The organism is Lacisediminihabitans sp. H27-G8 (assembly GCF_046156175.1).
GTDB lineage: Bacteria > Actinomycetota > Actinomycetes > Actinomycetales > Microbacteriaceae > Lacisediminihabitans.
This window is the reverse complement of the sequence record NZ_JAYLVL010000004.1, coordinates 1-114,077: the sequence shown is the minus strand read 5'-3', so window position 1 is coordinate 114,077 and position 114,077 is coordinate 1. Positions and strand designations below refer to the sequence as shown.

The 114,077-nt window shown below is 65.2% G+C and carries 108 protein-coding genes, 3 tRNA genes and 3 pseudogenes (1 of these 114 running past the window's edge); 42 read left to right on the top strand and 72 right to left on the bottom strand.

Annotated features, from left to right (window positions below; genetic code table 11):
- The 4 genes and pseudogenes from VLI63_RS13470 to VLI63_RS13455 form a co-directional block, all read left to right on the top strand.
- Positions 1-79: the final stretch of a DUF4166 domain-containing protein gene (locus VLI63_RS13470; protein ID WP_409157367.1), read on the top strand. 593 nt of this gene lie to the left of the window's left edge; the window shows 79 of its 672 coding nt (coding positions 594-672); its start codon lies off the left edge, out of view; the stop codon is at positions 77-79.
- A gap of 51 nt (positions 80-130) precedes the next feature.
- A complete protein-coding gene (locus tag VLI63_RS13465; RefSeq protein WP_409157365.1) occupies positions 131-544 on the top strand; it encodes a GNAT family acetyltransferase in 414 nt (137 codons plus the stop codon).
- Between the two features lie 70 nt (positions 545-614).
- Positions 615-788: pseudogene (locus VLI63_RS13460) on the top strand (VOC family protein); the annotation flags it as partial.
- A 117-nt stretch (positions 789-905) separates the two neighbouring features.
- Positions 906-1,355 (top strand): HTH domain-containing protein, encoded by a 450-nt coding sequence (locus tag VLI63_RS13455; protein WP_409157364.1) that lies wholly within the window; start codon positions 906-908, stop codon positions 1,353-1,355.
- Positions 1,356-1,382: 27 nt separating this feature from the next.
- Here the strand turns inward: VLI63_RS13455 and VLI63_RS13450 are convergent, their stop codons facing one another.
- From VLI63_RS13450 to VLI63_RS13435, 4 genes are all read right to left on the bottom strand, one after another.
- A complete protein-coding gene (locus tag VLI63_RS13450; protein ID WP_409157363.1) occupies positions 1,383-2,480 on the bottom strand; it encodes a Gfo/Idh/MocA family protein in 1,098 nt (365 codons plus the stop codon).
- Positions 2,465-3,175, bottom strand: a complete 711-nt coding sequence (locus VLI63_RS13445; RefSeq protein ID WP_409157362.1) for a ThuA domain-containing protein — start codon at positions 3,173-3,175, stop codon at positions 2,465-2,467. The genes VLI63_RS13450 and VLI63_RS13445 overlap by 16 nt, the downstream gene beginning before the upstream one ends.
- A 31-nt stretch (positions 3,176-3,206) precedes the next feature.
- On the bottom strand, positions 3,207-4,400 hold the full coding sequence (locus VLI63_RS13440) for a Gfo/Idh/MocA family protein (RefSeq protein WP_409157360.1): 1,194 nt from the start codon (positions 4,398-4,400) through the stop codon (positions 3,207-3,209).
- A 138-nt stretch (positions 4,401-4,538) separates the two neighbouring features.
- The gene (locus VLI63_RS13435) at positions 4,539-5,561 is read right to left on the bottom strand and encodes a LacI family DNA-binding transcriptional regulator (protein ID WP_409157359.1); all 1,023 of its coding nucleotides are present in this window, start codon (positions 5,559-5,561) and stop codon (positions 4,539-4,541) included.
- Between the two features lie 204 nt (positions 5,562-5,765).
- Between VLI63_RS13435 and VLI63_RS13430 the strand changes: the two genes are divergently transcribed.
- The 3 genes from VLI63_RS13430 to VLI63_RS13420 all read left to right on the top strand — a co-directional run bounded on the left by VLI63_RS13430 (position 5,766) and on the right by VLI63_RS13420 (position 9,009).
- Positions 5,766-7,085: an ABC transporter substrate-binding protein gene (locus tag VLI63_RS13430; RefSeq protein WP_409157357.1), complete on the top strand. Its 1,320-nt coding sequence runs from the start codon at positions 5,766-5,768 to the stop codon at positions 7,083-7,085.
- A 74-nt stretch (positions 7,086-7,159) separates the two neighbouring features.
- Entirely contained in the window at positions 7,160-8,122 is a 963-nt protein-coding gene (locus VLI63_RS13425; protein ID WP_409157356.1) for a carbohydrate ABC transporter permease, read from the top strand.
- Positions 8,119-9,009 (top strand): carbohydrate ABC transporter permease, encoded by an 891-nt coding sequence (locus VLI63_RS13420; RefSeq protein WP_409157354.1) that lies wholly within the window; start codon positions 8,119-8,121, stop codon positions 9,007-9,009. Before VLI63_RS13425 ends, VLI63_RS13420 begins: the two co-directional genes overlap by 4 nt.
- Before the next feature lie 12 nt (positions 9,010-9,021).
- Here VLI63_RS13420 and VLI63_RS13415 read toward each other — a convergent pair whose 3' ends face one another.
- The 21 genes from VLI63_RS13415 to VLI63_RS13315 form a co-directional block, all read right to left on the bottom strand.
- Positions 9,022-10,008, bottom strand: a complete 987-nt coding sequence (locus VLI63_RS13415) for a LacI family DNA-binding transcriptional regulator (protein WP_409157352.1) — start codon at positions 10,006-10,008, stop codon at positions 9,022-9,024.
- A gap of 65 nt (positions 10,009-10,073) precedes the next feature.
- Positions 10,074-11,288 carry a multiple monosaccharide ABC transporter permease gene (gene mmsB / locus VLI63_RS13410; protein ID WP_409157351.1) on the bottom strand — a complete coding sequence of 405 codons (1,215 nt, stop codon included), beginning with the start codon at positions 11,286-11,288 and terminating at the stop codon, positions 10,074-10,076.
- A complete protein-coding gene (mmsA, locus tag VLI63_RS13405; protein ID WP_409157349.1) occupies positions 11,285-12,826 on the bottom strand; it encodes a multiple monosaccharide ABC transporter ATP-binding protein in 1,542 nt (513 codons plus the stop codon). The genes mmsB (VLI63_RS13410) and mmsA (VLI63_RS13405) overlap by 4 nt, the downstream gene beginning before the upstream one ends.
- A 90-nt stretch (positions 12,827-12,916) precedes the next feature.
- Positions 12,917-14,038, bottom strand: a complete 1,122-nt coding sequence (chvE, locus tag VLI63_RS13400; protein WP_409157348.1) for a multiple monosaccharide ABC transporter substrate-binding protein — start codon at positions 14,036-14,038, stop codon at positions 12,917-12,919.
- A 124-nt stretch (positions 14,039-14,162) separates the two neighbouring features.
- On the bottom strand, positions 14,163-15,683 hold the full coding sequence (araA, locus tag VLI63_RS13395; RefSeq protein WP_409157346.1) for an L-arabinose isomerase: 1,521 nt from the start codon (positions 15,681-15,683) through the stop codon (positions 14,163-14,165).
- Entirely contained in the window at positions 15,680-16,357 is a 678-nt protein-coding gene (locus VLI63_RS13390) for an L-ribulose-5-phosphate 4-epimerase (protein ID WP_409157345.1), read from the bottom strand. The genes araA and VLI63_RS13390 overlap by 4 nt, the downstream gene beginning before the upstream one ends.
- Positions 16,354-18,078 carry a ribulokinase gene (araB, locus tag VLI63_RS13385; RefSeq protein WP_409157343.1) on the bottom strand — a complete coding sequence of 575 codons (1,725 nt, stop codon included), beginning with the start codon at positions 18,076-18,078 and terminating at the stop codon, positions 16,354-16,356. Before araB ends, VLI63_RS13390 begins: the two co-directional genes overlap by 4 nt.
- Positions 18,079-18,340: 262 nt before the next feature.
- On the bottom strand, positions 18,341-19,447 hold the full coding sequence (locus VLI63_RS13380; RefSeq protein ID WP_409157341.1) for a substrate-binding domain-containing protein: 1,107 nt from the start codon (positions 19,445-19,447) through the stop codon (positions 18,341-18,343).
- Between the two features lie 84 nt (positions 19,448-19,531).
- Positions 19,532-20,899 carry a multiple monosaccharide ABC transporter permease gene (mmsB, locus tag VLI63_RS13375; protein ID WP_409157340.1) on the bottom strand — a complete coding sequence of 456 codons (1,368 nt, stop codon included), beginning with the start codon at positions 20,897-20,899 and terminating at the stop codon, positions 19,532-19,534.
- Positions 20,899-22,446 carry a multiple monosaccharide ABC transporter ATP-binding protein gene (gene mmsA / locus VLI63_RS13370; protein ID WP_409157339.1) on the bottom strand — a complete coding sequence of 516 codons (1,548 nt, stop codon included), beginning with the start codon at positions 22,444-22,446 and terminating at the stop codon, positions 20,899-20,901. The genes mmsB (VLI63_RS13375) and mmsA (VLI63_RS13370) overlap by 1 nt, the downstream gene beginning before the upstream one ends.
- A 200-nt stretch (positions 22,447-22,646) precedes the next feature.
- A complete protein-coding gene (locus VLI63_RS13365) occupies positions 22,647-23,831 on the bottom strand; it encodes an ROK family transcriptional regulator (RefSeq protein ID WP_409157337.1) in 1,185 nt (394 codons plus the stop codon).
- Between the two features lie 206 nt (positions 23,832-24,037).
- Entirely contained in the window at positions 24,038-25,051 is a 1,014-nt protein-coding gene (locus VLI63_RS13360) for a LacI family DNA-binding transcriptional regulator (protein ID WP_409157335.1), read from the bottom strand.
- A gap of 96 nt (positions 25,052-25,147) precedes the next feature.
- The gene (locus VLI63_RS13355) at positions 25,148-25,810 is read right to left on the bottom strand and encodes a cyclase family protein (RefSeq protein ID WP_409157334.1); all 663 of its coding nucleotides are present in this window, start codon (positions 25,808-25,810) and stop codon (positions 25,148-25,150) included.
- A gap of 79 nt (positions 25,811-25,889) precedes the next feature.
- On the bottom strand, positions 25,890-27,923 hold the full coding sequence (locus VLI63_RS13350; protein ID WP_409157332.1) for a glycosyltransferase family 39 protein: 2,034 nt from the start codon (positions 27,921-27,923) through the stop codon (positions 25,890-25,892).
- The gene (locus VLI63_RS13345; protein ID WP_409157331.1) at positions 27,920-29,155 is read right to left on the bottom strand and encodes a glycosyltransferase; all 1,236 of its coding nucleotides are present in this window, start codon (positions 29,153-29,155) and stop codon (positions 27,920-27,922) included. Before VLI63_RS13345 ends, VLI63_RS13350 begins: the two co-directional genes overlap by 4 nt.
- A gap of 68 nt (positions 29,156-29,223) precedes the next feature.
- A complete protein-coding gene (locus tag VLI63_RS13340; protein WP_409157666.1) occupies positions 29,224-30,378 on the bottom strand; it encodes a cystathionine gamma-synthase in 1,155 nt (384 codons plus the stop codon).
- 19 nt (positions 30,379-30,397) lie between these two features.
- Positions 30,398-31,762, bottom strand: a complete 1,365-nt coding sequence (locus tag VLI63_RS13335; RefSeq protein ID WP_354573854.1) for a cystathionine beta-synthase — start codon at positions 31,760-31,762, stop codon at positions 30,398-30,400.
- A 127-nt stretch (positions 31,763-31,889) separates the two neighbouring features.
- The gene (locus tag VLI63_RS13330) at positions 31,890-33,758 is read right to left on the bottom strand and encodes an ABC transporter ATP-binding protein (RefSeq protein ID WP_409157665.1); all 1,869 of its coding nucleotides are present in this window, start codon (positions 33,756-33,758) and stop codon (positions 31,890-31,892) included.
- 198 nt (positions 33,759-33,956) lie between these two features.
- Positions 33,957-34,934: a carbohydrate ABC transporter permease gene (locus VLI63_RS13325; protein ID WP_409157330.1), complete on the bottom strand. Its 978-nt coding sequence runs from the start codon at positions 34,932-34,934 to the stop codon at positions 33,957-33,959.
- Positions 34,931-36,064, bottom strand: coding sequence for a carbohydrate ABC transporter permease (locus VLI63_RS13320; protein ID WP_409157328.1), 1,134 nt, complete (start codon positions 36,062-36,064; stop codon positions 34,931-34,933). Before VLI63_RS13320 ends, VLI63_RS13325 begins: the two co-directional genes overlap by 4 nt.
- A gap of 139 nt (positions 36,065-36,203) precedes the next feature.
- Positions 36,204-37,580, bottom strand: coding sequence for an ABC transporter substrate-binding protein (locus tag VLI63_RS13315; RefSeq protein WP_409157327.1), 1,377 nt, complete (start codon positions 37,578-37,580; stop codon positions 36,204-36,206).
- 306 nt (positions 37,581-37,886) lie between these two features.
- Here VLI63_RS13315 and VLI63_RS13310 point away from each other — a divergent pair, with 306 nt between their 5' ends.
- A complete protein-coding gene (locus tag VLI63_RS13310; RefSeq protein ID WP_409157326.1) occupies positions 37,887-38,900 on the top strand; it encodes a LacI family DNA-binding transcriptional regulator in 1,014 nt (337 codons plus the stop codon).
- Between the two features lie 422 nt (positions 38,901-39,322).
- Here the strand turns inward: VLI63_RS13310 and rplL are convergent, their stop codons facing one another.
- Positions 39,323-39,706 (bottom strand): 50S ribosomal protein L7/L12, encoded by a 384-nt coding sequence (rplL, locus tag VLI63_RS13305; protein WP_185202325.1) that lies wholly within the window; start codon positions 39,704-39,706, stop codon positions 39,323-39,325.
- Between the two features lie 56 nt (positions 39,707-39,762).
- Positions 39,763-40,278, bottom strand: a complete 516-nt coding sequence (gene rplJ, locus VLI63_RS13300; protein WP_196826464.1) for a 50S ribosomal protein L10 — start codon at positions 40,276-40,278, stop codon at positions 39,763-39,765.
- Positions 40,279-41,581: 1,303 nt separating this feature from the next.
- Between rplJ and VLI63_RS13295 the strand changes: the two genes are divergently transcribed.
- Both VLI63_RS13295 and VLI63_RS13290 read left to right on the top strand, forming a co-directional pair.
- Entirely contained in the window at positions 41,582-42,295 is a 714-nt protein-coding gene (locus tag VLI63_RS13295; protein ID WP_409157324.1) for a pentapeptide repeat-containing protein, read from the top strand.
- 51 nt (positions 42,296-42,346) lie between these two features.
- Positions 42,347-42,601: a hypothetical protein gene (locus VLI63_RS13290; RefSeq protein ID WP_409157323.1), complete on the top strand. Its 255-nt coding sequence runs from the start codon at positions 42,347-42,349 to the stop codon at positions 42,599-42,601.
- A 246-nt stretch (positions 42,602-42,847) separates the two neighbouring features.
- Here the strand turns inward: VLI63_RS13290 and VLI63_RS13285 are convergent, their stop codons facing one another.
- The 3 genes from VLI63_RS13285 to VLI63_RS13275 all read right to left on the bottom strand — a co-directional run bounded on the left by VLI63_RS13285 (position 42,848) and on the right by VLI63_RS13275 (position 46,051).
- Positions 42,848-43,693 carry an NAD-dependent epimerase/dehydratase family protein gene (locus VLI63_RS13285; protein ID WP_409157321.1) on the bottom strand — a complete coding sequence of 282 codons (846 nt, stop codon included), beginning with the start codon at positions 43,691-43,693 and terminating at the stop codon, positions 42,848-42,850.
- A gap of 70 nt (positions 43,694-43,763) precedes the next feature.
- Positions 43,764-45,299, bottom strand: coding sequence for a sensor histidine kinase (locus tag VLI63_RS13280; protein ID WP_409157319.1), 1,536 nt, complete (start codon positions 45,297-45,299; stop codon positions 43,764-43,766).
- Positions 45,296-46,051, bottom strand: a complete 756-nt coding sequence (locus VLI63_RS13275; protein ID WP_409157317.1) for a response regulator transcription factor — start codon at positions 46,049-46,051, stop codon at positions 45,296-45,298. Before VLI63_RS13275 ends, VLI63_RS13280 begins: the two co-directional genes overlap by 4 nt.
- A gap of 168 nt (positions 46,052-46,219) precedes the next feature.
- Here VLI63_RS13275 and VLI63_RS13270 point away from each other — a divergent pair, with 168 nt between their 5' ends.
- Positions 46,220-46,999: an alpha/beta fold hydrolase gene (locus tag VLI63_RS13270; protein ID WP_409157316.1), complete on the top strand. Its 780-nt coding sequence runs from the start codon at positions 46,220-46,222 to the stop codon at positions 46,997-46,999.
- 139 nt (positions 47,000-47,138) lie between these two features.
- Positions 47,139-47,852: a DUF5666 domain-containing protein gene (locus tag VLI63_RS13265; protein WP_409157314.1), complete on the top strand. Its 714-nt coding sequence runs from the start codon at positions 47,139-47,141 to the stop codon at positions 47,850-47,852.
- On the opposite strand, the gene VLI63_RS13260 is transcribed toward VLI63_RS13265, so the two are convergent.
- Genes VLI63_RS13260 through VLI63_RS13245 form a run of 4 tightly spaced genes read right to left on the bottom strand, consistent with a single transcriptional unit; the run spans position 47,849 to position 51,903 of the window.
- The gene (locus VLI63_RS13260) at positions 47,849-48,865 is read right to left on the bottom strand and encodes a sugar phosphate isomerase/epimerase family protein (RefSeq protein WP_409157313.1); all 1,017 of its coding nucleotides are present in this window, start codon (positions 48,863-48,865) and stop codon (positions 47,849-47,851) included. The genes VLI63_RS13265 and VLI63_RS13260 overlap by 4 nt on opposite strands.
- A complete protein-coding gene (locus VLI63_RS13255; RefSeq protein WP_409157312.1) occupies positions 48,862-50,028 on the bottom strand; it encodes a Gfo/Idh/MocA family protein in 1,167 nt (388 codons plus the stop codon). The genes VLI63_RS13260 and VLI63_RS13255 overlap by 4 nt, the downstream gene beginning before the upstream one ends.
- 10 nt (positions 50,029-50,038) lie before the next feature.
- The gene (locus VLI63_RS13250) at positions 50,039-51,139 is read right to left on the bottom strand and encodes a Gfo/Idh/MocA family protein (protein WP_409157311.1); all 1,101 of its coding nucleotides are present in this window, start codon (positions 51,137-51,139) and stop codon (positions 50,039-50,041) included.
- Complete coding sequence (locus VLI63_RS13245) at positions 51,136-51,903, bottom strand: sugar phosphate isomerase/epimerase family protein (RefSeq protein ID WP_409157310.1); 768 nt, start codon at positions 51,901-51,903, stop codon at positions 51,136-51,138. Before VLI63_RS13245 ends, VLI63_RS13250 begins: the two co-directional genes overlap by 4 nt.
- 161 nt (positions 51,904-52,064) lie before the next feature.
- Between VLI63_RS13245 and VLI63_RS13240 the strand changes: the two genes are divergently transcribed.
- Positions 52,065-53,261 carry an ROK family protein gene (locus tag VLI63_RS13240; protein ID WP_409157309.1) on the top strand — a complete coding sequence of 399 codons (1,197 nt, stop codon included), beginning with the start codon at positions 52,065-52,067 and terminating at the stop codon, positions 53,259-53,261.
- Between the two features lie 262 nt (positions 53,262-53,523).
- Positions 53,524-54,126, top strand: a complete 603-nt coding sequence (locus tag VLI63_RS13235) for a YqaJ viral recombinase family protein (RefSeq protein ID WP_409157664.1) — start codon at positions 53,524-53,526, stop codon at positions 54,124-54,126.
- On the opposite strand, the gene VLI63_RS13230 is transcribed toward VLI63_RS13235, so the two are convergent.
- Complete coding sequence (locus VLI63_RS13230; RefSeq protein ID WP_409157307.1) at positions 54,123-54,818, bottom strand: DUF998 domain-containing protein; 696 nt, start codon at positions 54,816-54,818, stop codon at positions 54,123-54,125. The two genes, VLI63_RS13235 and VLI63_RS13230, sit on opposite strands and share 4 nt — an antisense overlap.
- Positions 54,819-54,912: 94 nt before the next feature.
- On the opposite strand from VLI63_RS13230, the gene VLI63_RS13225 reads away from it, so the two are divergent.
- Positions 54,913-55,872 (top strand): NADP-dependent oxidoreductase, encoded by a 960-nt coding sequence (locus VLI63_RS13225; RefSeq protein WP_409157663.1) that lies wholly within the window; start codon positions 54,913-54,915, stop codon positions 55,870-55,872.
- On the opposite strand, the gene VLI63_RS13220 is transcribed toward VLI63_RS13225, so the two are convergent.
- The 6 genes from VLI63_RS13220 to VLI63_RS13195 form a co-directional block, all read right to left on the bottom strand.
- Positions 55,869-56,393, bottom strand: coding sequence for a GNAT family N-acetyltransferase (locus VLI63_RS13220; protein ID WP_409157306.1), 525 nt, complete (start codon positions 56,391-56,393; stop codon positions 55,869-55,871). The genes VLI63_RS13225 and VLI63_RS13220 overlap by 4 nt on opposite strands.
- Positions 56,394-56,493: 100 nt before the next feature.
- A complete protein-coding gene (rplA, locus tag VLI63_RS13215; RefSeq protein WP_185202313.1) occupies positions 56,494-57,183 on the bottom strand; it encodes a 50S ribosomal protein L1 in 690 nt (229 codons plus the stop codon).
- On the bottom strand, positions 57,183-57,614 hold the full coding sequence (rplK, locus tag VLI63_RS13210) for a 50S ribosomal protein L11 (RefSeq protein WP_185202312.1): 432 nt from the start codon (positions 57,612-57,614) through the stop codon (positions 57,183-57,185). The genes rplA and rplK overlap by 1 nt, the downstream gene beginning before the upstream one ends.
- 149 nt (positions 57,615-57,763) lie before the next feature.
- Positions 57,764-58,813: a transcription termination/antitermination protein NusG gene (gene nusG / locus VLI63_RS13205; protein WP_409157305.1), complete on the bottom strand. Its 1,050-nt coding sequence runs from the start codon at positions 58,811-58,813 to the stop codon at positions 57,764-57,766.
- A 127-nt stretch (positions 58,814-58,940) separates the two neighbouring features.
- On the bottom strand, positions 58,941-59,207 hold the full coding sequence (gene secE / locus VLI63_RS13200) for a preprotein translocase subunit SecE (protein ID WP_185202311.1): 267 nt from the start codon (positions 59,205-59,207) through the stop codon (positions 58,941-58,943).
- A 55-nt stretch (positions 59,208-59,262) separates the two neighbouring features.
- Positions 59,263-59,335, bottom strand: a tRNA-Trp gene (locus VLI63_RS13195).
- Between the two features lie 363 nt (positions 59,336-59,698).
- Here VLI63_RS13195 and VLI63_RS13190 point away from each other — a divergent pair.
- From VLI63_RS13190 to VLI63_RS13170, 5 genes are all read left to right on the top strand, one after another.
- Positions 59,699-60,586 (top strand): ABC transporter ATP-binding protein, encoded by an 888-nt coding sequence (locus VLI63_RS13190; protein ID WP_409157304.1) that lies wholly within the window; start codon positions 59,699-59,701, stop codon positions 60,584-60,586.
- Positions 60,583-61,425 (top strand): ABC transporter permease, encoded by an 843-nt coding sequence (locus VLI63_RS13185; protein WP_409157303.1) that lies wholly within the window; start codon positions 60,583-60,585, stop codon positions 61,423-61,425. The genes VLI63_RS13190 and VLI63_RS13185 overlap by 4 nt, the downstream gene beginning before the upstream one ends.
- 36 nt (positions 61,426-61,461) lie before the next feature.
- Positions 61,462-62,619, top strand: coding sequence for a sensor histidine kinase (locus VLI63_RS13180; protein WP_409157302.1), 1,158 nt, complete (start codon positions 61,462-61,464; stop codon positions 62,617-62,619).
- Positions 62,616-63,278 carry a response regulator gene (locus tag VLI63_RS13175; protein ID WP_409157301.1) on the top strand — a complete coding sequence of 221 codons (663 nt, stop codon included), beginning with the start codon at positions 62,616-62,618 and terminating at the stop codon, positions 63,276-63,278. Before VLI63_RS13180 ends, VLI63_RS13175 begins: the two co-directional genes overlap by 4 nt.
- Positions 63,279-63,413: 135 nt before the next feature.
- Positions 63,414-64,187, top strand: coding sequence for a M23 family metallopeptidase (locus VLI63_RS13170; protein ID WP_409157300.1), 774 nt, complete (start codon positions 63,414-63,416; stop codon positions 64,185-64,187).
- A gap of 15 nt (positions 64,188-64,202) precedes the next feature.
- On the opposite strand, the gene VLI63_RS13165 is transcribed toward VLI63_RS13170, so the two are convergent.
- The 3 genes from VLI63_RS13165 to VLI63_RS13155 are packed head-to-tail and all read right to left on the bottom strand — an operon-like array spanning position 64,203 to position 66,178.
- Positions 64,203-65,312 carry a UDP-N-acetylmuramate dehydrogenase gene (locus tag VLI63_RS13165; RefSeq protein ID WP_409157299.1) on the bottom strand — a complete coding sequence of 370 codons (1,110 nt, stop codon included), beginning with the start codon at positions 65,310-65,312 and terminating at the stop codon, positions 64,203-64,205.
- 3 nt (positions 65,313-65,315) lie between these two features.
- Positions 65,316-65,735 carry a MaoC family dehydratase gene (locus VLI63_RS13160; RefSeq protein WP_409157298.1) on the bottom strand — a complete coding sequence of 140 codons (420 nt, stop codon included), beginning with the start codon at positions 65,733-65,735 and terminating at the stop codon, positions 65,316-65,318.
- Positions 65,732-66,178 carry a MaoC family dehydratase N-terminal domain-containing protein gene (locus VLI63_RS13155; RefSeq protein ID WP_409157297.1) on the bottom strand — a complete coding sequence of 149 codons (447 nt, stop codon included), beginning with the start codon at positions 66,176-66,178 and terminating at the stop codon, positions 65,732-65,734. Before VLI63_RS13155 ends, VLI63_RS13160 begins: the two co-directional genes overlap by 4 nt.
- A 464-nt stretch (positions 66,179-66,642) precedes the next feature.
- Between VLI63_RS13155 and VLI63_RS13150 the strand changes: the two genes are divergently transcribed.
- Together VLI63_RS13150 and VLI63_RS13145 are read left to right on the top strand one after the other, a co-directional pair.
- Positions 66,643-67,272 (top strand): C40 family peptidase, encoded by a 630-nt coding sequence (locus VLI63_RS13150; protein WP_409157296.1) that lies wholly within the window; start codon positions 66,643-66,645, stop codon positions 67,270-67,272.
- 37 nt (positions 67,273-67,309) lie between these two features.
- Positions 67,310-68,263 (top strand): acetylxylan esterase, encoded by a 954-nt coding sequence (locus tag VLI63_RS13145; protein ID WP_409157295.1) that lies wholly within the window; start codon positions 67,310-67,312, stop codon positions 68,261-68,263.
- A gap of 10 nt (positions 68,264-68,273) precedes the next feature.
- Here VLI63_RS13145 and VLI63_RS13140 read toward each other — a convergent pair whose 3' ends face one another.
- Positions 68,274-69,266, bottom strand: coding sequence for an MBL fold metallo-hydrolase (locus tag VLI63_RS13140; protein ID WP_409157294.1), 993 nt, complete (start codon positions 69,264-69,266; stop codon positions 68,274-68,276).
- A gap of 131 nt (positions 69,267-69,397) precedes the next feature.
- Between VLI63_RS13140 and fgd the strand changes: the two genes are divergently transcribed.
- Positions 69,398-70,429: a glucose-6-phosphate dehydrogenase (coenzyme-F420) gene (fgd, locus tag VLI63_RS13135; RefSeq protein WP_409157293.1), complete on the top strand. Its 1,032-nt coding sequence runs from the start codon at positions 69,398-69,400 to the stop codon at positions 70,427-70,429.
- A 79-nt stretch (positions 70,430-70,508) separates the two neighbouring features.
- Here fgd and VLI63_RS13130 read toward each other — a convergent pair whose 3' ends face one another.
- Positions 70,509-71,849 carry an O-acetylhomoserine aminocarboxypropyltransferase/cysteine synthase family protein gene (locus VLI63_RS13130; RefSeq protein WP_409157292.1) on the bottom strand — a complete coding sequence of 447 codons (1,341 nt, stop codon included), beginning with the start codon at positions 71,847-71,849 and terminating at the stop codon, positions 70,509-70,511.
- A gap of 150 nt (positions 71,850-71,999) precedes the next feature.
- Here VLI63_RS13130 and VLI63_RS13125 point away from each other — a divergent pair, with 150 nt between their 5' ends.
- From VLI63_RS13125 to VLI63_RS13110, 4 genes are all read left to right on the top strand, one after another.
- On the top strand, positions 72,000-73,319 hold the full coding sequence (locus VLI63_RS13125) for an LLM class flavin-dependent oxidoreductase (protein ID WP_409157291.1): 1,320 nt from the start codon (positions 72,000-72,002) through the stop codon (positions 73,317-73,319).
- 129 nt (positions 73,320-73,448) lie between these two features.
- A complete protein-coding gene (locus VLI63_RS13120; RefSeq protein ID WP_409157290.1) occupies positions 73,449-74,045 on the top strand; it encodes a DUF6230 family protein in 597 nt (198 codons plus the stop codon).
- A complete protein-coding gene (locus VLI63_RS13115) occupies positions 74,045-74,467 on the top strand; it encodes a DUF6114 domain-containing protein (protein WP_409157289.1) in 423 nt (140 codons plus the stop codon). The genes VLI63_RS13120 and VLI63_RS13115 overlap by 1 nt, the downstream gene beginning before the upstream one ends.
- 191 nt (positions 74,468-74,658) lie before the next feature.
- Positions 74,659-75,156, top strand: coding sequence for a hypothetical protein (locus tag VLI63_RS13110; RefSeq protein WP_409157288.1), 498 nt, complete (start codon positions 74,659-74,661; stop codon positions 75,154-75,156).
- 132 nt (positions 75,157-75,288) lie between these two features.
- Here VLI63_RS13110 and VLI63_RS13105 read toward each other — a convergent pair whose 3' ends face one another.
- A complete protein-coding gene (locus tag VLI63_RS13105; RefSeq protein ID WP_409157662.1) occupies positions 75,289-75,648 on the bottom strand; it encodes a VOC family protein in 360 nt (119 codons plus the stop codon).
- Positions 75,649-75,746: 98 nt separating this feature from the next.
- Between VLI63_RS13105 and VLI63_RS13100 the strand changes: the two genes are divergently transcribed.
- Complete coding sequence (locus tag VLI63_RS13100) at positions 75,747-76,112, top strand: VOC family protein (RefSeq protein WP_409157287.1); 366 nt, start codon at positions 75,747-75,749, stop codon at positions 76,110-76,112.
- A 17-nt stretch (positions 76,113-76,129) separates the two neighbouring features.
- On the opposite strand, the gene VLI63_RS13095 is transcribed toward VLI63_RS13100, so the two are convergent.
- Both VLI63_RS13095 and VLI63_RS13090 read right to left on the bottom strand, forming a co-directional pair.
- A complete protein-coding gene (locus VLI63_RS13095) occupies positions 76,130-78,688 on the bottom strand; it encodes an MMPL family transporter (RefSeq protein ID WP_409157286.1) in 2,559 nt (852 codons plus the stop codon).
- A gap of 92 nt (positions 78,689-78,780) precedes the next feature.
- Positions 78,781-79,419: a TetR/AcrR family transcriptional regulator gene (locus VLI63_RS13090; protein ID WP_409157285.1), complete on the bottom strand. Its 639-nt coding sequence runs from the start codon at positions 79,417-79,419 to the stop codon at positions 78,781-78,783.
- A gap of 217 nt (positions 79,420-79,636) precedes the next feature.
- On the opposite strand from VLI63_RS13090, the gene VLI63_RS13085 reads away from it, so the two are divergent.
- Positions 79,637-80,761 carry a DNA glycosylase AlkZ-like family protein gene (locus VLI63_RS13085; RefSeq protein ID WP_409157284.1) on the top strand — a complete coding sequence of 375 codons (1,125 nt, stop codon included), beginning with the start codon at positions 79,637-79,639 and terminating at the stop codon, positions 80,759-80,761.
- Between the two features lie 42 nt (positions 80,762-80,803).
- Here the strand turns inward: VLI63_RS13085 and VLI63_RS13080 are convergent, their stop codons facing one another.
- Positions 80,804-81,700, bottom strand: coding sequence for a glucose 1-dehydrogenase (locus VLI63_RS13080; protein ID WP_409157283.1), 897 nt, complete (start codon positions 81,698-81,700; stop codon positions 80,804-80,806).
- Between the two features lie 174 nt (positions 81,701-81,874).
- Here VLI63_RS13080 and VLI63_RS13075 point away from each other — a divergent pair, with 174 nt between their 5' ends.
- Positions 81,875-82,366 (top strand): beta-class carbonic anhydrase, encoded by a 492-nt coding sequence (locus VLI63_RS13075; RefSeq protein WP_409157282.1) that lies wholly within the window; start codon positions 81,875-81,877, stop codon positions 82,364-82,366.
- 17 nt (positions 82,367-82,383) lie between these two features.
- On the opposite strand, the gene VLI63_RS13070 is transcribed toward VLI63_RS13075, so the two are convergent.
- The 3 genes from VLI63_RS13070 to VLI63_RS13060 form a co-directional block, all read right to left on the bottom strand.
- Positions 82,384-83,001 (bottom strand): dihydrofolate reductase family protein, encoded by a 618-nt coding sequence (locus tag VLI63_RS13070; protein ID WP_409157281.1) that lies wholly within the window; start codon positions 82,999-83,001, stop codon positions 82,384-82,386.
- Positions 83,002-83,177: 176 nt separating this feature from the next.
- Positions 83,178-84,257 (bottom strand): cation diffusion facilitator family transporter, encoded by a 1,080-nt coding sequence (locus VLI63_RS13065; protein WP_409157280.1) that lies wholly within the window; start codon positions 84,255-84,257, stop codon positions 83,178-83,180.
- A complete protein-coding gene (locus tag VLI63_RS13060; protein WP_409157279.1) occupies positions 84,254-84,619 on the bottom strand; it encodes an ArsR/SmtB family transcription factor in 366 nt (121 codons plus the stop codon). Before VLI63_RS13060 ends, VLI63_RS13065 begins: the two co-directional genes overlap by 4 nt.
- Positions 84,620-84,759: 140 nt before the next feature.
- On the opposite strand from VLI63_RS13060, the gene VLI63_RS13055 reads away from it, so the two are divergent.
- The 5 genes from VLI63_RS13055 to VLI63_RS13035 all read left to right on the top strand — a co-directional run bounded on the left by VLI63_RS13055 (position 84,760) and on the right by VLI63_RS13035 (position 89,050).
- Positions 84,760-85,014: an SHOCT domain-containing protein gene (locus VLI63_RS13055; RefSeq protein ID WP_409157278.1), complete on the top strand. Its 255-nt coding sequence runs from the start codon at positions 84,760-84,762 to the stop codon at positions 85,012-85,014.
- A gap of 29 nt (positions 85,015-85,043) precedes the next feature.
- Positions 85,044-85,577, top strand: coding sequence for a sulfocyanin-like copper-binding protein (locus VLI63_RS13050; protein WP_409157277.1), 534 nt, complete (start codon positions 85,044-85,046; stop codon positions 85,575-85,577).
- Positions 85,578-85,679: 102 nt separating this feature from the next.
- On the top strand, positions 85,680-87,842 hold the full coding sequence (locus VLI63_RS13045) for a heavy metal translocating P-type ATPase (protein ID WP_409157276.1): 2,163 nt from the start codon (positions 85,680-85,682) through the stop codon (positions 87,840-87,842).
- Positions 87,843-87,935: 93 nt separating this feature from the next.
- Positions 87,936-88,385, top strand: a complete 450-nt coding sequence (locus tag VLI63_RS13040; protein WP_409157275.1) for a DUF6153 family protein — start codon at positions 87,936-87,938, stop codon at positions 88,383-88,385.
- Positions 88,271-89,050 carry a DUF305 domain-containing protein gene (locus VLI63_RS13035; RefSeq protein WP_409157274.1) on the top strand — a complete coding sequence of 260 codons (780 nt, stop codon included), beginning with the start codon at positions 88,271-88,273 and terminating at the stop codon, positions 89,048-89,050. The genes VLI63_RS13040 and VLI63_RS13035 overlap by 115 nt, the downstream gene beginning before the upstream one ends.
- Positions 89,051-89,183: 133 nt before the next feature.
- On the opposite strand, the gene VLI63_RS13030 is transcribed toward VLI63_RS13035, so the two are convergent.
- From VLI63_RS13030 to VLI63_RS12995, 8 genes are all read right to left on the bottom strand, one after another.
- Positions 89,184-89,257 (bottom strand) — tRNA-Met (locus tag VLI63_RS13030).
- 29 nt (positions 89,258-89,286) lie between these two features.
- Positions 89,287-89,358, bottom strand: a tRNA-Thr gene (locus tag VLI63_RS13025).
- Between the two features lie 77 nt (positions 89,359-89,435).
- Positions 89,436-91,310, bottom strand: coding sequence for a glycoside hydrolase family 13 protein (locus VLI63_RS13020; RefSeq protein WP_409157273.1), 1,875 nt, complete (start codon positions 91,308-91,310; stop codon positions 89,436-89,438).
- 97 nt (positions 91,311-91,407) lie between these two features.
- Positions 91,408-92,466, bottom strand: coding sequence for a sodium:calcium antiporter (locus tag VLI63_RS13015; protein ID WP_409157272.1), 1,059 nt, complete (start codon positions 92,464-92,466; stop codon positions 91,408-91,410).
- Between the two features lie 55 nt (positions 92,467-92,521).
- Positions 92,522-92,821, bottom strand: a complete 300-nt coding sequence (locus VLI63_RS13010; protein ID WP_409157271.1) for a hypothetical protein — start codon at positions 92,819-92,821, stop codon at positions 92,522-92,524.
- 45 nt (positions 92,822-92,866) lie between these two features.
- Positions 92,867-93,796, bottom strand: coding sequence for a sugar ABC transporter permease (locus VLI63_RS13005; RefSeq protein ID WP_409157270.1), 930 nt, complete (start codon positions 93,794-93,796; stop codon positions 92,867-92,869).
- Between the two features lies 1 nt (position 93,797).
- Positions 93,798-95,420, bottom strand: a complete 1,623-nt coding sequence (locus VLI63_RS13000) for an ABC transporter permease subunit (RefSeq protein WP_409157269.1) — start codon at positions 95,418-95,420, stop codon at positions 93,798-93,800.
- A 232-nt stretch (positions 95,421-95,652) separates the two neighbouring features.
- Positions 95,653-96,915: an extracellular solute-binding protein gene (locus VLI63_RS12995; protein WP_409157268.1), complete on the bottom strand. Its 1,263-nt coding sequence runs from the start codon at positions 96,913-96,915 to the stop codon at positions 95,653-95,655.
- A gap of 335 nt (positions 96,916-97,250) precedes the next feature.
- Between VLI63_RS12995 and VLI63_RS12990 the strand changes: the two genes are divergently transcribed.
- Positions 97,251-98,996 carry a glycoside hydrolase family 13 protein gene (locus VLI63_RS12990; RefSeq protein WP_409157267.1) on the top strand — a complete coding sequence of 582 codons (1,746 nt, stop codon included), beginning with the start codon at positions 97,251-97,253 and terminating at the stop codon, positions 98,994-98,996.
- A 70-nt stretch (positions 98,997-99,066) separates the two neighbouring features.
- Here VLI63_RS12990 and VLI63_RS12985 read toward each other — a convergent pair whose 3' ends face one another.
- The 3 genes from VLI63_RS12985 to VLI63_RS12975 form a co-directional block, all read right to left on the bottom strand.
- Positions 99,067-99,945 (bottom strand): M23 family metallopeptidase, encoded by an 879-nt coding sequence (locus VLI63_RS12985; RefSeq protein ID WP_409157266.1) that lies wholly within the window; start codon positions 99,943-99,945, stop codon positions 99,067-99,069.
- Between the two features lie 230 nt (positions 99,946-100,175).
- On the bottom strand, positions 100,176-101,240 hold the full coding sequence (locus tag VLI63_RS12980; protein ID WP_409157265.1) for a peptidoglycan DD-metalloendopeptidase family protein: 1,065 nt from the start codon (positions 101,238-101,240) through the stop codon (positions 100,176-100,178).
- A gap of 265 nt (positions 101,241-101,505) precedes the next feature.
- On the bottom strand, positions 101,506-102,297 hold the full coding sequence (locus VLI63_RS12975; RefSeq protein ID WP_409157264.1) for an inositol monophosphatase family protein: 792 nt from the start codon (positions 102,295-102,297) through the stop codon (positions 101,506-101,508).
- A gap of 329 nt (positions 102,298-102,626) precedes the next feature.
- Between VLI63_RS12975 and VLI63_RS12970 the strand changes: the two genes are divergently transcribed.
- Both VLI63_RS12970 and VLI63_RS12965 read left to right on the top strand, forming a co-directional pair.
- A complete protein-coding gene (locus tag VLI63_RS12970; protein WP_409157263.1) occupies positions 102,627-103,562 on the top strand; it encodes a TIR domain-containing protein in 936 nt (311 codons plus the stop codon).
- Positions 103,563-103,638: 76 nt separating this feature from the next.
- Positions 103,639-103,974, top strand: coding sequence for a hypothetical protein (locus VLI63_RS12965; protein WP_409157262.1), 336 nt, complete (start codon positions 103,639-103,641; stop codon positions 103,972-103,974).
- A gap of 5 nt (positions 103,975-103,979) precedes the next feature.
- On the opposite strand, the gene VLI63_RS12960 is transcribed toward VLI63_RS12965, so the two are convergent.
- The 4 genes and pseudogenes from VLI63_RS12960 to VLI63_RS12945 all read right to left on the bottom strand — a co-directional run bounded on the left by VLI63_RS12960 (position 103,980) and on the right by VLI63_RS12945 (position 109,179).
- Positions 103,980-105,587, bottom strand: a complete 1,608-nt coding sequence (locus VLI63_RS12960) for a deoxyguanosinetriphosphate triphosphohydrolase family protein (protein WP_409157261.1) — start codon at positions 105,585-105,587, stop codon at positions 103,980-103,982.
- A 4-nt stretch (positions 105,588-105,591) separates the two neighbouring features.
- Positions 105,592-105,831: a hypothetical protein gene (locus VLI63_RS12955; protein ID WP_409157260.1), complete on the bottom strand. Its 240-nt coding sequence runs from the start codon at positions 105,829-105,831 to the stop codon at positions 105,592-105,594.
- A gap of 1,010 nt (positions 105,832-106,841) precedes the next feature.
- A pseudogene (locus VLI63_RS12950) lies at positions 106,842-107,995 on the bottom strand (IS3 family transposase).
- Between the two features lie 839 nt (positions 107,996-108,834).
- Positions 108,835-109,179 carry a hypothetical protein gene (locus VLI63_RS12945; RefSeq protein WP_409157259.1) on the bottom strand — a complete coding sequence of 115 codons (345 nt, stop codon included), beginning with the start codon at positions 109,177-109,179 and terminating at the stop codon, positions 108,835-108,837.
- Between the two features lie 195 nt (positions 109,180-109,374).
- Here VLI63_RS12945 and VLI63_RS12940 point away from each other — a divergent pair, with 195 nt between their 5' ends.
- Positions 109,375-110,088 carry an SDR family oxidoreductase gene (locus tag VLI63_RS12940; RefSeq protein ID WP_409157258.1) on the top strand — a complete coding sequence of 238 codons (714 nt, stop codon included), beginning with the start codon at positions 109,375-109,377 and terminating at the stop codon, positions 110,086-110,088.
- A 63-nt stretch (positions 110,089-110,151) separates the two neighbouring features.
- Positions 110,152-110,373 carry an antibiotic biosynthesis monooxygenase family protein gene (locus tag VLI63_RS12935; protein WP_409157257.1) on the top strand — a complete coding sequence of 74 codons (222 nt, stop codon included), beginning with the start codon at positions 110,152-110,154 and terminating at the stop codon, positions 110,371-110,373.
- On the opposite strand, the pseudogene VLI63_RS12930 reads toward VLI63_RS12935, so the two are convergent.
- The 4 genes and pseudogenes from VLI63_RS12930 to VLI63_RS12915 form a co-directional block, all read right to left on the bottom strand.
- Positions 110,303-110,716: pseudogene (locus VLI63_RS12930) on the bottom strand (IS30 family transposase); the annotation flags it as partial. The gene VLI63_RS12935 and the pseudogene VLI63_RS12930 overlap by 71 nt on opposite strands.
- Before the next feature lie 59 nt (positions 110,717-110,775).
- Positions 110,776-111,273, bottom strand: coding sequence for a transposase (locus tag VLI63_RS12925; protein WP_409157256.1), 498 nt, complete (start codon positions 111,271-111,273; stop codon positions 110,776-110,778).
- Positions 111,274-111,347: 74 nt separating this feature from the next.
- On the bottom strand, positions 111,348-111,707 hold the full coding sequence (locus tag VLI63_RS12920) for a helix-turn-helix domain-containing protein (RefSeq protein ID WP_409157255.1): 360 nt from the start codon (positions 111,705-111,707) through the stop codon (positions 111,348-111,350).
- Positions 111,708-111,826: 119 nt separating this feature from the next.
- Positions 111,827-112,150, bottom strand: coding sequence for a hypothetical protein (locus VLI63_RS12915; RefSeq protein WP_409157254.1), 324 nt, complete (start codon positions 112,148-112,150; stop codon positions 111,827-111,829).
- 243 nt (positions 112,151-112,393) lie between these two features.
- Between VLI63_RS12915 and VLI63_RS12910 the strand changes: the two genes are divergently transcribed.
- Both VLI63_RS12910 and VLI63_RS12905 read left to right on the top strand, forming a co-directional pair.
- Entirely contained in the window at positions 112,394-113,278 is an 885-nt protein-coding gene (locus VLI63_RS12910; protein WP_409157253.1) for an NmrA family NAD(P)-binding protein, read from the top strand.
- A 93-nt stretch (positions 113,279-113,371) separates the two neighbouring features.
- Positions 113,372-113,977 (top strand): hypothetical protein, encoded by a 606-nt coding sequence (locus VLI63_RS12905; RefSeq protein ID WP_409157252.1) that lies wholly within the window; start codon positions 113,372-113,374, stop codon positions 113,975-113,977.
- Positions 113,978-114,077: the final 100 nt, after the last annotated feature.

Sequence of the window (114,077 nt, the reverse complement as noted above, 5' to 3'; positions counted from 1 at the left end):
CGAGTTCACCTGCGAGTTCCTCCCGGCGACAGATGCGCCTCACCGGCTCAAACCGGTGCGCCACGAGCGTCGGACCTGATCCGAAAGCCCGAGCGCCCGTGGCCGATCTGGCCCTGACATGCTGGATGCCATGGAGATTCGTGACACGACTTCAGCTGACATCCCGGCGACGGTCGCCCTGTGGGGTCGGGCTGGGCTGACCCGTCCGTGGAACCCGCCGGAGACCGATCTGCAGCGGGCGCTGGACGGGCCGACGTCCGCCGTGCTCGGGGCCTTCGATGACGAAAGGCTGGTGGGAACGGTGATGGTGGGCCACGACGGACACCGGGGCTGGATCTACTACCTCGCCGTCGACGGCAGCCACCGGAGCACCGGCCTCGGGCGTCAGCTGATGGCGGCCGCCGAGGCGTGGCTCCACGCCGCGGGTGCAGTCAAAGTCCAGCTCATGATCCGCTCCGGCAACGCGGCCGTCCTGGGTTTCTACGATCATCTCGGTTACGAAGACTCCGACGTGCAGGTGCGATCGAAGTGGCTCGACCGGTAGCCCACCCATGGCTCCCCCGGGCGGGCGCCGGCCATCGGGCTTCAGCGTGTCCGCACCGTGAGCGAATCAGGAGCCGTCGACCGGCGCGGCGATCAAGCTCCACGCCACCGACGTCCAGGCCATCCACGACGCTCTCGTCTCCCGTGGTCACCCGATCATCTCGGCTCCGATCGACGGACCGTTCGGGTGCACGGTCACTTTCGCCGATCCCGACGGCTGTCGGATCACGGTCCACGACCGAGCGCAGGGCGGATGCGACCTGCTCCACCCCTCGAGGCTGCGCTCCAGCCCAAGAAATGCGCGGGGATCACAAGCCGTCTAGCCTTTCCCCGTCCCTCTACGAAGAGAAAGCAGGACAGCCATGACGGTGGAGGCACAGAATCCCGCAGCGGAACTGAGGCGCCTCATCGCGGAGGGTCACCTCTCCGAAGATGCGCTCCAGGCCATCACGGGCATCCAGCCGGATGCCCTCCTGCGCTCCCTCGCGGAAACACAGACCGGGATGATGCGAGTCACCACGGAGCCGCCATCCCCATCGAACGACGAGACCTCGAGGCTCGCCATTCTCGCGGCTCAGCTGACGGTGGGGCTGCAGATCGGCGACGACGACCGTCTCAAGGGGATCTTCGAATCGTTGACGATCGAGTGCCACCTCACCCTTCAGAACATCGCCCGGTTGGTGGGACTCGACGTCGAAGATGTGGAGAAGGCCCTGCACGATCCGCGGACCGTACCCATCGAGCGAAAGTACGAACTGGCGACCAGGGGTTCGTTCCTCATCAACGCCGTCAATCTTGCACGCGGCCGGTGAGCGAACCCGCCCGAGCACCGGCAACCCTCACCAGCTGTTCGGGGTGGCTCCGGCTGGCAACGGTTCCGGTCGGTCGACGGTGCTGGTCAGCGCTATCACCCGGTGTTCGCTCGCCGCGCGAAGCACCGCATCCATGATTTCGAGCACGTGGAACGCCAGCTCCCCGGATGCCCGGTGGGGGCGATCGGTCTCGATGGCACGCGCGAGGTCGGCGAGCCCGACACCGCGGCCGGCATCCGCATATCCCGCTGAAACGGGCACCTCTGTCCATTCCGGGGTCTCCACCGTCCAGACCTCCACGGGGTCGGAGAAGCGGTTGGGATCGGGTACCGCGATGGTGCCCCTCGTTCCATAGACCTCGAACAGTGGTGCCCGCGACGCCCACACCTCGAAGCTCACCGTCACTGTGGATGTCACTCCGCTCGCGTGCTCCAGAATCGCACTGACATGGGTCTCGACGTCGACGGGGATGCTGCCGCCGGCGTCACCGCCCGAGGCGATCGTCCGATCCCGGCCCGATCGTGTCGCGACCCCGGACACCCGGATCACCGGCCCCAACAACGTGACGAGAGTCGTGAGGTAGTACGGGGCCATATCGAACAGTGGCCCACCCCCGGGCTGATAGTAGAACCGGGGCGCCGGATGCCAGAGCTCGTGACCCGGTGAGCTCCAGTGCACCGCCGCGGCGACAGCATCGCCGACGGATCCGGAGTCCAACAGCGCCCGCGCCGTCTGCACGCCCGTGCCGAGCACGGTGTCCGGCGCGCTGCCCACACGCAGGCCCCGCTCGCGAGCGAGTTCGAGCATGGGCGCCGCCTCGGCAGGATCCAGCGCCAGGGGCTTTTCGCCGTAGACGTGCTTGCCCGCCAGGAGCGCCCGTGTCGCGATGTCCACGTGCGCCGCGGGAATGGTGAGGTTCAGCACCGCGTCGATTAGCGGGTCCGCGAGCAACGCGTCCACGCTCAGCGCCTCCACGCCCTGATCAGCCGCCACCTCCCGTGCCCGAGCCTCGTTGACGTCTGCGACCGCCACGAGATGCAGCCCCTCCAGCTTCGGGAACTCCGCGAAATACTGGGCACTGATCGTGCCCACCCCGATGATTCCGACCTTCAGCGTGCCGCCCACAGTAAGCCTCTCTCCACAATCGTTCGAACGTTCGGGTCGTCGAGAACCTCGAGCCGATGACCGGGCGCCGAGACGAAGATGCGCCCCTTGCCCCATTGCCTTGTCCAGATGGCGGGCGCGGTGACAGGTCGATTCCACGCATCCCAGGGACGAACGGACTGGGTCGTCGTTGCCAGCACGTCGTTGTATTCGTCGCTCAGCACCCAGTACTGCTCGGTCACCAGATCGAAGTCCTCGATTCCGCGGGTGATGGGATGTGAGCGCCCCAGGTCGGTGATGTGCACGGTATAGGGAATGTAGTTGTCGGACTGCTCTCCGGTGCGGTCGGCCGGATCCTTGCCGGCATGATGCGCGAACTGTCCCCCGATCATGTGCAGGTAGTCGGCGTTGTCGCGATAGGAGTCCGCGATGCCGCCATGCCAACCGCCCATCCCGGTGCCGTTCAGGACGGCAGCCTGGAGCCCGGCGAATTCGTCCTTCGTGATGGAGGCCATGGTGTTGATCTGCAGGATCAGGTCGACTGTCGCGAGATATTCCGCATCCGTGTAGACGGCAGGTGATTCCTCGACGCGCACCGTGAACCCGTTGCGCTCGAGAAAGGGGATCATCGAGTCGGTGGTCTCGACGGGCTGATGTCCGTCCCATCCGCCTCGCACGATCAGGGCGTTGCGCGCCGGTGGTGTTGCCGATGTCATCGAGTTCTCCTCCTCGGAGGGCGATTGCCGCTCACTGTCTCTGCGTTTCGGGACCGTCGTCAACGGCGATCCAGGAGCTCCCGCTCGCCGAACTCGCCTCGACCGCCTCGAGTACCCGCTGCACCTGCAACCCGTCGTCGAAGGATGGTCGCGGCTGGATGCCCGCTGCGATGTCGACGAGCAGGTCCCTCACCTGGTGGGAGAAGGGGTGTTCATAGCCGATGCCGTGCCCGGTCGGCCACCACGCCGCCATGTACGGATGCTCGGGCTCGGTCACGAGGATGCGGCGAAAGCCGCGCAGGCCCACCGGGTCGGTGCCGTCGTAGAACTCGAGTTCGTTCATCCGTTCGAGGTCGAACGCGATCGCGCCGAGCGATCCACTGAACTCGAGACGGAACGCGTTCTTGCGCCCGGTCGCGTATCTCGTGGCTTCGAAGGAACCGAGAACGCCGCCCTCGAGCCTGCCGGTGAACAGCGCCACATCGTCCACGGTCACCGGTCCCCTTTCCTGAGAGGCAGTGCCGCTGAGCCCGATCGATTCGCCGAGCAGCGGCCGTTCGCTCACGAGAGTCTGCAGAATGCCGCTGACGCCCTGCACCCGCCGACCCGTGACGAACTGGACGGCGTCGATCGCGTGCGCCCCGATGTCTCCGAGGGACCCGGAACCCCCAAGGTCCTTGTCGAGCCGCCACGTCATCGGACCTTCCGCGTCGACCAACCAGTCCTGGAGGTAGAGCGCGCGCACCTGCCTGAGCTCGCCGATCTTGCCTGCCGCGACCAGGTCGCGGGCGAAGGTGATGGCGGGCACCCGCCGATAACTGAACCCGACCATGGCGTAGACGCCGCGCTCCGCAGCTCGGCGGGCGGCAGCGGCCATCCGCTCTGCTTCGCCCACGGTGTTGGCCAGGGGCTTTTCGCAGAGCACATGCTTTCCGGCCTCGAGGGCCGCTATCGCGATCTCGACATGTGTGGCACCCGGGCTGCAGATGTCGACGAGATCGATGTCGTCGCGCTCGATCACCCTGCGCCAGTCAGTCTCCGACTCGGCCCAGCCGAACTGTTCCGCGGCCGCTTCGACGCGCGCGAGGTCACGGCCGACGAGCACCGACATCCGCGGCTCGACCGGAAGGTCGAAGAATCGGGGTGCGACGCGCCACGCCTGGGAATGGGCGGCCCCCATGAATCCGTATCCGACGAGCGCCACACCGAAGGGGGGTCGACTCATCTCCGCAGACTCCTTCATCCGTTCGGCGACGACCACCTGGCCCGCCGTTGTGCGTGTGTCGACACGTTATCCCGGTCGCGATGATCAACGCAAGTTTTCTCTGAGGATACCGAAATATGTCGCCATGGATGGGCCGAATCACGCCTTGGGTGGAGCCGTGCTCTCTCGCACCACGAGGCTCGTCGCGAGGTCGATGCGCACGAGCTTGCGGTGCGGATCGTCGCGTAGCGCGAGCACAAGGCGCGTCGCCTGCTCGGCCATCTCGATCAGCGGTTGGCGTACGGTCGTGAGCTTCGGCCCCATCCAACTGGCGCTGGGCACATCGTCGAAGCCGACGACGGAGATGTCATCCGGCACCACGAGTCCGAGAAGGCGTGCGGCCTCGTAGACCCCGAAGGCCTGGAGGTCGTTGCCCGCGAAGATCGCGGTTGGCCGATCCGGCAGCGTGAGGAGCCTCATGCCGGCGGCGACACCATCCTCGTAGTGGAACCGCCCACCGTCGATCAGCGTCGGATCGAACGGAATCCCCGCCTCCTCCAGCCCAGAACGATAGCCGGACAGCCGCGCTCGCGAGCACAGCATCTCCTGCGGACCGCTGACCAGGGCGATCCGGCGATGGCCCAACTCGACGAGGTGGCGGGTCGCCGCGAGGCCTCCCGACCAGTTGCCAGAGCCCACCGACGACACGTCCGGATCGGGATCCCCGGCCGGATCGAGCACGACGAACGGGATATTACGGGTTGCCAGCTGCCGCTTGTGGTCGACGGACAGGTTCGAGAAGAGCAGGACGACACCCACCGGCTGCCGTCGCAGAATCCCGTCGATCCAGTCCGGCGCCACCAACAGGTGACTACCACTCTCGGTCAGGATCACGCTGAGCCCGTTCTCCCGCGCGACCGCCTCGACCCCGCGGATGATCTGGAGGGACCACTCGCTGTCGATGTTGTCGAAGACGAGCTCGATGAGCTTGCCCTGCTCGTGAGAGCTGCCACGCCGACTGTAGCCGGCCGTGTGCAGAAGCCCTTCGATTCTTTCCCGCACGGCATCCGAGACGCCGGCCCTGCCGTTGAGCACCTTCGACACCGTGGACATCGACACGGATGCATCCCGCGCGATCTCCGCGAGCGTGGCGCGACCCGGCGAAACCTTTAGCTGACTCATGCGCTCATGGTAGCGGTCATCCGAGGTCATCCTGCGGCGAGAAATGCGCCCCCTACTCCCTCGTCATCTGTTGACAACGTTCGAGAAGCATTGAATACTGACACCGTCGCAGCACGAAACCTTTTCACACATAGAGCGACACATGCATCCAAAGACGAATCATGGCCGCCGCCATTGGCGACGGCGGCTGGAAAGGAAACTGTCATGGCGTCACAATCCACAGGTTCTTCCTTCTCGAGGCGGGGGTTCCTCGGAATTGCCGGCGGCGTGGCAGCGACCGCCGCCCTGGCCGCGTGCTCGACAGGAGGCGGATCCGGGGGTTCCGCGAAGGCGATCAAGTTCTGGAACATGCCGTGGGGCGGCACCGAGTTCAATCCGCTCGACAAGAAGATCACCCTCGCCTACAAGCCGAAGAGCGGCATGGGCGCCGCGACCTACCAAGAGATCCAGTGGGCGAACTTCACCCAGACCTTCTCCTCGGCTGTGGCCTCCAACACGGGGCCGGCAGTGAGCTCCGGCGGTGGCACGCAGGCGTTCCAATTCGCCGAGCAGGGCAAGATCGCCTACGCCGACAACCTCATCGACAGCTGGAAGAAGAACGGCATCTATGACGACTTCTTCGACGGCCTCGTTGACACGCTGAAGACCGACAAGGGCTACGCGGCGGTGCCGTACAACCTCGACGTGCGGATCTCCTGGTACAACAAGACGCTGATGCAGGAGGCGGGCGTCGAATCGCCGACGGACTGGGATTCCTACCGGAACGTCTGTGCGGCGCTCAAGAAGAACGGTGTCTACGGCTTCGGCCTCGGATCCGGAGCCGGCAGCTTCACCGGCAGCCACATCCTCACGGCATTCATGATCAACAACGGCGGCGGACTCTTCAACGCTGACAAGAAGCCCGACTGTGTCACTCCCGAGAACATCGAGGCCATGGACTTCGTGCTCGACCTCGTGAAGAGCGGCTACAGCGACCCGGCATCCGCCACCTACACGAGTGCGAACGTGCAGTCGCAGTGGAAGGCCAAGAAATTCGGATTCGGATGGGACGGCGCGGGTCTCGCGGCGGGAGCTGTCGGCGATGTCGCGGGCGACCTCGTGGTCGGCAGCCCGCTCACCAGCCCGAGCGGCAAGAAGGGCGGCCTGTACTTTCCGAACAACATCATGATGTATAAGAACACTCCGAGCCAGGAGGGTTCCGAGGCGTTTCTCACGTACTACTACCAGAACATGAAGGATCTGTGGACGAAGAAGACGGGCATCGGCCTGCCGCCGCTCAAGTCCATCTCCGAAACCCCTGAGTTCCAGGCGGACCCGAACAACGTGAAGATCATCAAGGAATGGCAGCCGATCTTCCAGACCTGGGCCGCACCCGGCGGATCCGGCCTGTTCTACAACATCGCGAACACCGTCGATGGGACCGCTCCGATGATCACCTTCGCGCAGTCGATCCTCGGCGGCAACACGACTTCGAAGGCCGCTCTCACGGCACTGCAGACCTCGATGGAAGGCCTCATGAAGTAACGCCGGCTTCGGGTGGGTCCGACGCGAGTCGGACCCACCCTTTTGCACCTCGACCACCTTCAAAGGAGAAGTACATGACGACCGAGTCCGTGATCGGAGCGCTCAAGAAGGCGCGGAGCGGCGTGGGCAACGCCGGGTCGGGCAAACCGGCCAGCGTGCGCGAACGCAGAAGACGGTTCACCCACTCGCGGGCTTTCGTCTTCTTCGTTCTGCCGTCGTTGATTCTTCTGGTGCTGTTGAACCTGTACCCGGTCATCTACGCGGGCCTGCAGTCGCTTCGCAACGGCGACCTGCTCAGCGCGGGCGATTTCGTCGGCCTGAACAACTACATCGCCATGGTGCAGACCCCGGCCTTCTTTCACGCCGCTGGATTCACCGTCGTCTTCACGCTCGTCGGGGTGTTCGGCAGTTGGGCAATCGGGCTCGGGTTGGCTCTGTTGCTTCGCACCCGCATTCCGGCCGGTGGCGTCTTCAAGGTGTTGCTTCTGCTGCCCTGGGTCGTCCCGGTCGTCGTCTCGGCCACGTCCTGGAACTGGCTGGTGGCAACCCCGCAGTCGCCCCTCCCGGTTCTCGCCCAGGCGCTCGGCCTCGGGAATGTGCTGTTCCTCGCCGATCCGCTACTCGCGCAGGTGACGGTCTGCGTCTTCAAGGTATGGATCAGCTTCCCCTTCATGATGATGATGATGTCTTCGGCCCTGGCCTCCGTCGACGTCAACGTCTACGAGGCATCCAAGGTCGACGGCGCGTCCGCGTTCCAGACCTTCGGTCGGATCACCCTCCCGATGATCTCCCGCTCGACCTACATCAGCTGGATCCTCATGACCATCTTCTGCGTCAATGACTTCCCGAGCATCTTCCTGCTCACCGGCGGCGGCCCGGTCAATTCCACCCAGACCCTCGTGGTGCTGGCATATTCGACCGTCTTCCAGAACTTCCAGACCGGACCGGGGGTTGCGATCGCGTTCATGATGACCATCGTGCTCGTGATCATCGCCACGGTGCTGTACCGCCAGATCCGAAAGGTGAACATCGAATGAGCGTCGAAACCTCAAGTGCCGCGTTGGTCGGGCGATTCAAGACGACCGCGCGACCGATCAAACGCCGCACCCTGAGCCAGGCCCAGGAGCGGGGCAAGTGGTGGCGATTCGTTCTGATCCTCGTCATCTGCGCCATCGTGCTCGTGCCGATCGTCGCAGTCGTGCTCCTCTCCCTCGAACCCTCGCTCGGCAGCACCGCGCGCGGAGTCACACTCGAGAACTTCGGCAAGATCTTCAGCGAGACCTCCGTCGGCACCTGGCTCGCCAACAGCCTTCTCGTCACCATCGTCACGGTAGTGATCTCGGTGACGGTCGCTGCGCCGGCCGGCTACGTGCTCTCCCGGGGGCGCAGCAGGCTCGTCTCCGGCTACTCGCTCATCCTGTTCATCGTCCAGTCGCTGCCGGTGGTCACCGCGGTCATCCCCCTCTTCATCCTGTTCGCCCAGATCGGCCTCGTCGACAACCTGGTCGGCGTCACGATCATCTATGTCGGCTCGACCATGTCCGTGGCGATCTGGATGATGGCCGCCTACTTCGACTCCATCCCGATCACCCTCGAAGAGGCAGCCTGGATGGATGGATGCTCGGTGTTCGGCAGCTTCACGCGCATCGTGCTGCGCAACTCGCTGCCGGGCGTGCTCTCCACCGCGATCTTCGCCTTTCTCCTCGCGTGGAACGACTACCTGGTCGCGGTCGTGTTCCTGCGGTCCGACGAGAATTACACCCTCCAGATCGGCCTGCAGACGTTCTTCCAGCAGAATCAGACCAACTGGGGCCTCGTGATGGCCGTTGCAGTGGTGATGATGCTGCCGCCGGTGCTCCTTTTCGCCGTCCTGAACAAGTACTTCAGCGTCGGCGGGATCGGTGGTTCCCTGGCCGGGCGTTGACTGCACCGAACGTCAGAGCCGAACGGCCGATTCGCGCTCGACCAGATGGGGAGCGGTCTTCACCGGATCGGTGAGCACTCGCCCGTCCAGCACGGACGACACCGTGCCCATGATCCGCCGACCGAGCTCGGTGAAGTCCTGACGGATCGTGGAGAGCGGGGGCGAAAAGTGGGCGGCCTCTGGAATGTCGTCGAAGCCGACGATGCTCACCTCCGCGGGCACGGCGATGCCGTGGTCATCCAGCGCATGAAGCAGGCCGAGCGTCATCTGGTCATTGGAGACGAAGATCGCGGAGGTCATTCCCGCCGCGATGAGGTGCTCGCCGATGGCCCGTCCGCTGTCGGCAGTCCAGTCACCGTGCAGGGGTTCGTGCACCGGAAGTCCCCGACTCGCCAGCTCGCTCCTCCAGCCGCGCTCGCGCTCGCGGGCGTCGAGTGATCCCTCAGGACCAGCCAGGTGCAGGATGTCGCGGTGGCCGAGGTCTGCGAGATAGGCGGTTGCCAGTTCGGCGCCGCAGAATTGGTCGATCGATACGCTGGGGAAGCTGCCGTGTCCGCTCGAGTCCGCCGTCACGAGAGGGATGTCGAGCTCGAGTCCGTCGATCGCCTCGATCGAGGAGTGGTCGGAAGCGACGAGCACTATCGCTTCGACCTGCTGTCTCAGCAACACGTCGATGGCCTGCAGGATCTCCTCCCGACCGGCTTCGGCCATGCTCGCGGTGATGACCTGGTAGCCGGCCTCACGCGCCGCCCCGTTGAAAGCCAGTGCGATGCTCGCGGGACCGTAGAGCGGATTGCCGGTGCTCACGAGACCCAGCGTGTGGGTCTTGCGGGTCGCGAGCGCCCGGGCAACGGAGCTCGGTCGATAGCGCAGCTCCCGGATCGCGGCCTCCACCTTTGCCCGCGTCTGCGGGCGCACCGTGTTCTCGTTGTTGAGCACCCTCGACACGGTCTGGTGGGAGACGCCCGCGAGGCGCGCGACCTCCATGATGTTCGCCACGAAACTGAGGCTAGCTGATCGCCGGCTTCCCGACGATCAGCCTCCCTGTGAGCCTTGCTGCTGCGTCACCGACCACCGTTGCGACGCTTGTTGTACACGTCGAACGCAACGGCAGCGAGAAGTACGAGTCCCTTGATCAGCTGTTGGAACTCGGACCCGACGCCGAGAATCGACATACCGTTGTTGAGGATCCCGATGATGAGGCCACCGACGATCGCCCCGGTCACCGTTCCGATTCCTCCCGTTACTGCCGCTCCACCGATGAAGACGGCCGCGATGGCATCGAGCTCGAATCCGTCACCGGCCTTCGGGTTCGCCAGGTTCAACTGGGCGGTGAAGACGAGTCCGGCGAGCGCAGAGAGCACACCCATGTTCACGAACAGCAGGAAGGTGACCCGCTGGGTCTTGATCCCCGATAGCGCCGCGGCATTGAGATTGCCACCGATCGCGTAGATATGGCGGCCGAAGACGCTCCGGGCCATCACCGCCGAGTAGATGACGACCAGCAGACCGAGCACGATGAGCACGATCGGCGTCCCGTTGTAACTGGCGAGGAGGTAGCTGATCAGGAGGATGAGTGCAGAGGTGAAGACCAGCTTCGCGATGAACCAGGGCAGCGGCTCATCCTCGACCGCGAACTTGCGGCGCGCGGCACGCTGGCGGATGCCCTGGGCGATGACCAACAGCGTGGCCAGGATGCCGATACCGACGGTGAGCGGCTCCAGAAAGCTGACGCCCCCACCGAGATCCGGCAGGAAGCCGGAGCCGAGGGCCCGGAAGCCGTCGGGGAACGGTGAGATCTGCGCGTTACCGAGGGCGATCTGAGTGAGGCCACGAAAGGTGAGCATTCCCGCGAGGGTCACGATGAAGGCCGGTATCCGGAAATAGGCGATCCAGAATCCCTGCCACATGCCCACCAGGGCACCGACGATGAGGCAGAGCACGATGGCGATCCCCCACGGAATATGCCACTGGGTGATCATCACCCCCGCCATCGCTCCGACGAAAGCGACGACAGAGCCGACGGAGAGGTCGATATGCCCGGCGATGATCACCATCACCATGCCGATCGCCAGGATCAGGATGTAGCTGTTCTGAACGATCAGGTTGGAGACGTTGATCGGCTTAAGGGTGATCCCCGCGGTGGTGATCTCGAAGAAGATCACGATGACGATCAGGGCGATGAACAGTCCGATCTGGCGCAGCTGGCTGGCGAGATAGGTCGTCGCCGACGCGAAGGCGCTCTTCTGTGCGACTGGTTTCTTGGTCAGGTCACTCATTCGTGGTCCTTCTCCCTTTCCTGGGTCATGAGTTGCATGACGCGTTCTGCGGTCGCTTCTTCGCGCGGCAGATCCGCGGTGATTCGTCCCTCCGAGAGGGCGTAGATACGGTCGCAGATGCCGAGGAGTTCTGGCAGCTCCGAGGAGATCACGATCACTCCCTTGCCTTCGTCGGCGAGCGCGTTGATGATGCCGTAGATCTCGTATTTCGCACCGACGTCGATCCCCCGGGTCGGCTCATCGAGGATCAGCACGTCGGGGTTCGAATACATCCACTTGGAGAGCACGACCTTCTGCTGGTTTCCCCCCGACAGCTTTCCCGTGAGCACCTCGACGTTCGGCGCCTTGATGTTCATGCTCTTGCGGAAGCCCTCGGCCACCACGATCTCTCTGTTCTCATCGATCCAGCCCCGGCGGGAGAGCAGGTTGAGGGCGGCGCCCGAGATATTGCGCTTGATGTCGTCGATGAGGTTGAGGCCGTAGACCTGGCGATCTTCGGTGGCGTAGGCGATGCCATTGGCGATCGCAGCGGAGACCGTCGTGGTATCGATCTTCTTGCCGCTCTTGTAGACGGTGCCGGAGATGTTGTAGCCGTAGCTCTTGCCGAAGACGCTCATCGCGAGCTCGGTCCGCCCCGCTCCCATGAGCCCGGCTATCCCCACGATCTCTCCCGCACGAACGAAGAGATTGGCTTCTTTCACCACTGCTCGTTCATGGTCGAGGGGATGGTGAACGGTCCAGTTCTCGATGCGCAACAGCTCCTCGCCGATCTTCGGCGTGTGTGCGGGGAACCGGCTCTCGAGGTCGCGCCCGACCATGAGCTTGATGATGCGCTCCTCCGTCACCTCATCGGCATGCATGTCGAGCGTCTCGATCGTCTTGCCGTCGCGGATGATCGTCACCTCGTCGGCGATCGCCTTGATCTCGTTGAGCTTGTGGCTGATGATGATCGACGTGATGCCCTGACCCTGGAGGTGCTTGATCAGGTCGAGCAGGTGCGCCGAATCCTCGTCGTTGAGGGCCGCCGTCGGCTCGTCGAGAATGAGGAGCTTCACCTCCTTGGAGAGCGCCTTAGCGATCTCCACGAGCTGCTGCTTTCCCACGCCGATGTCCCGGATCTTGGTGATGGGATTGTCTTTGAGACCGACCCTCGCGAGCAGTTTCCCCGCCTCGAGGTTCGTCTTGTTCCAATCGATCCAGCCGCCGGTCTGCTGCTCGTTGCCGAGGAAGATGTTCTCCGCGATCGACAGGTACGGGCTGAGTGCCAGCTCCTGATGGATGATGACGACGCCCGCGGCTTCGGAATCGTTGATGTTCCGGAAGGCGACGGTCTCGTTCTCGAAGACGATGTCGCCGTCATAGCTGCCGTGCGGGTAGACGCCGCTGAGTACTTTCATCAGCGTGGACTTGCCGGCGCCGTTCTCCCCGCAGATCGCGTGGATGTGGCCGCGTTGCACGCCGATCGAGACATCCTGCAGCGCCTTGACGCCGGGGAAGGTCTTCGTGATGTTGCGCATCTCGAGGATGTTGGTGGTCACCGATGCTTCTTTCTGCGTTGACAGCGACGAGGAATAGGGGGTCCGGGGGTGACGCCGGAAGGCCGACGCCACCCCCGGGGCGGGACGAACCTACTGGAGGTCCGCCTCCGTGTAGTAGCCGCTGTCGACGAGAACCGACTTGTAGTTCTCCTTCGTGACCACGGTGGGCTGGAAGAGGAACGTCGGAACTACCTTGACCTTGTTGTTGTAGCTCTTGGTGTCGTTGACCTCTGGCGTCTTGCCGTTGAGCAGGTCATCCGCCATCTTCACGGCTTCGTTGCCCAGCTTGCGGGTGTCCTTGTAGATGGTGGAGTACTGCTGGCTGGCGATGATCGACTTGACCGATGCTGCCTCCGCGTCCTGTCCGGTGATGATCGGGAGAGCGTCGGTGGCGTAACCCGACGAGGTGAGAGCGGAGATGATTCCGATCGAGAGGCCGTCGTACGGCGACAGGATGCCCTGCACCTTGTCACCGCCAGAGTAGGTGCTCGCGATCAGGTTCTGCATGCGCTTCTGTGCCGTGGCCGGGTCCCAGCGAAGGGTCGCTACCTGGGTGAATCCGGTCTGGCCGCTCTTGACGACGAGGGTTCCGTCGTCGATGTACTTCTTGAGCGTGTCCATCGCACCGTTGAAGAAGAACGTCGCGTTGTTGTCGTCGGGGCTGCCGGCGAAGAGCTCGATGTTGAACGGGCCCTTCTTTCCGGTGTCCTTGCCGTCCTTGTCGACCACTCCGAGGCCCGTGAGCAGGCTCGTCGCCTGGTCGACGCCGACCTTGTAGTTGTCGAAGGTGGTGTAGTAGTCGACATTCTTGTTGCCGTTGATGAGGCGGTCGTAGGCGATGACCTTCACGCCGGACTTCGCGGCCTGGTCCAGCTGGTCGCTCAGTGCCGTTCCATCGATCGACGCGATGATGAGGACCTTCGCGCCCTTGGTCAGCATGTTGCTGATCTGCTGCACCTGCTGCGGGATCTTGTCGTCACCGTATTCGAGGTCGACCTTGTAGCCGAGCTTCTCGAGGTCGGACTTGATGGCGTCGCCATCCTTGATCCAGCGCTCGGATGTCTTGGTCGGCATGGCGACGCCGATGAGGGCACCCTTGCTGCTTCCCGATGAGGATGAGCCGCTGGTGCCTCCACGGCCGCCGGAGCAGGCGGCGAGAGAGAATGCGAGCCCGACGGCGGCGATGCCGATGAGAATCTTTTTAGCCTTCACTGTGATTGCCTTTCGATTTATTTGTTGGACGTCATTGTCAGGGGTGGTGCCTTCAGAATCCGGCCCGCCCAAGTCGGCCCGATCCCCGCCGAACCGCCGGGATGGCGGTCGGCACGTCTTGTTGCTACAGCCGCTGAGCCAGTCGGTAGTAGGCCTGGTTCCAGCGCAGTTCGCGCGCGAAGTCGCGCAGGTTCGTGTTCTTGTCGATCACCACGAGTTCGTTCTTGGCGATCTCGGCGAAATCCTCGAACACCTCGAGACCGAGGGCCGTCGACATCACGGTGTGGTGGGCCGCTCCGGCGGTCAGCCAGGCGGCGGCGCTCGTGGCGAAGTCCGGTTCTGGCCTCCACACGGCGCGGGCGACCGGCAGCTGCGGAAGCGGATGCGGCAGATCGACGACCTCCACGACATTGGCCACGAGCCGGAAGCGGTCACGCATGTCACTGAGTGCGACCACGACCGCAGGTCCCGCATCCGCATCGAAGACGAGGCGAACCGGATCTTCGCGACCGCCGATGCCGAGCGGATGCACCTCGAGTCGCGGCTTCGAGGTGGTGAGCGACGGGCAGACCTCGAGCATGTGGGCACCGAGGATCAGCTCCTGTCCCGGGGTCAGGTCGTAGGTGTAGTCCTCCATGAGTGAGGCGCCACCGGGAAGCCCGGCACCCATCACCTTCGCCGCGCGCACGAGCACCGCGGTCTTCCAGTCGCCTTCCGCTCCGAAGCCGTAGCCGTCGGCCATCAACCGCTGCACAGCGAGTCCGGGTAGCTGGCGCAGCCCGCCGAGGTCTTCGAAGCTGGTGGTGAAAGCACTGAACCCTCCGGCTTCGAGGAAGGATCGCAGTCCGAGCTCGATGCGGGCACCGTAGCGGAGCGAATCGTGCTTCTCCGCACCGGGCAGAAGTTCCGAGGCGACTTCATAGAGCTCTGCGTATTCGGCGACGAGGGCGTCGATGTCGGATTCGGATGCCGCGTCCACGGCCGCCACCAGATCGCCCACCCCCCAGGTGTTCACCTGCACCCCGAACTGCAGTTCGGCCTCGGTCTTGTCGCCCTCCGTGACGGCGACGAATCGCATGTTGTCGCCGAAGCGGGCGAGCTTGAGCTCGTGGGTGGCCGCCCAGCCGGCGGCGGCGCGAGTCCAGGTGCCGATCCTCGCCGTGACCTGCGGGTTCGACACGTGGCCGACCACGGTCTTGCGCGCCACTCCGAGCCGGGTCTGGATGTATCCGAACTCCCGGTCGCCGTGGGCGGCCTGGTTGAGATTCATGAAGTCCATGTCGATCGTTGCCCAGGGCAGCTCCACGTTGGCTTGCGTGTGCAGGTGCAACAGCGGCTTGCGCAGCAGGTCAAGTCCGGTGATCCACATCTTCGCGGGGCTGAAGGTGTGCATCCAGGCGATCACGCCGATGACACCGTCTGCCGCGTTCGCTTCGAGAGCCATCCGTCGGATCGACTCCGAGTCGGTGAGCACCGGCTTCCAGACGATGGTCACCGGGATGTCGGTGGCCGCTCCGAGAGCCGCGGCGATCTCCTGCGACTGGCTCGCAACCTGGGCGAGGGTCTCCTCCCCGTAGAGCCCTTGGCTCCCGGTGAGAAACCAGATCTCGGAGGAGGCGAGATCGGGGACTATCGAGCGGCTCATTCGGTGTCCTTCTGTCCGTAGACGTTCTGATAGCGGTCGAACAGCGCGTCGATGCTCTGTTGCGGAATGGGGATGACCTCGCCGAGCTGCCGGGCGATGTGTGTGGTGCGCGCCACATCCTCGGCCATGACGGCGGCCTTGACGGCGTCGCGCGGGCTCGAGCCGATGGTGAAGACGCCGTGGTTCTGCATGAGTACCGCGCGCGATCGATGACCGGTGAGGGTCTCGACGATGCCTTCACCGATCGACTCGTCACCGATGATCGCGAAGGGGCCGACCGGGATCTCGCCGCCGAACTCGTCGGCCTGCCCGGTGATGACGCAGGGGATCGCCTCGCCTCGCGCGGCCCACGCCGTGGCGTAGGTGGAGTGGGTGTGCACCACACCGTTCACCTCGGGCATGTTCCGGTACACGTAGGCGTGCGCCGCGGTGTCGCTCGAGGGCGAATGCGATCCCTCGATGACGGTGCCGTCGAGGTCGCAGAGGATCATATTCGCCGGCGTGAGGGCGTCGTACTCCACACCGCTCGGTTTGATGACGAAGAGTTCGGCGCCCGGTACCCGCCCGGAGATGTTGCCGCCGGTCCAGATCACGAGGTTGTAGCGCACGAGCAGTTCGTGCAGCTTCGCGACATCGGCGCGGACCGTGTCGATGGCCTCCCGGGTGGCGGTCATGCGCCTGCACCGGTCTCGATACGCTCGCTGGCGCTCGCTACTCGACCAGCGGCCTCCCGCTTGATCGCCTTGAGCCGGTGCATCACACCGTTCCCCCCACGACCGAAGTAGTCGTGCAGGGTCGCGTACTCGGCGAAGAGCAGGTCGTAGGCGTCAGCCGCAGCGGAGTCGGGCGTGTAGACCGCGCGATCGACCTTGCCCATCGCCCGGCCCGCTGCGAGCACATCCGCGTAGGCTCCCGCCGCGACTGCGGCATGGATGGCCGAGCCGAGCGCAGGCCCTTGCTCGCTCGCGATGATCGAGATCGGCATCCGAAGCACGTCGCTGTAGACCTGCATGAGGAAGGCATTGCGCAGAAGCCCTCCGGCCACGATGAATTCAGTGACCGGCACTCCGCTCGCGGCAAAGGTCTCCACGATCGTGCGGGTGCCGAAGGCCGTCGCCTCGAAGAGCGCGCGGTAGATCTCCTCCGGCCGCGTGGTGAGGGTGGTGCCGAGAACCAGCCCGCTGAGTTCGTGATCGACCAGGACCGAGCGGTTGCCGCTCTGCCAGTCGAGTGCGACGAGGCCGTGGCCGCCGACCGGCTGGTCCTTGACGAGATCGGTGAGGTATTCGTGGATGCCCTGGCCCGCCGCATCCGCCGCCGCCCGGTAGCTGCCGGGCACCTGGTTCTTCACGTACCAGGCGAAGATATCGCCGACTCCGGACTGGCCGGCCTCGTAGCCGTAGAGCCCGGAGACGATGCCGCCGTCGACCACACCGCACATCCCCGGGACTTCGGTGAGCACATCGGAGTTCATCACGTGGCACGTTGAAGTGCCCATGATGGCGAGCATCTGGCCGGGCTCGACGGCCTGCGCGGCGGGAGCCGTCACGTGCGCGTCGACATTGCCGACGGCCACCGCGATGCCTTCGGGCAGGCCGGTCCATTCCGCCGCCCGCTTCGACAGGGTGCCAGCGGATGCCCCGAGCTGGCCGATCTCGTGCGCGACCTTGTCCTCGGCGAAGCCGGCGAAGGCCGGATTGAGGGCGCCGAGGAAGTCGCGACTCGGGTACGCACCATCCTGCAGGATGCCCTTGTACCCGGCGGTGCAGGCGTTTCGGATGTAGTGGCCGGTCAGCTGCCAGACGATCCAGTCGGCCGCCTCGACCCAGTGCTCCATCCGCTCATAGGCTTCCGGATCCTCTTCGAGAAGCTGGAGCCCCTTGGCGAACTCCCACTCGCTCGAGATGAGCCCGCCGTAGCGCGGAAGCCAGCTTTCGCCGCGGGAAGCCGCGAGCTCGTTGATGCGGTCGGCCTGCGCTTGTGCGGCGTGATGCTTCCACAGCTTCACGTAGGCGTGAGGGCGGTCCGCATACTCCGGAAGTTCGTTGAGGGGTGTGCCGTCGGCGATTACCGGCAGGGGTGTGCTCGCCGTGAAGTCGGTGCCGACGCCGATGACGAGCGCTGGGTCGATTCCGGATGCCGCGATGGCGGCCGGCACGGCGACCTTGAGCACCTCGACGTAGTCAGCCGGCACCTGCAGCGCCCAGTCCGGAGGGAGAACCGCACCGCTCGATGCCAGAACGGTGTCCATGACCGCGTGAGGATAGTCGTGCGTGCCGGTGCCGAGCTCCGCACCATCCGAGACGCGCACCACTACGGCACGACCGGAAAGAGTGCCGAAGTCGATGCCGATGACGTACTGCTCTGCTACGCGGACGGGCGTGGGGGAACTCACCTCAGGGACTCCTTTGTCGAGCTGGGGAACGGCTCAGTATCGAAAGAATGTTAGCGATCACATTTTAGGGAATGTGAGCGATCACATTTGTTGAAGAGACTAACCCCTCGCTCCCCCGCAATGCAAGCGCCTCTGGTCTCGACAGGGTCACGATGATGGAACTCGTATCCCGAACCGGATGACGCGCCACCCGGGCCGCGCGCACGAAAAAGTCCGGCCCCCGCGAAACCGCGGGGGCCGGACTCGTGACTATCGAGGCGGACTACTTGTTGACGAGCGCCAGGAGGGTCGGGTTGTTCGCGTAGGACTGTGCAGCGTTGTCCTTGGTGACGAGCTCCGGCGGCAGGTAGTAGGTCGGAACCTTGACCGAGCCGTTGTCCGTTGCGTCGGCGTTGGTGGACGCCTTCTTGCCTGCGGCGAGGTCCTTCACCATGGCGACAGCCTGGGCGACGAGCTTCGACGTGTCCTTGTTGATGGTGGAGTACTGCTCACCAGACATGATCAGCGGGATGGAAGCGGCTTCCGAGTCCTGGCCCGTGACAACCGGCATGACCGGGGTCGCCTTGCCGGCGGCCTTGATCGAGGTGATGATGGCGCGACCCAGGGTGTCGTTGGGCGAAAGAACGCCGTTCAGCACCGTGCCGGAGTAGTTGCCGGCGAGGAGGGTGTCCATGCGGGTCTGCGCGTTGGCGGCGAGCCATCCGGTGGTCTGCGTCTGGGCGATCGCGGTCTGTCCGGAGACGACCTTGAGCGTTCCATCATCGATCTTCGGCTGCAGGATCTTCATCGCGCCACCGAAGAACACGGCCGCGTTCGGGTCGGTGGATGCACCCGAGAACAGCTCGATGTTGTAGTTCTTCGCGTCCGGGAAGCGTGCCTTCATGCCATCGAGGAGGGCCTGGCCCTGGAGCTCGCCGACCTTCTCGTTGTCATACGCGATGTAGTAGTCGACATCCTTGGTGTCCTGGATGAGACGGTCGTACGCGATGACGACGGCGCCGTTGTCGTGGGCTGCCTTCACCTGTGAGCCGAGCTGCTTGCCATCGAATGCGCCGATGATGATGACCTTGGCACCCTTGGTGTTCATGGTCGAGATCTGGGCTGCCTGCTCGGAGGCGGTGTTCGCCGAGGGGGCGTACTGCACGTCGGCCTTGAAGCCGGCCTTGGTCAGGTCGTCGGTGAACAGCTTGCCGGCGAGGACCCAGTTCTCCGAGGTCTTGTCCGGGAGGGCGACGCCAATGACGGATCCGGCCTTGAAGCCCGCGGCGGAGCCCGATGACGCGGCGTCCGTGCCGCGGCTCGAGCAGCCGGAGAGGGCCATCAGTGCGACTCCGGCGATTGCCACAGTCGTGATTGCGATTTTGCGCATTGTGATCACTTTCTTAGTTGTGTGGTTGTGCAGGGGGATTGCTGTGGGGAAGACGGGTCTTCCCCGGTGACTACGCCGTCGCTGCTATGCGTTCGGAGTAGTGGATTGTGGGCGGGATGATGCCTCGGCGCTTTCGCCTCCTGGTGCGATATCCGGGCGATCGATGGGGGTGGAGGCAGGAGTGCCGCCACTGGAAGACTTCGGGCCACGAACGAACATGCCGATCAGGGATGGCCGGCCCTGCCGCTTGCTGTAGACATCGATGCCCACCGCGAGCAGAAGCACGAGGCCCTTGATGATCTGCACCCGGTCGTTGGAGACACCGAGCAACTGGAGCCCATTGTTCAATACGGCGATCACGAGGCCACCGACGATCGAGCCGACCACCGTGCCGATGCCACCGGCGACCGCTGCACCACCGATGAAGACTGCGGCGATCGCGTCCAGCTCCCAACCGGTTCCGTCACCGGGGCCCGATGCTCCGGCTCGGGCCACACCGACCATTCCCGCGATCGAGGCGAGCACCGACATGTTCGCAATGACCCAGAAGTTGATCCGCTTGATCTTCACGCCGGAGAGTTCTGCCGCGTGCCAGTTGCCACCGACCGCGTAGATGTGCCGGCCGAAGGTGGTGTTGCGGGTGATGAAGGAGTAGATCAGCACGAGCACGCCGAGGATGATTCCCGAGACCGGGTAGCTCGTGCCGACGCGGCCGGTGGCGAAGAGGTAGGTGGCACCTCCGGCGACGACCACCAGGATGACGATCTTCACGACACTGACCCAGACCGGGGCCGGCTCAGCACCCATGAGCGACTGGGTGCGTCGCTGGCGCAGCTCTTGCCAGACGAGGGCCACGATCACGAGGAGGCCGAGGATCAGGGTGCCATTGCTGTACCCGATGTTCGGACCGAAATCGGGAATCGAACCGCCACCGATCACCGTGAAGGAATCCGGCACGGTAACGGTGTTGGAGTTGCCGAAGAACTGGTTCGCCCCGCGGAAGATGAGCATGCCCGCGAGCGTCACGATGAAGGCGGGCACTCCGACGTAGGCGACCCACCATCCCTGCCACGCGCCGATCGCCAAGCCGATCGCGAGGCCGAGCACGAACGCGAGCAGCGGCGGAAAATGCCAGCTGACCATGGCGGTCGCTACGACGATGCCGACGAAGGCGGCGACGGATCCGACGGACAGGTCGATGTGACCGGCGATGATGACCATCACCATGCCGATGGCGAGAATCAGAACGTAGGCGTTCTGGTTCACCAGGTTGATCAGGTTGGTCGGGTTGAGCGTGAGGCCACCCGTGGCGATCTGGAAGAAGACGATGATGACGACGAGCGCCGCGAGGATGCCGATCTGGCGACCGGTTCCCTGCGAGCCACCGAACATCTTGCCGAGGTCGCGCAGCTGGAAGCCGCTCTTCTGTGGAGCTTCGGGAGTAGCGCTCATTAGCTGTTAACTTTCTTCTTCGCGGAAGTCATGCTTCTCAGGAGAGTTTCGGGATTTGCTTCGTCGGCGCTGATGTTGTTCGTGATCGCGCCCTCGAAGATCGTGTAGATGCGATCCGAGACGCCGAGCAGTTCCGGCAGCTCGGACGAGATGAGGATGATGCCTTTGCCGGAAGCGGCGAGGTCACGGATGATGCCGTAGATCTCGGTCTTCGCACCGACATCGATGCCGCGCGTGGGTTCGTCGAGGATCAAGAGGTCCGGGTCGGTGAACATCCACTTGGCCAAGACGACCTTCTGCTGGTTTCCACCGGACAGCTTGTTGACACCCTCGTCTACGCGCGGCGCCTTGATCCGCAGGCTCTTGCGGTAGCCCTCGGCGACACGATGTTCCTCGACTTTGTCGATGACGGAGAGCTTCGCGATCTTGGAGAGCTTGGCTGACACGACGGAATCCTGGATGTCGTCGAGCAGGTTGAGCCCGAGAGCCTTGCGGTCCTCGCTCACGTAGCCGAGCCCGTTCTTGATGGCCTCGCTCACGTTCCGCAGCTGGATCTCTTTGCCGTCCTTGAAGACCTGGCCGGAGATGAAGGTGCCGTACGAGCGGCCGAACAGGCTCATCGCCAGTTCGGTGCGACCGGCTCCCATGAGGCCGGCGAACCCGACCACCTCGCCGCGGCGAACGACGAAGCTCGAGTTCTTGACGACCATCCGCTCGGCGGTGAGGGGATGCTGCACCGTCCAGTTCTTCACCTCGAAGAACACCTCGCCGATGTCGGAATTGCGATCCGGGAAACGGTTCTCCAGAGTGCGACCGACCATTCCGCGGATGATGCGATCTTCGTCCACGCCATCGGCTTTGACGTCGAGAGTCTCGATGGTCTTGCCGTCACGGATGATCGTGATCGAGTCGGAGATCTGCTCGATCTCGTTGAGCTTGTGCGAGATCATGATCGACGAGATCCCCCGGCCCTTCAGCCCGAGGATGAGGTCGAGGAGATGCTGGGAGTCGGCCTCGTTGAGCGCCGCGGTCGGCTCGTCGAGGATGAGCAGCTTGACGGACTTGTCGAGCGCCTTCGCGATCTCCACGAGCTGCTGCTTGCCGACACCGAGGTTCTTGATCTGCGTGTCGGGGTCGTCCACGAGTCCGACGCGGGCGAGGAGGTCTACCGCACGCTTCTTCGCCTGCACCCAGTCGATGACTCCGAAACGGCGCGGTTCGTTGCCGAGGAAGATGTTCTCGGTGATCGAGAGCTCCGGGATCAGCGCGAGCTCCTGGTGGATGATCACGATGCCGGCCGCCTCGCTCGACCCGATGTCCTTGAAGCGCGACTCGTGACCCTGGAAGACGATGTCGCCCTGGTAGGTGCCGTAGGGGTACACCCCGGAGAGCACCTTCATGAGGGTGGACTTTCCGGCGCCGTTCTCACCACAGATCGAATGGATCTCACCTGCTTTGACAACGAGGGAAACCTTGTCCAGCGCCTTGACGCCCGGGAATTCCTTGGTGATCGAACGCATCTCGAGGATGATCGGCTCATTCGCCATCGAGCACCTCCGCAATGGCCACCGAAATCGCTGGGAAGAGCGGGTTGTGTACGTTCACAACTGCGAGTGCCGCCTGTGGTTTCACGCCGGACTACCTTGTCTCGTTAGGGGGAAGAAATTGCCCGCTAACAGACTAAACCTTGTTTGCGGGCTTGTCGTCAAGTTGTGAACGCAACGAACACGTAACGACTCGGAAACAATCAGTCCCGCCGCAGTCCCGGGGACTGCAGAACGAGGGATGCGGCACCGAGGGCCTCCGCTCGATCGCCGAGTGATGACATCACGAGAGCGGTCGCCTCGCCGACGCTCGGCACAGCGTGACGCAGCAGTCCTCGTTCGATCGGTGCGAGCAGGATCGACCCGAGCCCGGCGAGCGGACCGCCGATCACGATCACCTCCGGATTGATCAGGTTCGCAATGCTCGCGAGGCCCCGCCCGATCGCGGCACCCGCGTCGTCGAGCACCCTGAGCGTGGCGGCATCCCCCGAGAGTGCGTTTCGCACGATGTCGGCCGTCGTCACCGGCGCCCGGGTGCCGAGGAGCGCCATCATCACCGAGGTGGAGGCCACCGTCTCGAGGCATCCCCGGTTGCCGCAATGGCAGACGACCCCGTTGTCGGTGATGGTCTCGTGGCCGATCTCCCCGGTGATGCCGAGGCTGCCGGAGAACGGGTGCCCACTCAGGATCAGGCCGGCGCCGATACCGCTGCCGATCTTGACGAAGACCAGGTTGTCCACGGTGTTGTGCGGCCCCCAGGTCACTTCGGCGAGGGCGCCCAGATTGGCGTCATTGTCGAAGACCACAGGAAAATGCAGGCGTTTCTCGAGGTCCTGCAGGTGGATGCCCACCCATTCCGGCAGGATCGCACCCTGCACGACGGTGCCGGTGCGCTGGTCGATCGGGCCGGGGATGCCCACGCCGACACCGAGCACCGCGGAGGGCGCGATGTCGCGTTCCTCGAGCATCCGGGCGAGCAGTTGCGACGCACAATCGATGCTCTCTTCGGCTCGATGCCCGAGTGGAAGCTCCAGGAACTGTTCCGCGACGACCGTGAACCCGAGACTGGCGAGGACGATGCGCAGATGCCGGCGCCCGAAGTCGATTCCTACCGCGACAGCGCCGTTGTTGGACAGGCGCACGAGCAGCGCCCGACGCCCGGAACTGGTCGTCGGCTCGGTCTCGATCGATCCGATCGCCGCCATGGTCTTCACGATGTTCGAGACAGTCGCCGTGGAGAGTCCGGTCTGCCTGGCCAACTCCGCCTGGGTGAGCGGACCGCTTGCCAGGAGGGTGTCGATCACGCGCTTCTGGTTGAGTTCGCGCAGCGCCGATTGCGATCCGGGATTCCGGGCACCCCGCGGCAGGGGTTGCATCGTTGCAGGCATGACTACGAGAGTGCATCATCCCGAGTCTTGTCGTCAAGAAGTTAACGCAACCGTTATCAAGAAATGAGAGCGGTCACATCGCGTTGCGCCCTGGCGTCTGGCGCACTGAGCCTCGAGCCCACCGGCATCGAGTTGCACTCTTTTGCGGGTCGCGAGTCGCGCTGAGCCGCAAAAGAGTGCTCCTCGATGGCCCGCGCCACCCTCGACTACCAGCGGGGCGGGGCCGTCGAACCGCGCACGATCAATTCGGGAAGGATCGGCTCGTGTCCGAGGCCGGACTGGCCGTTCAGTTCCGCGAGCAGCATGGCGACGGAGCGGCGACCGATCTCGGCGAAATCCTGACGCACGGTGGTGAGCGGCGGCCAGTAGTGGGCGGCATCCGGCACGTCATCGAAACCGACGATGCTGATATCGCCCGGCACATCGAGACCGGCGTCGCGGAAGGCGTGGATCAGGCCGAGGGCCATCTGGTCGTTCGCGGCGAACACCGCGGAGAAGTCCCGATATCGCGAGAGCTCCCGCCCGACGGTGTAGCCGAAATCGGCGGTCCAGTCCCCGAGGATCGGGGCCCGCACGTCGAGATCCGCTTCGATCAGCTCGTCGAGGAAACCCGTCATGCGCGCCTCGGCCTCGATCCAGTCCTGGGGGCCACCGAGGTGCAGGATCTTGCGGTGACCGAGCTCGATGAGGTGGCGGGTGGCCAGCCGCGCCCCGGAGGTCTGGTCCACGGAGAGGCTGTGCTGGCCATCGCGACCCGTCGAGTCGAGCGTGACGAGCGGAAGGCGGATGTCCAGATCCCGAATCGCGTTGAATACGCGCATCTGGGGCGAGATGACGACCAGTCCCTCGATGGCCTGGCTCAACAGGTATTCGAGTCGATCGTGGATGGCTTCCGAATCGGTCGCCGCAAGGCTGGTCGTCGTCACGAGGTAGCCCGCATCCCTGGCGGCATCCTCGATGGCGGCGAGGCTCGTGGCCGGACCGTAATTGGCGACCTGGGAGGTGAGCACCCCGATGGTGCGCGACCGACTCGTGACCAGGGCGCGCGCGGCCTGGTTCGGTCGGTAGCCGAGTTGCTCGATCACCTCGAGCACGCGATCCTTGGTGGAGCTACGGATGTTCTCGGAGTTGTTGAGCGCCCGCGAAACCGTCTGGTAGGACACCCCGGCGATCCGCGCGACATCGCGGATGCTGGGGGCGCGAACCTTCACTGGTTCCATGGACGGGGGTATCCGGCTTCGTCGAGATCGGAGGGCGCGGCGGCGAAATGCCGCACGGCAGACCATTATCACCCACACCGCCCGGCCCGGCGCGACTCAGGGGATTCGCGCGAAGGCTCTCACCGGGAAGGTGCCGAATCCCTCGATCTTCGGAGGCACTACCGTCACGGTCGCCCCCGACTCCGGCAACTGGTCGAGCTCGGTCAGGTGCTCGACCACGTGGATTCCCGCCGCGAGCAACAGCGAATGCGCGGGCCGTTCCCCTCCCGACTCGACATCGTCGATGTTGAGAGAGTCGATTCCGACGAGCGTCACGCCCTGCGCTACGAGGTAGGCGGCGCCATCCGCGGTGAGGAAGGGGGCGCCAGAAGCATAGGCCTCAGTGCCGAACAGGCGACTCCAGCCGGTGTCGAGAAGCACGGCCTTTGCACCGAGATCTCGATCGCCGAAACTCTCCCGCGCGATACCGCGCATCGATGTATCCCTCAAATGGAATATCTCGGCGGGCTGGTCGACGAGAGTCTCGAGATCGAGTCCGGCAAGATCAGTCCCACCCTCGAAGCGGTGGAACGGGCTGTCGATGTAGGTGCCGGTGTTGCCGATCATGGTGATGACATCCATGGCGAACTGGGTGCCATCGGCGTACTTCGCTTTCGAGTCCTGCCGAGTGAGGAATGGACGGATCTCGGGTGCGGGCAGGCCGGGATAGGTCACGAGGCCCGCGCGGATGCTGTGGCTGAGATCGATGAGTCGGGCCATGACGCCATCCTCGCAGCGGCTGGTCGGCGTGTCCCGCCCGTTCCCGCCAGCCGCCGCGCGGATGCCGCCAAAGAATGCCCTACCGGGTCAGATCGTAGATGGTCACGCCGTCGACGGTCGTCGCGGTGAAGGTGTCCGCCACCCAGGCCGCGATGGATGCTGATGCCGACGATCCGCCACTCGATTGGCCCATCGATCCGCTGCCGACGAAGTAGTGGATCTTCCCCGAGGCGACGTAGCTCTTGAACTGGGCCAGGGTCGGCGACGGGTCACTTCCGTTGAAGCCGCCGATCGCCATCACGGGGAATCCGGTGGCGAGCTGGTAGCCCGCGGCATTGTTCGACCCGACAGAGGCCGCGACCCAGGAGTAGCTCGAGGCGTTGCTCTCGAGCACCGTGGAGACTTTCGATGAGACGCTGCCACCACCGAGGAGGCCACCCATCCCGCCGCCCGCACCACCGGGCCGCGCTCCCGCGGGGGGCATACCGCCCGCGGTCATCCCGGCGGGAGGGGTTCCTCCCGCGGTCATCCCGGCGGGAGGGGTTCCACCGGCGGTCATCCCGGCGGGAGGGGTTCCTCCCGCGGTCATCCCGCCGGGCATTCCACCCCCGCGGCCCATCGATCCGCTCACCGCGGGGCCGGCGGTGACGATGGAACCGGTGTGGGAGGCGGACACCGTCTCGAGAGTGTAGGCGGTCGGAGCGATGAGGGCGCCGACGATGGTCACCGCGAGAGTGACGGTCGCGAGCATCCGTCCCCGCCGTGGCAGCAGAAGCATCGCCGCGGCAGCGGCACCGAGCCCGAGAACCACCCACTTGAGCCAGGGTAGCCAGTCGGATGCTTCGCCCAGCAGGGCGAATGCCCAGAAGGCCGTCAACACCATGGCCGTCGCCGACACGATGCGCACCCAGAGTTCGGCGCGACGGGACCAGAGCATGCTCGCTCCGATCGCCAGGCTTCCGGCCAGCGGAGGCGCAAGCGCCACCGTGTAGTAGGCGTGGAAGATGCCGGCCATGAAGCTGAAGGCGAGCGCGGTGATGAGAAGCCAACCGGCGAACAACGCGAGGACCGCACGTCGGGGGTCGGTGCGTTTCGTCGTGCCGAAGAGCACGAAGCCCGCAACCGTGACGACGAGCGCCGCGGGCAGCAGCCAGGTGACCTGGCCACCGATCTCACCCTCGAAGAGGCGCAGGATGCCGGTCGACCCCCACATGCCGGTTCCCGCTCCCCCGCCGCCGACGCTTCCGGTCTCGTTGCCGGTGATACGGCCGAATCCGTTGTAGCCGAAGGTGAGCTCGAGGAAACTGTTGCTCTGGGAGCCCCCGATGAACGGGCGCACGCTCGCCAGCACGAGTTCCACGATCGCGACCCACCACCCGGCGGAGACGATCATCACCCCGAGCGCCCCGAAGAGGTGCGCAAGACGCTTGCGCCAGGAGATCGGAGCCGCCCAGAAGTAGACGCCCGCGAGCACGGGAAGGATCAGGAATGCCTGCAACTGCTTGGTGAGGAACCCGAGTCCCACCATCGCTCCGGCCCACAGCACCCATCGCACCCGGCCGCTCTCGACGCCACGCAGGGTGAAGTAGACCGCGAGCGTCATGAGGAGCACCAGCAGCGCATCCGGATTGTTGAAGCGGAACATGAGCGCCGCCACCGGCGTGAGCGCCAGTGCGGCTCCCGCGAACAGCGCGGTCGGAGCAGAGAAGTGTCGCCGCACGATCACGTAGACGAGCGCGACGGTGACGACCCCCATGATCACCTCCGGCAGCAGGATGCTGAACGACGAGAGCCCGAACAGGCGCGCGGAGAGCGCCATGAGCCAGAGGCTCGCCGGTGGCTTGTCGACCGTGATCGAGTTCGCGGCATCAGAGCTTCCATAGAAGAAGGCCTCCCAGTCGACGGTGCCCGCCTGTACGGCAGCGGAGTAGAACGAGTTCGCCCAGCCGTTGGCGCCGAGGTTCCACAGGTAGAGCACCGAGGTGGCAGCGAGAAGCCCCAGCAGCGCAGGACGCTCCCACCGGGCGGTGTCGGTGCGGCCACGAACGATCCAGCGGAAGGCTGCTGCGAGGCGCAGGGGTGGTGGAAGGCGATGAACTGTAGCGGTTGTCATGATGCTGTCACTTTCTGGACGGGGGAAGAGGGGATGGATGCCGCGGGCCGGCGCTGCTGCCGGAACACCCACAGCCGGAGGAGCACGAAGCGCACCAGGGTGGCGAAGAGGTTGGCACCGGTCAGCACGATCAGCTGGGCCTGAGCCGAGGCGCTGGGAGCGATGGCGTGGAGCCCCACCAGCGAGCCGCTGGTGATCAGCCACGCGATGCCGAACACGACGAGTCCCTGGAACTGGTGCGTCACCGCACCGGAACGTCCGTGTACGCCGAACGTGAACCGACGATTGGCGGCGGTGTTGGCGACTGCCGTGACCAGAAGCGCGAGAAAATTGGCCGACTGGGCCGACATCCCGAGCTGGAAGACGAGATAGAGCAGCGCGTAGGCCGCCGTCGAGAGCACCCCGATTGCGCCGAAGCGAACCACCTGGCCGAAGAAGCTAGCCGTGCGCGGCTGCTCGAAGGGGCGTCGGCCGAGCTCGGCGTAGATCGATCCGACCGGCACCCTGCCGGTCATGATCGACCGGCCGACCCGCAGCATCCCCTTCAGGTCTTCCCGTGCGGTCGAGACGATGTCGACCTTGCTTTCGGGGTCGTCGATCCAGTCCACGGGGACCTCGTGGATGCGCAGGCCGCTGCGCTCGGCGATGATGAGCAGCTCGGTGTCGAAGAACCAGCCGTTGTCCTCGATCAACGGCATGAGCTCCTGGGCCACCTCGCGACGCACCGCCTTGAATCCGCACTGGGCATCGCTGAAGCGCACGGCCATCGCCCCGCGCAGCAGCAGGTTGTAGCTGCGGGAGACGAACTCGCGCTTGCCTCCCCGCACCACGCGTGACCCTCGGGCGAGGCGCGTTCCGATCGCGACATCGGAGTGCCCGGAGAGCAGCGGGGCGATCAGGGGAGGCAGAGCGCTGAGATCGGTGGAGAGGTCCACGTCCACGTAGGCGAGCACCGCCGCGTCCGAGGCGAGCCAGACCTGCTTGAGCGCGCGACCGCGACCCTTCTCAGCGAGGTGGACGGCGACGACACCGGCGAGGCCTTCCGCAAGGCGGTCGGCGATCTCCGGGGTGTCATCGGTCGAGGCGTTGTCCGCGATCGTGATGCGCCAGGGCACGTCGAGCTGCGTCGAGAGGTACTCGTGCAACGTGCGGATGCTGCGCTCGAGAGTTGCCTGCTCGTTGTAGACGGGAACGGCCACGTCGAGAGCGAGAGAGTCGGGTGAGTGTGCCATCTGCACACTCTCGGCGACCGCTCTCGGCGAGCCCTATACCCCGGCTAAGAACCGGGTATGCGTGTGTCTCAGCTGGTGGTGGCGCGATCGAGAGCGCCCCGCACGTCGGCGAGGAGGTCGTCGACGCCTTCGATTCCCACCGAGAGCCGCACCAGGTTCTCCGGCACGGCGAGCGCCGTTCCCCGCACCGAGGCGTGGGTCATCTCCGTCGGGTACCCGATCAGCGACTCGACTCCCCCGAGCGATTCGGCCAGCTGGAACAGCTCGGTCGACTCGGCGAAGCTGCGCGCGGCCGCGGGCCCGCCGGCAAGCTGCACCGAGAGCATCCCGCCGAATCCGCGCATCTGGCGGGCGGCGAGCTCGTGTCCGGGATGGCCGGAGAGGCCCGGGTAATACACGCGCTCGATCGCGGGGTGCCCGACCAGCGCTTCCGCGATAGCCTGTGCGTTGGCGGAGTGGCGGTCCATGCGCACGGCGAGCGTCTTGATGCCGCGAACGGTGAGCCACGCATCCATCGGTCCGGAGACCGGACCGATGGCGAACTGCAGGAAGCCGAGCTTCTCGGCGAGCTCATCGTCGTTGAGCACAACGGCGCCCCCGAGCACGTCCGAGTGGCCGCCGAGATATTTCGTGGTCGAGTGGGTCACGACATCGGCCCCGAAGGCGAGCGGGTTCTGCAGGTACGGCGACGCGAAGGTATTGTCCACGACGACGATGACCCCCGCGGCGTGTCCGATCTCCACGAGAGCCGTGATGTCGCTGATCTTCATCATCGGGTTGCTCGGGGTCTCTACCCAGAGCACGCGGGTGTTCGGGCGGATCGACGCACGAACGGCGTCGAGATCCGTCATCTCCACAGTGTCGAGCTCGATGCCCCAGGGCACGAAGACCCGATTGACCAGCCGGTGGGTTCCGCCATAGACGTCGTTGCCCATGATCACGTGGTCGCCCGGCACGAGGATCGACCGCAGAAGGGTATCTTCGCCGGCAAGGCCGGAGGAGAAACTGAAGCCGTGCTTCGCCCCCTCGAGGTCGGCGACGAGGTGCTGGAGGGAATCCCGTGTGGGGTTGGCGCTTCTGGCGTACTCGTAGCCGCCGCGCAGTTCGCCGATGCTCTTCTGCACGAAGGTGGAGGTCTGGTAGATCGGCGGGATGACCGAGCCGGTGGTGGGGTCGAAGGACTGGCCCGAATGGATGGCGCGGGTGGAGAAGTCGGTCACGATGGTCTTTTCTGTGGCGGGGTCAGTCGGAGAGGAAGGTGAGCAGGTCGTGTCGCGTGACGACAGCGACGGGCTTGCCGTCCTCGGTCACGAGCAGTGCATCCGCTTTGCCGAAGGCGGCGCGTGCGGAGGTCACCGATTCGTGCACACCGATCAAACCCAGCGGGGCTCCGATAAATTTCCCCACCGGGTCGGTCATGCTCGCATCCCCGCTGAACACCTGCTCGAGCAGGCTCTTCTCTTCGATCGCCCCGACGACCTCGCCGATGACGACGGGCGGCTCCGCAGAGAGTACCGGCAGCTGAGAGACGCCGTATTTCGTCATGATCTGGATGGCGTCGCGCACAGTGTCCGAGGGGTGCACGTGCACGAGGGCCGGAAGGGAGCCGCTCTTGTGGCCGACGACATCGCCGACCGTCTTCTCGTCGGAGACCTGCGTGAAGCCGTAGGACTGCATCCATTTCTCGCTGAAGACCTTGTTGAGATAGCCGCGGCCGCCGTCCGGAAGCAGGATCACCATCACCGCGTCGGCCGGGAGCGTGCGAGCGGCCTTGAGGGCGGATGCCACGGCCATGCCGCTCGACCCTCCCACGAGCAGTCCCTCCTCGCGGGCGAGACGTCGCGTCATGTCGAAAGACTCGGCATCGGAGGAGGCGATGATCTCGTCCACCACCGAGCCGTCGTAGGCCTCGGGCCAGAAGTCCTCCCCGACGCCCTCGACGAGGTAAGGGCGACCGGTGCCACCGGAGTAGACCGAACCCTCCGGGTCGGCTCCGATGATGGTGACGGCGCCGTTCGAGACCTCCTTGAGGTACTTGCCGACACCGCTGATCGTGCCACCGGTGCCCACGCCGGCGACGAAGTGGGTGATCTCGCCCTCGGTATCGCGCCAGACCTCCGGGCCGGTGGTCTCGTAGTGGCTCAGCGGGCCGTTGGGATTCGAGTACTGGTTGGGTTTGAATGCCCCGGGGATCTCGCGGGCCAGCCGATCCGAGACCGAGTAGTAGGACTCCGGGCTGTCCGGCGCCACCGCGGTCGGGGTGACGACGATCTCGGCGCCATACGCCAACAGCACGTTGCGCTTCTCCTCGCCCACCTTGTCGGGCAGCACGAAGACGCAGCGGTACCCCCGCTGCTGGGCCACGAGGGCGAGGCCGATGCCGGTGTTGCCCGAGGTCGGTTCGACGATCGTGCCGCCGGGCTTCAGCAGCCCCTCGCGTTCTGCCGCGTCGATGATCCGGGTGGCGATGCGGTCCTTGGACGACCCACCGGGGTTGAGGTACTCCACCTTGACGAGCACGGTGGCGGCGATGCCCTCCGTCACCCGGTTGAGCTTCACGAGGGGGGTATTGCCGACGAGGTCGATCACGGTGTTGGCGAACTTCATAGTGCCGCCAATCTACCAGCGGGCCTCAGGGGGTTTCCGGCACATTCGCCGCCCGAGACATCCCTCCCTCCCCCGCGAGATGGGGAGAGACGGGGCGGAGCGGGGCGGGTCAGGGGCGCCCCAGCCCTCAGATCTGTGACACCTGCTGCGCATAGAGTCGGGCGTAGACGCCACCCTGGGCTGTGAGCTCGGCATGGGTGCCGTGCTCCACGATGCGCCCGGCGTCGACCACGAAGATCACGTCGGCCGACACGATGGTCGAAAGGCGGTGCGCGATCGCGATCGTGGTGCGGCCAGCGGAGGCGGTGTCGAGCGCATCTTGCACGATCCGTTCGGAGAGGGAGTCAAGCGCGCTGGTGGCTTCGTCGAGGATGAGCACTCGCGGATCCTTGAGCAGCACCCGCGCGATGGCGATGCGTTGCTTCTCTCCACCGCTCAATCGGTAACCACGCTCGCCGACGACCGTGTCGTAGCCCAGTGGGAACGACGCGATGGTGTCGTGGATGTTCGCGGCCCTGGCCGCCTGCTGGAGCTCGGCATCCGTCGCTCCCGGCTTCGCGTAGCGGAGGTTCTCCGCGATCGTCGCGTGGAACAGGTAGGTCTCCTGGCTGACGATGCCGATGTTGGCGACCAGGGAGTCCTGCTCGAGCTGGCGCACGTCATCACCGGCGAAGAGGATGCGGCCGCCGGTCACCTCGTGGAAGCGGGGAATCAGGTAAGACACTGTGGTCTTGCCCGCCCCGGATGGCCCGACGAAGGCGGCGAACTGACCCGGCTCGATGGCGAAGGAGACACCCTTGAGAGTGGGAGGCGTGCCGTCTCCGGAGTCGGGGTAGGCGAACACCACATCGTCGAATTCCACGCGACCGAGACGCGCCGGGTCGACCGGGTGGGCGTTCGGTGCATCCGCGATCGCCGGATGCAGGTCGAGGTACTCGAAGATGCGCGCAAACAGCGCCTGGGAGGTCTGCAGGTCGAGCGCCACCCTCATGAGTCCGAGAAGCGGCCACATCAGCCGGGCCTGCACCGTGGTGAATGCCACGATCGTGCCCGCGGTGACCGCCACGTTCTGGAACAGCAGCCAGGCGGCACAGATGTAGATGACGGCCGGGATGATGGCGAGGAAGATCTGCACCATCGCGAAGAACCACTGGCCGCTCATCTGCTCGCGCACCTGCAGCCGGATCTGGTTGTCGTTCTCGTCGCTGTAGCGTGCGACCTCCGAGCCCTGCTGGTTGAAGCTCTTGGCCAGCAGGATGCCCGACACCGACAGGGTTTCCTGCGTGATGGCGGTCATGTCGCTGAGCGACTCCTGCGTCTTGGTCGCGATTTTGGCGCGAACCCGCCCGACCCGACGCTGGGCGATCACCAGGATCGGCATCAGGATCACGGCCACGATGGTGAGTTGCCACGACAGCACCAGCATGCTCACGAAGGCCGCCGCCACGGTGACCGTATTTCCCAGCACGCTCGCCACGGTGTTGGTGAGCACGCTCGACACCCCGCCGACGTCGTTCTGCAGGCGGGACTGGATGATGCCGGTCTTGGTGCGCGTGAAGAACGCCAGTTCCATCTTCTGGAGATGCCCGAACAGTCGCACCCGGAGGGCGCCCATCACGCGGTTGCCCACGGTCGCGGTGAGGAAGGTCTGCCAGACGCCGAGCCCGGCGGAGGAGACGTAGATCACGATCATCAGCCCGACGATCTCGAGCAGAACCGGCACATTCGGTCGACCGGATGCCGGGAAAAGGCCGACATCGAAGGCCTGGCGGGTCAGCAGTGGGGGCAGCACCGAGAGTCCCGCACTGATGATGACCAGCACGGCCGTGACCGCGAGCGCGCGGCGGTGCGGCTGGAATAGCTGCGCGATGCGGGCGAGCAGATCCGGGATGCGCGGGGCATCCGCGTTCTCGGCCTTCTGTGCGTCAGGATCGGAACCGCTGATGCGCGTGCGCTGTTTACCCATGCGCCCCACCGGGGTGCTTCCACCGTGCATTCCGCTCACTCGCTCACCTTACGCACCGGTGGCGACACTCCCGCTGCGGATTCGCCCCCAGCGCAATGCAACCCCGCGGCGTGGCGGGAGATGCGCCGCCTCCCGGAGGGCGCGACGTCTCGCGGCGGGAGTCGTGACTCCCGCCGCGAGCGCGTATACCCGTCGCGATCCCCGGGGGGGCTGTGGGCGAGCGGGGACTCAGCCCTTGGTGCTGCCCGCGAGCAGGCCACGCACGAAGAACCGCTGCAGTGCGAAGAACACGATGAGCGGAACGAGGATGGAGATGAACGCACCAGAGGTGAGCAGCTGCCAGTCCTGGCCACGTCCACCGGTGATCTCCGCGAGCAGCTTCGTCATCGGAGCGACCTCGCCGTCGGCGAACACCAGAGCGACCAGCAGGTCGTTCCAGACCCAGAGGAACTGGAAGATCGCGATCGATGCGATGGCCGGCATGGTGAGCGGAAGCACGATGCGGAAGAAGATCTGCCCATGCCCCGCGCCATCCACTCGCGCTGCCTCGATCAGTTCTGACGGAAGCTCCGCGATGAAGTTGTGGAGCAGGAAGATCACGAGCGGGAGCCCGAAGATCGTGTGGGCGATCCAGACCTGGGTGTACGAGCCGCTCGCGTTCAGTCCCGCGAAGAGCTGCACGCCGCCGATGTTGAGGCCCCGGGAGAAGAGGCTCAACAGGGGAACGAGAGCCATCTGCAGCGGCACGATCTGCAGGGCGAACACCCCGATGAACATCCAGTTCTTGCCCTTGAAGTTCATCCACGCGAACCCGTAAGCCGCGAGGCTCGCGAGTGTCAGCGGGATGAGAGTCGCCGGCAGCGTGATGGCGATCGAGTTGATGAACGCCTGCCCAAGGTTCAGTTGACTGTTGCCCGCCTTCAGCACCTGCGCGTAGTTGTCGAAAGTGAACCCGGGGTTCTGGAAGATGGTCCACCAGCCCGTGGTGTTGATCAGCACGGCCGGGCGGATCGAGGAGATGAAGAGTCCGAAGGTGGGCACGGTCCAGAGCAACGCGATGATCAGAGACGCGATCGTCGCACCCCGACTCGTCAGGCGCTTCTTGGTGCGCTTGGTGACGCTGCGCTCCGCGGTCCGTTCTCCGACGGCGAGCTGTCGCTTCGTGGCGACGTCGATCGGTACATCGATGGGTGAGACGGCGCTCATCGGATCTCCCTCTGCTTCTGAATCTGCCGTGCGTTGTAGACGACGATGGGTAAGACCAGTACGAAGAGCACCAGAGCAAAGGCCGCCGATCGGCCGTTCTCGAAGCCCTTCCACTGCGTATACATCTCGTTGGCGATGACGCTGGTGCTGTTGGCGCCGGCCGTCATCGTCCGCACGATGTCGAACACCTTCAAGGATGCGATCGAAATCGTGGTGAGCACGACGATGAGCGACGAGCGGATGCCCGGAACGGTCACGTTGATGAATCGCTCCCAGGCGTTCGTGCCATCGAGCTCTGCGGCCTCCAGCTGCTCCGTCGGCACACCCTTGATGGCCGCGGAGAGCACGACCATCGCGAACCCGGTCTGGATCCAGACGAGCACGACGATCAGGAAGAAGGTGTTCCACGGCGAGATGGACACGAAGTCGGTCGGCTGGCCACCGAAGAGCACCACGATCTGGTTGAGCAGACCGATCTGGTTCTGGCCGGCCGGCCGCGCCGTGTAGACGAACTTCCAGATGATCGAGGCACCGACGAACGAGATCGCCATCGGCATGAAGACCAGGATCTTGAAGAACTTCTCACCGCGTGACTTGTCGATGAACACGGCGTAGGCGAGACCGATCGCGGTCGAGAACGCCGGAACGATGAGCACCCAGATGATCGTGTTCAGCACGACCCGGATACCGGTGGGCTGGGTGAAGATCCAGACGAAGTTCTCGAAGCCGATGAACCGGTTACCGCGGTTGTTCTGGAACGCGGCGATCGCGGTGAGGATCGTCGGGTAGACGAGGCCGATCAGAAGCAGGATCAGCGCCGGAGCGAGGAATCCCACCAGCTGGAAGAGATAGCCGACTCCCTGCTTCGCCCGGTAATCGAGGATGAAGAACACCCCGCCGAGAACCGCGGCGATAGCGGCGGCCCAAGCGACCGATCCGAGGAACAGGAAGATCGCCAGCGGTGCGAGGACGCAGACCGCGAGACGGATGATCGTGTAACGACGTCCAGATCGCGGGGCGATCTCGACGAAGAACAGGATGACAGCGACGACGGCGACGAACGCGCCGACGACGAGCGGGATCTGGGCTAACGCGGGGAGCGTGGAGATCCAGTTGAAGAAATCTGACATTGTGCCCTTTCGAGTACGTCGGTGGACTCATGAGCGTGCATATGTATTAGACACCGGAGCATTGGGGTGCGGAAAGGCCGACAAAGAGTTTTTCTCTGCCGGCCTTTCGCGCTGGGTACTACCTAGAGGACGATAACTGCTACTTGGACGGCCACGACGCGTCGATGGTCTTCAAGACCTCGTCCGTCGACTTGCCGTTGATCCAGTCGACCATTCCGGTCCAGAACGAACCCGCACCGACCACACCGGGCATCAGGTCTGATGCGTCGAAGCGGAAGGTGGTCTTCGGGTCCTGGAGCGTCTTGATGGCCTCCTGCAGGATCGGGCTCGACGCGTTGGCCGGGTCGAGGCCCTTGTTGGCGCTGATCACACCGCCGAGCTTGACGCGGCTGTTCGCCCAGTCACCGCTCGACAGGTAGGCCTGCACCTTCTGGGTGTCCGCGTCGTTGGAGAACGCGGCAACCATCTCGCCACCACCGGTGACGGCGGGACCGGCACTGGCGTCGATCGGCGGGGTGATGAAGGCCCAGACCTGCTTGTCGGGTCCGACAGTCGCATTGCCGTTCTTGGGGTCCTGGATGAACCCGTCGAAGAAGGATGCCTGGTGGGTCATGGCGCACTGACCGTTTCCGACGACCCGAGCAACATCACCGAAGGGCGTGGAGTTGATCGACTTGACGTCACCAAGACCCGCGTTCACGTACTTCGGGTTGAGAAGGATATCTCCGACCGAGTCGAAAGCCTTCTTGATGGCGGGATCGGTGAACGGGATCGAGTGGCTGACCCACTTGTCGTACGTGGCCGCGCCGGCCTGGCGAAGAACGAGGTCTTCCACCCAGTCCGTTCCGGGCCATCCCGTTGCCGCATCCGAACCGAAGCCCGCGCACCAGGGAGCGGTGCCGGTCTTCTCCTGGATGGTCTTGGTGAGGGTGAGGAGCTCATCCCACGTCTTGGGAACCTCGACACCCCACTCCTTGAACTTCGCCGGGGAGTACCAGATGAAGCCCTTGACGCTCGCCATGAGCGGCGAGGCGTAGAGCGTGCCGTCGGACGACGCGTAGCCGGCCCAGTCCTTCGACCAGTTCTTCTTCACGTTGGCCGCTGCTTCAGCGGGCTCGGGCTGGATGTAGTCACGCGAGGCGAGGTCCTTGAGGAGGCCGGGCTGCGGGAAGATGGCGATGTCGGGAGCGTTGCCACCCTGTGCACGAACGCTGATCTGCGTCTCGAACTCCTTCGAGCCCTCGTACTTGATGGTGATCTTGTTCTTCTTCTCCCAGTCCGCCCAGGACTTCTGCAGGAGCTCTGCCTCGGTGTCGACGATCGTGCCGTAGATGGTCACGACTCCGTCGGCCTTGCCGGCGTCGCCGGGGCCCTTGCCGGAGGTGCTGGTGCCCCCGCCGGAAGATGAGCAGCCCGCGAGAGCGAGGCCTGCGATCGTGAAGAACACGATCGGTGCGGTGATGCGGCGATGGAGTTTCTTGCTGTGTGCTGCGCTGCGGAGCAGGGTGGGACTCATGTGACTCCTCCTCGTTGAGGGTTGGGATTGGGCCATACGGGTGGATCCAGTCCGCTTCGAGATCGACGCGGGGACGCTCGCCATGGGGAACCGGTTCCATTGGACAAGGTACGGGCGATGGGATCGTTATGCAAGCGCTTGTTCCGCGGTAGTACCTAACGTTTTAGTCACGCTCCCGTCGACGCCCGCCATTACGGGGATCGGGCGTGGGAGCGCACCCATGGAAATGTGGTGCGTTTCCCACAATGCCTCCTGTGTGCATAGGATGAGCCATCGCTCGTCAATGTTGTCGAATTCGAGGTCCTCTTGAGCGCAATCGCTGATGTCGCTCGCCTCGCTGGCGTGTCGAAGTCCACGGCTTCGCGCGCGCTCAGCGGCAACGGTTACGTCTCGGAGGAGACCCGCACGCGTGTGGAACATGCCGCGGCCGAGATCGGCTTCGTGCCGTCATCCATCGCCTCTGGCCTCGCGACCGGACTCACCCGCACCGTCGGAGTCGTCATCCCCTTCGTCAATCGCTGGTTCTTCGCCGAGGTGCTCGAAGGCATCGAGAGCGCGCTGATCTCGGCGGGCTACGACCTCACGCTCTACCAGCTGCACGATGACCCCGTGCGCCGCCAGCGGGTGTTCGACTACTTCCTCGCGCGCAAACGGGTGGATGCGGTGATCGCCATCGGCATCTCGCTGAGCGCTCACGAGGTGCGATCGCTGAAGGGCCTCGGCAAACCCATCGTGGGGATCGGCGGCGAGATACCGGCGATCTCGACCCTGAGCATCGACGATGAGGCCGCGACCCAGTTCCTCACCGAGCACCTGGTGAGCCTCGGTCACACTCGCATCATGCATCTCGGCGGGGACCAGAATCACCAGATGGATTTCGCCGTCCATTCCCGCCGACTGGCCGGCGTACGCCGGGCTCTCGCGGCCGCGGGACTCTCTCACCCCGACGACTTCCGCGCTGTGCCCTACTCGATTCCCGGGGGGTATTCCGGGGCGCTGGCGGTGCTCTCCAATCCCGCGACCCGACCGACGGCCATCGTCGCCGGGTGCGATGAGATCGCGATCGGGGTGATCCTCGCCGCGCGCGAGCTCGGGATCGCCGTGCCGGCACAGCTGTCGGTCGTGGGGATCGACGGTCACAACCTCGCCGAGCTGTTCGGACTCACGACCCTCGAGCAACACCCGAGCGCTCAGGGGGAACATGCTGTGCAGCTGATCCTCGAACGACTGGGACCGGATGCCGGACTCGCAGTCGACGAGCGGATCGGGGTAGCCATCGACTTCGTTGTGCGCCGGAGCACGACGGCGCCGCCCCGCTAGGCCTGAAGCGGTCGCATCCACCAGCACGACACCGCTGATGGGCACCCTCTCATCGAGGGCACCCATCGCAGGCTGTCGGTGTGCACGGTGATCGCACCCTCCCGCGGAGAACCTGCTGTGGAACATTCGCCGCGAGGCTGTTGCGTCGAAATCATCCGTGGGCTGGCCAGAGGGTAAGGCTGTCCAGAACGAAGCTTTCGTGGGGTACAAATCGACTTCTGTGCGATGCGAAGGCCCCGGGATACGGCCCTCACGAGTCCTCATTATGGTGGACACCGTTAGAAACCGCAAGTACGCTCACTTATGCGGATCTTGGTAACCGCAGCACGAAGAACGGCCCCCGTGTCCGCCTCGAGGGCAGGCACGGGGGCCGTCGCTATGCTGCACCGAATGCCGCCGCGCGGGGCGTCATCCGGGAATGACTACTTGAGGGTGACGGTTGCGCCGGCCTCTTCGAGCTGAGCCTTGGCCTTCTCGGCGGTCTCCTTGTTGACACCCTCGAGCACGACGCCGGGGGCGTTGTCCACGACGGCCTTGGCCTCGCCGAGGCCGAGGCTCGTGAGGGCACGGACCTCCTTGATGACCTGGATCTTCTTGTCACCGATCGACTCGAGGACGACGTCGAAGGAATCCTTCTCCTCGACCTCTTCGACGACGGCGGCAGCGCCACCGGCAGCAGCGGCCGCAACGGGGGCGGCAGCGGTGACCTCGAAGACCTCTTCGAACTTCTTGACGAACTCGCTGAGCTCAATGAGCGTGAGCTCCTTGAATGCTTCGATGAGGTCGTCGCCTGAAAGCTTTGCCATGATTTTTCTCCTTGTTTTTTCGTGTTTAAGCCGCGCTGTCTAACCCGGTGAGGGAATTAGGAGGCGGAATCCTGCTTCTCGCGCAGCGCGTCGACCGTGCGAACGGCCTTGGCGAGCGGTGCGTTGAACATGTAGGCAGCACCGAACAGCGAAGCCTTGAAGGCGCCGGCGAGTTTGCCCAGCAGCACCTCTCGGGTCTCGAGATCGGCGAGCTTGATGACCTCTGCCGGCGTGAGAGGGTTACCGTCGAAGTAACCGCCCTTGATCACGAGCAGGGGGTTTGCCTTGGCGAAGTCGCGAAGACCCTTCGCAACGGTGACCGGGTCGCCGTGTACGAATGCGATTGCGGACGGACCGACGAGTTCCTCGTCGAACGACGAGATCCCCGCGTTGTTGGCCGCAATCTTGGTCAGCGTGTTCTTCACCACGGCGTACGTGGCGTGCTCACTGAGGGTGGTGCGCAGCGTCTTCAGCTGAGCAACAGTGAGCCCGCGGTACTCGGTGAGCAGTACGGCGGTCGAGTCGCGGAACTTGTCCGTGAGCTCGGCAACCGAAGCTTCCTTGTTCGCCATGTGGCTCCTAGGTGGATTGGTGGTGCATTATGTCTTCGACCTGGACCGCGGCGGGTTAAACAAAAAGGGCTCCGGCGCAAGCGCACGGAGCAAAACCCGAAAGGGGCTTCTCAATACACCTGCGCAGGTTTTCGTCGCATCCATTCCGGATGCTTCGAACCTTCGATCGGGGCTGCTCATCATTGCTGAATCACGGCACACCGATAACCGGCGGTCTTTGGCTTCGTTCAGAGTACGGGATGTGCTTGGCCCGTGCAAATCGCGGTGTGGTCGAGGTGTGGTCGGGGTGTGCGCGCCGCGTGCGGGGGTGTGCTCACGGTGTGGTCGGGGTGTGGTCGGGGCACCCTCGGGGCGGTGACCCGTCAATTTCGGCTGACCCAGCACTCTCTAGGAGCACTTTCGGGCGGATCGCGACCTCTCGAAGAGCATTTCGACCAGAAGGTGCTCGGCCTCGCGGGGTAACCCCGTCAGCGAGGTACTCCGCCAGCGAGGTACTCCGCCAGCAAGGCACCCCGTCGCACCCCATCCGTCACATTCGGCTGACCTCGCAGCACGAAAGAGCGATTTCTGACGGATGGCGACCTCTCGAAGAGGATTTTGGCCAGAACCGCTCGGCCTGGCGGGGCAACCCCGCCAGCAGGGTACTCCGCCAGCAAGGCACCCCGTCGCGCCCCACCCGTCACATTCGGCTGACCTCGCGCCCCGAAAGAGCGATTTCTGACGGAAGGCGACCTCTCGAAGAGGATTTCGGCCAGGTGACGCTCGGCCTCGCGGGGCAACCCCGCCAGCGAGGTACTCCGCCAGCAAGGCACCTTTTCGCGCCCGACCCGTCACATTCGGCTGACCTCGCAGCACGAAAGAGCGATTTCTGACGGATGGCGACCTCTCGAAGAGCATTTCGGCCGGAAGGCGCTCGGCCTCGCGACCCGTCGCGAAGGGTCTCGACGATCATGGCCCTTGCCCGTGAAGGAAGGAGCATGGGGCGCGGTTCGACTACGAAGTCTCCTGGGGAGCCGGCGGACGCTTCGCGGCTGCGGGCCTCGCTGTTGCAGAGCTCGCGGCGGGAGACTTCACCGTCGCAGTTGTCGCAGACGTCGACTTCGTTACCGCTGGCTTCGCGGATGCAGGTTTAGCGGTGGTGGGCTCCGGGGCGATGCGCTTCACGGACGCAGGTTGAGCGGTCGGGGGCTCCGGGGCCACGCGCTTCGCGGCAGCAGGTTGCTCGGCCGAAGGCTTCTCGACCGGGGGACTCGCGGTCGCACGCCGAGCAGCGGCAGGCTTGTCGGGGGAAGTATTCGCGGCGATGGTCCTGCTGATCGCCGGCCTCAGACCCGCAGGTTTCGCGCCGCCTGGCGTCTCGGTTGCGGGCTTCGCAACCGCAGGCTTCGCAGCAGCGGGCTTCGCAACCGCAGGCTTCACCGCAGCAGGCTTCACAGTCGCAGGCTTCGCGGCAGCGGGCTTCGCAACCGCAGGCTTCTCAACCGCAGGCTTCACCGCAGCAGGCTTCGCAACCGCAGTCTTCACCGCAGCAGGCTTCACAGTCGCAGGCTTCACCGCAGCAGGCTTCTCAACCGCAGGCTTCACCGCAGCAGGCTTCACCGCAGCAGGCTTCGCAGGCACGGATTTCACAACTGCAGGCTTCACAACGGGAGAGGCGAGAGGTGTCTCACCCCCGAGCGACACCGCTTCAGGCGACACCGCTGCAGGCGTCTCGGCTGAAGGCTCCACCGCCACAGGCTCCTCGGCCGCAAACGAGGTCTCGCTCGTCCCGACCAACGCAGGCGCGACCTGGGAGGATGCCGCCGCCGCGTCCGTCGCGACAACGGGCGGGACCGCACCCCGCGACTCTTCACGCGCTGGCACCGTGGCCGCCGCACGGCGGCGACGGTCCGGAAGCAGCACGAAAACGGCGAGCAACACCACGACGATGCCGAGCACCAGAACCGCGATCAGCAAGCCGCTGTTGGGGGATGTCACGACGGGCGCGGGCGCGGCGAGGGTGAACTTCTGCTGGTAGGCATCCGGGGTCGTCGGCGCGGCGACGCCGGACGAGCCGCTCACGAGAGGTGTGAGCGTTGTGCCGTCGGTGGCGAACCAGGCCGCGTGCGGGTCGTCCCGTATCAGCAGGGTGCCGGTCGGGGCCGTCGCGAGGGCCGTCGCCAGAGCGGGACCGGAGGAGAAGTCAGCGAGTTCGGGCTGGTCGCTCGCGGGATTGATCCAGACTGTCGCCACGCCGGCGACCGTGCCATCCGCCGCCGTGATCGGAGCGACCCAGGTGTTGGTGATCTGGGTCGGTTCTTCGGTCTTCGCGCCGGAGAGGTAGGCGGTGGTCCAGGACAGCACCCGGTGGATGCCTCCCACCTTCGCCGTGCCGTCGAACACCACCTCGGCGCCGGCCTTCGCGCCGAACAGGTCGACGAGACGGGGCACGAGGCTGACCGCGAAATACTGGCTGACGTTTTCGGGCACCCGCGGTTCGTCGAGGGCGCTCGCGGGGCCCGCCGAGGCGAAGACTGCCGCCGCCGCCAGAACGGCGACGGCGACGGCCTTTCTCAGCGCGAGAGTCGCACTACGCATGGTCCCGCCAGGAATGCTCCGGCTCGAAGCCGAGCACCCGGCGGGCTTTCTCGATGGACAGCAGCGTTTCGTGTTCGCCGAGTTCGCGGGTGATCGTGGTGGAGGGGAAGACCTCGGCGGCGAGGCTCGCACTCGAGCGGGACATCACGGTGTCAGCCGCGGCGATGATGTAGGCCTCGAAGCCCGGGCGGGCGAGCGCGAGAGCGCGCTCGACGGCTTGGGCGCCATCCCGGGCATCGATGTAGCCCCAGAGATTCCACTTGCGGATGCCGGCACCCGCATCGAAGGACGGGAACGGCGCGTAATCGGCGACGTCCATCACGTTGGAGAACCGCAGCGCGGCGATGCTCAGTTCGGGATCCCAGCGCACCAGTTTCTGGGCCAGCTGCTCTTCCAGGTGCTTGGTGACCGAGTAGATGCTCTCGGGTCGGGTGTCGTACTCCTCGTCGAGGGGGATGTACGGCGGTGGAGTCTCGAAGGGGATGCCGAGCACCGTCTCGCTCGAGGCGTAGACGATCGTCTTGATTCCGGCACGCCGTGCGCCCTGGAACACGTTGAACGTCGCCGACATGTTGTTGTGGAAGGTCTGCGAGTCGGGCAGGATCCCGCCAGCCGGCGCCGCAGCGAGATGCACGACCGCATCGAGGCCGTCGTGACGGTCGTTGATGCCGAACAGCGCATCCACGGTCTGGCCGTAGTCGGTGAAGTCGACCCTGGTGAATCCGGGGCCGCGTTCTCCGACCACATCGAGGGCATGGACGGCATTTCCGGAGGCACGGAGACGCTCGACGACGGCTCGTCCGAGCTTCCCACTGGCGCCTGTGACTGCAATTCGCACGAAAGTTCCTAACAACTGGGGGTGCCTCCAGTCTGGCATCCCTCTGCCCCTTGCTCAGGCAGTGGCACGCTCAGTGCGCGACCGGCTCCGCACCGACCGGAACAACTTGCGGATGCGAGTCGACCGGCGCCGTGACGGGGAGGATGACCCGGAAGCTGGTGCTACCCGGCTCGCTCTGCACCTCAACGGCGCCCCCGTGGCCCTCGACGACGGCGGCGACTATCGCCAGACCGAGTCCCGTGCTGCCCGCGGCACGGGACCGGGAGCTGTCGGCGCGCGCGAAGCGCTCGAACAGCACAGGCAGCAGGTCGGGCGGGATGCCCGGGCCGTCATCCGTCACCGTCACCACCGCGTTGGTGCCGTCGATCGCGACCGTGGTGACCACATCGGTGCCGGCAGGGGTGTGAACTCGGGCATTCGCGAGGATGTTGGCGAACACCTGGTGAAGGCGGGCGTCATCGCCGTCGATCATCACCGGCTCCTCGGGAAGGTCGAGCGACCATCCGTGTTCGGGGCCCGCGGCATGGGCGTCGCTCACGGCATCGATGATGAGCCGGGAGAGGTCGAGTGGATCGCTCTCGAGGTCACGCCCCTCGTCGAGGCGGGCGAGCAGCAGCAGGTCTTCGACCAGAGAGGTCATGCGGGTCGCCTCGGACTCGACCCGGCCGAGCGAATGCACGACGTCGTCGGGGAGGTCGTAGTCGCCCCTTCGCGTGAGTTCGGCGTAGCCGCGGATCGCCGCGAGCGGAGTGCGCAGCTCGTGGCTGGCATCCGCAACGAACTGGCGCACCTTGTTCTCGCTGGCCTGGCGGGACGTGAGGGCGGATGCGACATGCCCGAGCATGCGGTTGATCGCGGCCCCGACCTGCCCGACTTCGGTTCGCGGATCCGAGTCTTCGTCGGGCACCCGCACTCCGAGGGCGACCTCTCCGCGGTCGAGGGGAAGCTCGGCGACGCGGGTGGCCGTTGAGACGACACGTTCGAGCGGCCTGAGCGCGACCCGCACGATCCAGAGCGCGAGGAATGCGGCGAGCACGAGCCCAGCCGCGGTGACGATGGCGATGATGAGGCCGAGCTGCAGCAGCGTCGTCTGCAACTCGCCCAGGGGAAGCGCGGTGACGACCCGCAGCCCGTTGGCATACTCGACGGCGACGGCCCGATACGTCCCCAGGCCGTTGCCGAGTTCCACCGTTGTCGCGGTCCCGGTGGAGGGCACGGTGGCGAGAGGCTTGCTCTCAGCCGCCGTGAGGCTCACGGGAACCCCACTTTGATCTTTCTGCACCCCGGCGACGCTAGAGCCCGCGACGATTCCGATGACGGTGTCGGGCGCCTGGCGGTCGAACGTCCGTTGGAGCTGCTCCTTGGTGATGTTGTCGGTCTGCGCGTCCCCCGGCAGGCTTCCGGGAGGGCCGAACCCCGTCTGAGAGCGCCCATTGGCCGCGTTGAGCTGCCCGTCGAGCCGGTTCATGAGGAAGCCTTGCAGCGCCAGCACGCTCACCGAGCCGATCACGATCGCGACGATCGCCAGCAGTCCGACGACGGCGAGGACGAGACGCCGGCGCAACGACCACCGGGGTCTGGCCAGCCCAATCGACGGAATCGTCATCCGGCGGCCTTGATCATGTAGCCGACCCCTCGAACGGTATGGATCATCGGGGCCTCCCCCGCGTCGATCTTCTTCCGCAGGTAGGAGATGTAGATCTCGACGATCGACGATCGGCCACCGAAGTCGTAACTCCAGACGCGGTCGAGGATCTGCGCCTTGCTCATCACACGGCGCGGGTTGCGCATGAGGAAGCGCAGCAGCTCGAATTCGGTCGCGGTCAGCTCGATGAGGCGTCCCTCTCGGCGCACCTCGTAGCTCTCCTCGTCGAGCACGAGGTCGCCGACGCGCAGCAGCGGATCCGAGGAATCAGCGACCACAACGGAGGAGCGACGGATGAGCCCGCGCAGCCGGGCGACGAGCTCCTCGAGGCTGAAGGGCTTGGTCACATAGTCGTCACCACCGGCGGTGAGGCCGGCGATGCGGTCGTCGAGAGCATCCTTCGCGGTGAGGAAGAGGATGGGCGTGTCCTGGCCGTCGTCCCGCAGTCGCTTGAGCACGGCCAGGCCGTCGATGTCGGGGAGCATCACGTCCAGCACGACGACGTCGGGCTGGAATTCGCGGATCAGCTGGATGGCGGTCCTGCCCTCGGCAGCAGTCTTCACATCCCACCCCTCATAGCGCAGCGCCATGCTGAGCAGGTCGCTGAGGGTCGCCTCGTCGTCGACGACAACCACGCGCACGGGCGAACCGTCCGCACGGCGGAGCTTCGGACCGGTGGTGGGGGCTGCGGAACTGTGGTTGTTGGAGGTCACACTCCCTACTATCGCGACATTCCTATGAACTGCCTATGTTTCACCCAAACCTTGCCTGTGCCGTGCCCGTGCCGTGCCTGGCGGTTCGGAGACCCGACTCGGAATGCTCTAACCAGATCCGTACACACTGGTCATCTCGCTGCAATATTTCCGTGATTTCCTAGGGGAATGGTTTCAGGAGAGCTGCCGCAATTGCGGAAGGGCGCGGGGGCGCCGCTCGTGGTGGTGCCCGGCCTTTCTGGTCGTGCGGGCTCGCCGGCGGCTCTCCGCACCTGGATGAAGCACGAGGAGATCGCGGACTTCATCGGCGACCGCACCGTCGTGAGCATCGACAGGCGGTACAACCTCGAGGCCGGAACCTCGATCGCGGACATCGCGACGGAGTACGCCCGCACCATCGGCTCCCTGTTCGACGAACCCGTCGACATCATGGGTATCTCCACCGGGGGCACTATCGCGCTGCAGCTGGCTGCCGATCATCCCGAGCTTCTGAGACGACTCGTGCTCGTGTCATCGGCCCACCGCTTGAGTGACCGGGGACGGGCGACGCAGCGATCCGTCGCCGAGCTTCTGCGGGCCGGCCACGACCGGCGTGCCGCGGCGATGTTCCTCGGCAACACGGGGGCCTCTCAGCTAGGCAATGCGCTGCGCTCGGTAGCGGGGCTTCTCGCCCCGCGCTCCGTCGTCGGTCGGGGTGATCTCGACCTGCTCATCACCCTGGATGCCGAAGACGGCTTCGATCTGGATGCCCGCCTCGAGACCATCGCGGCGCGCACGCTCATCGCCGGGGGCCAACGCGATCGTTTCTACTCCGCGGAGCTCTTCGAGCACGCGTCCCGGCGGATGCCGAACGCACGCCTCGCCCTGTATCCGGGCGCCGGCCACCTCGGCACCTCTCGCAACCCGCGCCTTGCACGGGAGATCCTGCGATTTCTCGACGCGGCCTAGCCGACCCGGATCCTGCTGAATCGGCAGGGATTGGGGTCGCACGCCCAGCATCTCCATATGAATTCCATAGCTTCCCCGGCCACCCTTGGCGCACCAGAGCGCTCTGTGCCGTCGCGATGCCCGGACTCGGAGGCGCTGGATGACCGGCCCGACCGCGCGCAGCGTCCCCAACGGCGAGGAAGACACCATGACCACTCCTGACGAATCCAGCGAAGAGACCACCGGCGCCGAGCCGACCGAGGTGTTGAATCCCGCGACACCCGCCCCGGCTTCGACCGGCCCATCGTCCACGGGCCCCGTCGCTCCCGTCGTGGCCACCCCGCTGCGGGGCAGCGTGCTGCGCTGGCTCACGCCAACCCTCGCTTTTCTCGCCGTCGCGGTGATCTTCCTCTTCGGCGGCATCCTCATCGGCCAGCACACGGGTCCGGGCCAGGCCGCCGGTTTCAACCGGCCCGGCGGGCAGCTGCAGAACGGTCAGGCCCCGCAGAACGGGCCCCGTGGCGGCGGTCAGAACGGCGGCCTGAACGGAGGCCAGGGAGGGATTCCGGGCGGCCCCGGCCAGCAGGGCAACGCGAACGGGCCCGGCGGCTTCGGCGGCATCACGGCCGGCACGATCCAGTCGGTCGACGGTGACACCGTCACCGTGAAACTGCGCGACGGGTCGACCGTCATCGTGAAGACCACCGCTACGACCACGGTGACGAAGAGCGATAAGAGCACCGTCGCCGACCTCAAGGCGGGCGAGACGATCACCGTGCGCGGAGCGAAGGATGGCAGCGGCGCCGTGTCCGCGACATCCATCTCCGAGGGTGCGAACCCGCTGTTCGCGCCGAGGCCCGGCGCGAACGGCTAGCCCTGGTTGCTGAAGGCCGCGTCGAAGGACTGCGCCGGCAGCTCCCAGAGCAGGGAACGTACGAAACCGACGGCTTCGGCCGCGCCGTGCAGCCGGTCCATGCCGGCATCCTCCCATTCGACCGAGATGGGGCCGCCGTAACCGATCGACCGCAGCGCGCGGAAGGAGTCCTCCCACGGCACATCGCCGTGTCCGGTCGAGACGAAGTCCCAGCCGCGATGCGGATCACCCCAGGGCAGGTGCGATCCGAGGATTCCGTAACGCCCGTTGGGCGTGCGCAGCCGGGTGTCCTTGCAGTCGACGTGGTAGATCCGGTCCGCGAACTCCGTGATGAACGCGACCGGATCGATGCCCTGCCACATCATGTGGCTCGGGTCCCAGTTGAAACCGAAGGCCGCTCGATGATCGATGGCTTCGAGCGAACGCACGCTCGACCAGTAGTCGTAGGCGATCTCCGAGGGATGCACCTCGTGCGCGAACCGCACCCCCTCCGAGTCGAACACGTCGAGGATCGGATTCCACCGGTCGGCGAAGTCCTGGTACCCGGCGTCGATCGCCGAAGCCGGAACCGGCGGGAACATCGCCACGTACTGCCAGATCTTCGATCCGGTGAACCCGACGACGGTGTCGATCCCCATCTTTCGCGCCACGACGGCGGTGAGTTTCAACTCCTCCGCGGCCCGCTGGCGCACACCCTCGGGATCGCCGTCCCCCCAGACCGCCGGACGAATGATCGCCTGGTGACGAAAATCGATCGGATCATCGCACACGGCCTGGCCCGTGAGGTGGTTGGAGATAGCCCAGGCTTTCAGGCCGTACCGATCGAGGATGTCGAGGCGGCCCTGCAGATACGCGTCATCCTCGGCGGCACGAGCGATGTCGAGGTGCTCTCCGGATGCCGCGATCTCGAGCCCGTCGTAGCCCCAGCCCGACGCGAGCCGCGCCACCTCCTCGAGGGTGAGGTCGGCCCACTGGCCGGTGAAGAGTGTCACGGGATGGGTCGAGGCGGTCATTTCTGCTCCTTCACGGGCGGGGTTTCGACGAGGGTCACACTGGTTCCGTGTGCGGCGGCGCTGTCTTCGATCGCGGCGAGAACGCGTTGCACGGCGAGTCCATCGGCGAATGAGGGGCTCGCCGGACCGCCGGATTCGATGGAGAGGAGCAGGTCGCGCACCTCGTGCACGAAGGAATGTTCCCAGCCGAGCATGTGGCCCTGCGGCCACCACGCCGCAAGGTAGGGATGCTCCGGCTCGGTCACGAGAATGCGGCGAAAGCCCTGGGTCTCGATGGGGTCTGTGGCGTCGAGGAACCACAGCTCGTTGAGCTCCTCGAGGTCGAATCGCAGCGCGCCCGTCGACCCGAACAGCTCGATCGAGAGGGCGTTCTTGCGCCCGGTGGCAACCCGTGACACCTCGAGACTCCCGCGCGCGCCGGAACCGAAACTCAGGTTCGCCCAGACGGCGTCGTCCACGGTGACCGGCTCGGGGCCGAGCTCGCCCGGTCGCTCGGTCACGAAGGTGTGGGTGCGGGCGGAAACCTCGGTCACCAGCTCCCCCAGAAGAAACTGCAGCTGGTCGACGGCGTGCGAGGCGAGATCGCCGAGAGCGCCGGAGCCCGCGGTCTCCCGGCGCAGCCGCCAGCTCATCGGCGTGGAGGCATCCACGAGCCAGTCCTGAAGATACGAGGCGCGCACCTGGCGGATCGCACCGAGCCGGCCGTCGGCGACGATCTTGCGGGCGAGCGCGAGCGCGGGAATGCGCCGGTAGTTGAAGCCGACCATCGACACCACGCCGGCGGCCGATGCCCTGGCCGCGGCAGCCTCCATCGCCTCGGCCTCCGCCAGGGTGTTGGCGAGCGGCTTCTCGACCAGCACGTGCTTACCGGCGGCGAGCGCAGCGGTGGCGATCTCGGCGTGGAGGTGTCCGGGCGTGCAGATGTCCACGATGTCGATGTCCGGCCTCGCGATCACCTCCCGCCAGTCGGTGGCGGACTCCGACCAGCCGAATGCGGACGCCGCAGCCGCGACTCCGGCGGCATCCCGCCCCACGAGCACGCGCCGCTCGAAGGCGGGAACCTCGAAGAAGCTCCCGACGGTCGCCCAGGCGTGGGAGTGGGCACGACCCATGAACGCGTAGCCGATCATCGCGACGCCCAGGGGCCGAGCGGTAGTGGTCATCATCGCGGTCCTACAGCGTCGCCGCCGTCGGATCCCAGTCCTCCGGGAGGGCGGGCGCTACGGTGACCGAACTCGCCACCTCCACGAAGCTGTGGCGGTCGATCGACTCGCTGATGGAGACCATCGTGTCGAGCACGTGGTACGCGAGCTCACCGGTCGCGCGATGTGGCCGCCCGGCGCGGATGGCACGCCCCATCTCGAGCACACCGGACCCCCGCGAACTCGTGGACCCGACAGCGGGGTACGAGGTCCACTCCGCCGCTCCGGGATGCTTCACGCGGATCTCCCCGTCGAAGTTGTTCGGGTCGGGGAACGACATGGTGCCCTCGGTGCCGGTCACCTCGACGAAACCGTGACGGTCCATCGGGGAGTCGAAACTGAAGATGCTCTGCGATGACTGACCGCCCTCGAACTCCGCGATGGCGCTCACGTGTGACGGCACGGTCACAGCGAAACGCTCGCCGGCCTTCGGACCGGAGCCGATGACCCGGGTGTCTCTGGACTTCGAACCGAGCGCGGCGACGCGGCGCACCGATCCGAAGGTCTGCATGAGGGTGGTGAGGTAGTACGGACCGATATCGAACAGCGGCCCGGCCCCCTCCTGGAACAGGAATGCGGGGTTCGGATGCCACGACTCCGGACCGGGCGACTGCATGAGGGTCAGCGCGGTGAGCGGCACCCCGATGTCTCCACGCTCGATCATGCGGCGAGCGGTCTGCAGACCCGCGCCGAGAAAGGTGTCCGGCGCGGAACCGAGGCGCAGGCCCGCCTTCTCCGCCGCGGCGAGCAGAGAGAGACCACTCGCGCGGTCGAGGGAGAACGGCTTCTCGCTCCACACGTGCTTGCCGGCGGCGACGGCGGCGAGAGCGACCTCCACATGGGCGGCGGGGATGGTCAGGTTGATGACGATCTCGACATCCGGATGCCCCAGCGTCGCCTCCACACCGCCCGAGGTCTCGATGCCGAACTCCGCGGCCCGTTCCTTGGCCACGGGCTCGTAGACGTCGCCGATCGAGTGCACGACGATGTCGGGGAAGGTGGTGAGGTTCTCGAGGTACTGCTTGCTGATCGTTCCCGCCCCGATGAGGCCGACCCCGATGGGGCCGCTCACGCGCTGGCTCCGGCGTTCAGATAGGAGAAGCTGTCGGTGACCGCGTCGAACATGTCGCCGGCGAAGGCATCGAGCTCGACGACGGCCACTTCGAGGCTGGTGGCGGCGGCGATGATGTCCCACACCGGCATGTTGCCCGCGCCCACCGCGAGCTGGGTGGCGGGATCGGCCTCGATCGGGCCGTCCTTGACGTGCAACAGGCGCACCCGGTCGCCGAGGCGGCCGAGAAGCGCCACCACATCCTGCCCGCCGGCGGCAGCCCAGTAGGTGTCGAGTTCCAGGATGACCGCCGGGTTGAGTCCCGAGCTGAGGATCTCGAGCCCGGTGTCCCCGTCGATCACGGACTCCAACTCGAACCAGTGGTTGTGATAGCCGATGCGGACACCGTGCTTGACCGCCACTTCCGCGGCGGCGTTGAGGGCATCCGCTGTTCGGTGGATGTCGGCGGCCGAGAGCCATTTTGCGGGGTCGACGAAGGGGTCGATCACCGTCGGGATGCCGAGGCGGGCAGCCGTGGAGAACACGTCGTCGAGGCTGGCGCCGCCCAGGCTCTCGTCGTCGAGGAACCGGAAGTGGGCGCTCGGCGCGGAGAGGCCGGTCGCGGCGAGACCGGCAGCGAGGGCGTCCGCTCTGGCGAGGAAGTCATAGGGCTCGACCCGCGTGAACCCGATGTCGGCGACCCGCTGCATCGTGCCCGCGAAGTCAGCATCGAGTTCTTTTCGCACGGTGTAGAGCTGGAGTGAAAGCGGGGGCGTCGTTGGCACTGGTTCTCCTCGGATCGAGCGGCGATGCTGGTATCGGCGGCGTTTGGAACGCGCTCCCAACAAAATATGCCCACTTCTGTCGATAGTCAATCAAAAGTAATTTGTCCATCGACATCTATCGCTGGCGTGACAGCACGAAGCGCAACTGCTATCAATAGGACATGGTCCTCCTGAGCGTGCCCGCCGTCCCGCTGCTGGGCTCAGCGCGGTCCGGGGACCTCTTCCAGTTGCTGCTCGACGGAGCACCCCGCACCCGAGCCGAGCTCGCCGCCCTCACCGGTCTCGCCCGCTCGACGATTGCGGTGCGTGTCGACGCCCTGATGGCTACAGGCTTCGTGAGCGCGGTCGGCGGGGCCGCCTCATCCGGTGGTCGTCCGCCCTCTCGATTCGCTTTCAACCCCGCCGCCCGAACCGTGCTCGCCGTCGACCTCGGGGCCTCGCACAGCGTGATCGCGGTGACGGATCTCGCCGGCACGGTGCTGGCGAGCCTTCGGGCCGAGATCGCCATCGGGGAGGGCCCGAAGCCGGTGCTCGACCTCGTGATCGATCACGCGCGTCAGCTGCTGGACTCCCTCGGCACGCAAGCTGGTGGGTTGAGCGGCGTCGGTATCGGTCTCCCCGGTCCGGTCGATCACACGACCGGCCGACCAGCCAATCCGCCCATCATGCCCGGCTGGCACGACTTCGACGTGCCCGGCTATGTGCGGCGTGCCTTCGACGTTCCGGTGCTCGTGGACAACGACGTCAACATCATGGCGCTGGGGGAACAACGCACCCACTGGCCGGATCAGGGCAACCTGCTCTTCGTCAAGGCATCGACGGGAATCGGGGCCGGCATCATCGGCAACGGCCAGCTGCAGCGGGGAGCGATGGGCAGCGCGGGCGACCTCGGTCACGTGCGGGTGGCGCGCGGAGCCCACGTGTTCTGCCGCTGCGGAAACATCGGATGCCTCGAGGCCCTCGCGGGAGCGCCGGCGATTGCGGCAGCACTCGCCTCCCACGGAAGCGACGTGCGCGCCGGGGAGCTCGTCGCGCTGGCGGAGCACGGCAACCCCGCCGCCGTCGCTGCACTCCGCCAGGCCGGCCGGGACCTCGGGGAGGTGCTCGCGACCTGTGTGAGCCTGCTCAATCCTTCGGTCATCGTGCTCGGCGGATCGCTGGCGACCGCGGGGGATCACCTGCTCGCCGGCGTGCGGGAGGTCGTCTACAACCGTTCCCTTCCCTTGGCGACGGCGCATCTCACCATCGCGCTTGCCCGCTCGGCCGATGACGCGGGCATCCTCGGCGCATCGATGCTGGTCGCGCAGCACGTACTCTCCGCCGACGCGATCGAGGCAGTGGTCGCCCTGCAGCCCTGACCGCCCCCTGTCCCCTAGCTCCTGCAGTTGTGACGAAAGCGCGGCGCAGACACCGAAAACGCGGGGCGCCATCGCTCGTGTGCCGCCGTCGCCCCTGTGCCGCCGTCGCCCCTGTGCCGCCGTCGCCCCTGTGCCGCACAGTGCAGGAGTTACGCCCGGGAACGTGCCTGATCTGCGTGCACCCGCAGCGAGGGGAGGGGGCGAGGCGCCGACGACGGACGGTGCCGCGGGAGACAATGGTGGGGTGACCGTCATCCAGCCCATGCTCTCCCTCTGGGACGAGCCGGCTCCGGATCACCGTGACCGCATCGTCGCGCGGGCAGCCGACCGCGTCGCGTGGCTTCGGGCCCGCAGCCGGGGGATCACCGCGACGGATGCCGCCCGCCTGTCGGGAGGCGCGTCGGTGCAGGCCGTCGCCTTCGACAAGATCAACGGAAGCGGCTTCGGCGGCAATGCCTACGCGGATCACGGTCGGGCGCGGGAACCGGAGATCGCCCGCTGGGTGGAACGTCACTACGGCATCGTCTCCAGCGATGCCCTGTTTCATGCTGCCGGGGAGACGGCACACCTCGCCACTCCCGACGGGCTTGCGATCGCCGCATCCGGGCATCTGGAACTCGCCGAGATCAAGACGACGAGTTCCGCCTGGCGATCAATCCCGCGCTCGTACCTGCGGCAGGTCTGGTGGCAGCAGTACGTGCTCGGGGCGGAGCGGACACTGCTCGTCTGGGAGCAGCACGAGGACTTCGTGCCGACCAATGCCGAGCCGGAATGCCGCTGGATCGATCGCGACGAGAGCCAGATCCACTTGCTCGTGCAACTCGCGGACCAGGTGCTCCGCCTGGTGGCCGACCGGTCGCGCTAACCGACCGAGAGCGAGTCCTCGAGGTCGGCTGTTCCCAGCGCCCTCGACGCCGCGGGACTCAGCGCTGTCATCAGCCCGAGGACGAGGAGCCAGCCGAGCGCGATCGTGGTCGCCGCGAGTTCGAGCCTGCTGCCGAAGTCGGCCTGGAATCGGGCGAGCGAGAGGATGCCCCCGGCCCCCGCGATCACCGCGACGGCGATCCCGGCCGCGAGGGAGAAGCGGGCGAGTGAGCGGTGCCCGGCCGCGAAGGAGACCTGCAGCATGCCGAGGCACGCCGCCGCGAACGCGAGTACGGCGACGACGGTATGGATCAGGTCCTGCCAGGTGAAGCTCGCCCCCACCGGCAGCGGGCATCCGGTGGTGCAGGTGACCTGCGAGGCGATCAAGAAGAACCCACATCCGATCCAGAGCGATACCGCGGGCGCCCAGACGGAGAGCACGGCGAAGCGGGATCGGATGCCGCGAACGGAATATGCGATGAGGCTGCCGCCGGCCACAATCAGGAGCAGTGCGCCCTCGAACCAGTGGGCCGTCGGCTGGCCGGCCGCGCCGAGTTCGCTCACGTAGAGATCGCGCCCCTGAGACAGCCGGGCGATCCAGATGATCACGAGCGCCGCGAACACGAATACCGAGCCGAGAATGGCTCCGCCGAACTCGAGAGACCGGCGATGGGGAGGCATCGGCGCGGTCATTGTTGAATGCTACGGCTTCGCATAGTTTGCATCCAGTTGACACCGTTGTAACACCGGCGAATCATTGTGCGGCTTGACTGTGTTCATGACCACGATGCGAGCGATGGTGATCGCGGCCACAGGGGGACCTGAGGTGTTCACCCTGGCCGAGCTTCCGATGCCGGTGAAGGTGAGCGCCGAGGTGGTGGTCAAGATCATCGCCGCGGGGGTGAATCCGATCGATGCGAAGACACGCTCCGGTGCGGGGTCTTCGGCGGCGATCTCGAGCTTCCCGGTGGTGCTCGGCGCCGACTTCAGCGGGATCGTCGTGGAGAGCCCCTACGAGAGCTGCCCGTTCAAGCCCGGCGATGAGGTCTTCGGCATGGTCGCCGTGCCGCGGCTTGCGGGAACCTACGCGGAATATGCCAGCGTGCCCACGATGAGCATCGCCCGCAAGCCGGCTCGCCTCACCCATGTCGAGGCGGCCGGAGTGCCGCTCGCCGCCCTCACCGCCTGGGGAATGGTGGTGGATGTCGCGAAGGCACACGAGGCGCAGCGAGTGCTCATCCACGCGGCATCCGGTGGCGTAGGACATTTCGCGGTGCAGTTCGCCGCCTATTTCGGCGCCCATGTGATCGCCACCGGCTCGGCTCGCAATGAGAGCTGGCTGCGGGAACTCGGCGCAGCGGAGGTGGTCGACCACAACACCACCCGGTTCGAAGACGTCGTCAGCCGCGTCGACGTGGTCATCGACCTCATCGGAAATGTGCAGGACGACACGGGTACGCGTTCCCTGTCGGTGCTGCGCTCCGGCGGCCTTCTCGTGAACGCCCCGAGCGGAAGCTGGCCGACCCTGATGGAGGATGCCGCGGCCGCTAGCGTGCGCGCGACGACCTACAAGACCTCCCCCGACGGCTCCACTCTCGCCATCATCGGGCGGCTGCTCGACTCCGGAGATGTGCACGTGACCGTCGACCACGTCTTCGACCTCGAGCATGTCGCCGAGGCTCATACCGCTATCGAGACCGGCCGCACCCGCGGAAAGATCGTCCTGAGCGTGTCGGAGCTCGGTTAGAGCGTGAGCTCCCGCACGTAGTCGTCTTCGAACCGGTCACCGAGCTCGAAGCGCTTCGAGCCGACCCGCTCGAATCCGTGCTTGCCGTAGAAGCGGTTCGCCCGATCGTTCTTGTCATTCACGCCGAGCCAGATCGTCGCCGACCCGCGCAGTCGCGCGACCTCGATCGTCGCGGACATCAGCTCGGATGCCACGCCACTGCCGTGTTCATCGGCGAGCACGTAGCACTTGCTCAGCTCGGCCGTCGGACGAGCGGTGACCACGGCCGCGACATCCGCATCCGTCGGTGCGCCGAACACGAGCATGGTGTAACCGATGAAGCCGGAATCGGAGAGAGCCACCAGGATCTCCCGGTCGGGGTCGGCGAGGGAGTTCTCGAAACGCTCGGTGGAGAGGTGACGGGCGACGTGTTCGCTGATCTCGAGCTCGGTGGTGCCCGGTGGGCACGCGAGCCCGAAGGTGACGGCGGCGAGCTCGTGGAGGAGCTGCCCCTCGCCGGATTCGGCCCTGCGCACGGTCATCCGCTCTCCTTGAATATCGGGACCCGTCGCTCGCAGCGGGTGCCGCGAACGCAGAAAGGGAACCACCGAAGTGGTCCCCTTTCCGGTAGTTCTGGTGCTGCTAGAGGACGTTGACGTCCAGCGGGATGCCCGGACCGAAGGTGGTCGTAACGGTGCCCTTCTGGATGTAGCGGCCCTTCGCGGAGCTCGGCTTGGAGCGCACGATCTCGTCGAGCGCCGCCTTGATGTTCTCCTCGAGCTGCTCAGCGGGGAAAGCCGCCTTGCCCACGATGAAGTGCACGTTGGAGTGCTTGTCCACGCGGAACTCGATCTTTCCGCCCTTGATCTCGGAGACGGCCTTCGCCACGTCCGTGGTCACGGTGCCGGTCTTCGGGTTGGGCATGAGGCCACGCGGGCCGAGCACCTTTCCGAGACGACCGACCTTGCCCATGAGCTCCGGGGTGGAGACGGCGGAGTCGAACGAGGTGTAGCCGGCGGCCACCTTCTCGATGAGCTCGTCGCCACCGACCTCGTCGGCGCCCGCAGCGATCGCGGCGTCAGCGGCCGGTCCGGTTGCGAACACGATGACGCGGGCGGTCTTGCCGGTTCCGTGGGGGAGGATCACCGTTCCACGAACCATCTGGTCCGCCTTGCGGGGGTCTACTCCGAGCTTGAGGGCGACCTCGACTGTGGAGTTGAAGTTCTTCGAACCGGTCTCGCGGGCGATTCCGACGGCCTCATTGGGCGTGTAGAACTTGCCCTCTTCCATCTTCTCGGCAGCGGCGCGGTAGGCCTTGGATTTCGTAGCCATTATGCGTCCACCGTGATTCCCATAGAGCGGGCGGTGCCCGCGATGATCTTCTCTGCCGCTGCAACGTCGTTGGCGTTGAGGTCGACCATCTTCTGCTCGGCGATCGAGCGGAGCTGGTCCTTCGAGAGGCGTCCCACCTTGGTGGTGTGCGGGGTGCCGGATCCCTTGGCGACTCCGGCGGCCTTCTTGATGAGCTCGGCGGCCGGGGGCGTCTTGAGGATGAACGTGAACGAACGGTCCTCGTAGACGGTGATCTCGACCGGGATGACGTTGCCGCGCTGCGACTCGGTCGCGGCGTTGTAAGCCTTGCAGAACTCCATGATGTTAACGCCGTGCTGACCCAGCGCAGGCCCGATGGGCGGTGCGGGGTTGGCGGCGCCGGCCTGGATCTGAAGCTTGATCAGACCCGTGACCTTCTTTTTCGGTGCCATTGTTTTTCCTTTTCTTCGTGCCATCCGGCTGGATGGCGCTCCCGACATCCGGGCAGATCCCGAATGCGGTGGTCTTGTTGTGTCTAGATCGGGGCGCTGAAGCGACCCACTCGATGACCGCTGGCCGCTCTCGCGACCGCTTGATCTTACTAGAGCTTGGTGACCTGGTCGAAGCTGAGCTCCACCGGGGTCTCGCGCTCGAACAGCGAGACCAGCACGATGAGCTTGCCGCTCTCCGCCTTGATCTCGTTGATCGACCCGGGAAGGCCCGCGAACGAACCCTCCTTGATCGTGATCGTCTCGCCGATCTCGAAGTCGACTTCCTGGGGGATGGAGCGACCGACGGCCTTCCCACCCTTGACGCCGGCCTTGACCGGAGCTTCGACGATCTGCACGAGGCTCTTCAGCATGTTGAACGCCTCTTCGAAACGCAGCGGCGTCGGGTTGTGCGAGTTGCCGACGAACCCGGTGACACCGGGGGTATGACGCACGACCGACCAGCTGTCTTCGTTGAGATCCATGCGCACCAGCACGTAGCCGGGGATGCGCACGCGAGTGACGAGCTTGCGCTGCCCGTTCTTGATCTCGACGACGTCTTCCATCGGGACCTCGACCTGGAAGACGAAGTCCTCCATGGCCATCGAGACCTTGCGGTTCTCGATGTTCTGCTTGACCCGCTTCTCGAATCCGGCGTAGGAGTGGATGACGTACCACTTGCCGTACGCGGCCTTGAGCTCCTTGCGGAACTCGTCGTAGGGGTCGACCTCGGTCTCTCCCTCGGCCTCATCGACACTCGACTGCTCGGCGAGCTCGGACTCGATCTCCGCCTCGAACGCGTCGTCGAAGGGCACGACCTCTTCGGTCTCCCCCTCCACGAATCCGACCTCGTCCTCGGTCGCCTCGACGGCGGCCTCGGCCTCGTTGGCGTCGTCGACCTCGAGGGCGTCGGCCACGACCGCATCCGCTTCGGGATCCACCGCGAGGGCTACCGCGTCGAGGGCGGCGTCCAGGTCGGCCTCGACATCGCTGTCGGTGTCGTCTTCGTCGGTCTCATCGACCACGTGGATGGCACGGCTCTCGGCCGACACGTCGGATGCTTCATCCGCGGCCAGCTCGTTGCCTTCCTGCGCTTCGTCCTCCTCGGAGGACTGCTCGGCGGCAGTCGCGAGGTCGATGTCGTCGCGGTTTGTTCCAGACACTGTGAATCTCATTCCATATTTTTGAGGCGAATGGGGCACATCGCGTGCCGCCGCCGGTTCGGGAGCCGGTGCTCCCCCAAATCAGATCGTTCATTCAGATCGTGCGACCCGGAGCAGCTGAAGATCGTTACTTGCCGAAGACGGTATTCACTCCGAGTGCGAAGACCAGGTCGAGCCCATAGACCAGCGCCATCATGATGACCACGAAGACCAACACGACGCCGGTGTAGCTGAACAGTTCCTTGCGGGTCGGGGTGACGACCTTCTTCAGTTCATTGATTACCTGCCGGAGGAAGATGACGAGTCGACCGAACGGGCCACGGCTTGCGCCACGATCCTGTTTGGCATTCGCGACGATGTCCTCACTCGGCTCGTCGATGACATTTCTCGCCACTTGGTTACTACCTTCGTCGAAACTGCCGACCCGCACAGGTGCGCGAACCGAACTGCAGGGCGGACAGGACTTGAACCTGCAACCTGCGGTTTTGGAGACCGCTGCTCTACCAATTGAGCCACCGCCCTTCGCAGCCGAACCGTCATCATCTTTCAGCCCGAGTTGCATTCATACGCAAAAAGGGCATAGGAAATGATGGCAGATTTCAACTACCACGCCCCAGTCTAGGCGACGGTCGCGCGGGGCGCAAAGCTGCGCGAGGCGGGTGCGGGCCGCCCTCTCTCTGCGGGCGAAGCGGTTGTCTGCGGGCGAGGCCGTGGGCGAGTCTGTGGGCGAGTGCGTGGGAGGCGGCTGCGGGAGGAGGCGGCTGCGGGCGAGGCTGATTTCCGGGCGATTGCCGACAGGACTCTTCGCGCCATCCACCGATCGGTTGATGCGCCTCCATCCGGTGCACCGTTGTCGTGGGCCGCCTGGCGCGGGACTATGGGCTCATGACAACTCCTCCCCACGTGAGTGTGCGCAACCTGCGCAAGCAATACGGCGCCTTTTCGGCTCTGGACGGTGTGAGCTTCGACATCGAAGCCGGCGAGACATTCGCCCTGCTCGGCCCCAACGGCGCGGGCAAATCGACCACCATCGAGATTCTCGAGGGCTACCGCGACCGCTCGAGCGGAGAGGCCCTCGTTCTCGGCGTGGATCCCCAGCGCGGCGACATCGCCTGGAAGGCGCGCCTCGGAATCGTGTTGCAGTCGACAGGCGAGAGCGGCAATGTGACCGTGCGAGAGCAACTCGCCCACTTCGCGGGCTTCTACGCGAACCCGAGGGACGTGGACGAGGTCATCGCAGCCGTCGGGCTCACCGAGAAGGCGAAGTCGCGCATCAAGTCCCTCTCGGGCGGCCAACGGAGGCGGGTGGATGTCGCGCTCGGCGTGATCGGGCGTCCGGAGTTGCTCTTCCTCGACGAGCCGACCACCGGCTTCGACCCGGAGGCGCGACGCGAGTTCTGGGAGCTCATCCGCTCCCTCAAGCGCGAGGGCACCACGATCCTGCTGACCACCCATTACCTGGACGAGGCCGCCCAGCTGGGCGACCGCGCGGGAGTGATCGCCGGCGGCACGCTCATCGACATCGGCACGATCGACGAGATCGGTGGCGCGGATGCCCGCATCCCGGTGGTGCGGTGGCAGGACGAGAACGGATCCCACGAGGAACGGACGACCGAACCGGCATCCGTCGTCGCCCGCCTCTTGGCCGCGACCGGTGGCGAACCCGCCGGCCTCGAAGTGCGACGCCCGAGCCTCGAAGATGTCTATCTCGACCTCGTCGCGGCGCACACCACTCAGGACAAGACCATGGAAGAACTGGAGCGTGCACTGTGACCACCGCCATCGCGACCCCCAAACTGCCCGCCGGCCGCACCCTCGCCCTGGGGGCGAGCCGCATCGGCTATGAGATCAAGACCTACTTCCGCCAGGGCGATTCGGTCTTCTTCACCTTCCTCTTCCCGCTGGTCTTCCTCACGATCTTCTCGGTGGCCTTCAGCGAGGGCACCTTCGGCAAAACCGCGAGCGGAGCCAACCTGACGGCCGCGGACTTCTACCTGCCCGGGATGCTCGCCGCCGGCGTGCTGCTCAGCGGCCTTCAGAACATGTCGATCGATATCGCGACGGAGAAGAGCGACGGCACCCTCAAACGCCTCGGGGGATCCCCCTTGCCCGTGCTGAGCTACTTCATCGGCAAGATCGGGCAGGTGATCGTGACGGGCATCCTGCAGTCGGCGCTACTGCTCGTCGTCGCGGCGGTGGCCTTCAGGGTCCCGTTGCCGACCGATCCCATCAAGTGGCTCACCTTCGCCTGGGTGTTCCTGCTCGGCGTCTCGACCTGTGCGGTGCTCGGCATCGCGCTGAGCGCCCTGCCCCGCTCCGGTAAGAGCGCCACGGCGGTGATCATCCCGATCACGCTGATCCTGCAGTTCATCTCGGGCGTCTATCTCAGCTTCTCCCAGCTGCCCGACTGGCTGCAGAACTTCGCCAGCATCTTCCCGCTCAAGTGGCTGGCGCAGGGGATGCGCTCGGTTTTCCTTCCGGATTCGTTCAAGACTCTCGAAATGGGCGGCACCTGGAACCTCGGCGGGGTCGCTCTCGTCACGGCGATCTGGCTCGTGGTGGGACTCGTGGCCTGCCGCCTGACCTTCCGTTGGATCCGCAAGGATTCCTGAGCCGCGGCCGAGCAGGCTGGTGGGAGGCTTGAGCCCATGACAGGAAACCGCTGGTGGCACGTGTTCTTCGCCACCACCATGGCGATGCTCGCGGTCATCAACGCGTTCTCCTGGGCGCCGAGCACCGGCCAACGGATCGGGGCCTGGGCCACCATCGCGCTGCTGTCGATCGTGTACCTGACCATCGGAAGACGAGCGCTCGGCGGAGAGGCCCGCTTCAGGCTGCCGTTCGCTCTCGCGCTGATCATCGGCTCCGGGGCACTCGTCGCCTGCTCGCCCAATCTCGCCTTCGTTCAGGCGATCGCGTTTCCGCTGCTGTGGGTGGTGATCCCCTCGACCAGGGTGGCCATGGTGGCGAACGTCGGTCTCGCTCTCGCGGTGAGCGCCGGATTCATCGTTTCGGTGGGAACGGACTCCGAGAACCTCGCGCAGACCGCCCTCATCCAGAGCATCTCGCTGGTCGGGAGCCTGGCACTCGGGCTGTGGATCAGTCGCATCGCCGACCTGAGCGCAGAGCGCCTTCGCCTTCTCGATGAACTCACGGCGACGCAGGCCGAGCTCGCAGCGGCAAACCACGACACCGGGGTCGTGAGCGAGCGGGAACGACTCGCCCGGGAGATCCACGACACGATCGCCCAGAGCCTCACCGGGATCGTGATGATGTCCCAGCGCGCCCAGCGCGAACTCGCCCATGCGCGGCTCGAACCCCTCGCCGACCAGTTGCGCCTGCTCGAACAGAGCACGCGGGATGTGCTGGTCGAGACGCGCTCGCTCGTCGCGGCGAGCGCCCCGGTCGACCTCGGCGGCGGCATAGCGGCCGCCCTCGAGAGGCTCGCGGAACGCTACCGCCGGGAGTCCGGGATCGCGATCACCGTCACAGCGGAGGTCTCGGTCGAGCTCGATCGCGACACCGAGGTCGTGCTGCTGCGGTGCGCCCAGGAGGCACTGGCCAACGTGCGCAAGCACTCGCACGCGACATCCGCCACTGTGCGGCTGGTCACCGAGCTGCACACGGCGACTCTCGCGGTCACCGATGACGGCACCGGCTTCGACTCGAGTGAGGCGGAAACCGGCTTCGGGCTGCCCGGGATGCGTGACCGGCTCGCCCTCGTGAACGGCGCGCTCGCGCTGTCGAGCGTGCCCGGCGGCGGCACCTCCCTCTCGGTCTCCCTGCCGATCGGGGTCGCTGCGTGATCCGCATCGTGGTGGCCGACGACCATCCGATCGTGCGCAGCGGCATCGTCGCATTACTTCAGGACGCGCCGGATGTGGAGGTCGTCGGCGAGGCCGCGAGCGGCACTGAGGCGGTGGAGACCGCACTCCGACTGAAACCAGACCTCGTGCTGATGGACCTGCGGATGCCTCTGCCATCTCGTTCCGGCAACGCCTCCGTCGGCGAAGTGGAGCTCGACGGTGTGGCCGCCACCCTGCAGATCCTCGCCTCGGAGCCCGGCATCCGTGTCATCGTGTTGACGACCTATGAGACCGACGAGGCGATCCTCTCCGCGATCGAGGCCGGGGCCACCGGCTACCTGCTGAAGGCCGCACCCCAGGACGAGATCCTCGCCGGCATCCGTTCGGTGGCCCGCGGCGAGGTTGCTCTCGCGCCCTCCATCGCAACGCTGCTGGTGCGGAGGGTGGCGAAGCCGGTCACGGTGACGCTGAGCGCCCGCGAGAGCGAGGTTCTCGCACTCGTCGCGGATGGAAATAGCAACCCGTCCATCGCGAAAGCGCTGTTTCTGAGCGAGGCCACGGTGAAGACCCACCTTCTGCATGTCTTCGAGAAACTCGGTGTGCGCGACCGCACCCGCGCGGTGATTCTCGCCATGGAACTCGGGCTGCTGAAGCGCTGAGGCGGCAGCGGCTCTGGTCGAATGGCCCGGATCTTGCTAGCCTTTACCGATTCGTTACTAAACGGTGGCGAATCCCGAACACGCCCGGGCCTCGACCGCTGACGCAGAGGTCGCTCAGGGCAGAGGACTTACCCGGTGCCACAGCAACAGAGATCGGCCCTGAAGAGGGTGACCTCCAAGGTCACCGCCATCGGTGCCCTGTTCGGCGTCGCCGCGCTCATCGTGTCGACGTCGCTTCCCGCAGCGGCGCTCTATCGCGCGGATTCCGCCGCCGCCCTCACCCGCACCAATTCGTCGTTGCGCGAGACGGCCCCCACCCAGTCGTTTGCCGCGAGCACCGAGGCGACCATCGCCGCCCCGACGTCCGCTGGTCGTGACGGTTACGCGGTGACCCTTCCTCCCCCACCGCCCCCGGTGCGCCAGGCCAAGCTGGCGAACTTCACCCCCCGCGGAAGCATGCTGTACACGCCGAACCCCAATGGCACCATCCAGTGGCCCTTCCCCCGGTACGTGCCCATCGCCAGCGGATTCGGACCGCGCCCGGCCCCCTGCCGAGGCTGTTCCTCCTATCACGACGGTCTCGACTTCCTGCCCGGAGCCGGTGCGCCCATCGGGGCGATCGCGCCCGGAGTGGTGACGATCGTGGGACAGGACACCGGCGGCTACGCCTCCTACGGCACGCGCGTCGTCATCGAACACGTGATCAATGGGCAGAAGGTAGAGAGCCTCTACGCGCACATGATCGCCGGATCACCGACCGTCGCGGTCGGCCAGACGGTGACCGTCGGGCAGACCCTCGGGTTGGTCGGCAGCACCGGCGCGTCGACCGGCGCCCACCTCCACCTCGGCATCTCCCTCGACGGAAGCTTCGTCGATCCCTACGCCTGGCTGATCGCCAACGCCAACTAGTCGTCGGCCGTCACCTCAGACGTGCACGCCCACCAGCACGGGCTCCGGCTGCAGCACGACCCCGTAGGCACTGAGTACGCGAGTCTGGATGTAGCGGGCGAGCTCTGCGACCTGGGCGGCAGTCGCACCCCCCGTGTTCACGATCGCGAGGCTGTGCTTGCTCGAGATCGCCGCGCGCGAACCGGGAAGCCGGAAACCCCGCGTCACACCGGAGTGCTCGATCAGCCAGGCCGCGCTGAGCTTAACGCCGCTCGCAGCGGAGACGGTCCTCGGGGCGAGGTGCCCGGGGACGTAGGACTCGAGCGGAGTCACGCGCGGAGCCGCTGTGGCAGACGGGCCGTCCTCTGCGGGCCAACGCGGAACATCCGGGGGGAGCGAGCGCGAGAAGGCCGCGCTCACGATCGGATTGGTGAAGAAGGAGCCCGCGCTCACCGAGTCGGGATCCGCCGGATCGAGAATCATTCCCTTCGCACCCCTCAGCGCGAGCACCGCGGAGCGCACCTCTGCGACGGGAAGTCGGTCCCCCACAGAGACGCCGAGGGCGGTCGCAAGCTGGTCGTAGTCGATCGGATCGCTGAGGGCACCGTCGTTCTGCGCGACCGCGAGATCGATCGAGATGACGATTCCGGCGCGGCCGCCCTTGAGAGCAGATCGACGGTAGCCGAGCTCGAGTTCGGCGGCAGGCAGGCGCAGGAGTTCCCCGCTGAGGTAGTCGAGGAACTCGATGGAGACCAGCGAGGAGGAGAGCTCCTGCCCATAGGCACCGATGTTCTGGATCGGAGCAGCCCCGCAGGAGCCGGGGATGCCCGAGAGCGCTTCGATGCCCGCGAGACCCTGCTCGACAGTGAGGGCGACGAGGTCATCCCAGGACTCGCCGGCCTGCACGCGCAGCACCACGCTCTCGCCCGGCAGCCGTTCGATCCCCCGGGTGACCACGTGGATGACCGTGCCCGGCACTCCGTCGTCGGCCACGACGAGGTTCGAGCCGCCACCGAGGGCGATCCAGTCATCACCGGCCGCCCAGACCTCCCTGGCGGTCTCGACGAGCTGATCGGCGGTCGCCGGCGCGAAGAATTCCGCCGCGGGGCCGCCGACGCGGATGGTGGTGAGTTCTCGAAGATCCATTGATCAGGCCACGCTCACGCGCACCTGCGCCTTTCCGAGGACCGTTGCGCCGTCGAAGGTGACGGTGAGGTCGATGCGCGCGACGTCAGCCTCGAGAGCGCCGACCTTGGCGGTGACGTTCACGATCGCCCCCTCCGCGGCGTCCACGGGCACTGGCCGGGTGAAGCGCACCTGGTAGTCGAGCACCCGTCCGGGGTCGCCGATCCAGTCGACGACCGGCTGCACCGCGAGGCCCATCGTGAGCATCCCGTGCGCGAGAACGCCGGGGAGGCCCACCGACTGGGCGACATCGTCGCGGTAGTGGATCGCGTTGAAGTCGCCGGATGCCCCGGCGTAACGCACGAGCGAGTCGCGGCTGAGCGCGAACTCGGCTTCGGCCACCACCTGCCCGATCTCGAGGGACGACGCCGTGATGCCGCTCATTCGTCACCCCGCACGACGAGGGTGGAGATCGCGGTGACGACGTGCTCGCCGTCCGCCCCGACGATGGAAGACTCGGCCGTGACCATGGAGTGTCCGCCGAGCGACTTGATGCTCGCGACGGTCAGGGTCGCGGTGAGTTCATCGCCCGCCACTATCGGGCGGCTGAAGCTGAAGCGCTGGTCCCCGTGCACCACGCGCGAGAAGTCGATGCCCGCATCCGGCTCGGAGAGCAACTGGTGCAGGGTGCGCTCCTGCACGACGACGGGGAAGGTGGGCGGTGCGACGAGGTCGCTGTAGCCGGCAGCCTGGGCGGCGCTCACGTCGAAGCAGAGCGGGTTGGTGGCGAAGACGGAGCGCGCGAACTCGCGGATCTTCTCCCGCCCCACGAGGTAGGGCTCGGTCGGCGGAAAGACCCGGCCGGCGAGCTCGGGGTTCACGGTCATTCGGTTTCCTTGGGCACGGAGAGAGCCTAACGACGGCGGCCCCTAAAAGAGAAAGCCCCGGTCACCATCGCTGGTGGCCGGGGCTTCCCTTCTGTATCGAGACTTACTGGCAGCTGTCGCACTGCAGGTCGTCCATCGGGTCGACCGGTACTGCGTATCCGCCGATGAAGCTGCTGTCGTTGTCCATGGGAGCCTCCTGAAGCTGATGGGTGGAAAGTGCGGAAAGTTTGGTACTCCGTCACCGCTTGTTCACAATCGGTGCCGTCGTGGGTTCTTACTATATAACCGGAATGACACTCCTGTCATTCCACTACATCTAGTGTTTTCGGCGTGTCGCGATATTTCTTTGGAGAAGTGAGGCGCACCGGTCTGATCACCCCCGAAACCGGTTCGGAACGCCCCAGTTCGCGGGCGTCTCGTTATCAGAATGAGACTTTTGGGAGGCCGTGGGCTAGCCTGTCGGGATGACTTCTTACGCCGCGAAGCTCGGTGCCCTTGTGGCCACGGGCGCTCTCATCGCGACTGTAGCCATCCCCGCGTATGCCGTCGTCGGCTCTGCGGCCGCGGTCACCGGCCGCCCGGCAACGGTCCAGACGGCTTCGGTTGTCTCCTCTGTGGCGCTCGTCGCCCCCTCCCGCGACGGGTACTCGGTGACCAAGCCTCCGCCCGTCGTGATCGTCGCCGCGGTCGGTAAGGCTCCCGTTGCGAATCGCTTCAGCGGGGTGACCGTGAACCCCCCGGCCCCCTCCTACAGCGGAGCGGCGGTGCTCGACTACGCGGCCCAGTTCGTGGGTGTCGTGCCCTACGGCACGGGCAACAGCCCGCAGACCAGCTTCTCGTGCGACGGATTCACCCAGTATGTCTTCGCCGGATTCGGCATCAGCCTGCCGCGCGGAGCCGACCACCAGGCTCGCCTCGGAGTGAGCATCAGCAAGGCGGATGCCGTCGCCGGCGACCTCGTCTACTGGCCCGGCCAGCACGTGGGCATCTACGACGGCGCCGGAGGAATGTACAACTCGCCTCGCCCGGGCCGCTACGTGGAGCACGTGGGCAGCCTGTGGGGCTCGCCACTCTTCATCCGCCTGACCGTCTAGAACCGGTCGCGGCACCGCACATTCTCGAAGGACGACGATGTTCACGGATCTGCCCGAAGCCCAGTTGCGGTCCTATGAGAGCGGTCAGGTCGACCCACCGGATTTCGATGCGTTCTGGGACGCGACCCTCGCCGAGTCGCGCGGGTTCGATCTCGCGCTGACCGTGGCACCCGTCGATTCGGGATTGCGCACCATCGATGTCTTCGACGTGAGCTTCTCCGGATACGGCGGACACCGGGTGCACGCGTGGCTTCGCCTGCCCGCGGGGATCACACAGCCGCTCCCTGCGCTGGTGGAGTTCGTCGGGTACGGCGGCGGTCGCGGTCATGCCGTCGAGAACCTGTTCTGGTCATCGGCCGGTTTCGCGCACCTGCAGATGGACACCCGCGGACAAGGGTCCATCTGGAGTCCCGGCGATACCGCGGACCCGCACGGCTCGGCCCCCAGCAGCCCCGGATTCATGACGCGGGGTATCGAAACCCCGGAGACCTACTACTACCGCCGGGTGATCACGGATGCCGTCCGGGCGATCGAGGCAGCGCGATCGTTGCCGGCGATCGACGCGACCCGGATATCGGTGCTCGGATTCAGCCAGGGCGGCGGGCTCGCTCTCGCCGTCGCGGGCCTGGTCGACGGCCTGCGAGCGGTATTCCCGTTCGTGCCCTTCCTCTGCGACTTCCCGCGCGCCATCACGATCACCGACAGCGATCCCTACCGCGAGATCGGGCGCTACCTCGCCGTGCATCGCGCAAAGGCCGCGGCCGTGCAGAACACGCTCGGCTACTTCGACGGGGTCAATTTCGCCCGGCGCGCCACCGCCGCGGCCTGGTTCTCGACCGCCCTGATGGATACGGTCTGCCCGCCGTCCACCGTGTTCGCCGCCTTCAACGCGTATCGCGGCGAGAAGCAGATCGCGGTCTGGCCGTTCAATGCCCACGAGGGTGGCCAGATCGAGGACGAGCTGGCGGCCTTGCGCATCCTGACCGCCTGATCCTGAATGCTCAGCCGGCCGCTCCCGCGAGGTAGTCGCGGTGCATCTCGGTCTGGGCGAGGGCCGAGTAGAGCAGGAAGTCCACGAGCCCGGGCCAACCCGCCGACCAGGTGAGGGACGAGGCGATCTGCCACGTGCTGGAGTCCGGGGCATCCGCGAGCACTGCGGCGACCTCCCGCGACCGGCGCCGGTGGTGTTCGGCGGTCTCCGTCGCCCGGTCGGCCACCCCGGTAAAGCGGTAGCCATGGCCCGGCAGCACCTCGTGGTCGGGGTAATCCCGCACCCGGTCGAGGCTGGTCAGATAGTCGGCGAGGGGGTTGGTGACGCTCGGGGCGCCGAGGCCGAGTCCGGCGTACATCATCGGCAGGAGGTGATCACCGGTGAACAGCAGTGATCGCTCGTCCTCACGAAGACACAGGTGCCCGGAGGTGTGGCCGGGTGTCAGCATGCCACGCAGGTCGAAGCCCGGGATGTCGAGCCGCTCGCCGTCGACGAGGGTGCGGTCTGCGGGGGGCGGTACGAAGCCCGAGGCCTGGGCGGTGATGCTCAGGATCTCGGCGCGGCGGTACTCGGGCACGCCCCAGGCGTCGAGCTGCAGCCTCACCGTATCCGTGTCTCCGGGGCCATCGAAGGGAGAGCCGGTCGCGGCGGCCTCCGTCTCGTGCAGCTGGAGCGGGGCCCCGGATGCCTCGCGCAGCCGCTCGGCCATGCCGATGTGGTCGGGGTGCAGGTGGGTGGAGGTGATCGAGCGCACATCCGCAACAGAGGCGCCGAGGCCGGCGAGCACCTCGCGGAGGGCCGACCAGTTGTGCGGCGAATCCCAACCCGGATCGATCACGTGGAATGCGCCGTCGGAGTCTCGCAGCAGGTAGAGCAGGGAATAGGGGAGATAGCCGCCGGGCATCTGCTGAGCCACGGCCCAGACATCATCGCGCACCAGCTCCGGCTGCGGGATCGTGCCGGAGCGCGACGCCTCGAACTGGGCAGGACTGGTGGGATGCATGGGGCCCTTCCGGCCGGGGAGGCGAACGCCTCCGAAAGAAACGATACGTCTGGTGGGGATTCCCGGTGTTTACTCACGGTCGCCACGACCAGAATGGAGGGATACCTCCCCACCCCCAGGAATCGAGCCCCATGTCTGCACTCACCCTGCCATTGAAACTCGGCTACAAGGCATCCGCGGAGCAGTTCGCCCCACGTGAGCTCGTGGAGATCGCCGTCGCTGCGGAAGCCCACGGCTTCGAGAGCGTGGCGGTCAGCGACCACTTCCAGCCCTGGCGCCACACCGGTGGACACGCGCCGTTCTCGCTCGCCTGGATGGCCGCGGTCGGCGAACGCACCTCCTCAATCCAGATCGGCACCTCGGTGATGACCCCGACGTTCCGGTACAACCCGGCCGTGCTGGCGCAGGCCTTCGCGACTCTCGGCTGCCTCTATCCCGGGCGGATCATGATCGGAGTCGGCACGGGCGAGGCGCTCAACGAGGTGGCAACGGGCTTTCGTGGGGCCGGCGAGCAGGACTGGCCCGAGTTCAAGGAGCGGTACGCCCGGCTGCGCGAGGCGGTGTCCCTCATGCGTGAGCTGTGGAATGGCGACCGCGTCAACTTCGAGGGCGAGTATTACTCCACGCACGACGCGAGCATCTACGACCGGCCGGAGGGTGGCGTCCCCGTCTATATCGCCGCGGGCGGTCCGGTCGTTGCCGGGTACGCCGGTCGTGCGGGGGACGGCTTCATCTGCACCTCCGGCAAGGGGATGGACCTCTACACCGAGAAGCTGATCCCCGCTGTCGCCGCCGGTGCCGAGAAGGCGGGGAGGGATGTCGCGGCGATCGACCACATGATCGAGATCAAGCTGTCCTATGACACCGATCCCGAACTCGCTCTCGAGAACACCCGCTTCTGGGCACCGCTGTCGCTGTCGGCGGAACAGAAGCACGACCTGACCGACCCGATCGAGATGGAGAAGGCGGCGGATGCCCTGCCGATCGAGCAGGTCGCCACGCGCTGGATCGTGGGCTCCGACCCCGACGAAACGACCGAGAAGATCGGCGAATACATCGATGCCGGCTTCAATCACCTGGTATTCCACGCACCCGGTCACGACCAGGCCCGCTTCCTCGAATCGTTCGAGCGGGACCTCGCGCCGCGGTTGCGCGCGCGCTAGACACCTCCTCGCGGGGAGACCAGGCTCGATCGATCGGTCGTGGCGGGACGGATGCCCGGCGGCGCAGGCGAGGGCCGGCTCAGCCGACCTCGGCGAGCACGCGGGCGGCGCGCAGTGCGGCGAAGGCCCGGTCGAGATCGGCGATGAGGTCCGCTTCGTCCTCGATTCCCACGGAGAGGCGCACCAGTCCGTCGTCGATGCCGAAACGCGCCCGGTCGGCCGCCGATACCTGCGCGTGCGAGGTCGTGCCCGGATGCAGGATCATCGACCGCACATCGCCCATGTGGGTCATTCGGCTGAAGAGCTCGACCGAGTCGATGAGGGTACGGGCGTCGTCGATTCCGCCGGCCAGGGTGAATCCGAAGACGGATCCGGCGCCGCGCGGCAGATAGCGCTCGGCGAGCGCGCGGTGTGGGCTGGATGCGAGACCGGGGTAGTCGACAGACTCCACCTCGGGCTGCTGCTCGAGCCATTCGGCCACGGCGAGCGCGTTGCGCGAATGACGCTCCACCCGCAACGAGAGGGTCTCGAGTCCCTGAAGCAGAAGAAACGCGTTGAACGGCGACAGAACCGGGCCGAGCCGGGCCGCGATCACGGTGCGGGCGTACTCGATGAATGCCCTCCTGCCGAAGCGGGTGACCATCGAGTCGCTTCCATCGCCGGCCAGCGGTGCCGAGAACTGCGGGAACTTCTGTGGATACCGCGCCCAGTCGAAGGTGCCGCCGTCGACGATGACCCCGGCGAGGGAAGCACCGTGGCCGCTGAGGAACTTGCTCGCGGAATGCACCACCACCGAGGCGCCATGGTCGAGAGGGCGAAGCAGATACGGCGTCGCCGCCGTGCTGTCGACGATGAACGGCACCCCGGCATCCCGGGCGAAGCCCGCGACGAGGTCGAAATCGATCAGGTCGTTCTTGGGGTTGGGGATCGATTCGGCGAAGACCGCGCGCGTGGTCGGCCGCAGCCGACTCTGCCATTCGGCGAGATCGTGGGGATCATCGACGAACTCGACCTCGATTCCGAACCGCACGAAGTTCTCGCGGAAGAGCGTCTTGGTGCCCTCGTAGAGGCTCTGCGTTGCGAGGAAATGATCTCCGGACTTGAGAATGCCGAGCATCGCGACGGTCAGCGCAGCCTGACCGCTCCCGACCAGTAGCGATCCCACACCGTGTTCGAGGGCGGTGAGGCGATCCTCGACCACCACGTTCGTCGGGTTGCCGACGCGCGAATACGTCCAGGCTCCGTCGTGGCCGGCGAAGCGGTCGCGTGCGTGGTCGAAGGAGTCGAAGACGAACCCGGCCGTCAGGTAGATCGGGGTGACCCGCGCGCCGTGCCCATCGCCGATCTGCTCGCCCGCATGCACCTGGTCGGTGTCGAAACCGAAATGCACGCTGCCGAATGGCAAGGGGGTGGATGTCACGGGAATTCTCCTCTGGGTGAGCCGCCCACGCTACGGCGGGGAGCCCGAGCGGACAATCCACCTCTTCACACGGCGACACATTCCCCCGCCCACCACGGGGATCGACCTAGTGTCGAGGAGCACACGCGGCCCCACAGGAAGACGAACACCATGACACGACTCCAACACTTCGGCTGGTTCTTCGGCCGCGGCTTCGGACCGCAGGGGTGGGGTCGCCCCGATTACCAGTGGAACTATCGCTGGACCTCGCCGAAGCTCTACCAGCAGTCCGTCCGCGAGCTCGAGCAGGCCGGGCTCGACCTGTTGATCATCGAGGATGCCCTCTCCCTTGGCTCCCCGGAGACGCTCGACCTCCGCGTGCGCGCGGCCTACGGCGGGCCGAAGCTCGATCCGCTGCTGCTGACTCCCTACCTCTTCGAGGCGAGCTCGCACATCGGGATCGCGCCGACCATCAACGCCGGGGCCTATCCGCCCTATCTCGCCGCTCGACAGTTCGCCACCCTCCAGCACCTCAGCGACAGCCGGTTCGGCATCAATCTGGTCACCGACGTGAAGAGCGCGCGGCACTTCGGTCTGGAGGAACTGTCTCATGACGGTGCCTACGATCGGGCCGAGGAGTGGCTCACCGTCGTGCGCCGCCTCTGGCACAGCTGGGACGAGGGCGCCCTCGTCGAGGATGCCGCGACCGGACGCTTCGCCGACGCCGGTCGCATCGATGCCTTCCACCACGAGGGTGAGTACTTCACCCTTGACGGGCCGCTCAACGCCGTTCCGTTCGACGCGGGCGATCCGCTCATCGTCTCCCCCGGCGGCTCTGGACGCGGTCTGTCCTTCGCCGGAGGCAACTCCGACGTGCAGCTCGCCCTCGCCCCACTGACCGTCGAGAGTGTGCGCGCCTATCGCGCAAAGGTGCACGAGGCCGCCATCGCGCGCGGCCGCCGAGCCGAAGACATCAAGATCCTGTTCGTCTTCAAGCCGGAGATCGTAGCGAGCCAGGAGGAGGTGGATCGCGTGGTGGCTGCCTCGCTGCATCCCTCCGATGCCGAGGTGCGCGCGGTGCTCGCCGGCCAGTCGAGCGACCTCGAGACGGATCTCACCATCCTCGATCTCGACAAGCCACTGGACATCTCGGTCTTCGGGCAGCACGTCTCCCAGGGCACGATCAAGGGTCTGCTCGGAGGTTCGGAGAGCTTCGAGACACAGACCCTGCGCGACCTCGCCGTGCGCAAGGCCCGCAAGGGGCGCATCGCCGACGGCACCGGTTTCGTCGGCACCCTCGAGCAGGTCGCGGACTTCATCCAGCGTCTCGGGGATGACGCCGACAACGACGGCTTCATCTTCTCTGGAGACCTCCACCCGGTGACCGTGCACGGATACCTCGATCTCCTTGTGCCGGAATTGCGCAAGCGAGGGGTGCTGCGCCGCGAATACGGCACGGGTGGTGCGCGGGGCAACCTGCTCGACTTCTGACCCCTGCGGATGGCGGTTCCGGGGCATCCGCAGAATACTTTTCCGGATCCGCGTCATAGTTGCGCCCGTGTCGCGTCGCTCTTCCTATAGCGACCACATCTGTCATGTGGTCTGGATCAAGGAGGATCTATGAACATCCGAAACCTCACAGGGACGCACACCGGTCGCATCGTGCTCGCGGCGGTACCGGTGGCCGTCGTCGCCACGGTGCTCATGGGCGGAGTGGCCAACGGCGCCGTGCCGGTGACCTTCGCCGTCTCCGGCAGCCAGTTTCAGATCAGTGCCTCCCAGCTCGACGGCACCGGGTTCTCCCAGTACGCGGGGGTCACCAACGACACCGCCGGCAAGCCCCACCAGGTGGCCATCGCCAACATCGCATCCGCCGACCTGGCCGATCTGTGCCAGTCCGTCGTGACGGATACCCCGCTCGGCAAGGTCGGTCTGCTCATCACCGCGGGTGGCGGCGGGAAGCCGGCGACGGCAACGGACCTCCAGATCGGCATGACCGATCTCAAGGGCGACTCCACCTTCAACAACATCCGCATCGGGGTGGATGCTTCGACCGTGAAGACCAGCCACAAGGGCACGGCGGGAGACTTCGCGCAGGATGCCGACGCCCTCAAGATCGTCGGGCTGCAGCAGACCGCGTGGTCGACCCAGGCCTCGGTCTTCACCCTCACCGGAATGCACCTCCAGCTCACGGATGGCACTAAGGGGTGCTTCTAGTGGCCGCCCGTCGCGCCGCATTCTCGGCCTGGCGACGCAACCGGCCGTTCGCGGGAGGGCTGCTCGCCGCCCTCGCCGGGGTGGAGATGTTCTTCTCCGGGCAGTTGGACGTGGGCAAGATCCACGTGCAGGTGGGGATCGAGGGATTGCAGGCCACGATCATCCCGCTGCTGATGGTGTTGCTCGGCATCCTCGCGACCGTCATGCCGGTGCACCGCATCTTCTACGGCGTGCTCGTGCTCGCGATCTCGGTCTACTCCCTCGTGGGGGTGAACCTGGGCGGATTCTTCATCGGGATGCTTCTCGGTGCCGTCGGTGGCATCCTGATCGTCGCCTGGATGCCGCGGGCGGCACGTCACGAGACCGCGGAGCCGTCCACGGCCGTGAGGGAACAGGCCCCCGTCGAACCGAGTCGATCCTGAACGCGGGGCGGTCGCGCCGGCCCGCACCCGCGACTCTTCTGGTCGCGGCGGTGCTCGTCGTCGCCCTTTCGGGAATCGGGGCGGCGAGAGTGCCGGGCGCGGGCATGTGCATCCCGGTTCTCATGCAGTGCGGGTCAGGGCAACCGTCACCCGCACCGAGCAAGAGTCCTCGACCGAGTCCCGACCCGGTCGTGCCTCTCCCCGGCGGGATCGGCCTGCCACCCGCAGCGACCTCCGGGACACCCCCGGCACCGGTCATCGGGGTGCCGGATGCGGGCGCCCCGACGTTCACCCTGCCCGCCGCTCAGCTCGGCGGCTCCTCGATCTCGATCTCGGGGCTCCACTCCGTGACCGTCGTCACGGTGCCGCTGGCGAACGGCACCCGCACGACAGCGCTCAAGATCGTCGCCGACGGTGTCACCGTGAAGGACTTCCTGCTCGATGTGCGAAAGGCGACAGGTCCGTCCTTAGTGACCAATGCCACGACGATGCAGCTGAAGGGGGATGTGCAGGTCTATCTCGACTCGCTCACGGCATCCCTGCTCGATGGCACAGCACTCACCCTTCTCGCGAACACGCCACCGCCGGGCGACGAACTGCCGCCGACGATGCTGCGGGTGACGCTCGGCCTCATCGGAGTCACCGCGAACTCGATCGCCTTCACCGCACCACACCAGTCGCTGAAGTAGCGGCCGGACATCCGGTGCCGAATGGGCGCCCCTCCCACCGAGGCGCAGGATTCCGAACAGTGTCCTCGGCGTGCCTGGCGACCCCTATGGGTGAAAGCGGGGAGACGGGTCGGGCGTCGAGCGCGAGTCCGGCTAGCGGGAGATCTGCTGGAGCGCCCAGGAATTGCCGTCCGGGTCGCTGAAGTAGGCGTAGCGCACGCCGCCCATGTCGCTGATTCCCGACACCTCCACTCCGGTGCCGAGAAGCCTTTCCCTCACGGCATCGAGGTCGTCCACGACGAGGTGGAGGCCGTTGACTGCCGGCGCATCCGAATCGACGAAACCCACGCCGATGGCGATCGAACAGGCCGATCCTGGAGGGGTCAATTGCACGACTCGCATGCCATTGCCCGGCTCGACGTCGTGGTCGACGAGAAAGCCGACCTGATCGACATAGAAGACCTTGCTGCGGTCCACGTCGGTCGAACGCAGGGGTACCAGTTCCAGTCGCATGTCCACGGCAACTCCTTTTCCCCCGCCATTATGGCGCGACCGGCGCCGGGTCGATACGACGCACCCCCGATGTCGCAGCTGCCGAGTAGCCTCTGCTCATGATCGGAACCCTTGAACTTCTCATCATCGACTGCCCAGAGCCCCAGCAGCTCGCCCGGTTCTACGCCGAACTGATCGGAGCCGAGATCGTCGGATTCGACTCCGACTGGGCCGAGATCGCCCCGCCCGGCGGAGGTCGCCCGCTCATCGCGTTCCAGCAGGTGGAGCGCTACACGCCTCCGCGCTGGCCCAGTCAGGACGTCCCCCAGCAGATGCATCTCGACGTGAAGGTGGACGACTTCGAGGTCGCCGAAGCGGCTGTGCTCGCGCTCGGAGCGACCAAGGCAGGATCAGAGACGCCCACGTTTCGCGTGTACCTCGACCCTGCCGGGCATCCGTTCTGCCTGATCATGCCCGAGGGCTGACCGCCGCTAGCGCGAACTCACGCCCGGTGGGCCGGATGCCGTGGAGCCGAATCCTCGCCGACAGCAAGGTCCACCACCTCGTTCTCGTGCGAGACAGGATGCGTTCGCTCGAGCTTCGCGCCCTCCACGTCGACGTCCGGGATGATGCGGTCCAGCCATTTCGGAAGCCACCATGCCGACTTTCCGAGCAGGTGCATCGCGGCCGGGATGAGCAGCATCCGCACGATGAAGGCGTCGAGGAGCACTCCGAAGGCCAGCCCGAAACCGATCGGGCGAATCGTGGAGGACTCCGAGAAGATGAATCCGGAGAAGACCGAGATCATGATGATGGCCGCCGCCGTCACCACCGATCGACCGGCATGGAGGCCACGCTGCACCGCGATCTTCGCCGGGGCCCCGTGGGCGTAAGCCTCCCGCATGCCGGAGACCAGGAACAGCTGGTAGTCCATCGCGAGACCGAACAGCACCCCGACCTCGATCACGGGAAGGAAGCTCAGAATCGGCGCCGGATCGTGCACTCCGAACACCGCGCTGAGCCATCCGTACTGGTAGATCGCGGTGAGCCCGCCGAAGGTGGCGAGGAGCGACAGCACGAAGCCCGCCGTCGCGGTGATCGGCACGAGGATCGAGCGGAACACCAGGATCAGAATCAGCAGCGACAGCCCGACGACCACCACGAGGTAGATCGGAAGCGCCGCGGAGAGCTTCTCGGACACGTCGATGTTCGCACTCGCGTTGCCGGCCACCCCCAGGGTGATCTTTCCGGATCCCGACGAGATCGGAGAGAGATCGCGCAGATCGTGAACGAGAGCCTCCGTCGACACGCTCGACGGGCCTCCCTTCGGGATCACCTGGAAGGCGACGACCGTGCCATCCGTCGATGCGCCGATCGGAGCGACCGCTGCCACATTGCCCACGGAGGTGATCTTCGTTCCGATCGCGATCTCCTGGCGCTGGAGTTCGTCCCCCGTAGCGGCCGCGGGCAGATCTGCGACGACGAGAAGTGGGCTGTTCTGCCCGGCGCCGAACTTGTCTTCGAGGGTCTTGTACGCCTTGTACTGGCTCGAGGTTGTGGCCTCCGATGACCCGACGGGCAGTCCGAGGCGCATGTTCATGGCGGGCAGGGCGATGACGCCGAGAACCGCGACGCCGACGACCAGCGTGACGATCGCGCGCCAGGTCTTCATCGGAGTGTTCGGCACTCGCTTGGCGCTCGCGTGCCCGATGGCCAGGCGTTCCTTCTTGCGCAGGATCCGGAGTCCGACGAGCGAGAGCATCGCCGGGGTGAAAGTGATCGCCACCAGGATGGCCACCGCGACCGCCACAGCGCCGACGGTTCCCATGAGCCCGAGGAAGGGGATGCCGGTGATGTTGAGCGCGAGCAGCGCGACGATGACCGTGGTGCCGGCGAAGACCACCGCATTGCCGGACGTGCCGTTGGCCAGTCCGATCGACTCGTGCAGCGGCATCCCCTGCTTCAACTGGGTGCGATGCCGGTTGAGGATGAACAGCGAATAGTCGATTCCGACCGCGAGGCCGAGCATCACGCCGAGCACGACCGTGACGGAGTTGAACTGCACAATGCCGGAGAACGCCATGGCGCCGAGGGTCGCGGCGCCGAGTCCGACGCCGGCACTGAGAAGGGGAAGGGCCGCTCCGATGAGCGTGCCCAGCATGACCATGAGCACGATCGCCGCGACGATGACACCGACGACCTCACCCGGGCCGAGGATGCTCGGAACGCCCTGGGCGATGTCCTGCGACACGTAGACCTTCACCCCGTCGACGCCGGCCTCGGCCTTCTTCTCGACCGCGGTCTTCAGCGCGGGAGAGACGAGGTTGGTCGATTTGGTGAATTGGATGGTGGCGACAGCGCTGCTGTCATCCTTCGAGACGAAACGGATGTTCGACGACAGGTCGAGAAGCTGGGATCCGAGTTCGAGCTTGGTGCTCTGATCGTCGAGGGTCTTCGCGTTGGCATCGAGGGTCGACTGGTTCGCGGTGAGGCTCGACTGCTGGGCGGTTATCCCGGCCTGCTGCGCCTCGAGCTGTGCCTGCGCGGCTGCGGGTGCACCCGCAGCCGCGGCCTTCGCTGCGTCGAGCTGCTGCTGGGCCTGGTCGAGTTGCGCCTGGCCCGCAGTCAGTTGTGCCTGCGCTGCCGCGAGCTGGTCCTTGCCAGTGGTGATCTTCGCCCGACCATCCGTGACCTGCTGCCGGTTGTCGTCCAGCGTCGCTTGCGTCGTGAACGGGTTGTTGGCCGACTTCACCCCGCTCATGTCGGCGATGTCTGCGAGAAGCTGCGTGACATCCGCCTTCTGGGCCTCGGTAAAGGCCTTTCCCGAGGTCGTCTCCAGCACGAGGCTGCCGCTTCCGCCGCTCGCCTTGGGGAACTTCGCGTTCAGTTCATCCTGCACTTTGGCCGTCGCCGTGCCGGGGATGCTGATCGACGGGGACGGCGTGCCCGCGAACAGTGCGTATCCGACTCCCGCGAGGGCGATGATCACCACCCAGGTGACGATGACCGTCCAGTGACGGCGTGCAGAGAATCGTCCGAGGCGATAGAGGAGGCCGGCCATGTCGAACCCTCGTTCCTTTCAGTGGTGAGTGCAGGGTGTGGTGAGTGCGGTGCTGTCGTGCGGAACGGGGCGCGCCGGTGCACCCCGCGATATCAAACTGTGGGGGAATAACCAGATCTGATGGTGTCGGTGAGCCGGGCGAGCAGGCGGTCCCAGTCGGCCCGCGCCGCGGGATCGGTGCGTCCGGCCGAATCCTCGAGCCAGCGCTTCGCGATGACGACGACACCGTTCATGAGGGAGCCGACGAGCACTTCGGTGTCGAGAGTGTCCGCCTCCGGGTAGCGCCTGGCGACCTCACGCAAGAGGCGCTCGGCGGCGCGGGCGAAGGTCACATCGGTGAGCGCGCGCCCTCGGGCATCGTCGGCATCCTCGACGCCGAGGACTTTCACGACAGAGGCGATCACCGTGGGCAGATCGACATGCTGCAACATCTCGGCGAGCTCGGTGAACATCGATGCTCGACTGCCATCGCCGACCGGGCTGGCGGCGACGGCGGCGATGAATTCGTCGATGATCACCTCGAGCTCTTCGGCGGAGAGGGCCAGGAGCACTTCATCGACGGACGCGAAATGGTTGAACACGGTGCGCCTGGCCACATCCGCTCGCTCGGCGAGCTCGTCGACGTTGAACCGGGGACCGCCGCGCTCCTGAACGAGATCATGGGCCGCCGCGAGGATCGCCGAACGATGGCGCTCTTTGAGAGCGGCCCGTCGATCGGGTGCCGTGGACATGATCACGACGCTCACACTAAGTGCAACGATGCACTCAGTGCATGTTTTGTCATCGAACTACCAGTAAAGATGCACCTTCGTCGCAGCCACGGGGTTGGATCGCTCAGGAGACGGATAGACGTCGGGAGGATTTTCGAACCTGAAGGCGCGGGCTGAACATCGCTTCGACGGCTGCGGACTCACCGTCGGTCATGGGGACGATGATAGGAGGACGCCGATGAAGGCCCGATCAATCCGCGACGGGGAGGTGCACATGGTGAGCCCTCGAGTGCTCACGCTCGACGACGCCCGCCGCATCGCGGTGCGATCCCAGCTGCTCGATGCCGAACGGCCGGGCGATGTCATAGAGGTCGCCGAACAGCTCGGCGCGGTCAAGATCGATCCGACCCGGGTCATCGCGGCCTGCGAACACACCGTGCTGTGGTCGCGCATCGGTTACGCCTATGAACCCGGCCAACTGAAGGATGCCGTCGAACGGGATCACCTGCTGTTCGAGTTTGACGGGGCGTTCCGCCCGGTCAGCCTTCTGCCGCTGATGCTTCCCGCGATGCGGCAATGGCCTCGCCGGGAGAGAACCCGGCAGTGGCTCGATGCTAACTCGCGCTTCCGGTCGGAGGTGCTGGCGCGGCTTCGCGCCGAGGGTCCGCTTCTCGCGAGCGACATTCCCGATACCGCCGACGTGACGCGGCCGCCGGATGGATGGTTCGGGTCCAACCAGGTGCCGATCATGCTGGATTTCCTCAGCCGACAGGGCGAGGTAGCCATCGTCGGCCGCGAGGGCAGGCACCGCCGCTGGGACCTCGCCGAGCGCGTCTACCCGACCGACCTGCCCGAGCTGGAACCTGAAGAGGCCGAGCGGCAGTGGGACGAGAGACGACTCCAGGCCGCCGGGATCGCCCGGCAGAAGTCCCCCTGGACACCGGTCGGAATGGCCGGCGAGCCGGTGCGGATCGAGGGACTGCGTTCCACCTGGCGGGTGGACCCGGCGGCACTCGCGACGCTCGACCAAGACGCCGGAGGGCGCGTCGCCTTCCTCAACCCCTACGACGCGTTGCTCTTCGATCGTCCGCGACTTCGTGAGATCTTCGAGTTCGAGTACGTGCTCGAGCAGTTCAAGCCGAAGCCCCAGCGCAAGTACGGCCTGTTCGCTCACCCCATCCTGATGGGCGATCGCTTCGTCGGCATGCTGGAGGCAGAGATGGATCGCACCGAGAGCGTGCTGCGGATCGCCGCCGTACACGAATTCCTGCCGTTCGACCCGGAGGAGGACGAGATGGTGAGAGGCGAGATCTCCGAGCTGGCGCGGTGGCTGGGTGTCGAGGTCACCGAGGGCCGGCGTTAGGTCGAGCAATCGGGTGGCGAGGCCCCGAGTCTCAGCAGCGCGTCAGGGATTGGGCATTCCCCCGTCGACGTGGAGCGTCTCCCCCACGACGAAACTCGACTCCGGTGAGGCGAGGAACACGTAGGCCGGGGCGAGTTCTGCGGGCTGCCCCCAACGACCGAGCGCCGTCTCCTCCCCCGTTGTCGGGAGCGCCGACGGCGGCTGGCCGCCCGCGGTCTGCAGCGGAGTCCAGATCGGCCCGGGCGCCACCACGTTCACGCGGATGCCCTGCGGGGCGAGCTGCTGCGCCAGTGGCTTGGAGAAGGTGTTGATCGCGGCCTTGGTCGAGGCGTAGTCGACCAGCAGCGGCGACGGCGTGTAGCCCTGGATCGATGAGGTGTTGATGATCGTCGATCCGGGCGCGAGGTGTGGGAGGGCGGCCTTCGTGATCCAGAACATCGCGAAGACGTTGGTCTCGAATGTCTCGGCGAACTGCTCGTCGGTGATGTCGAGCAGATGCTCGGCGAACTGCTGCTTTCCGGCATTGTTGACGACGATGTCCAGGCCACCGAGTTGCTCAACGGCGTGCGCGACGAGGTCGCGGCAGCGCGCGGCATCCGTGATATCCCCGGGAAGGGCGACCGCCTTTCTCCCGGCCGCTTCGATCAGTCGGATGGTGCGGTCGGCATCCTCCTGCTCCGATGCGAGGTAGGAGATCGCGACATCCGCTCCCTCCCTGGCGAAGGCGATAGCGACGGCGGCGCCGATGCCCGAGTCCCCGCCGGTGATGAGGGCTTTGCGACCGGTGAGACGGCCGCTCCCGACGTAGCTGTCTTCGCCGACATCCGGGGCCGGACTCTGGGCGTCTTCCACTCCCGGCCCGTCCTGATGCTGCTCGGGTGGGCTGATGTCGGGGTAGCGGGTGACGGGGTTGCCGAAGGTGTACTGGGTGAGTGCCATGCCCAGCACGGTACGCGCGGAAATAGTCGGGGTCAGGGGCTTGAATGTGCGCACAGGTGCTGGGTAACACTGCGACGTAAACCGTAAGGCTCGGTAACAACAGCCCTCGGCTGCCGAAATCGGTCGAAGCTTGGGGTGACCCGATCCGGTCGACACCCCGAAGTGAGGAACCCGATGAGCGTGACCGACGATCTGCTGAAGAACAACGAAGCCTATGCCGCGCAGTTCTCCGGCCCCCTGCCGCTGCCGCCGAGCAAGCACATCGCTGTCGTCGCCTGCATGGATGCGCGCATCGATGTCTACCGGGTACTCGGGCTGGAGGAGGGCGAGTCGCACGTCATACGCAACGCCGGTGGGGTGATCACCGAGGACGAGATCCGTTCGTTGGCCATCAGCCAGAGGCTCCTCGGCACGAGGGAGATCATCCTGATCCACCACACCGACTGCGGCATGCTGACCTTCACGGACGACGCCTTCAAGCAGTCGATCCAGGATGACACGGGCCTGCGACCCGCGTGGGCCGCCGAGTCATTTCCGGATGAGGCCGCAGACGTGAAGCAGTCGATCGCGCGAATCGCGGCGAGCCCGTTCATCCCGTTCCGGGACTCTGTGCGTGGCTTCGTCTTCGACGTCGCCACCGGCAAGCTGAACGAGGTCGTTGCCTGAGACTCTGCGGCAGGGGATCAGGCGGAGGTTGAGCGACGGTAGGTGGTGACCTGCACTCCGGATGCCAGAGCTCGGGTCTCGACGCGGGAGAGGCTCACCCGGGGAAACCCCTCGGGGAACAGCTTCTTGCCGGTGCCCAACACCATCGGGTACACCGCGAGCCGGTATTCGTCGATCAGGTCGTGCTCGGCCAGCGTGCGGATCAGCCGGGTGCTTCCCCAGACGCGGATTTCGCCACCGGGCTCATCGCGAAGCGCGCGCACCGCAGCCGGGACATCCGCACCGAGAAGGTGCGAGATCTGCCAACCGAGCTCGCTGAGCGTGCGGGAGGCGACGTATTTGGGAACGCGGTTGTACCTCCTGTTGAGCTCCCCCTTCAATCCAGCGTCGTTCTCGTCCCAGACGCCCCAGGAGGAGGCCCAGATCTCGTAGGTCTTGCGGCCGAGCAGTAGAGCCTCGGTTGCGCTCTCCCAGGACCGGATGATCTCCGCCATCTCGCCACGCACGTCGCGCTCGTCATACTCCGAGGTCCACCCGCCGTGCTCGAAGCCACCCTCGCGATCCTCCTCCGGGCCCCCGCCGGCCTGGACGACGCCGTCCAGGGTGATGAAAGCCTGCACGACGATGGTGCTCATCTCAGTACTCCTCGGCCGGTTCGGGCCACTGACATCCTCGGTCAGCGGGTGAACCGAGTCGACATCCGAATCCGCACCGTGTCAAGGAGCGCCGCATCCGCCTCCGCGGACGCGAATGGGACCCCTCGGATCAGGCGCCGCGCACGCGCTCGATCGAGACACCGTGCGCGTGCTCGCTAGTGGTGGTGAACCCCCGGGTGTGGCGACGAGGCTGTGACACGAATCACCATGTTGTCGATGTTGGGCATTTCATGCCCCAGCAGATGCTCCGCGTCGTGGGCGATGACATCCGCCTCGGACACTGACACGTCAGCCACAGCGAGGGTGGCCGATCCCCGCAGCCGGTGGCCGACCCACCGCAGCTGAACGTGGGGCACTGCGAGCACGCCCGGCGTCCGCGCCAGTGCGCGCTCGGCCCTGTCGACCAGCTCCGGCTCGATCCCGTCCATGAGGCGTCGCCCGATGCTGCGCACGGTTCCCCACAGCAGCACGATGATCGCCGCCGAGATCAGGAGTCCGATGATCGGATCCGCCAGGGGGAAGCCGAGCATCACACCGACTGCGCCCAGAACGACGGCAAGCGAGGTGAAACCGTCCAATCGAGCGTGCACACCGTCTGCGACGAGCGCCGCGGATCCGATCTTCTGCCCGACACGAATTCGATAGATCGCGACCGCCTCGTTTCCGGCGAACCCGATGAGGCCGGCGACCGCGACCCACCAGAGATTGTGGATCGTCTCGGGGTGCACCAGGCGACTGATGGACTCCCAGGCCGCAACGACGGCCGACAGCGCGACGACGGCAACGATGAAGAGTCCGGCGAGATCCTCGGCGCGACCGTACCCGTAGGTGTATCGGCGCGAGGCCATCCGGCGTCCGAGCACGAAAGCAATCCACAGGGGAACCGCGGTCAGGGCATCGGCGAAGTTATGGATGGTGTCGGCCAGGAGTGCCACCGAGCCGCTGATGATGAAGACGACCAGTTGCAGGAGTGTCGTGCCGAGCAGGATGAACAGGCTGATCTTGAGCGCCCGCACCCCTGCGGAGCTGGCCTCGAGGGCATCGTCGATGGAATCGGCCGCATCGTGGCTATGAGGAACGAACAACCCGTAGAGGAAGCCTTTGAGACCGGTCGGATGCGAGTGGCTGCCGTGGCCGTGCTCGTGCTCGTGGTCGTGGTCGTGGCCGTGCTCGTGGCCGTGCTCGTGCTCGTGCTCGTGCTCGTGCGGAACGTGCGCGTGGGAATGCTCGGTCACTCGGATACCTCATCCCGCTCGTGATGATGACGCGGAGTCCCGCCGAGCGAGTGCTCCGCCTGGAAGATGGCATCCGACACGAGTTGCGCCGCGTGCTCGTTCTCGAGGTGGTAGTAGACGCGGGTGCCTTCCTGCCGGGTCGTCACGAAGCGGGCCAGCCGCAGCTTTGCCAGGTGTTGCGACACCGCCGCCGGCGACTTCTCGAGCGTCTCGGCGAGTTGGTTCACCGACTGTTCGCCGTCGCGGAGGGCGAGGATGAGCCGAACGCGCGTGGCGTCCGCCAGCATGGAGAACACTTCCGCAGCGAGTTCCACGAATTGGCTGTCGGGTTCCCTGCCGCATATCCGCTTATCTGCATCCATACGCAGATTATTGCACGATGCTCATTGCGGACGGCACCCAGAGGGTCGGCCGGCCTGTGGTTCGCCCGTGCCCTATTGGGACTTACGACCCTGTCCGTGACCGCACAGAAGGCTAGGTTTCAGATCAACGGAGGCGCGACATGTGCGGATGGGGTGGCGGCAGCTCGGGAATCGCTGGCTGGATCGCGATGGCGGTGCTGATGGTCTTGTTCTGGGGAGGAGTCGTCGCCGTCATCCTCTTCTTCGTGCGGAACCCTCGCTCCGGCGAGCGGATGAACGGCGCGCACCCCCTGCATCATGACGCCGAACGCATCCTGAACGAGCGTTTCGCCCGCGGTGAAATCGACGAAACCGAATACCTGGCCCGTCGTGCCGCGTTGCGGAGACCGGAGTGATACCGGTCAGGCAGTGGTCATCCCGAGCGGTGGCAATCACCGGAATAGCGGCCACGCTGTTACTCGCCGGGGCATCTCTCGTGGCCGTCGGCGCGCTGGCAGGCGGGCAGCCCGGCAGCGCGTCGGGATGCACGATTCCCACCCTCCCGGGAATCACCGTGAACGTCACGCTGACGAATACGGGAGGACCCATGATGGGCAACTCCGCACGGATGCCGGGAGGGGCCATGCGCCTGCAGGCCGACCGTGCGACGGTGCGGTCGGGCACGGTGTCATTTCTCGCGACGAACGGGGGCACTGTCTCCCACGAGATGGTCGTCTTGCCCCTCCCCGACACCCGGATCGCGGGCACGCGGTCGATCGGCGGTGACGCGAAGATCGACGAGGCGGGCAGCCTGGGAGAGGCATCCACGGGCTGCGGAGAGGGCGCGGGGCAAGGGATCCTGCCCGGCGATGCGAGCTGGATGAGCATCACGCTGAAACCGGGCCGCTATGAGCTGGTCTGCAATCTCCCCGGTCACTACGCAGCGGGGATGTACACCCAACTCACCGTCACGGACTAGAGCGGGAGAGATCCCGCCCTGAGGGAACCCTGACGGCGCCGATGACATGTGGATGATGATCGCGCGGTTGATATATACCCCATGGGGGTATATATTTCGGTGATGGCCCCCTCACACGATCAGCCAGTACACCACTCTCTCGAAACCGATCACCCCCGAGCAGTCGCGGAACATGATTCGCCGGGCGCGACGAGCCACGCCGGCCATGGCGACCACGTCGGTCAGTTCCGACGCCTGTTCTGGATCATGCTCGTCATCGCCGTTCCCGTCGTGGCATTCAGCGACATGTTCGCAATGATCCTGGGCTACACACTGCCCGACAGCTTCTTTGTGGCGTCGATATCACCCGTCCTCGGAACCGTGCTCTACGTGTGGGGCGGGCGCCCGTTCCTCACCGGTGCGGTGTCAGAGCTGAGAGCGCGCAAGCCGGGAATGATGCTCCTCATCGCGCTGGCGATCACGGTCGCGTTCGTCGCATCGTGGGCCGCCAGTCTCGGCATCATCGATCGTCAGTTGGATTTCTGGTGGGAGCTCGCCCTCCTCATCGTGATCATGCTTCTCGGCCACTGGATCGAAATGCGGTCCCTCGCACAGTCATCCACCGCCCTGGAGTCGCTTGCGGCACTGCTGCCGGATGAGGCGGAACGCATCGACGGCGAAAATATCGTGATCATCTCGCCCGCTGAACTGGTGGTCGGGGATCTCGTCATCGTGCGACCCGGCGGCCGCGTCCCGGCGGACGGGGAGGTCATCGAAGGCACTGCGGACGTCGACGAATCGATGATCACGGGCGAATCCCGGGCGGTCGCGCGCGGTCCCGGCGGCCAGGTCGTTGCAGGAACGGTGGCCACCGACAACGCCATTCGGGTGCGTGTCTCTGCGGTGGGGGGCGACACGGCGCTCGCCGGCATCCAGCGGCTCGTCTCGGAGGCGCAGAATTCGTCGTCACGAGCCCAACGTTTGGCCGACGTTGCCGCCGGCTGGTTGTTTTGGTTCGCACTGGGATCCGGCGTGATCACCGCCATCGTGTGGACCGCCCTCGGAGCACCACAGGATGCGGTCATCCGCACGATCACCGTGCTCGTGATCGCCTGTCCGCACGCTCTCGGCCTGGCAATCCCCCTCGTCGTCTCCATCGCCACGGAACGAGCCGCGAAGGGTGGCGTCCTGGTCAAAGACCGCCTGGCGCTGGAGAACATGCGCACTGTCGACTCCGTGCTCTTCGACAAGACCGGAACCCTGACCAAGGGTGAGCCGAGCGTCACCAGGGTGGCCGTCACGGCCCCGACTTCGGAGCAGGATGTGCTCTCACTCGCGGCGGCCGTCGAGGCAGACAGCGAGCATCCGCTGGCCACGGCCATCGTGGATGCCGCGAAAGCGCGCGGTCTCTCGATCCCGAAGGCGACCGACTTCCGGGCGTCGACGGCTATCGGAGTCACGGGGGTCGTGAACGGCAGCGAGGTCAGCGTCGGCGGACCGGGCATGCTCGCCTCCCACACCGCCGATCCGCTCCCCGAGACGCTCGCGTGGGAACGCGAGGGAGCCATCATCCTTCACGTGCTCCGGGACTCGAAAGTGATCGGGGCCATCGGGCTTGCCGATGAGGTGCGGCCAGAATCCCGTCAAGCCGTCGATGCCCTCCGCGCGCTCGGGATACAGGTGGTGATGATCACCGGGGATGCCCAAGCCGTCGCCCAGTCCGTGGCGGATGACCTCGGCATCGATCGGGTATTCGCCGGGGTGCACCCGGAGGACAAGGCAGCGAAGGTCACCGAATTGCAGCGTGAGGGCCGCAAGGTCGCCATGGTCGGGGACGGCGTGAATGACGCACCCGCGCTCGCCCAGGCCGACGTCGGCATCGCCATCGGGGCGGGCACCGACGTGGCCATCGCTTCCGCCGGCGTGATCCTCGCCAGCGATGACCCACGATCGGTGCTCTCGGTCATCGAGCTGTCTCGCAAGACCTACCGGAAGATGAAGCAGAACCTCTGGTGGGCCGCCGGCTACAACCTGATCGCCGTACCGCTCGCAGCCGGAGTTCTGGCGCCCATCGGTTTTGTCCTCCCGATGGAGGTCGGCGCATTGCTGATGTCCGCATCCACGGTCGTCGTGGCACTGAATGCCCAGTTGCTTCGTCGACTGGACCTTCGCCCCGGGGCGAGCGTCGCGAGTCTTCTTCCGCAGAACTCTGGTGGCCCAGAGGGGGTCGCGGAGCCGGACGATCAACTCCAGGCGCTCGGGTCGGATGCCGCGCCGCGGTCATGAGCGCCGAGCTTGTTCCCGGCCAGTGCGCAGCATCGACTCAGGCAGCAGCCACCCGGCTCGGCTACCGTTGGCACCATTCGAAGGGGCGGCAAGGTGAGTTTGATCCGAGCTTGTGACTGGATCCTCAATCCCTCCGCGCTCCGGAAGACGCTGCTGCTTCTTACGGTGGTCGTCGCGGTCGTGGCCGGCCTTCTCGCGATGCATACGATCTCGTCATCGATGGGCGATCACGCGGGTGGCACCGGCGCAGCGGGCGCGATGCCCCCAGCCATGCACCACGCCGATGCCATGGCACCCACCGGCGGCTCATCCGCGGGATCGCAAGGGTGTTCCGGCCTGTGTGATCCTGGCCAGGTGATGACCACCATGGCGTGCGTGATCGCCCTTCTGGCCACTGCCGTGATGGTTGCCGGCACGAGACGAACTGAGTGGGCGGGCCTTCCGCGCCGGCCGCGCAGCTTCCTTCGCCCGGCAATCGCGGCCGCCGCATCGGCCATCCTGCCAGCACCGAACCTCGACGCCCTGTCCATCAGCAGAACCTGATTTCGTGCGCCCGTTTGCGGGCTCTCCCTGCACCGAACTCACCCTCTTTGATTGGACAAACACGCATGCCAAAAATTCGTACGACCGTCGTCATCACCGGCATTCTCGCCGCCACGCTCACTCTTGCCGCCTGCTCCAGCTCGCAGCCGATGGGCAGCATGGATGACGGGAATTCCGCCTCATCCGTTCCGCGCTCCTCCCAGGGAGCCTTCAACGAACAGGACGTCGCTTTCGCTCAGATGATGGTGCCTCACCATGAACAGGCCGTCGAGATGTCCGACCTGATTCTGACAAAATCCGGGATCGACCCCCGGATCAGAGCATTGGCCACCGACATCACGGCCGCGCAAGGCCCGGAGATTGCCACGATGAACGCTTGGCTCACCACCTGGGGCGCGTCGGACACGGGCATGTCGGGCATGGATCACGGCGACACCGGAATGATGTCTGACTCGGAGATGACCGGCTTGAAGGATGCCTCCGGTGCCGAGGCCGGACGCCTCTTCCTCACCGGCATGACGGCCCATCATGAGGGCGCGATCACGATGGCCGGGACCGAGGTGACCGACGGCGAGAATGCGGCGGCGATCGCCCTTGCGAAGAAGATCGTTTCAACCCAGGACGGCGAGATCCAGAAGATGAAGGACATTCTCGCCAGCCTGTAGGGGCGCCCGGGGTGGCCGTCGTTCGATTGAGTCGGCGGCCACACTCGGATGGCACCTCGGTCGGCTGCTTGCCGATCGAACCATCTGTGCCGGACTCCAGATCGGCTGCACCCTTGCGCAACCAGCGCTTCTGTAGCGGGAGCGGGACTTGAACCCGCGACACCACGATTATGAGCCGTGTGCTCTAACCACCTGAGCTACCCCGCCGGGACGTAACCAGACAAACGGGTTACGAGAGCCCCCTGTGGGAATCGGACCCACTACCTCTTCCTTACCAAGGAAGTGCTCTACCAATGAGCTAAGGGGGCGAAAGCAGCGCGCGACTTTCCACGCGCCATTTTGGCACCGTTAGAGAATAGCATCCGCGGCGGGGCCCGCCGCGCCGTTACTCGAGGGCGAGGATCACACCGGGCTCGAAGAAGTCGGGAAGCGTGATGCCCGGCAACTCGAATGCGCCGAAGGCCGGTCCGGATCCGCTCAGCCGGAGGCCCTCTGGGGTCTGCACCGCACCCATCCGGCCGAAGAGTGTCACCGGCAGGCCGGCCACCGCGTGCGCCGGAAGGGTGACGTCGAAGTCATCCCGGGCCGCCACGACGAGCACGCTCTCTTCGGCTGACTCCCGTACGAAGACCAGCACCTCGCTGCCGGCATACAACCAGCGGATGCCGCCACCGTTCAACGCCGGATGCGAGGTCCGAAGGTGGATCAGGCGCGAATAGAGGGAGATGGTGTCGGCAGCCGCCGCCTCGGTTCCCCAGGGCATCGGAGTACGGGAATGCTCGCCATCCGTGCCGGTGAGTCCGAACTCGTCGCCGGCGAAGACGACGGGGATGCCCGGCAACGTCACCGAGAGACCGAACGCGACAGGCACGGTGCCCGGGCGGGCGTGGGTGAGGAATCGCGGGGTGTCATGGGTGTCGAGCGCGTTCATGTTGTGGAGCCTCACGCGCCACGGGAACGCTGCGGTGAAGCGGATATGCGCCGCATGCACGTCGATCCCGCTGTAGCCGGGGATCGTGCCGAGCGCCATGCCGATGCCGCCGGGCGCGAGACTGCCGGGCTGGGAGAGCCAGCCCCACACCGGCCGGGTGAAGTTGGCGTACGTCATCGCACCGTGCCAGGCGTCCCCGGGAAAGTCGCTCGCAGCGTCGTTGGTCGACTCCCCGAGCAGGATCGTGTCCGTCTTGGTGGCGACCATCGTGCGACGGATCGTGCGACGCACCTCCAGGTTGAGGTCCTGATCGAGATAGCGTCCGGTCATGTTGGAGACGTCGATGCGCCAGCCGTCGAGGTTGTAGGGCGCGCCGAGCCACTTTGCTACGACAGACTCGGGGCCGTCGATGAAACGTCGGCGCAGCTCGGCCGAGTTCCAGTTGAACTTTGGGAGGCTCGGCACTCCGAGCCACGACACGTAACGCTCCTGCTGCTCATCGAGCCAGTAGTAGAACTCGCTCTCCGCGGCCTCCGGCGAGAGATGGGATGCCCGGAACCACTCGTGAGCATCACCGCTGTGGTTGGAGGTGAGGTCCCCGATCACCCTCAGTCCGCGCCGGTGCGCCGCTTCGATGAGGGCGACGAGCGCCTCGTCCCCGCCGAGCAGCGGATCCACCTCGGCAAAGGACAGCGCGTCGTAGCGGTGGTTGGACTGCGCCGGAAACACGGGCGTCAGGTAGATGAGGTTCACCCCGAGCGCCACCAGATGGTCGAGATGCTCGGCGATGCCCGCCAGGTCGCCGCCATAGAACTGGCGGGGAGTGTCCGCACCGACATACACCACGTCATCCGTCCACTCGGCCGGCACGGCCCAGTCGGGCAGTTGGCGAGAGGATGCCGCTGCAGACCGGGCGAATCGGTCCGGGAAGATCTGGTACATCACCGTCGATGAGGCCCAGTCCGGCGCCGCCGGGTAGGTCACCAGCCGGAAATCCTCCGAATCGAGGGTCTCGATGGTGTGGACGCCGGTGGCATTCACCCAGACCGAACTGCCATCCGCGAGGGAGAGCAGCCAACGATAGCCGTGCACCGGATTCTCGATCTCGATCTCGGCCTCCCACCACTCCCACCCGTCGACATCCGCAACGGGCGAAGCCACGGCGAACCGCGGCTCGTGGTCGGGATTGGACCGGGTGTGCACGGCGATGACCGGTCCGAAGGCCTCGGGGATGCGGATGCGCACGCGCACGTGGTCGCCGAGCTGGGGTGCCGAATCGGAGACATACAGGGGAGAACCGTCGTGGTGCGGCTCGTTGACGATGCCCATGGGGACCCTTCGATGGCCTGCAGGGCTGAATTGCCCGCCGATGCTGGTCTCGAAGGTACCGTAGCGTCGTTACGGCCCGATTACGACGGTAGTTCGGTCATCCACTCGTGATCGAGACCAGCCCGAGGATCCCCACGGCGTAGACGATGACCACGGTAAGCGAGTCGACACCCATGCCGAGGATCCGTCGGGACGGTCGAAAGATCAGACCGACGATGTAGACCAGTGTGAGCAGCACCGCGAGGGCGGTGAGGTAGATATCGGTGGGATTGGCATGGGACAGCACCGAGGTGCCGGAGATGATCGTCGCGACGAGGAACAGAACCGGCAGGAAGGCGTTGCCCCCGAAGATGTCGCTCATGGCAAGGTTGTCGTCGCCCTGCTTCACCGCCTGAAGCCCGGTGGAGATCTCGGGAAGAGATGTCGCCAACGCCAGGACTGTCGCCCCGAAGAGCACCCCCGAGAGACCGATCTGCGACGACGCGGCATCCCCGGCCCGCTCGAGCACCACCCCCGCGACGAGCGTGGCCAAGGCAGAGACCGCGAACACGATCGCGGCTTTCGTGACACTCATCTTCTTGTCCGGCGTGTGGCGTCGATGTCCGCGGGGATGCGGAGACGAGTCCGGTGCCGACCCGTCGTCATGCCAGGGCAGGTGTGAGCCGGAGCGTTGCACCAGCATCAGGCCGACGATCCAGAGGGCGGCGATGACGAGCACGTCCGGGGTGACCCGGGCGAACACGAGCCCAGCGGGAAGCTGGCTGCCCGCGACGACGACAGACAGTACCGCGACGACGATGACCGCTTCGAGCACCAGTGTCAGGGAGGCGGCCCGGTAGGTCAGCGGCCGCACTCCCTTTCCGCGCCGCCCGAAGAGATCGAGGATCGCCAGCACGACTGTTTGAATCGCGATGCCGCCCAGGATGTTACCCGTCGCGATCTCGATATTCCCGGATAGTGCGGCGCTGACGGTGATGGCGATCTCGGGGAGATTGGTGGCGACCGCGAGAACGATCAGCCCGCCGAGCGCACTGCCGAGGTGCAGCCGCTTATCCAGGACATCCGTCGTCTTGGACAGTTGGATGCCCGCCACCCAGATGACGGCGGCTCCCGCGACGAAGATCAGCACCAGCAACCAGAGGGGCAAAGAGTTCACGTCTGCAGACAGTACGCTCTCCGCTACTCCGGCGGGCGGCCAGCGGCTCCGCGATTTAGGGCGACAGGCGATGCAATAGGGTTTTCGGATGAGCCTCGACATAGCGATGGCCGTGCACCGGGTTCTCGATCTTTGCCTCCCACCACTCCCACCCGTCGACATCCGCAACGGGCGAAGCCACGGCGAACCGCGGCTCGTGGTCGGGATTGGACCGGGTGTGCACGGCGATGACCGGTCCGAAGCCCTCGGGGATGCGGATGCGCACACGCACGTGGTCGCCGAGCGCCGGCGCCGCCGTGGAGACGTAGAGTGCTGATCCGTCGTGATGCGGCGTCAGGGCGAGTGGGGTCGACATTTCTCGAGAATACTGCTGAGCGGCTCGTGGACTGAACGCCTTCTCCTACTTCACCGATCCGGCGGTCAGACCGCCGACTATGTATTTCTGCAGCGCGAGGAACACCGCCATCACCGGAATGGCCGCGAGCACGGCTCCGGCAGCGAAGATGCTCCAGTTATTGGAGAACGCCTGCGAGACGAACGAGTAGAGGCCGACGGCGAGAGTCTGGGTGTTGGGGTCGGTGAGAACGATGCTCGCGATCACGTACTCGCCCGTCGTGGCGATGAACGAGAGCAGCCCGACCACCGCGAGAATGGGCGCGACGAGCCTCAGGATGATGGTGAAGAAGATCTGCACGTGACTCGCGCCATCCAGTTTCGCGGCCTCGTCGATCGACACCGGAACCGTACTGAAGAACCCGTACATCAGGTAGGTGTTCACGCCGAGGGCGCCGCCGAGGTAGACGAGGATCAAGCCGAGTTGGCTACCGAGGCCGAGGATGGGGAATACGTCCGAGATGGCGGACAGCAGCAGGAAGATCGCCACGACGGCGAGGTACTGCGGGAACATCTGAATCAGCATGAGGGAGAGCAGCCCGGCGCGGCGCCCCCGGAAACGCATCCTCGAGAAGGCATACGCCGCGAGCGCCCCGAGGAAGACCGTGCAGATGGAGGTGACCGTGCCGATCACGATGGTGTTGAGAAACCACAGGGCGAAGGGCTGGTCGGGATTGGTGAACAGCTTCACGTAGTTCTGCAGGTCGATCCGGGTGAAGAGCGCGTTCGAGCCGACGAGCGAGCCACCGGGGTTGAACGAGGCGCTCAGCACGTAGAGCAGCGGGAACACCGCGAAGATCACCATGACAACCGCCACGAGGTGACGCCAGCCGGTATCGCGGAACCATCGGCCGAAGTTGAACGGGCGCCGAGAAGGCCTCGCGGTGGCGGCGCTCACGGGTGTCGGAACGGTGACGCCGGGGTCGATAACAGCCATCTCAGTTGATCTCCTCGAGTGCCTTGGTGCGACGGAACGCAATGATCGAGACCACGGCGACGAGCAGGAAGATCAGGATCGACAGGGCGCTCGCGAGCCCGTAGTCGCGCGCGCCGCCCTGACCGAAGGCGACTTTGTAGACCATGGTGATCAGCAGGTCGGTCGATCCGATATCGAATGTCGTGTCGGTGAAGCGCGGCCACCCTCGCGTGAGCATGTAGATCACGTTGAAGTTGTTGAAGTTGAACGCGAACGACGCGATGAGCAGTGGCGCCACCGACACCAGCAGCAGGGGCAGCTTGATCGAACGGAACACCCGCCACGGACTCGCCCCGTCCACCCGGGCCGCCTCGTCGAGCTCCTCGGGCAGCGACTGCAGGGCCCCCGTGCAGACCAGAAACATGTAGGGGTAGCCCAGCCAGAGGTTCACCAGGATCACACTGAACCGCGCGAGCCAGGGTTCGGTCAGCCAGGGGATGTCCGCCCCGCCGAACAGCACCTGGTTGATGAAGCCGAATTGCGGATTCAGCAGGCCGGCCCACACGAGCCCGGAGAGGAACGCGGGGAAGGCGTAGGGCAGAATCACCAACACCCGGTAGATCTTCTTGCCGCGAAGGGTCGGATGATTGAGCACGATCGCGAGAAAGAGACCGAGAGCGAACGTCGCCAGCACCGAGAGGATCGCAAAAGCGAAGGTCCAGACGATCACCCTCCAGAGCGGTCCACTGATCTGCTCGTTGGTGAACGCCTTCACGAAATTGGCGATGCCCACGTCGACCTTCCACCCGGGGCTGAGCGTCTTGGATCCGTCGGGAGTCGCGAAGGATCCCTTGCCGGAGTTGACATAGACCACCCCGTCGGAGCTGGTGAAGGTGTCGGCCTTCGCGTCGTAGCTCAGGTTGGACCGGTAGACATAGGCCGCATTCGCGTCGTCGGTTCGCAGCGCTCCGGCGCTGGGGTTGTCGGAGAGCGGCACCCGCACCGCGGTGATGGCGGCCTGATCGGCGAGGATCTGGGACAGCGTGAGGGTGGTGTAACCGTCGAGCCCCACCACCTTGCCGGTCGAATCGACATTCGCATCGGGGGCCGGTTTCAGCGGCTGGTCGGCCGAGCCGACCGTGACCACGCCCTTCGGGTCGGTCACGAGGAAGGAGTAGGCGCCTCCGCTCTCGAGCACGCTGAGCTTGTAAGCCGGCGAATCGGCAACCCGCTTCTCGGCGACCTGGATGATGCTGTTGACGGCATCCTCCTTGGTGCTGTTATGGCCATCGCTGTAGTTCGTGAACGCGATGTAGCCGCTGAAGAGCACCACGAAGACTTGGAACACCACGAGGAAGATCACGCCGGGAGTGAGGTACTTGGCCGGCAGTCGCCTGCCCGTGCCGAGGTAGATCCAGTTGATCAGGCCCGTGATGAGCACCGTGACGACAACGGGCACCCACTGGTGCAGTCCGACGAGGATGAACACCGCGTAGACCGCGAGGGCGTCGAGGAGTCCGAGCAGGGCGATCTTCACCAGCAGGCTAGCCGTCTCGCTCCTTGGACGATCCGCAGCCGGAACGCCAGAGGTCCTGCTCGTCTTCGGCTCGAGCGTCGTCGCTCGGTCCTTGCCCTGTGCGGCCATGGTGTGGGTGCTCCTCGGTGCTGCGAAATCTGGAGGCTCGAATTACTGAGCCGCCCGTGGTCACAAGACCGTGGGCTCAAGTCGGATGGGCCGCCGTGACCGGTGGCCAAGGGGCGCAGGCTCCGAACCGACGCCCGTGCGTCTGGGTGGAGTCCTTGCCCCGGTGTCGCGATTGTGCCCTTTCGACAGGGCACAATCGCGACAAGAGTGGAAAGTTGCGATGACTCGGGTTCTAGCCCTTGATCTTCGCTGCGACGTTCGTGGCCGCGGTGGTCCACACGGTTGCCGGATCTCCGTCACCCTTCGTGAGCTGCAGTTCGGCGGCTCCCCAGTCCGCCCAGACCGAAGCCATCTCCGGGATGGCAGGCATGGGGACGCCATCGAGGCCGATGCTGCCGAAGGACTTGACGTCTGCATCAGTCTTCGAGACCGCCTCGTAGGCGCTCGTGAGGGCCGGCGGACGGCCGCCCACCTTGTACAACTCCTCCTGGACAGCGTTCGAGCCGAGGTAGTCGACCAGGAACTTGGTCGCCGCGATCTTGTTCTTGCTCTTCGAGCTGATGAAGAAGGCGTTGACACCGAGGAACGGCTTTGCGGTCTGGCCGCCGGCCGAGGGGAGGGCGTCAATCGCGTACTTGATTCCCGCCTCCTTGATGGCCGGGACGTTCCATGGGCCGGTCAGGTAGTACGCCGACTCGCCCTTTTTGAAGGCGTCGATCGCGATATCGCCGGTGATGTTGGGGTTGAGGATGCCGGCAGCACCCCACTCCTTGATGGCGGAGGCGAACTTCAGCCCGGCCGCGTCGCCGAGCGTGAGCTTGGACGGGTCGTAGGTGCCATCGGCGTTCTGGGCGAAGACCGAAGACCCGAACGAGGTCTGGAATGGGTACATGTGGTACGGGTCACCCTGCTTCGGGTCGAGCCCGAGCAGGAACGGGTACTTGACCGTCGACGCGTTTGCGGCCATCGCCGCCTTGCCGTTGGCGATCACCTCGTCGAAGGTCTTGGCAGCGGTGGGGGCGAGAGCGGTGTTGCGCAGAAGCGCCACGTTCTCGATCGAGTACGGCAGCCCATAGACGGTGCCATCGTAGGTGACCGCCTGGATGGCGACCTTGGCGAAATCGCCGGACTTGTCACCCAGCTCCAGCGGGGCGACGACTCCGTTCTTGACGTACGCGCCGAGCTTGTCGTGCGGGCTGACGATCATGTCAGGGCCCTTGCCGGTGGGAACCTGGCTGATGAAGTCCTGGTCGACCGTGGCGAAGTCCTTCACGACGAGTTTCACCGTGACTCCGGTGTCCTTCTTGAATTGTGCCGCAACCGTCTTGAGCGCGGGGGCACGCTGGGTGTCGACCCACAGGGTGAGAGTGCTCGCCCCGCTCTTGGACAGATCATTCCCGCTGGTGGAGGACGAGCAGCCGGCCAGCGATGTGGCCGCGAGAGCTGCGATCGTGAGTGTGGCGATACCCAGCCAGGATCGTTTGGTCACCTTCATTGGTGTGCCTTTCTTCTGTGAGAGTGGGAGACGCACCCCTCCGCGCAGTGGCGAGAGGACGTTCTCCCGGGCGCTTTGTGCAAGCGGTTACATGTATAGCAAGGTGGCGCGGCATCCGCAACAGGAGCGCCCCATGGCACTTTTTCCAGCAATTGAAGGTATTTCCGGGCGGATCATGGCTTCCCGGCCCCAATATCCGGGACTTTCTCGAATGCTTCTCATCACACCTGCAAACGCTTTCAGACCTGCCGGAAAGGCAGGTCACGCGACTGCCCACAGCGCTCGGCGATGCAACCGCTTCCATCCCGAGCCCCCGAATGCCCTATGGTTTTCGCATGAGCCTCGACATTCTGCAGGGATCCTTCGCGCCCTCGACCGAGACCGTTACCGTCTCCAGCGCCTCCGGAAACGAATGGTGGCGCTCCGCCGTCATCTACCAGATCTACCCGCGGTCCTTCGCCGACGGCATGGGCGACGACGGCCTCGGCGACCTCATCGGCATCACCGAACGGCTTCCGGCGCTGGTGGAGCTCGGGGTGGACGCCGTCTGGCTCTCGCCGTTCTACACCTCGCCGCAGAAGGACGCCGGATACGACGTCGCCGACTATTGCGACGTCGACCCGATTTTCGGCACCCTCGCCGACTTCGCGGCACTCGAGAAGCGGGTTCACGAACTCGGCCTCAAACTCATCGTTGACCTCGTGCCCAACCACTCGTCTGATCAGCACATCTGGTTCCAGCAGGCCTTGGCCGCGCCCGAGGGGAGCCCAGAGCGCGACCGCTACATGTTCCGTGAGGGCAAGGGCCCTAACGGCGAACTACCGCCCAACAACTGGGACTCCGTGTTCGGCGGCTCCGCCTGGAGCCGACTCACCAACCCCGACGGCACTCCCGGCCAGTGGTACCTTCACATCTTCGATTCCTCGCAACCCGACCTCAACTGGCAGAACCCCTGGGTGCGCGAACAGTTCCGCGACATCCTGCGCTTCTGGCTCGACCGCGGCGTCGACGGTTTCCGGGTGGATGTCGCACACGGCCTGATCAAGGCCGCCGGCCTGCCCGACTACACGGCTCCGGCTGATGGCGGCAGCATGGGAGGCAGCGGCACCCTGGGTCTCGAGCCTCAGATCGACGCGAATCTCGACAACGAAGTCACTCCGCCCTATTGGGCCCAGGACGGCGTGCACGAGATCTACCGCGACTGGCACTCCGTGCTCGAGGAATACGAGGGCGACCGGGTTCTCTGCGCCGAAGCCTGGGTGGAGCCGTTGACCAAGCTCGCGCGCTGGGTGCGACCCGACGAGATGCAGCAGGCCTTCAACTTCTCTTACCTAGAGACCCCGTGGAGCGGCCCGACGATGCGGGCGATCATCAACGCCTCGCTCGCCGCGTTCACCGGCGTCGGCGCTCCGAGCACCTGGGTGCTCTCGAACCACGACGTCGTGCGTCACGCCTCACGCCTCGCCGTGACCGCCGAGAACCCGCAGGGCCACGGCATCGGACCACGATCCCCCGGCCAGCCGTTGCGCTCCCTCGGACTTCGACGCGCGCGCGCCGCGACGACGCTCATGCTCGCTCTGCCCGGCAGCGCCTACCTCTACCAGGGCGAGGAGCTCGGGCTGCCCGAGGTCATCGACCTTCCCGACGAGGCGCGCCAGGACCCCACCTGGTTCCGCACCGACGGCGAACGCTACGGCCGAGATGGATGCCGCGTGCCGATCCCCTGGGAGGCTGACGCGCCCTCCTACGGCTTCGGCAACAGCGGCAAGAGCTGGCTCCCGCAACCGGCGGACTGGGCCCCCTATGCCCGGGACTCCCAGCGGGGCGTCCCCGGCTCGACTCTCGAGCTCTACCGCAGCCTTCTGGCCGAGCGGTCCGTCACGGACCTCGGACTAGGCCATGTGGAATGGCTCACGGGCTACCCGGATGCCGTCGTCGCGTTCCGTAACGGGTCTGTCACCGTGATCGCCAACACAGGTACCGAGCCGGTCGAGCTGCCCGCCGGTGAGATCATCGTGGCCTCGGAAGGCTTCGATGGACGATCGCTGCCGGGTGACACCGCGGTCTGGCTTCGCGCGTAGGTCTCGATACGGTCGCTGCGCGCGCCGGTCTCGATACGGTCGCTGCGCGACCTCCTCGACCACCAGCGGGTCAGTTCGCGTTGGCCTTGAGCCACGCGAAGGGGTCTACCGGCGTGTTGTTGAGGTGGATCTCGAGGTGGAGGTGGGCACCGGTCGAGGCGCCGGTGCTGCCGACCTGGCCGACCTCATCCGTCACCTTGACCATCTGGCCGACCACCACCCGCACCGAACCGGTGAGCATGTGCCCGTAGACGCTCTGTACCTTCTGGCCGTTGATGTTGTGGTCGATGGTCACGTTGTTGCCGAGCCCGCCGCCGTCGAACTCGACCTTGCTCACCACTCCATCGGCGATGGCCTGGATGGCGACGCCCGCGCCGGGTGTGAAGTCGACACCCTCGTGGAAGGTGGAGCAGAATCCGCATCCGGGCACGGATCTTGGACCGAATCCATAAGTGATCGGCACCGGTACCGGGAACGGCCACTGGATCGTGCCGTTCGGGTCGTTGGTGTACGCGGTGCTGCGCGCGGCCGCCGCGTACTTGGTGGCGATCTGTTGCACGAGAGAGACGACGGTGTACGCATCCCTGGTGGGCGCCGCAACCGCGGCCGCGTCATCCACCCGCATGTTCTGCACCGAAAGGGCCTCGGCGGGCACGGCCGCGCTGAGGGATGCTGTGGTCGCCGCCGCACTGGATCCGGAGGAGGCGGGAAGGAAGGCGCTTGCCGGAAGGGAGGTGGAGATGAGCAGAGCGGCGGCTCCCGCCATCGCCCCGACGGTCATCAACTTGCGCAGCACCCGCCGCACCGCATTGCGGCGGAGGGGTGCCGCCGGGCGTACCGCCGATGACAGCGCGCGAACACGACGCGCACTCTTTCGGGGATGGGAGGATCGACGCTCCGCCAGCTCGCGACGTGATCGCGCGGGCGGCAATCCGAGCTCGCCGCTCACACGAGTCCCGATAGGTGGACAGGGAGATCGTTCCCACACACGCTGGAGATCCCAGTGAACGATGGTGACATGACGGCTGCTCCTTGCGGCGATGCGCGGCACCACTGGACTGGCACGGCCTCACGGATGCTTCGCTTGCTAAGCATCACAATGTGTATACGAAAGTAACGAATTCGTTAAGAGTAGCCAAAGGCGGCCAAGAAGGCCAGTCCCGCAAGCGGGGGCGAACGTCAGTTCGCGTTCGCCTTCAGCCAGGCGAAGGGATCCACCGGGGTGCCGTCCAGATGCACTTCGAGGTGCATGTGCGCTCCCGTGGAGTGCCCGGTGCTGCCGACCTGGCCGAGTTCCTGGGTCACAGTGACCTGTTGGCCCACCACCACCTTGATGGAACCGGCGAGCATGTGGGCGTAGAGGCTCTGCACCTTCTGGCCGTTGATGTTGTGGTCGATGATCACGTGGTAGCCGAAATTGCCGTCATACGCGGCGTAGGTGACGGTGCCATCCGCTATCGCACCGATCGGGGTTCCCGCTCCGGGAATGAAGTCCACACCCTCATGGAACGAGGAACAGCCTCCGCACGGGGAGACGCGCGCGCCGAATCCGGAGCTGATCGGAACCGGCGACGGGAATGGCCACTGGATCGTGCCGTTCGTGTCGTTCGTGTACGAGAAGTTCTGCAGTCCGAACTTCATTCGGGCCTGCTGGATGGTGTTGACCACGGTGTACGGGTCGCGGGTGGGGGCGGCATCCGCGGCTGCGCCGTCCACGACGAGGCTCTGCACCTGGGAGTTCGATGTCGTGGGAAGCTCGGGCGTCAGGGCACTGGCGGAGTTCATCTGCAGGGCAACGGCCGGAAGGGAGGTCGCGACGAGAAGTGCGCCGGCACCGAACATGGCGCTGATGGTGATGAACTTCCGCAGGAGCTGCCCGCGGCGGGGGACCGGGCTGCTCATCGGCGGCCGAACCGGCGTCGTGCGGACCGCCGACGCGTGAGGGACACTCGGTCGCAGCGCCACGACGCGAGGCGAAGTCCTTTTCGGGGCTCGGGTCTTCGGGGCACCGGTCTTCGGAGCACGCGTCTTCGGAGCGCGGGCTCGCGGTTCCTTGAGCGCTCGGGGAGCCTTCCGGCTGCGAACCCGGGACGCGGATGCCGCCGTCTCCTGCTCCCTCAGCGCTCGGCGTGAGGGGGCTGCGGGCTCGGTCGCGTTCGTGCCGCGGGAGTCCCGATCGCTGGCCTGCTGGTCACGGGCCTCCTGGCCACGGGCGGACTCGAGGCTCCAATCGAAGCCGGCCACGCTACCGGTTCTCCGGTGTCGCCGACGGTGCAGGCATGGACGAGAAGTAGGCGTTCAAGCTGGTGGTCCTCCAACAACAAATACAGCGAGCTGGAGAACTCGAGTACGTCTGTAGGTCAGTGATTCTTGGCGCTAAAACCCGGGTGCGAGCCCACAGGATTTATAACGAATAGATAAAGGGTACGTCACTGGCGCCCAAACGGCAATCGCTACAGCGCCCGCGAAAGAGTGCCCCCCATCGTTGCAGCGCAGCCTGAACCCGCCCTCAGAGTTCTGCGAACAGCCGCTCGAGCGCAGCGGTGAGCGTGGGTTCGGCGGCCAGGACGAACTCGCGGGACGGCGGCGCGCCATCCATCCCGGTGACCCGCGCACCGGCTTCCCGGGCGATGAGGGCACCCGCGGCGTGATCCCAGGGACTGAGTCGGCGCTCGAAATAGACGTCGAGCCGGCCACAGGCGACGGCGCACAGGTCGAGGGACGCGGCGCCCATCCGACGGATGTCCCGCACCCGGTGGAGCAGTCCGCTGAGCACCAGTGACTGCTCGGAACGGATGTCCGCGAGATACGAAAACCCGGTGCCCACGAGGGCCTGGGAGAGTTCGACCGCCGGTGCGACGCGGATCGGTGAGTCGTCGAGGAATGCCCCTCCGCCAGCCTGCGCGGAGAAGGTCTCGCCGCTGGCGGGGTTCGCGACCACTCCGGCGAGCGCGCGCCAGGTGAGCGGATCCGGATCGCCCTCGACCACCGCGATGCTCACGGCGTAGTGCGGAATCCCGTAGAGGAAGTTGACGGTGCCGTCGATCGGGTCGACGACCCAGGTGAGACCGCTCGTGCCGGTCTCTGCGCCGCTCTCCTCCCCGAAGAATCCATCGTGGGGCCGCAATTCGGCGAGCCTCGAACGGATGAGCGCCTCGGTCTCCCGATCCGCAAAGGTCACGATGTCTTCGGTCGACGACTTGCTCGCCGCAACCTCGACCCCCTCGGAGCGGCGCAGCTGTGCTAGCGCCCCCGCCTGCACGGCCACAGTACGGGCGATCTCGAGCAGTTCGGCCGTCATGGATTCCTGGCTCTCGGTAGCGGTGCGCTGATGAGACACGAATGGCCCGTCTCGTATCGAGCCGGGCCGTCGGTCGTGCAGGTGCTGCTGTGGCCCATTCCGGATATCCATCTTGCCCCGTAGTCATTGGGGGACGAAAGACCGGCGAGCGTGTTATTCCAAGCTAAGCTCCGAATTTTTCCACCCTAGTTTGTCTTAGACAATATGACTTGGACTTGCGCGCGGCGAGCACCAGCGGTGGTGGCGGACGATCCCTGACACAGCGTCAGCGATACGCGGCCGAATCGGCGCCTTACCCGAACTTCCGCTGCTACGGTTCCAAATGACCTATGGAAGACGAGAGAATGACCAAGCTGAGTGGCGCGACCCAACAATCTATTGCTGTTTTGCTCGACAGCTCGGCGACTCACACAATCATCGAGAGCCTCTTCCTGCGTTTCGAGGTGGCACCTTTACCAGCGGATAGTAATCCGAACAAACTAAAGAAGGCCACGTACTTGGTTCGTCAGCTCGGAGGCCGCCCCACCGGCCCAACGGATCTTCTGAGCTTGATTACATATGTCGGCACCGAGCCATCAGGAACGTTTTCCGCGTTCAGGCGAAGCAGTCCCGAAGCAGCTGATCTCTACCAGAACCTCGACGCCGACCTGACTGCCGCCCCGGCGCCGAAGCAACAAAAACCCGAGCGTCAATTCACGCGACCCGGCACGACCGCCGGTTCACAGCCCACGACACCGACTCCAACCAGCAAACGTTACGTGTTCATCGTCCGGGGCCGCGATAACGCCGCGTATGAGGCCCTCGCGGCTCTTCTGAATGCTTTGGATTTGCGAATTATAACCTGGGATGACGCCGCGCGCGGCGTAGGTGATGGCACACCCCACACGCTTGACATTGTTCGCGCCGGGATAGGGATGGCCGACGCGGTCATCGTGCTGATGACCCCCGACGACCTAGGCCAGGTAAAAGCCGAATTTGGGGATCCGACCGACAGCCCGACAGAAGCGAGTCCCGGAGGCCAAGCACGCCAGAACGTAGTGTTTGAGGCCGGCTGGGCTATGGCCCTTAACCAAAGAATAGTGATCCTCGTGAGAGTAGGCGATGTTCGGCGGATAAGCGACATCGATGGGTTGAATTATGTCCACCTGACAGGGGACATTTCGAGCCGGAGAGCGCTTATCACCCGGCTGAGGAACGTCGATGTCGCCGTCAACGCCGAGGGCGACGAATGGCGCATTGCAGGGACCTTCCCTGGTCAACATTAGAGTCGTGCTTTGTCGATGATGCCGTCTTAGAGGGATTCCAATTGCGCCTGCGCCTAGCACTCATCGTTGCCGTGAAGTGACCGACCGCACAGCTAACACGATCGCAGCTACAAGGGTGAAAACGCTGACGATAAGGATGAACCACGCGCGCCATGAACGGTCATCCCACAAAGTTATTCTCGGTCCTACGATCGTGACGACAGCGGCTAACGAGCTGCGGCATCGCTTGGTCGATTCGGCCACAGATCGAATCGATGGTCAGGAGGCGAGTCTGCTGGTGCTCTTTGCTCGCGAGCGCGAGAGCGTCGATTTCGACCTTGGCGGACTTGTCTGCTGCCTCGGCCGCCCGGTGAGTGGCCGGCGCGATCTCGACCTGCGATTTGGATGTGGTGATGATTACACAGGATGCTGAGCTGCTCAGCCCGCTTCGACGACCACAGACATTCCTGGTACCTCGCGACCTGAAATCCAGAGTGAGTGAGTAAGTGCTTGTGCATCTGACATTCCACAGATGTAGTCGCAGATTGCGCGGTAATGGTCGGCTGTTAGATGTTTTTTCTTCTTCGGAAGCTCTGGGTGCCCCACCCGGATGAGGGCGTCTTGTAGGGATGCGGGCAATGAGTTCTGGTCGGGGGTGCTCACCAGCCAGTCTGCGAGGCCCTTGAAGAGGACACGAATCGCCTGTGTCTGAGATCTCTGAATCATGCCCATTCTGGGGGTCGACACGAGGTATTGACGCGTGATCATTTTCAGCACCTGAATGTCGTGCCACATTTCGGGAGACAAGTACACAAGCGGGCCGCCAGGGTAAGCACCGTCCGCGTCAATCTTGACGCTGGCAAAATACCTGCTCACCCTGTCACTGAGCTCCTCTTTGAGGGCGCTGGAAGCGAGGCCGTCCGAGTCATCAGTGCTGATGGCCGTTTGGGTGAATAAAAATACGGCTCCCAATGCGACTTTGAATTTTTCGTCGTCAAAGTATCCTTCGTACCGATCTCTGAGTTTTATAGCTTCCCGGATGAAGGGGTCCGATAGCGCAGCCTTTTCGGATAGTTTGCCATGGTCAAAACCGCTCTTGAAGGCCTTTTCGATGCCATCGCCAACGTTTGCAAAGTTGATGACTCCTGCCGAGAGGAAGTCTTCCAAATCGTGAATCGCATAGGCGATATCGTCCGCGAGGTCCATGATCGATGCTTCAATTGTCTGCTGTTCACTCACCGCGAAGTCGGTTCCAAGGATCGCTGCTCTGCTCCGTATAAATGCGTCTTTGTCTGCCGCGTATGCGCCGAATTTGGACGTGTGCTCCGTGGCGGAGTTATCAGCCTCGGTCTTGATATCCCCGGGTGCAGATCCCGCCGCATGATCCGCATCCGCGCTGGGCTGTACTAGCTCAGGAGGAACATGGCCACTGCGGAAAAATGAGTATTTGAGGATTGCCGCGAGAGTGACGTTGGTAAGGTCCAGGCCTTCGCGATCAAGTCTTCGGGCGTCAAGACGACTGACGATTCGGAATGTCTGCGCGTTTCCTTCGAAACCCTCAGTGACTCCGGCGGCGACTAACTGACGATCAAGTTCCTGCTCACCTGCATGTCCGAATGGCGGATGTCCGAGATCATGAGCAAGTCCTGCCGCTTCGCACGCCGCGATATCCAGGCCGCCATAAGCGGCAATCACGTCGGAGATCTGTGTCTCAATCAACGCTTTCCGTGCGATGAGTTCGCTCAGCTCGCGGGCAACAAGGGCCACCTTGTGGCTATGGGACGCACGGCTGTGCATTCTGGAAGAGCTCAAGTCGGGAGAAATCACCTGAGTCACACCCGCGAGTCGCCGGAGAAATGGCGAATACCCTAATCGGCCCCGGTCACGTTCGGTTTCCGAGCGAAGGTCATCGGCGCGCTTTTTTGGGACCTCGCCGCCCCGAGAATATCTCGCAACGTACTTTTCCGGTGATACCAACGAGCCATTGGGCAGTATGTGCAAACCGCTCGGACCCGCGACGAAGACGTAGCCCGGGTCGTCAGCCACCTTATTAAGCGGCGAGACGGAGTTCGGCGGTGTTTTCGTTCACAAAAACTAGACCGTTCGTACGCGCGTAACTGAGGCCGTATTTCATCTGCGAGAGCGTCACGCCCAGCAAGTCAGAGGCCGCACGCAAGGCGTCCATAACGGAAACTGTTCCGCCCTTGATAACGGCGATCAATGCGTTAGCCATCTGCCGCAGCCGTTCCACACGGTCGGCAAACGTGAGTTCTTCGATCGATCCAGACATTTTAACCCTCATCAGATAATGGCTATTGGCTGCTAACTCCGCCGGTGGCACCGGAACCTAGAACAAAGGTATTGCAGATCCCGATTCACAACTGTTCGATTTCGTCAACGCGTATGAGCAGCCGCTAATAAACACATCATATCGATATGTATGTCGACGGCATCGCCGATACCGCAATTTGAGAGCGCGTCATCGAGATATCAGCAAAGTTTCTGCGCCCGGCTAGTAGAGGCGGATTGGATGCTCCGAAAGCGTTCTCCTCCCTCGCAATCTTGCATTGAGCATTCTCACCCCGTACTTTTGTTATGCGTAAACTGGGTTAAGTAATTCAAGTACTAACTGGACCAAAATACCCCGTCCGAGAGGTTCGAGCGTTGAGTTCGATCAGCGGATCATCGCTGAGCCATGCTTCCTTGAACGCGCGGGTCATTCTCGTATTCTCGCATTTAGGCACAGCAGGACACCGACCGCACTCGCCCGTGAAGTCTTGGCTCGCAACTCATCGAGGACCTCGGTTCCCCGACGAGTCCCAACCTGCCGAATAAGTAATGGTTGTGGTGCGTGTCGCCTAGACGAAGTGAATCTTCGAATAGCCGGCCGGCCCAGTCTGCGCGGATGCCATAGTGCTATGTGCGATGCGTCGACCTCGCCAAAAATCAATCCCGAGTTGTCCAAGGCGGCAAAGTTCAACAACCCCGTCCGAAGTCTGGCGACCAGGTCGTCTCCCAATCTAGTGCGGCGAAGAAAACGAATGAACCTTCGTAGGATCCAAGTCGCTACCCGGTCAAATAGCTCGAGCAGGACGGAGCTGTGCGCAAACCAATTGAGCAAAATCACTGCCAACAGAACGATACTGAGAGCGGGGACTACCACGGCATGGTCCACGCTTAGGCCCTGCCGAATAGCGCCCCAAATGAAAGCCACTTCGATCGCAAACATCAAAGCGGCAATGGCTGCGTGACTAGGAACTGACGTGCCTCATGGCCTAGTTACCCTTTTCGGTGTGAAGATCAGGCGGGGATGGATGTTTTGTTGAAGCGTAGCTCGTGCTCGACCGGGGTTGAGTAGCCGAGCTGCGAGTGGCGGCGTTGACGGTTGTAGAAGATCTCGATGTAGTCAAATATCGCGTTCGCGAGATCGACCCTGGTGCGCCATTTCTTTCGATTCAGCAACTCGATCTGCATGCTTGACCAGAAGGATTCCATCATCGAGTTGTCGTAGCAGTCGCCGATTGTGCCGAATGAGGGCATCAGCCCGGAGGATCGGATCTTGTTCGTGAATGCCCATGACGTGAATTGAACGCCGTGGTCGGCGTGCACGATCCCGCCTGGGCCTGGTTTGCGGTTCTTGATCGCCATGTCGAGAGCGTTGACGACGAGGTTGGAGTCCTGCGCGTTATCGATCGACCAACCCACGATCTTCCTTGAGAACGTGTCCATGACCGCGCAGCAGTAAACCTTCCCCTCTCTCGTGGGATGTTCTGTGATATCAGTGACCCAGAGCTCGTTCGGGGAGAGCCTGTGGAACTTGCGGTGGACCAGGTCATCGGCGGTCGCAACCCCGTGCAGGCGCTTCACTTTCGCGGGCCCGGGAAGTCCGGCGATGCTGGATTGACTCATCAGTACGGCCACGAGCCGTTCACTGACTCTGACCCCCATGCCGAGGGTGAGCTCAGCGTGCACACGCCGGGAGCCATAGGTCTGCCGCGAGGCCGTATGGACCTCTCGGATCAGCCCGGTGAGCCACTGCCGACGCATCTGCGTTGGCGAGAGCGGCCGGTGCTTGTATCGGTAATAGCCGGGACTGCTGACTCCGAGAAGCCGGCAGCACACCTTAACCCGATAGCCCGCCGCAACGAGGACATCGACTACCGGGTGAATCCTTTTGGGCGGGGACGAACCTCCCCGAGGAGCTTCGCCGCGATCTTCAAGATCTCGACCTCTTCCTCGAGTTGCCGGATCCTTTTCTTCGCTTTCGCCAGCTCGATACTTTCCGGCGTTGTGACCCCAGGACGCTCTCCTCGGTCGATCTGGTCCTGTCGGACCCAGTTATGGATCGTGGCGGCACTGACACCGAGCTCGACTGCTGCAGTCGTAATCGGTTTGCCGGCCCGGACAAGCGCGACAGCTCTTCTTCGAAACTCGACAGGGAAGGGACGTGTTATGGGTTGAGCCTCTCAGAACAAGCCCAATCCTCAGACCATTTCGGGTAACCAAACCATGGGGCACGTCAGAACTGTCACCTAACCGTGCAGCAGACCCGTGCTGATGTAGTCAGTCATGTGTTCATCCCTCTCCCCCCACCTTTTTTGCCGTGAAGGCGGTTTACCGCCGCTAGAGAGAACGGGCGGCTCGCAACCCCGAAGGGGCGGCGGAGGAGAGAATTTCGGCGCGAATTGAGAGAGCGCAGCGACCGCGTGCCGAAAATCTCGGGGGAAACGTCGGCACAGCCGATTGCGCGCCGGTTGGCCGAACGTATGCTGCCGAAGGCTTCACGACGAATAATTGGCCCGTAAGTCCTGACAGTGCCGCGCAGCGGCTCCGCCAGGGAGCGCAGCGGCTTCCCCGGCTCTGCCGGTCTGGTTGCCGCTCCGGTTCCATTACTTACGATGCTGGTGTCCGATAGACGAACGGCTTGCGGGCGACAGGTCTGGGACTAGTCGGTTAAGCGCCTGGGCACGCCGACGCTGAGGCACTAGGGAACGTTGCGTAGGCACCACATTGAGGTCCCTGTAAGCGAACCGCCGCCGGAGCGCATCGACAGACGCGACGCGCACTGAGATCGCCTCGCCCCAGTGGAGGCCGGTGTAAGCCAGGAGTAAGGATCAATGTGGAGTTTGCACCGGAGTTGGCGGCGAGCGGCCCGACTTGATTCGCAGTGAGATAGCTTCGCCGCTGGCGGCCTTCCGGGGTAGCTTCACTCCTCGAGCAGGATTCGTGGTGATGCGGCGGTCTCCGACCGCGACGTCAAGCGGCGCAGCGACGACCCCGAACGCCCGAATCGTCACGCTCGCCGACTTCGTCCGTTCGCGGCTTGAGAACGATGCGACCCAAGACGCAACTTCTCTGTGCCGAATTTCGCCGATACGTCGATGTCCCCAGAAAGGCTGGACATGCACACGCCACGCAGTCCCCTTGAGTTCTGAACGCGGATGGCTTTTTGGGACTGGGCGGCCATCCATGTAATCCCGAGTTTGTCGCACGTCATTTGTGCTTCCCGCGGGTCAACGTAGTCGCCCCGCGCCGACAAGACGATGACCCCGGCCAAGTACTCCTTGGCATCTCGTTGCGTCGTGAACTCTGCGCGGGCTCGCGGCATCCAGGTCACGAAGCGCTTGTTGATCGACACCTAAAGCCTTGCGAGCTCCGATCGGGCTCGATCTTTCTACCGCAACGTCGGGTACGTGGAGGAGGCCCGTATTCGCGACTATTGGGGCGACGGCGACGACTAAATAACCTTCTCGAATAAGCTCGACCTCGAACGCACTGGAGGGTTCTCATGAAAGTTGTTGTTATCGGCGGGACCGGGCTGGTTGGTTCTCGAGTGGTGTCGCGGCTGCGGGACGCGGGCCATGTCGCCGTGGCAGCGGCGAAAAGCACCGGAGTTGATTCATTCGCAGGAACCAGCCTTGACGCTGCACTGAACGGTGCCGAGGTCCTGGTCGATGTGTCCGACTGGACGACAGTCGGAGCGAGTGCGGTTGATTTCTTCGAGACGTCTACCCGGCATCTCTTGCTCGCAGCGGCGGGGGCCGGCGTTGCTCACTATGTGGTGCTCTCGGTCGTCGGCACCGGGCGCGGATCCGATGCTGGATACAGCGCGGGCAAGTTAGCGCAGGAACACATGATTATTGGTTCTGCTCGCCGGTATTCGATCGTGCGGGCGACCCAGTTTTTCGAGTTCATCCCCACTATCGCCGATTCACTTGCGACCGGTCAGCCTGACACCGTCATCGCGGCACCGCCTGTTCGGTTCCGCCCCATCGCGGCAGATGACGTGGCCGATGTCCTCGCACACGTTGCGGAGGGCGGCCCGCTCAATGGAGTGATTGATGTCGCCGGACCGAATGAATACGAGCTACCTGAGTTTCTCGCAGAGGCACTCGCCGCCCGTGGCGATTCCCGCACCGTGGTGGCCGACCCAGAGGCCTCCTATTTCGGGCGACAGGTGGGTCGCGAGTCCTTGGTACCACTTGCGGGGAGCGATCTCCGCGTCGGACCGACTAGCTATGAACGGTACCTGGACGCAACACGGTAGGCACACCTCGGCAAGGATCTGTATATCGCCCGCAAGGGGAACCGCGAATGGGACACTGTTCACGTGATTACCGAACATGCACTGTTGCCCGTGATGCCCGGCAGGGAAGACGAGTTCGAGATCGCTTTTACCGAAGCACGAGCGATCATCACCTCGATGCCTGGGTGCCGGGGACTGTCGCTGTCGCGTTCGATCGAATCGCCAAACGGCGGTCTCAGGCGGTCGCCGCAACAGGTGGTTCCGGTGGGTTCGAGAGTAGCTTCTCGAGAGCGGCAGCGGGGGTGATTCCATCGAGGGTTTTCCGGGGTCGCTGGTTGAGTTCGGTAGCGACCTCGAGAAGGCGTTCCGGGCCGTGAGCGTTGAGGTCAGTGCCCTTCGGGAAATATTGCCTCAGCAGGCCATTCGTATTCTCGTTGGATCCGCGTTGCCAGGGCGAGTGTGGGTCGCAGAAGTAGATCGCCATGTCGGTGGCAAGGGTGACTTCGCGGTGGCGGGCCATCTCGGTGCCCTGGTCCCAGGTCAACGACCGGCGCAGATGTGTAGGCAGAGTCGCGATCGTGGCGACGAGGCCGTCGCGGACGTTCTCGGCGCTGTGGCCGTTAGGCAGGTGCACGAGCATCACGTAGCGGCGCGCAGGTGCCCGCGGCCCTGAACGAACAAACTCTGATAGATCGTCTCGTGGGTCACCTACATCTCCGGCCGGTCAGGGAACGATCGGGCGAGGTAGTCGCTGATCTGTTCAGGACTCCAATTCTTCACCAGCCGCTCTTCGACCGCAGCCGCCAAGACCGGATCATCGAGCCGCCACGACTTCGGTCGACGCGCCCGCTCGTCACACCGTTTCTGCGCTGCATAGGGCCGGTAGGCACCGATGTTCGGGCGACTATTTCGGCGCAACTCCCGCGAGATCGTCGACGGAGACCGGCCGAGCTCGCGGGCGATTTCCCTCACACCAGCGCCAGTGATGCGCAGGTCAGCGATCCGCAGCCGGTCATCCGGCTCGAGGTAACGACCCGACCTCGGTCGCTCCGGGACCGGTATTGGTCCGCCCGCTGCTTTGATCCATCGATACCACTGGCTTCTGTCCACCCCGAGAGCCTCACACTCTGTCGACGACGAAAGTCCCTCGGTGATCAATTCCCAGAAACGAGACTGACGATCCTTCTGAACCTGGCTTGCAGGCATGCGCACCACTCCATATCGATGAGGTGTTGCGACGACCGGCTGAGACCGCCCATGAGATCCGAGACGGTGATCGCTTATGCATCCGGGTGGTTACTTTTTCGAGATTCGCGTTCTGCTTCGGCGGGAGGTATGTAGGGGCTTTGTCGGTCGGGCCACACATGGTCGAGAATTGCGGTGCGATCGGGGAAGTAGCGATAGAGGGTCCCGATGGATACGTTCGCGGCATTAGCCACCTGCGCTGTGGTGAATTCGTCGCGCCCTTGTTGGGCCAGGACGCGTCGAGCTGCGTTCTCGAGACGCTCCAAGGTTGCGCGTGATCGTTGCTGTTGCGGAGGGTGTCGAAGCTCTGAGTGCTGGTCGTTAGGTAACGGGATCGTCAATATACTTCTCCGGGATAGGGAGCGGGCCAGCAAGCGAGCGGGCGGTGTCGTCACGACGGCATCCACCTGGCGGCGAGCATCACAAGACTGTCTAGCTTGCCACGACTGTCACTGAATCACGCGGAGAGAGGAGTCTCGCGGTCACCCCGCATGCGTAGGAATTTCCATGGTGATCAGCGAAAGGGCAGCGGGATGTGTGCGGGGTAGTCCCATTCCAATTCGAGTCGATGGCCGCGCGTTGTTTCGGGCACGGCCGTGCTGATCTCGGATGAGATAGCGTCCCGAATGAAGGCGAGAGTACTTTTATCAGGTCCCACGGCGTGCAGGGTGAGGGCGCTTCCGCTGTCGGTGAGCAGGATCGCACCGACCGATGGAATTATCACTATCGATTCGGTGTCCGAGAAGGGCACCTTTTGGAATCGGTCGAACCAGTTCCGGACGACGTTTATCCACAGAGGCGAATCGACGGAGGCGATCGACAAGCGAATGGCAATCATGGGACAAGCGTGGTCTGGCAAGGTTTCCTCTCCCTGAATGAAAACTGACAATTGCCTGGATCGGCACACGGTGGCAGCCCGACCGGTTAAGCGCTCGTCGCGGGCCCCGCCGACTTCTCTGCACAATAAATGAACACGAGCAGAGTGTCGGTGTGATGCGCGTGGAGCACCGGGCTTGCGAGTATCCGCCACGATGATGACTACTGCACTGAAGTGTTGACAATCACAGGCGAGGGAGCCCCAATGGCAGGCAGCGTTTTGGTTACGGGCGCGACGGGCACCGTCGGGGCTGCAGTCGCGCAGTTTTTGCTTGCGCGGGGAGAGACAGTCGTTGGGGCCATTCGCGATATCGATGATTCGACCCCCCTTCCTGAGGGCGTCACGGGTCGCCAGTTTGACTTCGCGATGTCGCCCAGCGAGCTCGATGCGGCGATGGTTGGATGCGATCGGCTGTTCCTCATGCGACCGCCCGCGATAGCTGATGTTCGCAGGTATCTGTTTCCGGTTGTCGACGCGGCGCAGCGGGCCAACATCCGTCAGATTGTTTTTCTGTCTCTGCAGGGCGTGCAGTTCAACCGCAGCACCCCGCACTATGCGGTCGAGCGGTATCTGAAGAGCACCGGCGCACCGTTCACCTCCCTGCGCCCGAATTTCTTCATGCAGAACATTTCAACCACCCACGCGGCCGAGATTCGCAACCACGATGACGTCTTTGTGCCCGCTGGACGTTCATTCACCGCCCTGATCGATGCACTGGACATCGGGCGGGTCGCGGCCGCCGTCTTTACGAACGACGGTCACATCGGACAGGCCTACACCCTGTCCGGCGAGCAGAGCCTCACCTACCGCACGGTGGCCAGAATTCTCACTGATGTGCTGGGGCGACGAATTCGCTACCGAACGCCGAGCGAATCCGACTACCTCGCACGGCTGACAAGCGAGGGTAGCCCCGATGACTACATCGCCGTGCAAAAGATGATCTACCGAATCGTTCGCTTCAACATCTCTGCCTTCCCTAACCGCTCAGTGCGACGGCTCACTGGTGCACCCGCCACCACTTTCCGTCAATTCGCGGAGCGGGAACGAGCCGCATGGAACCCTGACTATCGCGAGACTGAGTCACCCTAATCAATTCACCTCACAGGGACTGCTGCAGGGTCCGCCCCATGGTTGGGGGTGTGGTGAACAGTTTTGGCATCCTCTAACGTTGTTGGCAGGGGTATGACGACGTTCGGGGGCATCTTGTCGCTACTTCGCTCGATGGTTTCGGCAACACATTTTCGTGTGTGGGCGGCGCAGACACGCTCGGCGATCATGGCGGTGGAAACTCCGCTGGATCCGCCTCGAGCCCGTGCCGTTGGTCCGGATCCGGACCGGGTTTTGCTGTTCGGCAGCGATGTGTTCATGGGCCGCGGGGTGCTCAGTCACGACATCGCCTTCCCCGGTCATCTGGCCCGCGCCGTTTCGAAGGCGACCCGACGCGGGGTGGACATCCACATCGAGGCACATGCCAGTTTGAAACTGGACGCTGCCGTTGAGCGAGCCCGGTTGCTTGACCTGTCCCGGTACGACGCGGTCCTCATTGACATCGGTTTGGGTGACGCCCTTGCTGCCACACCTGCTCCCCGGTGGGCGGCGCAGCTAGAGGGACTCCTTCACATTTTCAGCTCACAGGTTCCTGCGTCGGCACGGGTATTCTTCATCGAATCCCCAGATCCGACGATCGTGCCGGCCTTTCGCAGCAGTGGAGGCGAACAAGTAGCGCGCACCTTCCGGCACTACAACTCCCGATCCGCGGAGGTGAATAGCCCTGGGTTTCGTTCCTAGGTGTTCTCTTGGGAAGCGGTCGCTTTCAAGAGTGATTCGGTTTCAGCGTAATACTCGGTTTCGGCTTCGATCGGGGTCCGGTAATCGAGCTCGGAGTGGA

Excerpts from the sequence above, each read along its gene's own strand:
- VLI63_RS13465 (WP_409157365.1), top strand. The coding sequence starts at position 131 with ATGGAGATTCGTGACACGACTTCAGCTGACATCCCGGCGACGGTCGCC.
- VLI63_RS13455 (WP_409157364.1), top strand. The coding sequence starts at position 906 with ATGACGGTGGAGGCACAGAATCCCGCAGCGGAACTGAGGCGCCTCATC.
- VLI63_RS13445 (WP_409157362.1), bottom strand. The coding sequence starts at position 3,175 with ATGACATCGGCAACACCACCGGCGCGCAACGCCCTGATCGTGCGAGGC.
- VLI63_RS13440 (WP_409157360.1), bottom strand. The coding sequence starts at position 4,400 with ATGAGTCGACCCCCCTTCGGTGTGGCGCTCGTCGGATACGGATTCATG.
- VLI63_RS13435 (WP_409157359.1), bottom strand. The coding sequence starts at position 5,561 with ATGAGTCAGCTAAAGGTTTCGCCGGGTCGCGCCACGCTCGCGGAGATC.
- VLI63_RS13430 (WP_409157357.1), top strand. The coding sequence starts at position 5,766 with ATGGCGTCACAATCCACAGGTTCTTCCTTCTCGAGGCGGGGGTTCCTC.
- VLI63_RS13425 (WP_409157356.1), top strand. The coding sequence starts at position 7,160 with ATGACGACCGAGTCCGTGATCGGAGCGCTCAAGAAGGCGCGGAGCGGC.
- VLI63_RS13420 (WP_409157354.1), top strand. The coding sequence starts at position 8,119 with ATGAGCGTCGAAACCTCAAGTGCCGCGTTGGTCGGGCGATTCAAGACG.
- mmsB (WP_409157351.1), bottom strand. The coding sequence starts at position 11,288 with ATGAGTGACCTGACCAAGAAACCAGTCGCACAGAAGAGCGCCTTCGCG.
- araA (WP_409157346.1), bottom strand. The coding sequence starts at position 15,683 with ATGAGCCGCTCGATAGTCCCCGATCTCGCCTCCTCCGAGATCTGGTTT.
- VLI63_RS13390 (WP_409157345.1), bottom strand. The coding sequence starts at position 16,357 with ATGACCGCCACCCGGGAGGCCATCGACACGGTCCGCGCCGATGTCGCG.
- VLI63_RS13380 (WP_409157341.1), bottom strand. The coding sequence starts at position 19,447 with ATGCGCAAAATCGCAATCACGACTGTGGCAATCGCCGGAGTCGCACTG.
- mmsB (WP_409157340.1), bottom strand. The coding sequence starts at position 20,899 with ATGAGCGCTACTCCCGAAGCTCCACAGAAGAGCGGCTTCCAGCTGCGC.
- mmsA (WP_409157339.1), bottom strand. The coding sequence starts at position 22,446 with ATGGCGAATGAGCCGATCATCCTCGAGATGCGTTCGATCACCAAGGAA.
- VLI63_RS13365 (WP_409157337.1), bottom strand. The coding sequence starts at position 23,831 with ATGCCTGCAACGATGCAACCCCTGCCGCGGGGTGCCCGGAATCCCGGA.
- VLI63_RS13360 (WP_409157335.1), bottom strand. The coding sequence starts at position 25,051 with ATGGAACCAGTGAAGGTTCGCGCCCCCAGCATCCGCGATGTCGCGCGG.
- VLI63_RS13355 (WP_409157334.1), bottom strand. The coding sequence starts at position 25,810 with ATGGCCCGACTCATCGATCTCAGCCACAGCATCCGCGCGGGCCTCGTG.
- VLI63_RS13350 (WP_409157332.1), bottom strand. The coding sequence starts at position 27,923 with ATGACAACCGCTACAGTTCATCGCCTTCCACCACCCCTGCGCCTCGCA.
- VLI63_RS13345 (WP_409157331.1), bottom strand. The coding sequence starts at position 29,155 with ATGGCACACTCACCCGACTCTCTCGCTCTCGACGTGGCCGTTCCCGTC.
- VLI63_RS13335 (WP_354573854.1), bottom strand. The coding sequence starts at position 31,762 with ATGAAGTTCGCCAACACCGTGATCGACCTCGTCGGCAATACCCCCCTC.
- VLI63_RS13330 (WP_409157665.1), bottom strand. The coding sequence starts at position 33,758 with ATGCACGGTGGAAGCACCCCGGTGGGGCGCATGGGTAAACAGCGCACG.
- VLI63_RS13325 (WP_409157330.1), bottom strand. The coding sequence starts at position 34,934 with ATGAGCGCCGTCTCACCCATCGATGTACCGATCGACGTCGCCACGAAG.
- VLI63_RS13320 (WP_409157328.1), bottom strand. The coding sequence starts at position 36,064 with ATGTCAGATTTCTTCAACTGGATCTCCACGCTCCCCGCGTTAGCCCAG.
- VLI63_RS13315 (WP_409157327.1), bottom strand. The coding sequence starts at position 37,580 with ATGAGTCCCACCCTGCTCCGCAGCGCAGCACACAGCAAGAAACTCCAT.
- rplL (WP_185202325.1), bottom strand. The coding sequence starts at position 39,706 with ATGGCAAAGCTTTCAGGCGACGACCTCATCGAAGCATTCAAGGAGCTC.
- rplJ (WP_196826464.1), bottom strand. The coding sequence starts at position 40,278 with ATGGCGAACAAGGAAGCTTCGGTTGCCGAGCTCACGGACAAGTTCCGC.
- VLI63_RS13295 (WP_409157324.1), top strand. The coding sequence starts at position 41,582 with ATGGTCCTGCTGATCGCCGGCCTCAGACCCGCAGGTTTCGCGCCGCCT.
- VLI63_RS13280 (WP_409157319.1), bottom strand. The coding sequence starts at position 45,299 with ATGACGATTCCGTCGATTGGGCTGGCCAGACCCCGGTGGTCGTTGCGC.
- VLI63_RS13270 (WP_409157316.1), top strand. The coding sequence starts at position 46,220 with ATGGTTTCAGGAGAGCTGCCGCAATTGCGGAAGGGCGCGGGGGCGCCG.
- VLI63_RS13265 (WP_409157314.1), top strand. The coding sequence starts at position 47,139 with ATGACCGGCCCGACCGCGCGCAGCGTCCCCAACGGCGAGGAAGACACC.
- VLI63_RS13260 (WP_409157313.1), bottom strand. The coding sequence starts at position 48,865 with ATGACCGCCTCGACCCATCCCGTGACACTCTTCACCGGCCAGTGGGCC.
- VLI63_RS13255 (WP_409157312.1), bottom strand. The coding sequence starts at position 50,028 with ATGACCACTACCGCTCGGCCCCTGGGCGTCGCGATGATCGGCTACGCG.
- VLI63_RS13240 (WP_409157309.1), top strand. The coding sequence starts at position 52,065 with ATGGTCCTCCTGAGCGTGCCCGCCGTCCCGCTGCTGGGCTCAGCGCGG.
- VLI63_RS13235 (WP_409157664.1), top strand. The coding sequence starts at position 53,524 with ATGCTCTCCCTCTGGGACGAGCCGGCTCCGGATCACCGTGACCGCATC.
- VLI63_RS13230 (WP_409157307.1), bottom strand. The coding sequence starts at position 54,818 with ATGACCGCGCCGATGCCTCCCCATCGCCGGTCTCTCGAGTTCGGCGGA.
- VLI63_RS13225 (WP_409157663.1), top strand. The coding sequence starts at position 54,913 with ATGCGAGCGATGGTGATCGCGGCCACAGGGGGACCTGAGGTGTTCACC.
- VLI63_RS13220 (WP_409157306.1), bottom strand. The coding sequence starts at position 56,393 with ATGACCGTGCGCAGGGCCGAATCCGGCGAGGGGCAGCTCCTCCACGAG.
- rplA (WP_185202313.1), bottom strand. The coding sequence starts at position 57,183 with ATGGCTACGAAATCCAAGGCCTACCGCGCCGCTGCCGAGAAGATGGAA.
- rplK (WP_185202312.1), bottom strand. The coding sequence starts at position 57,614 with ATGGCACCGAAAAAGAAGGTCACGGGTCTGATCAAGCTTCAGATCCAG.
- VLI63_RS13190 (WP_409157304.1), top strand. The coding sequence starts at position 59,699 with ATGACAACTCCTCCCCACGTGAGTGTGCGCAACCTGCGCAAGCAATAC.
- VLI63_RS13180 (WP_409157302.1), top strand. The coding sequence starts at position 61,462 with ATGACAGGAAACCGCTGGTGGCACGTGTTCTTCGCCACCACCATGGCG.
- VLI63_RS13165 (WP_409157299.1), bottom strand. The coding sequence starts at position 65,312 with ATGGATCTTCGAGAACTCACCACCATCCGCGTCGGCGGCCCCGCGGCG.
- VLI63_RS13160 (WP_409157298.1), bottom strand. The coding sequence starts at position 65,735 with ATGAGCGGCATCACGGCGTCGTCCCTCGAGATCGGGCAGGTGGTGGCC.
- VLI63_RS13155 (WP_409157297.1), bottom strand. The coding sequence starts at position 66,178 with ATGACCGTGAACCCCGAGCTCGCCGGCCGGGTCTTTCCGCCGACCGAG.
- VLI63_RS13150 (WP_409157296.1), top strand. The coding sequence starts at position 66,643 with ATGACTTCTTACGCCGCGAAGCTCGGTGCCCTTGTGGCCACGGGCGCT.
- VLI63_RS13145 (WP_409157295.1), top strand. The coding sequence starts at position 67,310 with ATGTTCACGGATCTGCCCGAAGCCCAGTTGCGGTCCTATGAGAGCGGT.
- VLI63_RS13140 (WP_409157294.1), bottom strand. The coding sequence starts at position 69,266 with ATGCATCCCACCAGTCCTGCCCAGTTCGAGGCGTCGCGCTCCGGCACG.
- fgd (WP_409157293.1), top strand. The coding sequence starts at position 69,398 with ATGTCTGCACTCACCCTGCCATTGAAACTCGGCTACAAGGCATCCGCG.
- VLI63_RS13125 (WP_409157291.1), top strand. The coding sequence starts at position 72,000 with ATGACACGACTCCAACACTTCGGCTGGTTCTTCGGCCGCGGCTTCGGA.
- VLI63_RS13120 (WP_409157290.1), top strand. The coding sequence starts at position 73,449 with ATGAACATCCGAAACCTCACAGGGACGCACACCGGTCGCATCGTGCTC.
- VLI63_RS13105 (WP_409157662.1), bottom strand. The coding sequence starts at position 75,648 with ATGCGACTGGAACTGGTACCCCTGCGTTCGACCGACGTGGACCGCAGC.
- VLI63_RS13100 (WP_409157287.1), top strand. The coding sequence starts at position 75,747 with ATGATCGGAACCCTTGAACTTCTCATCATCGACTGCCCAGAGCCCCAG.
- VLI63_RS13095 (WP_409157286.1), bottom strand. The coding sequence starts at position 78,688 with ATGGCCGGCCTCCTCTATCGCCTCGGACGATTCTCTGCACGCCGTCAC.
- VLI63_RS13090 (WP_409157285.1), bottom strand. The coding sequence starts at position 79,419 with ATGTCCACGGCACCCGATCGACGGGCCGCTCTCAAAGAGCGCCATCGT.
- VLI63_RS13085 (WP_409157284.1), top strand. The coding sequence starts at position 79,637 with ATGAAGGCCCGATCAATCCGCGACGGGGAGGTGCACATGGTGAGCCCT.
- VLI63_RS13080 (WP_409157283.1), bottom strand. The coding sequence starts at position 81,700 with ATGGCACTCACCCAGTACACCTTCGGCAACCCCGTCACCCGCTACCCC.
- VLI63_RS13075 (WP_409157282.1), top strand. The coding sequence starts at position 81,875 with ATGAGCGTGACCGACGATCTGCTGAAGAACAACGAAGCCTATGCCGCG.
- VLI63_RS13070 (WP_409157281.1), bottom strand. The coding sequence starts at position 83,001 with ATGAGCACCATCGTCGTGCAGGCTTTCATCACCCTGGACGGCGTCGTC.
- VLI63_RS13060 (WP_409157279.1), bottom strand. The coding sequence starts at position 84,619 with ATGGATGCAGATAAGCGGATATGCGGCAGGGAACCCGACAGCCAATTC.
- VLI63_RS13055 (WP_409157278.1), top strand. The coding sequence starts at position 84,760 with ATGTGCGGATGGGGTGGCGGCAGCTCGGGAATCGCTGGCTGGATCGCG.
- VLI63_RS13045 (WP_409157276.1), top strand. The coding sequence starts at position 85,680 with ATGGCCCCCTCACACGATCAGCCAGTACACCACTCTCTCGAAACCGAT.
- VLI63_RS13020 (WP_409157273.1), bottom strand. The coding sequence starts at position 91,310 with ATGGGCATCGTCAACGAGCCGCACCACGACGGTTCTCCCCTGTATGTC.
- VLI63_RS13010 (WP_409157271.1), bottom strand. The coding sequence starts at position 92,821 with ATGTCGACCCCACTCGCCCTGACGCCGCATCACGACGGATCAGCACTC.
- VLI63_RS13005 (WP_409157270.1), bottom strand. The coding sequence starts at position 93,796 with ATGGCTGTTATCGACCCCGGCGTCACCGTTCCGACACCCGTGAGCGCC.
- VLI63_RS13000 (WP_409157269.1), bottom strand. The coding sequence starts at position 95,420 with ATGGCCGCACAGGGCAAGGACCGAGCGACGACGCTCGAGCCGAAGACG.
- VLI63_RS12995 (WP_409157268.1), bottom strand. The coding sequence starts at position 96,915 with ATGAAGGTGACCAAACGATCCTGGCTGGGTATCGCCACACTCACGATC.
- VLI63_RS12990 (WP_409157267.1), top strand. The coding sequence starts at position 97,251 with ATGAGCCTCGACATTCTGCAGGGATCCTTCGCGCCCTCGACCGAGACC.
- VLI63_RS12975 (WP_409157264.1), bottom strand. The coding sequence starts at position 102,297 with ATGACGGCCGAACTGCTCGAGATCGCCCGTACTGTGGCCGTGCAGGCG.
- VLI63_RS12970 (WP_409157263.1), top strand. The coding sequence starts at position 102,627 with ATGGAAGACGAGAGAATGACCAAGCTGAGTGGCGCGACCCAACAATCT.
- VLI63_RS12955 (WP_409157260.1), bottom strand. The coding sequence starts at position 105,831 with ATGTCTGGATCGATCGAAGAACTCACGTTTGCCGACCGTGTGGAACGG.
- VLI63_RS12925 (WP_409157256.1), bottom strand. The coding sequence starts at position 111,273 with ATGCCTGCAAGCCAGGTTCAGAAGGATCGTCAGTCTCGTTTCTGGGAA.
- VLI63_RS12915 (WP_409157254.1), bottom strand. The coding sequence starts at position 112,150 with ATGATTGCCATTCGCTTGTCGATCGCCTCCGTCGATTCGCCTCTGTGG.
- VLI63_RS12910 (WP_409157253.1), top strand. The coding sequence starts at position 112,394 with ATGGCAGGCAGCGTTTTGGTTACGGGCGCGACGGGCACCGTCGGGGCT.
- VLI63_RS12905 (WP_409157252.1), top strand. The coding sequence starts at position 113,372 with ATGACGACGTTCGGGGGCATCTTGTCGCTACTTCGCTCGATGGTTTCG.